Source organism: Streptomyces sp. NPDC016851, from assembly GCF_055562795.1.
In genome coordinates, this window is the sequence record NZ_JBVHEP010000035.1 from 1 (window position 1) to 87,586 (window position 87,586).

The window sequence follows — 87,586 nt, forward strand, 5'->3', positions numbered from 1 at the left end:
CCCGCGGAGCGGGTCCCCTCCGGGCTGCGCCCGGAGAAAGCGAACACCCTTGCTCCGCAAGGGTGTTGCGCTCCCGCTCCGCGGGAGCGGAGCGGGACGCTGCGCGGCCCGCACACCCGGATTGCTGCGCAATCCGGGTGACGCTCCGTCCGCTGCGCTCCCGGAGCTGCGGGACTTCGTCCCGCTACCAGGCCTCCGCTTCGCTCCAGCCTGGCGAGGCGGGTCCGCTGCGCTCCCCCGCCTGACGGTCCTTCCGGCTACGCCTCCAGTCCCTTCGGCCCGCTGCCGCGGGCCGGGCTGGCTGCAAAAGAGCTGAGGCTTGGCTCTGATGGCCGCCTCAGCTTTCGGAGTGACAACACGTCAGGCATGCGCGTGGCCTGGCGCAGTGTTCACGGTCCAGCAGGCTGGGTTCGTCCTGCTGTTTCAATCACCCTTGCTCTTGCTGCTCGGTGCGTCCTTCGAAGTCACGTCGTACCGCTGCACCTTGGTCTTCAATGAGCCCACCCTCATCAGGGAAGTCCAGAACCGTGCCGCAGTGGCTGCACAGCTTCCCGTCTTCGGCCGGCGTGCCACATGCCTTGCAGAACCGGTTGCCCTTCTCGTTTTCAGTCTCCTGCGTCATGACTCTCCGGGGACAGGATGGACGTATTGGTTTTTGGTGCGGAGTACCCAGGGCATCAAAGTTGATTCGCTCATGGCGGCTGCTTCATTTTGGAGCTGCGATAGACTCTGGACACAGATGGCTCCAGCTCTGTGAGGTCTGTGAGGTCTGTGCCGCTGCAGGGTGGCTATGCGTGTCTCGGGTCAAGGGCGTGTATCGCGGTCTCGATGGATCCGGCATCGGGGCCAACGCTTGTCGTCTGCAGGCTGGTTATTCAGGTGGAGCGTCTGAGGACGGTCGTCTGGCTCCGCGGAAGAGAGTAGATCGGAATGACTGTGAAGGAACTCCGTCCTCATCAGCGAGAAGCCGTGGACGCGGTACTCCACGCGCTCGAATTGCCTGCAAGATCTACTGTGCCAGAGCGGGGTCTGCGCACGCAGGTGATCATGGCAACCGGAACCGGCAAGACCCTCGTCGCCACCCGGAGTGCCGAGGAGCTCCGGGCCGGCCGTGTGCTCGTCCTCGTGCCCTCGCTGGACCTGCTCGCCCAGACCGAGACCGCATGGCGCGCCGGCGGTCGCACCGGCCCGATGATCGGGGTCTCGTCCCTGCGCGGCGAGGAGGCGTCCTTCCCCAACACCACGGACGTGGAGGAACTGGTCGACTGGGTGCGCCCGTTCGACAAGATCACGGTGTTCGCCACCTACGCCTCACTCGGGCTCGGCACGCTGGAACGCGCACACCGGGCCGGTCTTCCCGGGTGGGACCTGATCGTGGTCGACGAGGCACACCGGACCTCGGGGCGGCTGGGCAAGCCGTGGGCAGTCGTCCACGACAACACCCGCATCCCCGCCCTGCGCCGCCTCTACATGACCGCCACCCCCCGGCTGTGGCAGCTCGACGAAGACCAGGAGCAGCAGGGCACGCCGGGCGAGCTGGTGGCTTCGATGGAAGACGACCCCAACGGACCGTTCGGTGCCCGCTGCTACACGCTGACGCTCTCGGAGGCGATCGACCGGGGGATCTGTGCGCCGTACCAGGTGGTGTGCGTGGACGTCACCGACACCCAGCTCCAGGCCGCCATGCTGCTCGGTGCCGAGGGACGGTCGGACCAGGTACGCGGGGCCCGGCTCGCCGCCCTGCAGACGGCTCTGGTGAAGGCGGCCTCGGAGGAAGGCTTCCGCCGAACTCTCACCTTCCACCACGTGGTCAAGGAAGCCGAGGCGTTCGCGGTCGGCCTTCCCGACATCGCCGCGCAGCTGCATGACGCGGACCCGGCGCTGTGCCCGCGGGTGGTCTGGGCGGACTGGCTGTGCGGTGACCACAAGCCCAACCACCGGCGGCGCGTGCTGGGCGAGTTCGCCGACGGGATCGCCACGGACGGCACAGTCGTGGAGAAGGGCTTCTTGAGCTCGGTCAAGGTGCTCGGTGAAGGCGTCGATACTCGCAACTGTGATTCCGTGTACTTCGCCGACGTACGCGGCTCCATGCCCGACCTCGTCCAAGCCGTAGGCCGAGCACTGCGGATACAGCCCGGCGAGGGCAAAACGGCGTCGCTGGTCGTGCCAGTCCTGCTCGGACCTGGAGAGACGGTCGACAACATGCTCACGAGCCGGGCGTATGGCGGGTTGGCCAAACTCTTGGAGGCCCTCAGAGCGCACGACGCCCGCATCGTCGAGCAGCTGGCCCAACCGCAGGCCCAAAGCCGCTCCAGGGGCGTCCAGACCCGCGAGGAGGGTAGGGAGCAGGGCGGCGCCGGTGAGGGTGGTACGTCGGCTTCGGCGAAGGCGCTGCTGAAGTTCTCCACGCCGCGTGACCCGGCCGCGCTGGCAGCGTTCATCAACCTGCGGGTCCTCAACCCCGAGCGCGAACACTGGCGGCGCGGCATCGAAGCCGCCGTCATCTACGCCCGTGAGCACGGCAACCTCAAGGTCCCCTTCACGTACCGCGTGCCCGGCCGCGACGACCAGGAGGCGGAAGCCGAGGGGAGGCCGACCGCGCTCGCCGGGTTCCCACTGGGGCAATGGATCGCCGACGCCAGACGCTTCTACGCCCGCAGGGCCCTGGCCGAGGACCGCATCGAGCAGCTGGAGAAGCTCGGCATGGTGTGGTCGCACTACGACGTCGCGTGGGAGGAAGGCCTCGCCGCGGCGCGCGGGTGGGCCGCCGAACACGGGCACCTCCTGGCGCCGCTGGACGCCACCCACCAGGGATACCGAGTAGGGATCTTCCTCAAGAACGCCAGGGCCGCCGCCCGGAAGGCCGCCGACATCGAACAGCGGCGTGCCGAAGGGCTCCCGGTCGGGTCGTCGGCCGGCGCCCTGTCAGAGAACCGGCGTGAGCAGCTGGAGGAAATCGACCCGTCCTGGTGCCCCGTCTGGCCGGTGGAGTGGCAGCGCGCCTTCCACCTCACCCGACAGCACCTCGAAGCCGGCGGCGAACTGCCCACCGAACCTGGCGACGTCGTGCACCAGGGTGAGGACCTCGGACGATGGGTCCGGGCGCAGCGGCTCGGCTTCGACAAGCTCACCGGCGTGCAGCAGTGGATGTGCGAGCAGGTCCTTGGGATCGAGCCCGCGACCGAGCACGAGAAGCCGCCACCGCGCCGTACGCAGGCCGACAAGTGGGCGATGAACTACGAGGCCGCCCGCCAGTTCTACGAGCGCGAGGGGCACCTGCGGGTGCCGAGGAAGCACGTCGAACGGATCGCCGTAGGCGGCGACGGCAGCGGCGAGGACCAGGAGGAGCGAGAGCTCCGCCTCGGGGCGTGGATCAACAACCAACGCTCACGCGCCGCGACACTGTCGGAAGACCGGCGCGAGCAGCTCTCCGCCATCGGCATGCGGTGGGCCTAGAAGACGACAGTTGAGGACGGCAACTTTTGTGGCAGATGCCGCGTTCCGCTGCTATGCAGGTGGCACCATACTAGAGTTCTCGCATGGCAAAGACGCCGCGCATGACGCTCCAGACGCAACTGGTGCTGCGAACCCTGCTGGAGAGCCCTGCCGAGGCCCGTTACGGTCTGGAGCTCTCCCAAGCAGCAGGCCTTCCCACCGGCACCATCCATCCGATCCTCGCCCGCCTCGAGAACACAGGCTGGCTTGAGTCCTTCTGGGAAGAACAGGACGAGATCGAGAAGACCGATCCGCCCCGGCCCCGCCGCCGTTACTATCGCTTCACCCCAAGTGGTGCCGAGTCCGCCCGCGTCGCTCTCGCTGCCGCCTACCAAGGAGGCGCCACCTCCGCACGCCTCCGCCCTGCTGATGGCCTCGGGAGTTGAGGCTGAGATGCCCAGTGCCGACAACGAAGCGAGCGGACGCGTTCTCCCTTGGTTAGTGATCCGCGAGGACGACAAGGGGTACCGGTACCGGGTCGGCAGGTACGCCACCCGGGACGAAGCTCAGAGGGTCTGCGACAGCCTCGCCTCCCGCAGGCATAAGCAGCTCTACTGGGTGGGGGAGTTGTCCGGGCAGGGCCGTCCCCCCAACCCCAGTTTGGCCCACGACTTCAAGCAGGGGGCCAGAAGGGCCCAACTGGAAGCTCTGCAGGAGGAGATACGGCATCCGGCCGAGACGCCTGCTGCCGCTGATGAACCTGCACTTGCCCCGCAGAACGTCGCTGTCCGGCGCCTGCAACGGGGGCGACCTCTGTTTGAAGCGCTCGCCCACATCTTGCCTGCGGAAGCCCGCGAACGCTGGGCCGAAGAATGGACAGCAGAGTGGATCGACCTCGGCGGGCGGCCCTTGCGCACGCGTGTGGCCTTTTTGATGTGGGTCACGCTGCGCAGCCTCCCATCCATCGCCTGGACCCTCCGGCTCGCAGCACGACGGCAGAGCGCCCGATGAGGGCGGTCGGAGCAGTTGAATCCTGCCGCTGTTCCGCCCGCCCGGCTGAGCGCAGGCCGGAGGCAGTACCCATGGCCACTCGCCAGACACCCAGGGCAACACCCGCGCCGATCGCCGCCACGCTGAACACGCCTACCCTGGGCCGGGCCGAGACCCCACAGGGATGCTCTCAGGCAGAGAGCCGCAGCAGGACCGCCGACCGCGCGGCACACACCCTCGCGGACGACACCACGCAGGTGTCCGCCGGTACTGCTCCGCTTCCCGCAAGGAGACTCCCGATGGCTCGGGAACCGCGCTCCCCCGCACCCGCCCACCCCGATCCGCCCAGCCCGCAGGACACGTCCGAGCTGGTTGCGGTGAGGCCAGCGCTCTTGTCGCTGCGAACTGTGGTGATCCTGTTCATGGCCGCCGTGATCGGCGTGGGCGTGGGAGTGATCACCTACTTCGCGAAGAACTCATATCCCGAGGCTGTTCTGGCCGGTCTAGTCGCTGCCGGGGGCTGCACGGTGGGTTTGCACAACTTGGTCGGCTGATGCCGGCAGCGGGGCCGGTGAGGCAGTTCCTCACCGGCCCATGACCGTCGCAGCCCATATGTGTGAGCCGTCTCCGCGCCGTTCTGACCGCCTCAGGTGTGGCCGTCGGACGGACGGTTCAGGAGCTTGCTGAAGAAGTCAGTGACCACCGGGCGTGCCTGTTCGCGGTCGCGCAGTTCGTCGTGGCCAAACCGGAACACTTCATAGCCTCGGAACTTCAAGTCGCGGTCGCCGGCCATGGTCGCGGCGTACTTCGCGCTGTCGGGCTCGATTCCGCCGTCGGGTGTGCTGCGTGTGTGGTGCTGTATGCCGTCGACTTCCAGCACCACGCGCTTACTCCCTGGCAGCAGCATGAGGAAGTCCATGCGCAGGTTCTGCAGGGCTCGCACACCGCGCTGGCGCACGGTCTTGGGGTCCCAGTGCACCCATATCTCCGGCAGGGAGAGCGGGCACATCACTCAAGTAGTCCTTGTAAAGGTTGTGGTACAGCCAGAACAGGTTGATCTGTCCCTTGGATTCTCGAGGCAAGGACGCGCGCATGCGCTCATACAGAGAGCGGGTCGCTTCCGCTGGGTCGGTGATGTTGTGGGTCTCCTGCCACCATGACAGCAGGTCACGCCAGAGCAGCCCGTCCTTTCCCACGGGGCGGTCGTAGACCAGGACCTGCTCGGCCCGTTCAGCGACCTCGATGTCGTTGTCGAGAGCGCTGGTGAAACGGATGTCTGGCTTTCCCAAGGTGGCAAAGATGAGATTGCGCGGCCGGCGGGCGGCACCCCGCCCGAGCCGGACGAGGTGGAACAGGGGATAGCCGTCGGCTTCTTCTTCCTGCCGCAGCTGCGCTCCCACGGGCTGCAGGTGGTAGTTGGCCAGCTCAACGAAGCGACGCTGTGCCTGCTCGTCGGGAAGAACAGCAGGGGAGGCCAGGCCCTCAAGGAAGCGTCCGAAGCGCGGGTGCGGGGCTTCGAAGACTCCGCGCTGCTCGAAGAGGTACTCGGTCGACCAGTCGTCCCGAAACCTGATCACGTGGCGTTGGATGTCGGCGCGCAGGGTGGCGAGGTGAGGGCTCCACACGTTGAACTCGTCCTCGCCCGAGTCCCACAGTCGGCCCAGCAGAGCCAGAAACCGGTCCGGGTACATCAGGTGATCAGAGAGGTCGAACGCTTTTGCCAGCTCGCGCCTCGTGCGGCCGGAGATTTCTACGTGGTCGCGTCCGAGCCACAGGACGTCCTGGAGAGCGTTGCGTTCGGGCGCGGTGAGCGGCTCCTTGTCGAGGATGGCCTCAGCAACCTGTGCCAGGCGGTAGTCCGGCCAGTCCCGCAGGCTGGCCGTCAGACGCTCGTGCTTGGTGAGACCATCGTTGGGAAGAGGCGGCGGGAGACCGAGACGCTCGCATAGCGCTGGCAAATCCTGGTGACGGTAGCGCTGGTACAGGGTGACGAGTACGCCCTCGATCAGGCTCCGCAACCGCGGCAGGTCCATCTGCTCAGCCATCCCACGATGATGAGCCAGGTCAGGACGCGATTCCAGATGCTCCCGTAACGCCTGCTTGCGAGAACAGTTCTGAGCGCAGCGTCCGGCGGTCGACGTGGAAGAGATAGCCGCATGACGTGGTCCTTGCCCGAGCCCATGCTCACCGTGGCCGTGGACAGCCCTGCCCTGCCCACTGGGTGGGCCGCAGAGCCGAAGTGGGACGGCTACCGTGCCCAGCTCGCCGTGTACGCGGGTGGGCGGGTGCTGCTGCGCTCACGACGCGGCACGGACATGACGGCCTCATTCCCCGAGATCTGGGCCGCGGCCCTGGCGGAGATGCCAGAGGGCACCGGGCTCGATGGCGAGCTGGTGGTGTGCGAGCGGGACCGGCTGGCGTTCGAGCGGCTGCAGCAGCGGCTCGCCCGGCACGGGGCAGCTGCCGCTCAGGCAGCGCGGGAGTGGCCGGCGCACTTCGTGGCCTTCGACCTGGTCCACCGAGGCGACGACCTGATGGGCTGGCCGTACGCCCGGCGCCGTGCGGCGTTGGAGGCGCTGTTCGCGGTGCGCGGCCGGGGTGTGCGGTCGTGGCGGAAGTACAAGGTGCGGGTCACCGCGGAGGCCGTGATCGGCGCGGTCACCGGGTCGCTTTCCGCGCCCCGCACGCTGCTGCTGGTCCGCTACGACCCGGCGGGCCGCCTGCAGTACGTCGGCCGCAGCACCACTCTGTCCTGGGCCTCCGGCCGCGCTGTGGCCGACAAGCTGACCCCGCCGCGCGGTGTGCATCCGTGGACGGGCTGGACGTTCTCGGTAGGCTGGGGCACGCAGCGCACCCTCGAGACCGTCTTGGTTCAGCCGGATGTCGTGATAGAAGTCGACGTCGACGTCGCCCGCGACAGTGCCGGACGGTGGCGGCACCCGGCCCGCCCTCACCGCATCCGCGCGGACGTTGACGTGGCGCAGGTACCGCTGTTCGGCGAGTGAACCACGCTTACTGCCCCCACGCCGCAATCGGCACGACACGATCAGGATGCAGACCAGGCGTTCAGTCAGCCTCTTCCTCAATCCAGTCGGCAGGTACGGGTGCTTGATCGGTGTCGTAGCGCCATCGCTCGGTTACGTATGGGCTGAAGTCCGGGTGGTCCAGGTCGGCGTGTTCCATGACGATGACCTGGAACTGGCCTTCCAGCAGGCGCAGCGTCTGATGGATTGTCTGGAAGATGTTCAGCAACTTGTGGCGGTCGTTGGCTCCGAGGATGGCTTCGCCGGTGTGGTCGGGCGGGAAGAAGACCTGCGACGGCTGGTCGAGCACCAGGAGACGCGGCACTGGTGCTCGGTGCTCAGTGCACCACTCGTGAAGGCTGAGCATGGCGGCTACGTGGTAGCCGAGGTGGTTCTCTCCGCTGCCCATCTCCGGGTAGAGGCAGCGGGCCATCGGCCTTGTCGGCGATGACGGTGAGGCGGTTGAAGTCGAGCCGGATGGGGTTCTCCGAGTGCTCGATGCTGAGCCCTGCGGCCTTACTGGTGATCTTCTGGCTGATCAGTGAGAGGTAGCTGGCGAGGCGCTCGCCTTGTGTGTCGTCGCTGAGCAGTTCTTCCAGGTCGGCGATCTGCTGACGGAGTTCTTCTCGCCGGTCTTCCACTTGAGGGGTTACTGCGCGGCGAGCGGCGGTGTCCAGGTAGAGACTGATGCGTCCCTGGACCATGGCGGCGCGGCGAGCGTCGTCGGGTTCCTGTTGTAGGGCCCGCATCCCCGCAGTGACTTCGTTGATCTCTTCTTGATTCCGGGCGAGTGCAGAGCGCAGTTCCTGCAGGCGCTCTTCCTCCTGGCTGATCAGGCGTTGAATCGCTGGGGTGTCGCTACCGATGACCTGGAGATCGCCGTCCAGATGTGCGAGGTCGCGGGTGAGAGCGGTGACCGTGTCGTTGGCGGAAGGAAGGCTGCTATCGCACACGGGGCAATGCGAGGCGTTGGAGGTCTCGGGGTCTCGGCGGAGCAGGCCGAGGGAGACCAAACGGGCACGCTGCTCGGTGGCTTGGGTGGTGAAATCCGTGTTCTCGGCAAGTGCTCGCTTGAGATCGGAGATCTTTACACGGGTCTGCCCGTGGAGGCCGCGTAGCTCGGTGTGTCGCATGGTGAGTGCGCTGAGGGGATCCTCACCGCTGTCCTGCTCAGGCGGGGGCCGGTGTGGTTCATGGCCTGGCGTAGAAGGCTCAGCACTTCGTCGGCTGATGGCTCTGGATTGGCCAGTGGCGGCAGCAGGTGAGCTTCGACAGCCTCGGTGAGCCGAGCGCGGGCCTGGCCGGCGGCAGGGTCGAGATTCCGTGAGGGCGCGAGCGCGGTTTCGAGGTCAGCGAGGTCGCGACGCAGGAGGCGAAGCCGGTTGCGACGCAGTGCCTGCTCCGGATCTACGGCGCCCAAGAAGTACGGGATGACACCACGGATGGTGTTGGGCCGCCATTCCTCGCCTTGGGAATGGAAGAGCAGGTCGGGGTTAGCGACCTCGTTCCGCGCTTGGAGGCAGAAGAACAGAGCGTGGCGGATGGACGGGGCAATGGCCTGGCTCGGCCAACGGCCGGTACACGGACTGTGCGGTCGATGCCGCAGAAGTCGCTGAGCATGTCCTTTGCCGCGTCCAGCGGGGTAGCGAACTTCAGTGCTTGCAGCGGTGGAGGCGGAGTGTTGGGGGCTTACGAGAGGAGGCACAGGACGGTGCTGACAGCGGCTTTGCCTTCGGGAGCGCGGCGGGCGACGAAGAGTTGCTGGCCGGGCTTGACCAGGGTGAGGGCGTAGGCGCTGACGTAGTCGCGGACCTTGCCGGCCTTGACGGGGTAGCCGTTGCTGGCGAGGCAGTAGTCGATGATGGTCAGCAGGGCGCTTTTGCCGCGTCGGGAGTCGCCGGTGACGATGTTGAGGGTGCCGGGATCAAAGGGCACGGTGCGCATCTGGCCGGGCTTCTTGCCGTAGATGGTGACCGCCCGGATCTGAAAGGTCACGGCTTGACTCCAAGGAGGGTCAGGACGGTGCTGAGGCTTCCGGTGCTGAGCAGCCAGCGCCCGAGCTGGACGGCAGCCTTCTGGATGGCGACGCTCTGTTCCGTGCCGCCCTTGATCGTTTTGTTGAGTGCGCGGGGAACGAGCGCCAGGCCGTCGGTGCCCCCGTGCAGAATGTGGCTCTGCAACGCGAACAGCAGGCCGGGGCGCGCGACGGCAGCCAAGGAGGCCGCGTTGCGTGTCATGGCGACTCGCACGGCGTCGTTCTCGTCCAGCCACCCCGTCAGACCGGTTCCCGTGGTGGTCGGCAGGACCGCCCGGATGGATGGTTGTAAGGCCGTAACGGCAGCTGTCACGGCCACCGGCAGCGGGCACGGAGCCGCGTACTCCTTGTGATAGCCCTGGACTGCCCGGGTACACAGCACCGCTGTGAACGCGGGGTTGTACAGGGCCCGCTCCTCGCGGCTCAGTTCGACTGCCGCCATCAGCGTGCTCCGGTCGGCTCAAGGAGGGCCATCAGCCGGGCGGTGAAGTCCGGATGCCAGCCGACCCGTAGTTCGTCGGCGAGCATGTGGTACGAGCCCTTGGGGATGAACACCTCTTCAAGGCCGGTGCGGATCTGGGCGCGGGCCTCCCGGTCAACCCAGCGATAGATCAGTTTGGCCTCACGCTTCATTTCTTCCTCGGTTGCGTCGTCTCCGAGGTCCTCTCGCATGTCCGCGAAGCGCGCCTGCCACTCCTCAACCAGCCTGCGCTCGTATCTGCCGAGCTCTCCTACGCGGAGCAGCTTCTCCTCCGACCAGCGCGATCGTTGGTTGAATGCCCGTACGTAGTCCCGCACGGCGAGACGGATGCGTTCGGATCCGACGCCGATCAGGTCGAGCTGGCGGACGAACATCTTGTCTGCAGACTCGGCAGGCTCAGGGTTCAGGTCGGCGATATCGGGGTCGATAGGCAGATTGTTGGGACCGAACTGGTGGCGTAGATCGCTGAAGATCTGGTCGAACTCCTCGCCGGTGATGGGCGCGCCGCCAGGTGTGCGCATCTGCTCGATCACCCGGTCGTAGAACCATCCTTCGAGGGGGGTGAGGAAGGACTTGGCGAGGTCGTGCCCCACCGCGAGGGCCGCATGGCCGAGCATCGTCTCGCGGACCTCGTCGATCCGCGGAGCGTCACCAATGACGTCGATCCGGGCAAGCAGGGCCCTGTGCCCTACGGGCCCAACGGCTTCCAGCCTGTCGAACGCCGCAAATGCCTTCTGCAGCTTGTCGCTTGAGGATGCTTGACGGGCCGCCCGCAGCAAGGTGAGGGCCTTGTCTTCGTCACGATGTCCGCTGGCTTTGGGCTGCAGGTGATAGCCGGCACTGCCTGGCGGGAGCTCGGCCGTCGTCATCAGGAAGAGGTTCGTTTCGGCGAGGTCGATCCGCCCGGCCGTAGCTGCCTCGCACCAGATCCGAAGCGTCTTCCACAGATCGGGGGCCGAGTCAGTCAGCCGTGTGCCGTCTGCTCGTTGCTTGAGCTGAAGTAACTCTGTCAGCGACCCGGCATGCTTCTCGATGTCGTCGGCGGCCTCCACAGCAACGCTCCACTACAGTCCGCCCACCCACTGCTCGATGCAGAGCTGCAGCGCCTTGGCGGACTGGTAGAGGTAGCCGAGCGCTGAAGCAGATGCTTCGAACTGATCGTCCTTGGCCGCCATAGCCCCCTCCAACCGTCCTGTCGAGCTGCCAGTGATCTTCGCATGCGTGTGACGCTGGGCACATAGGCGGTACCTGAATCGTGACGACTCACTGCGGTCGGCGGGCGAGCAAGTGCTGGAACATGAGCCGGTTGGGTCGTGGCAGCGGGCGGGGCTCAGGCGTCGCCGGCTGCTGTTCCCTTGAGGAACTCTTCGACCTCGTTGGCAACGCTCGGTTTCGCTTTCGAGGCGCGGGCGCTGGACCGGGTTGAGCCTTCATGTACTCCCAGGCCGCCGACCCACAAGTATCCGAACGTGGACTCCTCGTCGATCTCTGGGCTGATCTGGATGTCGATCTGCTTGAGCTTCGCGGCGGGGGCGGCGGCATAGATCACCGCTGTAACGCGACGCTGCGGGTAGAGGTTGTAGTCGCGGATGCGATCGGACCCGTAGATGTCGACGAACGCGGCGTGGCCGTCGCGGCCCACGCGCACGTCGACGTGCTCCGGGTGCTGGCTCAAGTCGATGCCGTAGTGATCGGTTCCTCGGTTCTCGTACGTCACCTGGAAGCTGACGTAGGTCAGGCCTTTGGCGTCATCGTCCCGGCCGCGCGGCGGTACGGCTTTCTGGAGGCTGTGCACGCGGACCCGGAGGCCGGTGAGTTCATCGGACTGGTACTCCTGCCAGTCCCCTATGACGTTTGGTATGTCCATGCCCCCACCCCTTAGTCCTCTGGCTGATCAACGTACAGCGTGATCCGTGACTGCCGCGAGGCGACGGGGCAGGGTGCTGGCCTGCTGGACAGCACACGCTGCAGCTCCGGTGCTACATGATGTACCGGCGCGGTCAGGGACCGCCGCCTGTGAGGGGTGGGGACATGGGAGACGCTTGCTGTTCAGGTTGTGCACACCGCTGTTGGTTCTCGGGGTAGCTGCTTGCGGTGACGGCGAACCCAGTGAGGCCTCAGCAAACCCGAGCCAGACGACCGCACTCATGGGTGGGGCCCCCGCCCATGACTGCACGAAAGGTGTCACCGCTGCGGTAGCGGACAAGCTGTGGATCGACTCGGGGCAGGTTACCGACGATGACGAGTCTCACGAGCGGAACGAACGCAATCGGAAGTTCGCGGCGAACTATCCGGGCGCCCCGGAAATGGACATCTTCATGAGGACGAACAGCGATGCCGTCCACGCGGTGAACGGCGGCGCGCCGGTCACTGATGCGCTCGCCATGAGCACGAGCCGCATCACAGAGGAGTGCGCTACTGCTTACCCGTGACGCAGGACGGAGCTCCTCTAGCGTTGACCCCTCAGGGCCGTCGGAGATCGGCGACGTGCTTGACGTGCTGCCGTCCGTCCCTGATCCACACCGTGTCAGTGACGAATCCCCCACAGACGGGTGACACTGTCCCTGCGGCTGACCGCAGTGCTCGCCTCCATCGTCGGCCCGCGCCTGGCCCCCCGGCCCGGGCGTGCGTTCACAAAGGGCGGCGCCTCCCACACGTCGGCCGACGACGTGATGGTGGAGGTCGTGGCGGGCACGACCCAGCCCGCCGTCGCCACTGTGATGCGGCTGCGCTGACCGGTGTCACGGCTTCGTCCGGCGCGCCCAGGGCGATCGGCTGGCGCAAGTCCAGGTAACAGCGCAGCCGCACGCCAGGCTCCCCCGCATCCCGAGCCGTCCACTCCGCTGTCGCCGTTGCCCACCGGTCGGCGAGCAGCTGCTGGAAGGCGAGCACGGTGTCGTCATCGGCAGCCGCGACGTCGACGACGTCCAAGCCCGGCTCACTCACGTGCGCCTCGTTGACGGGGTCCATGTACGGCACGACGCCTGGCCTGCCGAGCGGGTTCCGCAGCGGCGGTGTCTTCACCCGACCGAGTGCAGGTGTTCAGGGGCTGTCGCCGCCCCAGTCCCAGCGGGCCGGGTCGCCGGGGCGCGGGTCGTACAACACCCGGCCCCCGGACCCGAACTGGCCGAGCTCCGTCAGAAGGGAGACACCGTCGTCGATCTCCTCCGGCCTCCAGCCGGTGATGTCGAGCAGCAATCCGTCCAGCGGCCCGCCCACCAGTTCGGCGTAGCGCCGCCCCGGCTTCGGGCCCGGGTGGTCGTGGTCGGCACCGTAGATCCGGCCACGCAGCAGTCGGCCGGCTCGCGGGTGGGCGCCTCAGACGGAGAACGTGACGTCGGTGAGCTGCTCGGACACGGCCCACAGGCGCTGCTGGACGGCCGTGTCGTGGGACTTCTTGCTGGAGGCGACCACCTTGGGGTATCCGCGGGTTCCGCCCATGCTGGACCATGGCGAAGTAGGCGCCGCCGAGCCCGTTACCGGTGCCGAGACCGCCGTCGGCGGTGGCCGCGACCGTCCCGCCGACGGCCACGGCGACCAGCCCCGCCACGAGAGCCGTGACAGCTCCGCTCCGCCGGGCCCAGGTGCCGATGTGTCCCTGTCTGGTCGTCCGGGCCAGGGCCAGGCCGCCGCCCACCGCGCCGAGGAGGCCGATCAGTGCCGACAGGGAGGCTCCCACACGGCCGACGCTCACGGTGTAGACGCTCGCGGCGAGCGGCTGAACCGAGGGGTCCGCGGTAGCCGGTTCGGCGAACGCGAAACCGCCGATCAGGACGGCAGCGGCAACGGCAACGGCAAGCACGGATCGAACGGACATGAAGTGTCCTGCCCTTCCGATATGGGTCTGAACCGGTCATTCGGGGGACGCGGGCCCACAGGGGTCCTGGCATGGCTGCGAATTGCGACACCATCGCTGCCGCAGGGCGACGCTGGCGATGCCGGTCCGGAGTCACACCGGGCAAGTGGGCCCGGCCAGCTGTTGCCGACAGGGCTCTCGTCACCATTGGGTTCACCGTTGAGATCGCCATCCACAGCGGTTCACCGGACAGCTACGACCCGGCAGCGGCGCGCAGCAGCAAGCGCGGGGACAGTGTCTGGACCAGGGCCAGGGTGCTGAGAGCGAACATCACCACACCCAAGGGGACATGGAACGAGGACACGTGCGCGATGCCCAACGCGACCTGCGCCGAGGCCAGGAGGAGGAAGCCGGTGGCGTACAGGACGGGGCGGGGGGATCCGCCGCCCGGGCGCCAGGCCAGGATCGCGGCGAGCACGTACAGCATGGCGGCTGCGTACATCACCTTTGATCCGATGTCGTGCATCAGATAGCCGTGGGACGAGGTCAGCAGCATGCCCGCGGTGACCGTCTGGAAGAAGAGGGTCAGGGTCTGCAGGGCTGTCGCGGTCCTGAGGAAGGTGAGGCCGCGCGGCGCGGCGTCCGTCGTCTGTCTGGTCATGGTGTGGTCCCCCTCTTGTGGTGTGCGGCAAGGGATCGGTGGTTGCCAGCGGTTGGCGTCAGCGCAGGGTGAGCGGGGTCTGGGAGGTGACGCGGGTCAGCTTCTCGGGGTTGCGGACGAAGTAGAGGCCGGTGATGCGGGCGTCCTCGACACAGACGGCCATGACGCCGTCGAGCTCGCCGTCGCGGTGTACGGCGAGCGCTGGGCTGCCGTTGACCACGGTGGGCTCCCAGGTGATCGTGGCCTCGACCTTGACGGAGCCGCCGAGGATGAAGCGGACGATCTTCTCGGAGCCCATGACGGGCCTGAGCGCGGCGCGCTTGACGCCGCCGCCGTCGCTGAGCAGGACGACGTCGGGGGCGAGCACGTCGAGGAGGTCCTGCGGGTTCCCGGTCCCGAGGGCGCGCTGGAAAGACTCCAGGGCCGCCCGCGTCTCACCTGGAGAGGCGGTCCTGCGGGGCCGGCGAGCGTCGATATGCCCACGGGCGCGGTGCGCGATCTGCCGTACGGCCGCCGGGGTCTTGCCGACAGCCTCGGCGATCTCGTCGTAGTCGACCTCGAAGACCTCGCGCAGCACGAACACCGCCCGCTCGATCGGGGAAAGGCTTTCCAGGACGAGCATCATCGCCATCGACATGCTCTCGGCGAGTTCGATGTCCTCGGCCACGTCCGGCGTGGTGAGCAGCGGCTCGGGCAGCCACTGGCCGACATACGCCTCCCTGCGGCGCTTCATGGTGCGCAGCCGGTTGAGCGCCTGCCGGGTCGTGATCCGCACCAGGTACGCCCGCCGGTCGCTCACCCCTCCCAGGTCGACCTTGACCCAGCGCAGCCAGGTCTCCTGAAGGACGTCTTCGGCGTCCGCCGCCGATCCGAGCATCTCGTAGGCGACGGTGAACAACAGGTTGCGGTGGGCCACGAACGCTTCGGTCGCCAGGTCGGTGGTGTCGTCGTTCATCTCTCGGTCTCTCTCCCCCGCAGGCCTGGTCAGGCTGCCCACCCCGCGATGGGTCATGTCATGCTCCTGTCGATTCGCTTGTTCCCGGTGACGGGAGCGCAACTGCGCCCCGATCCCCACAGGAACTGACACCTGCGTCTGCGCCAGCGATCACGACCGCCACGGTCTGCTCCGTCATGTTGTCTCCTTCGTCTCAAGGGGTTCGGCCTCAAGACACCGCGCGACCGATCGCTGTGACAACCTGTGAGACAGATCACTCCACAGGAGTGGGCTCGGCACGCGACGTCCTCACGCACCTCCACACGGGCCCGCGGCCGGGTCGGCGGGCGCCGGCCGAAGCACACCGCGAACCAGGCCACACTCCCCCAACAGCTCTGCGACGAACGGGCCAAGACCGTCCAGCAGATCGCCGACATGTTCGGCGCGCCGAGGTCGACGGTGTACGGGCACCTCCACAAGACCAAGAGCGTCAGACCGACAGCACAGTTGTGGACGTGCCGGCTGACGCGACCGTGTCGTTGCCGGGGCCGGGTGCGTTGAGCGGGTGGCATAACCGGTGTGGGCGGGTCAACGGTTCGCCTCGTGTCTGCCCGGCAACGTAGCGGGCTGCCCCTCACCTGGTCGAACCGGCCGGTGAGAGCGGCCCCGGGACGGTCATGGCTCCACCAGCCCGGGGCCGCCGACGGAGGTGAGCATGCCCGGTGAGGCGATGTGTCCTGATTCCAGGCGTTCCGGTAAGGCTGGAGGGACGCCTCGGTGAAGCGGTCCAGGTGATTGAGGTCGTCCAAATGGCTCTAGTGCTGTGACCGCGAACCTTCGCCGGGTTGCTGTCCCGGTGATTAACAGGAGGGGCGGCTCCTTCCGGTCGCGGTACGGTCCTGCCATGTCCCGATCAGCCGATGTTGACCTCTCCCGGCCCCCCGTCACCGCGGATGACCTCGACCTTGCCGTGCAGCTTGCTGTGGCAGTCCTTCGCGAAGCGCCCCCGGTTGCTTGGGAAGGCAGGGCCGGTTCGCTGGTCGGCGGCCAGGACGTCGCGGTGGCGAGCGTTGGCGTTGCGCCAGCGCGCGTCAGCCGCAGCGGGTAGGCGTGCAGGGCCTTGGCCTGCACGGTGTGGTTGGGGTGGTTGGAGTTGGTGATGGTGAACTGCCTCAGCGGTCCGAAGTGGGCCTCGATCGGGTTGGCCCACGAGGCGTAGGTCGGGGTGAAGCACAACTCGGCCTCGGTCGGCCACCGCGCCTCCAGCGGTCGGATCGGACGTCACCGCACATCCAGCCGCCACGACCACCAACCCGGCGAGGGTTGCCCGGTACCGGCCGCCCGATGGCGACGATCCGACGGGTGTCAGCGTCGATGACGACCTGGTGATTGGTGGAATACCTGTAGTTCTTCGACTGCTCGGTGATGTTGTGATCGCGGGTAGGGACCAGAGTGCCGTCCACGATGAGCACCGTGTCCTTGCGGAATCGCTGCCGCGGCTTGAGCGCGAGCAGTGGGCTGGTGCGGGTGACGATCCGATCGGCTGCGGACTTCGAAAGGCCGAACAGCGGGGTGAGCTGCCGCAGTGTCAGATTGGTTCGCCAGTAGGCGGGGACGAGCAACACCCGGTCCTCCAACGGCAACGGCCACGGACGCCCTGGCCGCAGCGCCTCGGCTCCTTCGCGGCGCAGCATCGTGATCAGCTTGTAGAAGGCGCGCGGGTTCAGGCCGGTGAACGGGGCTGTCCAGACGGCTCCGACGCCGTGATCACTGCTGTCACATCAAGATCGTCCCACCGCTTCGAAGGCCACACTCGCGTAGATCGTTACCTGCCGAGATTTCGCTGGGCGGTCTCTCCGTCGGCCGGTACCGTGCGATGCGGAACGGGGCGGGGGTGGGCTGGTGCGCCCAGTGCTGTTGGTGGATGTGGACGGGCCGCTGAATCCGTATGCCGCAAAGCCGCATCGACGACCCGAGGGTTATCAGACGCACCGGCTGCTGACGCCCCGCTGGGAGGCCGCCGAACGGCGTCGGCTGACTCAGTGGGGACTGCCGAACAAGCCGGTGAAACCGCTGCGGGTGTGGCTCAACCCGGCACACGGCCAGGCCTTGGACGCGCTCCCCTTCGAGCTGGTGTGGGCGACCACGTGGGAGGAAGAAGCCAACGCTTTCATCGCACCGGTCCTGGGACTGCCCGAGCTGCCCTTCATCGCCTGGCCCTCGCCGCGGGACGAGCCCGGGAACGGTGTGTTCTGGAAGACGCCGGCGATCGTCGCGTGGGCGAGAGGCCGGGCGTTCGCCTGGATCGACGACGAGATCACCGAGGCGGATCGCGCCTGGGTGAACGAGCATCACAGCGGCCCCACTCTACTGCACCGGGTCGATCCCCGCTGCGGTCTTACCAGCAACGACTTCGCCACACTCGCGGCATGGGCGGCCGGTCTGCGCTGACCCACGGCCGGCCGGCAGCCGCCTGCGACGCCGTTCCGCACGATCATTGCGGGACAACTCTCAGGCGAGGACGATCGCAAGTCCCAAGAAGAACACAGCTGCCGCGAGTTGGTAGTTCAGTGCCGCCCTGCCGTTCATCAGCGCAACCCACTTTGGCATCAGGTCTCGGTCCGAATCCCAGAGTCCTCGGCGGGACCAGGTGTTGAGAGCCAATACCAGGTTGCACACCGCGACGAGAACAAGGCCGACGACCGCGTCATCGCTGGACAAGGTCGCTTTCCCCCTTTGGCGAACAGCACGTCGAGCAAGTATGCCCTGCGCAGGACGTACGCTGCGGCGGCCGTCCACTCTCCGCGTCTCGCCCCAGGTCCAGGAACTGTCCGCGGACATGCAGGTCAAGACCCACTGGCCGGCTCACCCCGGCCCCCGGGTCCGCCGGGGGCTCCGGAACCTCCGTCCGCACCTTGCCTGTCCAGCCCGTGCACCCAAACCCTCACGACCAGGCCCCGGGCGGCCTCCTGGCTCGGAGAAAGCCGCCCCTCAGGGCTTGAAGAGCAAGATTCAGCGGTCCGTACGGATGCCCCGGAAGCCCGGACCGAGCCCGCGCCGCCTGGGCGCCCTGCGCTCCGCGCCGCGCGCGGGTCGATGCTGTGGGCCCGGTCGGCAGCCAGACGCCAGCGCTGCCCCAGCAGGTCCGGGGCTTTCACGTCCGCGCCCAGGTCTTTCCCAGAGAACACCGCCATGTTGTCCTGGCAAGTGGTGCCGGGACTTTGCCGACACCTCTCTCGTGGCATCGCTCGGCGACGAGGTCGTCGGTTTCCTGACCGGCTACTTCCGTCCCCAGCAGCCCGACACTTACCTGGTGTGGCAGGAGCCCCAAGCCCCGGCAGGGAGTCCGATGCTCGGAGTGCAGCTCTTCGAGCGGGCGGCCGATCGGGCGGTCAGTCGCGGCGCGCGCTACATCAAGGCGAGCGTGTCGGCCGACAACAAGGCCATCATCATGGTGCTGAAGAAGTGCGCCAAGCGATACCGGGCCCCGTGCACGCCGAAGTGCTCTTCACGGCCTCGCTGTTCCCCGAGGAGCACCACGATGAGGTGCTCTACCGGATCGGACCGTCGAGCCGCCTGCCGACTGACGGACCTGCCGGCCCGGGCCAGTGTCACCGCGCGGGTGCCCTCACTTCCCTCCACGGAAGGTGTTGCGGTACGCGCGCGGTGACACGCCCAGAGCTTCACGGAAGTGCTGGCGCATCGCGGTGCCCGTTCCGAAGCCCGCCTCGGCCGCGATGCGGTCCACGGGCTCGTCCGTGCGTTCCAGCAGCCTACGGGCGTACTGCAGGCGCTGTTGACCGAGCCACTGCATCGGAGGCATCCCGGTCTCCTGACGGAACCTGCGAGTCAACGTGCGTACGCTCGTCGCTGCCCGACACGCCAGATCCTCCAAGGTGAGGGGCTCACCGAGGTGTTGCACAGCCCAGGCACGGGTAGCGGCGATGGCGCTGTCGTCGGATTCCGGTATGGGACGGTCGATGTACTGGGCCTGGCCACCTTCGCGGTGTGGGGGGACCACCGTGCCGCGGGCGACGGTGTTGGCGATGTCGGCGCCGTGGTCGCTGCGGATCATGTGCAGGCACAGATCGATGCCCGCGGCGACGCCTGCGGACGTCAGAACGCGGCGGTCGTCGGTGTACAGCACATCGGGGTCCACATCGATCTCCGGGTACAGGGCTGCAAGTTCCGAGCACGACTTCCAGTGCGTTGTCGCCCGGCGACCCGCGAGCAGACCGGCCGCCGCCAGCACGAACGACCCGGTGCAGATGGAAGCCAGACGCGCTGTTTCCGGCACTTCCTCAAGTGCCGCTCTCAGCAGGGGGCTCAGCTGACCGCGCCGCTGGGGACGGTAATCCTCGACGGCGGCGGGCACGATGACCGTGTCCGCCTGGCGCAGTGCCTGCGGCCCCTGGGGCACGTTGACGGTGAAGTCGGCGTCCGTGGGTATCTCACCAGGTTCAACCGCGCAGGTCACCACCGAATACAACGGTCGGCCGGCGTCATCGGCCGCAGTGCCGAACAGTCGGTGCACGATCCCCAGCTCCATAGGAATCAGCCCAGAACGCACCAGGACAACGACTGTGTGCACCCCTTCATCACTCACCTTCATGGCCAGATTCTTTCACTGCATGTCCAAACGGCCAGTGGTTCCGGGCCCGCGTCTCGCTCAAGGATGAAGACATGCATGACGCAATCGGCCATCACACCAAGGATTCCGGGCTCCGCGCATGGTGGGTAGCCGCCGTCGCCGGAGTAGCGATCATCGTGGCCGGCGCCTTCTCCACCATGCCAGGCATTCTGCAGGATCCCCTGCGCCAGGAGTTCCACTGGTCCCGGGGCTCCATCGGCCTGGCCGCGTCTGTCAACATGATCCTCTACGGACTCACGGCCCCCTACGCCGCCGCCCTGATGGACCGGTTCGGCATCCGCCGAGTCGTCATCGCCGCACTCGGGACCGTAGCCGTCGGAGCAACGCTCACCACGGCGATGAACGCCGCCTGGCAGTTCACTCTGTTCTGGGGCTTCCTCGTCGGCCTGGGCACCGGATCACTGTCGATGACCCTTGGCACCACAGTCACCAACCGCTGGTTCACCACCCACCGCGGCCTGGTGACGGGCATCCTCTCCTCCGGCAGCGTCCTCGGCCAGATGGTTTTCCTGCCCGCCCTGTCATGGACCATCGCCCGATACGACTGGCGACCCGCCCTCGTCAGCCTCGGCCTCGCCGCGCTGGCAACCACCGCACTGGTCTCCCTCGTCCTCCGCGACCACCCCGCCGACCTAGGACAACGCCCCTACGGCAGCGACACCTTCACCTCACGGCCTGAGCCCGTCCCCGGCGCCGCCCGCCGCACCCTGACCGTGCTGCGCCGCGCCGCACGGACCGTCCCTTTCTGGCTGCTCGCCGGCACATTCGCCGTCTGCGGCGCATCCACCAACGGCATCATGTGGACCCACTTCACCCCGGCCGCCCAGGACCACGGCATGCCTGTCACCACAGCCTCAACCCTGCTGGCGTTCATCGGCGTCTCCAACGTGGTGGGCACGATCGCCTCCGGATGGTTCACCGACCGCATGGACGCCCGTCGGCTCCTCGCCATCTACTTCCTCCTACGGGGCCTGCTGATGGTCACCCTGCCGCTGACGATGACCGCCACTGTCAGCGCGCCCATGCTGATCTTCGTAGTCGCCTTCGGCTTGCTTGATCTGGCGACCGTGCCACCGGTCATCGCCCTGTGCCGGACCTTCTACGGAGAAGACAGCGCCATCGTCTTCGGCTGGACCAGCGCAGCACACCAGATCGGCGCCGCGTCGGCATCCTTTCTCGGAGGCGTCGCCCGCGACACTTTCGGCAGCTACAACCCAGTCTGGCTCGCCCTGGGCGCCGCCTGCTCAGCCGCAGCCCTGCTGTCCCTGGTCATCCGTCGCCACCCCGCCGCCTCGACCGAGGCCGACCAGACGGTATATGCCACATCAGCCCCGCGGGAGTGACAGGCATTGTCGTCCGTGGCGCTCATGTCATGGGGTTCATCTGTGATGCCTTCGATGCCGTCATAACTTTCGAAGCCGAACCTCATCGAGCGTGATCTGTTCTCCGATCGCTTCTGCGATCACTGCAACCTGTTCGCGTCTGGTGAGACTGTCCGGTCCAATGATCGTGTCGATCCGTCCGTGGCGGCGTGGGTCAAGCAGGTTTCCCAGGACGACGTCGGCGATGTCGGCCTCATGGACGGGATGCCCGATCTGATCAGAAAAGGGCTCCACAGCTCGGCGATCCGTCTTGATCGCCGGCCCCCATATGAGGAGTGAGTTTGTCGCAAACTCAGCGTCAAGAGGCCGGCCACCGCGTGACACCTGACGCGCGCCGCCGTTGAGCAGCACGCTCCATATGCCGGGGGCGTCATGGCAGACCCCCCGGGGCCTGTGGTGTGCGCACCCGCTGCTGGCACCTCATGATCTGCCCCCGCTTACCGTGGGGGCCGTGACGACGTCTTCCGATGACGCTTCCGGGCCCGAGCTGCTGCCGGTGCCGGTGTGGGGCGTACTTCCCGGCGACCCAGTACTGAGGCAGCCGCAGCAGGAAGTCATTGCGCGGCTGTGAAGGCGGCGGCAGACGGAATCGGGCTGGCTCTATCTCGTGGGACTGCCCTCGTACCGGGACCGCGAGGACAACGGCGTGGAGGAGGCGGAGTACCGGGTGTGGGTACGGGCGCCGGAGCACGTGCCTCCCGTCGACGGCGTCGACTACGACCAGGTCGTCACCGAGCGCCTGGAGCCGCCACAGCAGTCGGTCGTCCACGAGGTTCTTGGAGAGCGCCGGCCTTCGGGACGGGTGCTGCAAAAGCTGGGCGACGGTCGCGGCCCGTCCGGCGGGGTGCTGCACGCGCCGGACTGCGAAGAGGCTCCGCAGGGCGCGCCGCTGCTCGAACTGGAGCACGCCCTGGACGTCGCGGCGAATCCGGCGACGCGCCCGTGCACGCTGTGCGGATGCGCGCAGGAACTCACGTCAGTCCTGCGGGGCTTCGACCACGGCACCGACTCCGACGCCGACGACTCCTGACTTCCCGGCCGCCCTGGCGGCGACTGGCGCGGCGGCCCCGGCCGGCGAGCAACACCGGGCAACGCACCCGAGCCCCGGCGGCGCCGACACTGCCCACCCCGCCCCCTCCCCCTCCCTCAACTCAGGACATGGGCGAAAGCAGCCCCAACGGGGAGGTCAGCACCCCGACCACGCCCACAGGCCGCAGACCCGACCCTCCCTCGCGAAGTCTTTCCTCGGCGCCCTGCCCGCGGGCGCTCGCGTAGGTCCCGGCGAGGCCGCTTGAGCTTGCCCGCGACGTACCGCTCCACGGTGCGCTGGGACGCCCCGAGGGCCTCAGCAGCGGCCTTGGGTTCGTGGCGGCACCGCCCAACCGGTTGGCCAGCAGCAGGGCCGCCCGAGCAGGGAGCCACGCCGGTGATCGACCCGCGGCCCAACCCCTGGATGGAGCAGGCGGCGCACCTTCACACCCAGCATCATGCCCGGTCAACGACACCACACAGGCTCCGTCACAGATCTCCGGCTGTAGTACGTGGGCCTCGGCTGACGTAGGCGGCGGTTCCGGCGACGGTGAGTACCGCTGCGACCACGGCCGCGGGTCGGCTGTCGGAGGCCTGTGTCTGCCAGGTCAGCGCCTCCCCCGCGGTGCCCATGCCCGGGAACGCCGCCGCGCCGAGCGTCCACCCGAGAGGCAGGAACCACGAGCGAGCGGTGCCGACCGTGGCCGTCCCCAGGGCGGTCAGGCCCAGCAGGCCGGCCGCGTCGCGGACGACACATCCGAACGGCCCGAAGCGCGTGCCGGTGAGCAGTGTGGCCAGCAGCAGCATGAGTACGCATCCCAGGGCCGTGGCCAGGTGGGACATGCGCAGCCATCCCCACGGCCTCGCCGCCGTGCGGTCCAGGGTGTCGTCGGGGCCTGAGAGCGTGGTGGTGGCGACCGCTACCAGGAGCAGGACCGTCAGGGCGAGTACGGTGCTGCTCACCTCGCCCGTGACGCTGAAGGCCGTCGCCAGCAGCCACGCGATGGCCGTGCCCGCGCCGGCCGCGCCGAGCGCCGCCGGCACCTGGCGCGAGCGGACGTAGAGCGTCAGTCCTGTCATCGGGCGCCTCCGCTCAGGAGGTCGGTGGTGTCCTGGCACTGCTGGGCGGCCTGATAGACGGCGATGACCCGGGCTTCGGCCTCGGCTCGCGGCAGTGCCTGCAGTCCCTTCCAGAGCTTGACGGCATCCGGGTCATCGAATTCGAGGCCATCGGGACCGGCGGTCGGCTCCCGGTCGAGCAGCCAGTAGGCCGCAGCGGTGGCGACTGTCACGTTCCGGTTGTCTCCGCAGCTGAGAGGGCCGGTGAACACTCCGGTGAGCATCGCCGGTTCGAGCCTTCCCGGGTGGGCGAGGTGACCGTGCTTGTCGACCGTGATACTCATCAGCGCGGTGTCGGCCCGCGACCTCGGTGACGTAGGAGGAGAGAACGTGGAGGTGTCCTCATGTGCCTCGACGATCAATGTTTTCGTCAGGAGTTCCAGTGCGTGCCGGGCCTTGGGGGTTACCTCGGGCAGCAACCCTTCGTGCGCCCGGCTGACGCAGACCCGCGGGGTGTCGTCGGTGCACACCAGTTCCTGGGCGACCGGATCGAGCGTCCCTTGGTCGTAGGCATCGCCGGTCGGCACCACCAGGGCCGTGGCCGTGGCCCCGATGGCCAGCGGCAGCAGCGCGGCGAACGCGAACTTACGGTTGTGGACGACGAAGAGCACGACACCGGCCACCGCAACCGCGGCTGTCCAGAGTGCCTGGGCGGCGCTGACTCCGCCGTCGACGGTGTCGTAGTCGCTGAACATGCTCATCCCCATGGCCGGGGAGAACGCCGCCGTGAATCCGCCGTCCGGAAGGGCGTGGGGCGCGAGGATCAGTAGCGCGAAGCCGATCACGGCCAGCGCGGGCGCGGTGGCGAGCGCCGGCACCAGGCGTCCGACGGCCAACCCGAGCCAGACCGAGGCGATCATCGCGACCAGCCCGACGGCCACGACGACAAGCGCGGCCGACGGCAGGTAGCGCGCCGTGTCGGCGATCCGTGGTGCCGCCGCGAGGAGCGTGACCAGGTAGGCGACGAGCACCGCCAGGGCCGTCGTGGCCAGGATCGGCACCACGCGCTGCGGTCTCGGGCGGGGCACGGCGGCGAGCAGTTCGGCGACGTTCGCCCGGTGCTCGCGATAGGACTGCCAGGCGCCGGCCGCCATCGCAAAGGGCGAGAGAACCGCGAGGTATTCGCGCTGCGTCATGGCCAGCGCCATCCAGCCCGTGGACCATCGCCCCGCGGTGGCGTGGAGGACGATCGTGCCGGCGACGGCGATCAGGAGCGCGGCGCCGAGGGCGGCCGAGCGCCGGAGCTCGATGCCGAGGATGCGGTTCATGCGTTGCTCCGGTGCCGGCGCAGGAGTGCGGAGTAGCCGCGCTCCGCAGGGCTGTCGCCCGGGTCGCCCTGCCCCCCGCGGGCGATCAGGTCGTCGGGGGTGCCCTGGAAGAGGAGTCGGCCTTCGTTCATGAGGATGACGTCGGTGCAGGCAGCGACGACGTCCTCGACGAGGTGGGTGGAGACCAGCACACAGCTGTCGGCGCCGAGGTCACGCAGCAGGTCGCGGAAGTCGAGACGTTGTTCGGGGTCGAGTCCGACGGTGGGCTCGTCGAGCAGGAGCAGTTCGGGGTCGTTCACGATGGCCTGGGCGATGCCGGCCCGGCGCAGCATGCCGCCGGACAGCGTCTTCATCTTGGCGTCGGCCTTGGTGGTGAGACCCACCCGATCGATCGCGCGTTGTACGGCGTCGGGTATCGCGGTTTTGGGCATTTCCTTGAGCCAGGCCATGTACGCGACGAACTCGCGGATGGTGAACCGTGGGTAGAAGCCGAAATGCTGCGGCAGATACCCCAGTTTGCGACGCACCTCGCGCAGGTCGGCACGGCCGTCCACCTGCGCGCCGAGCAGCGTCAATGAGCCGCCGGCGGGCTTGACGACGGTGGACAGCGCGCGCATCAGCGTGGTCTTGCCGGCGCCGTTCGGGCCGAGCACACCGTGCACGCCGGCAGTCAGCGTCAAGTCGAGTCCGTCGACGGCCAGGTGCCGGCCGGCCCGGACACGCAGTTCTTTTGCGTGGACGAGCCAGGGATGAAGGGTGGGAGCCGTTTCGGCAGCACGCACCGCTCGCATGGGTCTCTCCTGTTGATCCGGTTGATCCTGTTGATGGGGGGTCAGTTGCCACTGGTCAGGCGGCGGAAGCGCGTGGCGGCGAGCGGTGTGATCGCGGCAAGGGCCACGGTGGCCACCACCCAGTCGGCGGTGCTGCCCGGCTGAAGTACCGGGGACAGGGACTGGGCCGCCACACTCGGCAGCAGGACTGCCGCGGACCAGACCACCGCGAGTCCGATCGCCGCGCGCCGTACGCCGATGAGGGCGCCGAGCACGAGGGTGGCCCCCGTGAACGCCAGGCACGGCAGCAGGGTGAGGGCCAGCGAGGTTCCTGTGCTCACACCCGCCACCAGCAATGCCGGAAGCACGACGACGAGCACCGCGAGCGTCCGCCGCAGCACCATGGCCAGGCCGGCTGCCGGTGTGGTGGCGATCAGTTCCCAGGCGGGGTCGATCCGCCGGCTCCAGGCCACCGCGACGCCGGGCAGCGGAGCCACCGGGGCCAGCAGCAGCACGAGCGACGGCAGGCTCGGCTCGGCGGATTCCAGGAGTACGCCACAGCCCAGCACCGCGACGGTCACCGCGAGCCAGGGCAGCAGCGTCCACGCGAGCCAGCGTCGGTGCACGGCCGCTGCTGGTGTGCATTGCCGGGTCGGCGACGGGCTCGCTTCGATCGCCTGGCCGAGCGAGACGGCGACACGGTCGAGCAGATCCGTCGTGGCAGGGGTGGCCTTGGCGGCCAGTGACTCACGGCAGTCGGCGCACGCGTCCAGATGGACCTCGATCGACCAGAGCGCGGCGTCGTCGAGTCCGTGTCCGCCGTCCGCGTAGCGGGCCAGGATCGTGGTGGTGGGATGAGTCATGAGAGTGCCTTCCGCAACGCGATCCGAGCCCGCCGCGCGCGGGTTTTCACCGTGCCCTCCGGCATACCGAGCAGCACCGCCGTCTGACGGACCGACAGGTCGTCGAGCACCATCGCCTGCAGCACCTGCCGCAACTCCGGTGGCAGCCGCAGCAGCGCCTGTTCGAAGTTCTGGTCGACGCGGTTCGCCATCACCTCGTCCTCGGCGGCCGGCGCGGTCGTATCGAGCAGGGCAACCGTCGGCACCCGCTCCTGCCGGGCACGTCGACGGAACGCGTCGACGAGACGGTTCGCGGCGATCGTCCAGAGCCAGCCGACCGCACTGCCCTCGGTCACGGAGCCCGCATAGCTGCCGGCCGCACGCCAGACCGCCAGGTAGGTCTCCTGGAGCACGTCGGCGACGACGTCGTCGTCGGCGCAGCGGCGGCGGAGCCGCACCGCCAACCAGGGCGAAGTACGCCGATACAACTCGTCGAACGCCACCCGGTCACCACCGGCGACGCGACGCACGAGTTCTGCCTCGTCGAGGTCTGCCATCCCTTTCACGATCAGGGAGACGAAACGACCGTCCATTCAGGTTCTCGGACGCTTCGGCTACTGAAAGCAACAGCGCTTTACGCCGAGCGCGAGGTCGTCCAATCGCCGACCGGCCCGAATCGCACCATGGGCAGCTGCCCGTGCAGGGGTTCGCCGAATTCACCGGAGTCGTCGGCCTCGACGACAGCGCCCCCGACGCCGACCCGGCCGTGATCACTGGTTACAAGGCCGCCCGGGACCGCCCATTGACCCGCGGTCAGAAACGGTCCAACAAGGCCCTCGCCGCCGTCCGAGCACCGGTCGAGCACAGCTTCGGCCACCTCAAGAACTGGCGGTCCTCGGCAAGATACGAATCGTGACTGACGAACCAGGCGTGGTATCAGGTCGAAACAGCGGAGCCGGACCAGATCAGCTGAGACAACAACCAGCATCCATCCAGACCAGCGACGGCGGGCGAGGACGCTCCCGTAGTCCGACAGGGCGCCGGGGAAAACGTGTCTCGTTGACGGCCCGGGCGTCGGTCACGTGAGGCCGGTCCCAACCGCATCCTGAGCGGTCAACTGCGTTTGCACTTCAACCGGCCTGCGAGACCACGGCATGGGCACGTACGAGAACCTCACCGATCCTCATTCTCACTGGTCAGAGGCACTGGCCGCCAGGCCCGGCCCGGTCACCCGACTTCGCCGACGCGTGCCGGGAACCCCAGCCTCCGTTCGCTCATCTCTCTTTTGAGAGGGGGGTCCCATGACCAAGGATCTGACAATCGGCGAGCAGATCGTACTGCTCGCACTGGACGAAGAGGCCGGCACCCTGTGCGAAGCACCGCTGCGGGTGTCCCTTGCGGTTTCGGCGGCCGCCTTGCTGGAGCTGAGCTTCTCCGGGCGCCTGACGGAGCGTGACGGCGCACTCGTCGTCGCTGGAGCGTCGACGCCGGGGGATCCGGCGGCCACGGCCATGGCCGAGCGCATGCAGAGCCATCCCGAGGAGACGCCCCGCGAGTGGCTTCTGGCCGTACGCGAGAAGGCTCTCGACACGGCGTACCAGGGGCTGCTGGAGAAGGGACTGGTACGGGAGCAGGGACGACGGGTCCTCGGCGCATTCGGATCGGTGAAGCACCCGGTCACGGGACTGTCGGAACTCGCGGCATTGCGAGGACGGCTGGCAGCCGTCCTCGCACAGGGCCAGGAGCCCGATGAACGCACGGCCGCGCTGATCACCGTACTGCACCACGCAAGCCTCCAGACCGTCATGCCGCAGGGCCCCGGGGCGGAGGCACGCGAGTACCGTCTGGCCGCTATCGCCGAGGGGCAAGGTCAGGCCGCGGCACTCGGAGACACGATCCGCACCACGGTCGCCGCTCTCACCGCGGTGATCGCGTCGTCCGCCCTGTAGGTAAGGGGCGGGCGGACCCACTGGCCGGGCCCGCCGCGCCCGTGCCGTCCGCAAGGTCGACACCACTGGCAGGACAGCCCGTCCCCTGTCCGCCTGTCCGCCTGTCCGACGACAACGGTGAGAGGTGGTACCACGGATGCCGGGCCGACCGCGCTGTCCACCCTCATCGCAACGCTGTACGCCGCGGCGACCGCCGCCGAGGAAGCCACAGGCCGACCCGGTCTCCCGGATCCAGATCGGCAGGATTGATCAAGACGTCACACAGGCCCTACGGCGATGAACTCGCGCCGAATGGTTCGGGCCGTCCCATACCCGGACGTCAAAACTCAAACCGAGGGCTGCAAGTGAGCCGAAAGGGCAGAATGGCGGCATGGAACGCGTGACGGGCATCGGCGGCATCTTCTTCCGTGCCAGCGACCCTGAGGCGCTGGCCAGCTGGTATGAGACCCACCTCGGCGTTGGACGCCCACCGGAAACGTACGATGAGCGGTCCTGGGAGACCGAAGCCGGGCCAACTGTCTTCGCGCCGCTCCACAGCGGATCGGAGCACTTCCGCGCGCCCGGACAGCAGTGGGCGATCAATTTCCGGGTTCGCGATCTCGATGCCATGGTGGCCCAGCTGCGGAGCGCGGGCATCCAGGCCGATGTCCATGAGCAGGACTACCCCAATGGCCGGTTCGCCGAGCTCACGGACCCGGAGGGCACCCCGATCCAGCTGTGGGAACCCGCCGGAGCGGACGCCGTATGAGCATCGGGCTCACAAGCCGTCGTCCAGTCGATCACGTCGTCAGTCTTGCTCGAACGACGTCCTCAGGTGTGTCCGCCGCAGCCGCAGCCCGTCATGGTCGCTCCTTCCTGAGGCGGCGGGGTCTGTGCGGCGGCCTCTTCCACCGCCGCGAGCAGCCGGCGGCGTTCCTCCGGCGGGATCCACCTGCCGTCGACGACCACGCCGTGGATGCGGCGGGTGTTGCGGATGTCACGCAGCGGGTCGGCGTCGAGGACGAGCAGATCGGCGGCCTGTCCGCGGGCCACCGTGCCGACGGCGGGCAGGCCGAGGGTGCGGGCCGCGTCCCGCGTGGCCGCTCGCAGGGCCTCAGCCGGGGTGAGGCCGGCCGCCACGAGCAGCGCCAGCTCGTCGTGGAGGGCGAAGCCCGGGACTAGGTATCCCGTGCCGGTGTCGGTGCCCGCCGCCAGCCGCACGCCCGCGCCGTGCAGCTCGCTCACCAGCCGGAGCCGGTGTGCGAAGATCCGGCGGATCTGCCGGTCCTGCTCGGGGGTGCGCCCACCGGTCAGGGCCGCCAGCTGGTCCGGCCAGCTCTCCACCTGCCAGGCGGGCAGGTACTTCCACTCCTCGACCCGGGACGGGACGTCGTCGGGCAGCTCCAGCGTGCGGTGCACGCTGAGCGTGGGGACGACAGCTGTCCCGTCAGTCGCCAGACTCCGGAAGAGGGCGTCCGCCCGGTCCCGGTCGTAGCCCTGCACCGCCCGCCATTCGAGGGGATGCACCTGCTGGAACCAGCTGTGGTAGCGGGACAGGCTGCTGGGGTCGCGCGGGTCGATCCGTACGGCGGCCAGGCGGCGCCGTATCTCTTTCTCGTGCCGTGAGGTGGCCAGGAGCAGCGCGTGCAGGTGCTCGATGGTGCGGTGGCCGGTGGCGCTCGCCTCCGCGATCCGTACGGTGTCGGGGCAGTGCCCGAGGTGGGGGATGCCCTGGCGCCGGGCCTCGTCCGCGATAGCGAAGTAGGCCTCGCGGGACAGGCGGGAGTACACCTTGACGAAGTCCGCGCCCTCGCGCTTGACCCGCCGTACGGCGCGCCGGGCCCCGGCCGCGTCGCGCACCTCGATGGTCGGACCCACGTCGGCCGCCCACAGTGAGGGCGCGCCGTCGACGATGGGGCTGCCGACCACCCAGCGGGGGCCGAGCAGTGCACCGCTGCGGATCTTCTCGCGCCATTCGTGGTGGATCGGCTGGCCCCGCATCTCCCGGACCGTGGTGACGCCGGCGAGGGCGTACAGCGCCGGGATCACTGTCTCCGGGCCGTCGCTGTGGGTGTGCGACTCGATCAGTCCTGGGATCAGGTACTTGCCGGTCAGGTCGACCGTGCGGGTGTCCGGGTGAAGCCGGGTGCGCGCGCTCGGGGCGAGGCCGGTGATGCGGCCGCCCTCGACGACGACCGTCATGCCGGGGGCCGGGGGTGCTCCCGATCCGTCGATCACGGTGACGTGGGTGAACGCCAACGGGCCGGTGCCGGCGCCGTTTCCGGCCCTCCTCCCGGTCGCGCGTGCCGTGCCGGCGGGCGCCGTGCTCGTCAGTGCCGCACCCGTCACGACGGCGGCCCCGGCCAGGAACCCCCGTCGGGCCATGCCGTGATGTGCCCCAACTGTTGCTTCGGACATGCTGTTTCCCCTCCTGCTTGTGACCCCTTCGGCCGTGTCCGCCGACCCCCACGACTCTGGCGGACACAGGGCCGTAGGACAGTGCGGCCAGACGGTGTGTATGAGGGTGTTGCTGGGACCACCGGGGGCCTCCCCGGCAGGGGGCCACCGAGCCCGGCGTCGTGCGGATGCGATACAGCCGTGGCCAGCTTCAGGCGGAGTCGGCGCAGCACCCCGAGTACAACTCCCAGAAGGTCGCACTCTCACTGACGCGAGGCCGGCTCATCGCACCAAGTCACTCAGACGGGTGGATCCGTCCGGGATCGTCCTCGCTCGTGTCGGGCAGGGGAACAGGCTGGCCGCTCCGCAGTGACGCGTAGGCCGCCAGAACGATCCGCAGGCTCCGCAGTCCGGCCTCGCCGTCCGGCCGGGGGCGGCGGCCGGTGCGGGCGGCGTCGAGGAACTCCTCCAGCATGGCCGCGTCGAGGTCGTCACCGCCTGGTTCCCAGCGGGGGCGGGCGGCGGTGGAGTCGAAGCCGCCGAGCAACCGGGGGAAGGCGTCGAACTCGACGATCCCCTTCTCGGCCACGCAGGTCAGGGCCAGGCCGCCCCAGGTCGGGTGGTCCTTCGGCTGGCTCCAGCTGCAGTCGATGGCGGCGACGACGCCGCCCGGGTAGCGGACGGTGACAAGCCCCGCCGTCTCGACGCCGGCACCGACGTCCGGGCCCAGGACGTCGTTGGCCTGGGCGTAGACCTCCACGGCCTGTTCCCCGCCGAGCAGCACGTCCATCAGGTCGGCGATGTGCACGGTGTGGTCCATCACCGCGCCGCCGCCCGCCAGCTCCCGGTCACCGAACCACGGCCGGGACGCGGCGGGGTTCCAGCCGTTGTTGGAGCCGTGGACACCGACGAGTGGGCCGAGCGAGCCGTCCTCCACCGCGCGGTGCAGGGCGGCGAAGGCCGCGCCGAACCGGACCGGGTAGGCGGTCATGAGGCCGACTCCGGCGCGGGCGCACGCGTCGATCATCGCCCGGGCGTCCGTCTCCGTGGTGGCGAGCGGCTTCTCGCACAGCACGTGCGCGCCGACCGCCGCGGACCGCTCGACCAGGTGCCGGTGCCGGGAGTTCTCACTGGTCACGATGACGGCGTCGGGCCGCAGCGCGAACACCTCGTCCCAGCCGGCGAGATACGGCACGCCCAGCCGCTCGGCCAGCGCCGCTCCCCGGTCCGGATCGTCCGGCGGGGCGTCGGGGTCGGCGGTGAGCAGCTCCACGTCGTCGCGGCCGCGCAGCAGCTCGATGTAGGTCGGGGCGTGGACGTGGGCGAAGGACAGTACGGCGATCCTCATGCGGCTGCTCCTTCGGGTGCGAGCGGCGGGAGGAGCTCGACGGCCCGCCCGGTCCTGGCCGAATCGGCGGCGGCCGCGGCGATACGGACGGCCGCGACACCGTCGGCCGCGCCCACCCGTGGCTCGGGCCCGCCGGCGAATGCGTCGGCGAGTTCCCGTATCTGGGTGGTGTACGGCGACTCGCCGAAGTCGCCCGCCGGGATGCCCTCCGCCGCCCCCGTGCCCACCGTGCCGACGATCCTGAGGCCGGGCGAGGCGAGCGAGTCGTGCCGTACCGTTCCGCCGGTGCCGGCGATGTGGAAGGTCGTGCGGAACGGTGTGGCCGGCGGCGCCCACACCCCCACGATCTGGCTGATGACGCCCGTGGCGTGGGTGAGCACCGCGGTCCCGGTGGCGACCGCGCCCTCGGGCGCCGGGGCGGTGAGGTGGCCGCTCTGGTGAGCGTGGACGCGTACGACCTCACCGAACAGCCAGCGGGCGATGTCCATGTCGTGGATCATCTGGTCGACCAGGATCCCCCCGGAGCGCGTGGGGTCGGCGAACCAGCCGCTCCATGCCGGGTAGCGGCCGGTGCGGGTGAACCGGGCCACCGCGACCCGGCCGAGTCCGCCGCCGGTGATCAGGGGGTGCAGCCGGGCGTAGGCGGGGAAGAAGCGCACGACGTGCCCCGGGTAGAGCCGGACCCCGGCGGCTGCTGCCGCGGCGGCCATCTCCTCGGCGTCGGCGGCCCTCAGTGCCAGCGGCTTCTCGCACAGGACGTGTGCCCCGGCGGCCACGGCGGCCAGAGCGATCTCGTGGTGGGTGTCGGTGGGGGTGCAGACGTCGACGACATCCGCTCCCTCCATCGCCTCCTCGCGGGAGGCGACCGCGGCCTGGCCGAACTCACTTGCGAGGGCGGGGGCCTGTCCGTCGGGGGCGTAGACGCGTACGCGGGCGCCGAGCGTGGTCCAGGCCGGCAGGTGGGCCCGTGCTATGCCGCCCGCGCCGATCAGCGCGACGTCGAGTTGTGCCATCGGGGTGGGGTCTCCTAGCCCTTGAGGGCGCCGCTGAGCACGCCGTTGATGAAGTGCCGCTGGAAGAACAGGTAGACGAGGACGACCGGGGCGATCACGATCAGCGTGGCCGCGGCGAGCAGGGGGACGTCGACGTTGTACTGGCCGGTGAAAAAGCCCAGTCCGGCCGGGGCGGTGCGTTTCGCCGGGTCCTGGATCAGGATCAGCGGGAGCAGGAACTGGTTCCAGCTCCACACGAAGTACAGGACGCCGAGGGTGGTCACGGCCGGGCGGGAGCTGGGCATGAGCACGCGCCACAGCGTCGTCCAGGAGGAGGCCCCGTCCAGCCGGGCGGCCTCGATGAGGCTGCGCGGCACGGTGGCGAAGTGGGCCCGCATCCAGAACACGCCGAACGGCATGAAGGCGGCGATCTCGGCGAGGGCCAGCCCCGGCACCGTGTTGGTGAGGCCGAGGGCGCGCAGGTCGTAGTAGAGCGGGATGACGGTGACCTCGGTCGGGATGGACAGCCCCAGCAGGAGGTAGCCGTAGAGCTTCCCGCCGCCGGGGACGTCCATGGTGGCCAGCGCGTACCCGGCCAGGGTGGCGCACACCACGGCCGCGGGGACGACGGCGAGCGCGATCACGGCGCTGGAGCGCAGCAGCGGGCCGAACCCCGCGGCGGACCAGGCGTGGACGAAGTTCTCCAGGTGGATGCCGTCCGGCAGGGCCAGCCCGGTCAGCGGTGTCCCCGCGGGCTGGAGGGATGCCAGGAGCAGGGAGAGGAACGGGACGAGTACGGCGGCCACGAAGACCGTCAGTACGACGGGCGCGGCGAAGTCACGTCGCTGACGTGCTGTCATGGACGCTCCTTGGCCAGTCGGTTGATGACGACGACGGCCACCGAGATGACCAGTGTCAGGACCACCGCCAATGCACTGGCCAGGCCCACGGCACCGCCGCCGAAGGCCAGCCGGTAGATGAGGATGCCGGGCACCACGGTGCTGTTGCCGGGGCCGCCACCGGTGGTGATGTAGATCAGGTCGAAGCTGGACAGGGCGGCGATCACGGTGATCGACAGGGCGACCGCCATCTCCGGCCGCAGCAGGGGGACGGTGATCGACCAGAACTCGCGGACCGGGCCGGCCCCGTCCATGCGTGCGGCCTCGTAGATCTCCTGGTCGATGCGCTGTGTCCCGGACAGGAACAGCACCATGCACAGTCCGGCCACCACCCAGGTTCCGACGAGCCCGACGGCCGGCAGCGCCCAGGTGAAGCTGCCCAGCCACGAGTCGGTCAGCCGGCCGAGGCCGATCGCGCGCAGGGCCTGGTTGAGGGTGCCGTTCTCGGCGTACACCCAGCGCCATATGACGGCGACCGCGACCAGTGGGACGACCTGCGGAAGGAAGAGCAGCGTACGGATCAGGGAGGTGCCGCGGCGGCCCGACCGGCGGGCGACCAGGGCCGCCGACACCAGGCCGAGGGCGATGGGCAGGACGGAGAAGAAGACGATGAGCGCACCGGCGTGCCAGGCCGCCGCCCGCAGTTGTGGATCGGTGGCCACACGGCGGTAGTTGTCGAGGCCGGTGAAAGACGGCAGGGTCACCCCGTCCCAGTCGAACAGCGACAGGTAGGCGGTGTGCAGGGCCGGCAGCACCGCGAACAGGGTGTACGGCAGCAGTGCCGGCAGGACGTACAGCAGCGCCACGGCGCGGCGGCGCCTGCGGGTCGTGCTCGGCGAGCGGGGCGGCGGGCCGGTGTCCTTGCGGACGGGGCGCGCTGCCCGTCGGGGCGTGGTGGTTGTCGTCATGTCGCGGGCCGACCTGGTCAGGAGTGGAACTGGTCGAAGTCGGCCTGGAGGGCGGCGAGGAACTTCTCGACGCCGGCCTTGCCGCCGGCGAGCAACTGGAGCTGTGTGGTGAGGGTGTCGGGCATCGTGGGGGTGGAGGCGTTCTGGATGAACGGCTGGAGCCCGGAGTCCTTCACGATTGCCTGCCAGCCGGTCCGTACGTCCCCGAGGAGGCCGCTCTGCTGCGGCATCGCGCCGGCGTCGGGTGCCATGAAGCCGGCCTTGGCGGTGACGGCGGAGGCCTGTCGGGTGGCGCAGAAGTCGAGGAAGGCTGCTGCGGCGGCCGCGTTCTTCGACTTGCTGGAGACGCAGTAGTAGACACCGGCTCCGGTGGTGCGCAGGGGGCCGCCCTTGGTGATCGGCGGCATGTTGAACAGCCCGGCGTCCTCACCGAGGCCCTTGTCGACCGCGGCGGCGGCCCAGTTGCCGCTGATCCGGAAGACGCCCTCGCCTCTGGCGAACGCGGCGGTGGCGTCGTTGTCGCTGGTGCCGTTGACCTTGGGGGTGACGTAGCCCTGGTCGACCCAGCGTTTGAGGGTCGTCGCGGCCGTCACCGCCTCGGGTCCGGTGATCTTGGCGCCCTTGCGGCCGAACGCCCACGCCTCGCGGTCCTCCGGCTTCAGATGGACCGACAGCAGCACGTTGAACGGGTGGTTGAGGCCGCCGTCGAGGTTGCCCGCGACGAGCGCGGTCTCCCCGGCGGCCTTGGCCTTGGCGAACAGGGCCTCCAACTCGGCCAGCGTGGCAGGCGGCACGGTCATGCCCAGTTTCCGCACCTTGGCCTTGTTGCAGTAGACGCCCTCGAACGACAGCCCGCCGGGCACGCCGTACAGGGCACCGGTGCCGGCCGTCCTGCCGTCGGCGCTGAAGGTGATCTGGTCCAGGCCGGGGAACCTGCGCGACCAGCCGTACGCCTTGCCGTAGCCGCCGACGTCGAGCAGCAGGCGTCCCTTGACCAGGTTGTTCATGCCGGAGACGAACTGGGCTATGTCGGGGGCGGAGTCGGCCGACATCGTGGTGTTGATGCTCTTGAGGTAGTCGTCCCAACCGGTGTACTGGCGCTTGAAGGTGACGTTGGGGTACTTCTCCCGGAACGCCGCGAGCAGGCCGAAGGTCATGGTGGTGTCGTCCGCGTCGGCGACCACCAGAGTGATCTTGCCGGTGGGTACGGCCGTCGAGACGGGAGACGCGCTGGCCGCGTCGGTGGACTTGGCGCCGGGGGTGAGGGAGCTGCCGCACGCGACGAGCAGGGAGGAACCTGCGGCGGCAGCGAGGAACGAGCGTCTGGACGGCGGAGCGGGAACGTGACTCATGGCGGGCTCCTGGAACGGCGGGAGAGGGAGTGCTGCGCGGGCGAGTGCCATGGAGGTGCGGGGCGAGTGCCATGGAGGTGCGGGCGGCGCGGGCAGGTGTGGCCAGGTGCGGGCGCCGAGTGGTTTAATAAAGCAGTTGCGTTTCATAATCGAGTTCAGGCCATGGCGCGTCAAGAGCAGAGTGAAGACTGTTGCCGACAGCAGGAGGTCGACCCTTGACCACATCGGAGCCGGACGCCCTCTGGCCGCTCAGCGGTGCCACGGAGCCGGGCCCGCCGACGGCGGTCCCCTCGGTCGTGGGTGTGGCCGACCTGCGTGCCACGAATGCGGCGGCCGTGCTCGCCGTCGTCCGCTCCGCCGACCCACACCCCCGGCTGTCCGAGCTGGTCGGAGCAACCAGCCTGTCCCGCCCGACCGTTGAGGCGATCGTGGAGGAACTCGTCGCCCGCGGCCTGATCGGTGTCACCTCCGCTCCGTCCGCCCGGGGCCAGCGCTCCCCCGGCCGCCCGGCCCGCCGTTTCCGCTTCCAGCCCCATGCGGGGTTCGTCGTCGGCGTCGACGTGCGGCCGCGGTCCGTCACCGCCTGCCTGGCCGACCTCGACGGCGAACCGGTCGCCGTCGAGCGCCGCGCGGTCCGCGCCGACGTCCCGGGCCCGGCCCGCGCGCGGGTCGTGACCTCGGCGATCCAGGCCGCCCTGGACCGGGCGGACGTGCACGTTTCCCGGGTGTGGGCGGCCACGCTCGGTACCCCCGGTCTGGTCGACCGGAGCAACACCCGCGTCCGCCAGGCGGACAACCTTCACACGTGGACCGAGGTGGACATCGCGGGCGTCCTCCGCGACCTTCTCTGCTGTCCGGTGGCCGTCGAGAACGACGCCAACCTGGCCGCGCTCGGCGAACAGTGGCGCGGGGTCGGGGCGACGGCCGAGGCAGCGGCCGACAGGACGGGGCCCGACCCCGCGACCGGGGAGATGGTCTTCGTCCTGCTCGGCGAACGCCTCGGCTCCGGCGTCATCACCGGTGGCCGCCTGCTGCGCGGCCACCACGGCGCGGCCGGCGAGATCGGCTTCATCCGCTTCTCCGGTGGCGGCCCGGCCGAACGCCCCGGCCTGGATCCGCTGCCCGCCGGCGCGATCCATGACGCGGCCGCGGCCGACCCCGACGCGGTCGCCACCGTCGAGGCGTACGGGCGACGGCTGGCCGAGGGCCTGGCCCCGGTCCTTCTCGCCCTCGACCCGGCCCTGGTCGTCCTCGGCACCGGGCTCTTCCCCGACCCCGCCCTGCTTCCCGCGGCGAAGACCCTGCTGACCGCGGCCCAACACCACGCCGACGGCCTGCTCGTCGACCCGCCGCGCTGGCACCTTTCCGCCCTGGGCGACGACGCCGTCCTCACCGGCGCGGTGCGTTTCGCGCTGTCATCGGTCGAGGTCGTGCTCCGGACCCGTCCGACCAGCCTCAACTCCCCAGGGCTCGCGTCTGGGCGACGGTGAGGACAGGGCCTCCGTACCGGCGCAAGGCCTGCACGGGCCCTTGTCAGTGGTGGCGGGCCACACGGTCTTGCCTGACTTCGGTGGCCGCACATGATTACGGCTGGATACGGTCCCCCCCCCCGTTGTTCCGCCCTGCACTGGAGGCCGGGAGGCCGGGAGGCCGGGTACACCCTGGCCCTCGTGCGGGCCCTGACGCCGTTCGGTGCCGCCGCCCGTGAGGCCCGGCCCGAACTGGTCGGCTGCCTCAAGACCGGCCGCGCGGCCATCGTCGCCGCCCGCGAGTTCGCTGCCGCCCGCGTGACCGCCGCCCAGCTTCGGGACGCGATCCGACAACACCAGACCACGCCGACCCCTCCTCAACCATTGACCCTGTTCTAGCCGCCCAGACAGGCCGGGGGAACGAGCCGACCTCCGTCCGCGGGCAGCTGGTCCTGGAGGTCGAGGCCCTCCCCCGACGACGCAGGGGTGGACCGGTGGGCGGCGCCGCCGACCGCATGGGGAAGACGTCCTCACCTCTGGTCATCGCCGTGCCCAGATGACGATGGCGGCGAGGTGGAGGGCGGCCTGGTAGGCGATCGGGAGCTTGTCGCATCGCGTGGCCAGGCCGCGCCACTGCTTGAGGCGGTTGATGCACCGCTCAACGGCGTTCCGCTGCTTGTAGGTCACCCGGCAGGTCAAGCAGGGTCTGTCCCAGACGCATGCCCTCAGCTGAGCCCCCTGGGCGGCTGGCTCACCCACTCGGCAACGGTGACCGGCCTTGAGCGCCGATTCGATGATTCGGTAGGTGGGAGCGGGCAACGTTTGTCGATGGATTTGGGTTCTGGCTCAGGTTCTGTGGTGCGGCCACGTTGAGTGAGCGGATCCCCTCGAGGTTGACCGATCCCGATGGCGAAAACGAACCCCGGGTCAGTCCCCCGCCTCAGCTGCGGACCTCCTGCTAAGAAACTGCTTCGCTGCCTCAACCGCTTCTCCGTTGAGTTCCTCGACGGAGACTCCCCAACTCTCCTCCCAGCCGTCTAGGTTGTGCGCGCAGTGCACAAGGGGTTCCAGCTCTTCGGGGTAGCCGAGGTCATAGGCGATGTCTGCCCAGATGAGGTGAGTGCCGGCGGCGGGATCCAGGGATCCGTCGGCGATCTGACCGGCGATCCAGTAGGCCATCGCCCACTTTGCGGCCCGGGCGTCTGCGGGCGCGTGGAAGAGCAGTCCCAGCTCCTCCAGTACTTGGTCGAAGAGCTCCGGCGCTTCGGGCTCTTCGCTCCGGAGGAGTCCAGCCAGCATGGCCAGGGACGGGCTCTCGACCCCAGCAATCAGCGCGTCCAGACCTGCCTGTATGAGCCTGTCCGACCCGACATGCCTGCCAAATGCCCTCTCACGCGCGATGTGTCTGAACTGATCGAGGGCGTCGCTGGTCATCAAAGTCTTCCCCGTCGGCATCTGGAAGGGAAAGGCTTGCACATCCGCCGAGCTCCAGGGCAGAGGCAGGTCGGCGATGACCGCGTCGCGGTCGATGCCTGCGGCAAGGGTGTGGAGGCTGGGCAGGTCGTCCCGCCGGACGGCGTCGAACCAGACGGGCAGGCGCTCGCCCTGACGCTCGGTGAGCATGGTCGCGAAGGAGCGGACGGGCCCGGCTGAGCCAGTGGCTGCGCCCACTCGGCGGTTCCGGCAACCCCTCACTGGGGGATGGTGAACCGCAGCTCCGGTCGCTCCCAGGCCACCTTCGGCGGTCGTGGAGCGACCGTGCCCACTCGCTCTGCTCCCAGACGGCGGTAGAACTCCTCGGCCGGGGGATGGGAAACCACACGCACGCCGGTCAGCCCGGCCTCTCCGGCCTGGCCAATCATGTGATTCACCAGGAGACGGCCGATGCCCATCCCCTGAGCGTCGTCCGCCACGAAAGTCAAGTCCAGCTCCGGGGGATTCAGTACCAGAGCGTAGAAGCCCAGCAACCGTCCGGTCACTTCGACGGCCATGAAGACTTGATGCCGAGCGATGTAGTCGGCGGTGACCCGGTGGTCAGAAATGATCGAGGCGTACTGCCCCTGGTATGCGCCGGATCCCTGGACCAGTGCCGTCAGGAGCTCCGCATCCTGCTCAGTGGCACGTCTGATCATCATCGACTGCATCTGTGCAGTGTAGGAGTGAAAACTCTACTCAGGTATTACCGATCCGGCGGCCTTCTCCCTCGTCCGCCGGACCGCGCGGTCGACCAGGTCGACGGCCGCCACCCGCCAGCCGTGCCGAGCCAGGTACACCGCGTTGGTTCCGGTGCCGCAACGGCTCGCTATGTGGCCGCTCTATAGGGTGATCGCGTGATTCGACGGGGGGAGTTCGTGGTGGAGCAGCTGTTGAGCATGGCGGTGGCGCAGCCGAGATGCACGGCTTTCGACGTGACGTCCAACGCGGTGGCCCACGCGGAGGCCGTTCGGGCGGCGGACGCGCGGGTGGTGGTCTTCCCCGAGATGTCGCTGACGGGATACGAGCTGGATGCGGAGCCGGTCGTTCCGGACGATGAACGGTTGGCTCCGATCGTTGCCGCGTGCGCCGAGACAGGGACGCTTGCCCTGGCCGGCGCGCCTGTGCCGGGTCCGCGCATCGGCATCCTGGCTGTGGACGGAGACGGCGCACGGGTGGCTTACGGGAAGGTGTACCTGCACGGCAGCGAGGCCGCCCATTTTGTGCCTGGGGAGCCCGCCGTGATCGAAGTGGACGGGTGGCGGCTGGGACTTGCCGTCTGCCGCGACACGGGTATCCCCGAGCACGCCGCGAGGACCGCAGCGCTGGGCATCGACGGGTATGTTGCTGGGGTTGTCCACGCCGATCACGAGGCTGAGGTCCACGGCGAACGCGCCCGCCGGGTCGCAGCCGACCACGGGGTGTGGGTCGCCACGGCGGCCTTCGCAGGACCGACCGGTGGCGGTTTCGACCGCACGTCCGGCCGCTCGGGCATCTGGTCCGCCGACGGGGAACTGGTCGCGGAGGCGAGCGCCGCCCCCGATGAGATTGCGCGGGCGGTTTTCATCAAGTGAGTCCCGAGTTGGAGCATGGGAGCCGCGGCTGGCAGATGGGCAATCGTGCTCAACTGTCGTGTGCTGCCCCAGTGTTGTTGATCGGGGGCAGTGATTTTCCATGATCTCCGCAGGCGTATCGGTTCCATGTCCCGCCGGTCCCGTTGAGGAGCCGCTGGATGAACCGGCCCCCGTGCGCGTGTATCGCGGCCCACCCCCAACAGAGACCTCCCGTCGGGGAACCCCAGGCCGCGGCCGGCTGTGCGAGTGGCGTATGCCCGCCGCGCGCGAGCGGTGGGGGGCGACGGTACGGTTCCCCCCCCGGCGCTGCAAGGACGGCGTGACGGTGCCCCGACCGTGGATGGCTCCCGGGCACCATCGGCACGCTGCCCCGCTCCTGGGGCAGCAGTCGCTCAGCGGGCGAGCGTCACCTTCACCGGTTCGTTCGGGCAGTTGGCCATGCCGTCGGTGAGCGCCTGGCGCTCGGCGTCGTCGACGCTGAGCTGCCAGCGCATTTTCACCGCCACCCAGTCCGCCAGGTATTCACACCGGTACGCCTTCGCCGGTGGGAGCCACGTCGCCGGGTCCTGGTCGGCCTTGGACGGGTTGGAGCGGGCGGTGACCGCGATCAGGGCGCGGTCGTCACCGAGGTCGTTGGCGTACGCCTCCCGCTCCTTCGCCGACCACTCCCCCGCCCCGAGTCCCAGGCCTCGGCGAGCGGCACCATGTGGTCGACACCCAGGCCGCCGGCAGCCTCGACGTAGACGTCGTCGTACGGGCTGCACCACTCGCCCCGGTCAGTGCGCAGCGCGGGCCCTGCTCCGGGGCGATGAACGCCTCTGCCAGCCGCACCTCCTTGCGGGTGTTGCACTGGCCCTTGTCGGCATCCTTCCAGTGCCGGAACGAGGTGCGCGTGTACCCGGCGCGCGCCTACTCGGCGGCGGGCAGGGCCTTGACCGCGTCCCACAGTGGCAGGGCGAGCGTGCCGCCCGCCTCCCCGAGCGGTCCGGGCGCGGCGTGGGCGGGCAGGGTCAGAGCAGCGAGCGCGGCCGTGGCGGCCGCGAACGTGGCGAGCAGGCGCACGAGCATGGTCCCTTTCGAAGAACCCGACTGGTCAGGATCTTCGTAGCGGGGCCGCTGCCCTGCCGGGGCGGATCGGCGGGCAGTTCACCCGCGTGCGCGGCGGCGGCCGAGGAGAGCCGCCGACGGCGACGAACGGGGTCGGCCTGCAGGTGTTGCAGGGCAGCATCAATCAGACCCGCGCCGGCCCGGCGAGCGGCGGCGGGCCACGGCGCAGAAGAAGTCGGGCCAGGCCCGCAAGACGGCCCGGAAGCCCGCCGCGAAGGGCACTACCAGGTCATCTCAACTGGTGAGTATGCGGGATTAGATCAGGGCGCAAGATCGTACAAGATTGGCGTGCCGGTCTGCGCCAGTCTCTGGGGGACATCGCCCGAGGCGCCCCTCAGCGACTCCCCTTGAGATCTTGAAAGAGGCACCCATGACCGTCCCCACTGCGAGCCCCGCCTGTGTCGACGCGACTGAGGTCGACAGCCGCTATAAGTTCGTCGTCGCCCTCAAGGCGAAGCTTCCGCCCGGGGTGGCGGCGAACGCGGCGTCGCACCTGTGCCTGGGGCTGGCTGCCAAGGCAGCCACCGAGCAGCCGGAGCTGCTGCGCAAGATGTCGTTCCTAGCGTTCTCGGACGCTGATGCCGGCAGCCACGCCCCCATCTCCGGGCTCTCGCTCGTCGTCCTCGAAGGGCGCCCGGCCTGGGTCCGGCGGATGCGCGACCAGGCCGACGCTGCAGGACTGCTGTACACCGACTTCACCGCAGAGATGACCGGGGACACCTACGCAGAACAGCTCGACCGGATGAAGACCACGCCGGAGCAGGCCCTCGACTACTACGGAGTGGCCGTCTTCGGGCAGCGCGATGTGCTGGATCCGCTGACCAAGAAGTTCTCCCTGCTGCGCTGACCTCCGGTCGACCACGAGCACCTCGTCGGTCTTCCCCCCCCCGCCGTCAGGACCGGAGAGACGGCTTGTCCGGTGGAGTCGGTCGTCGCGGACGCCGACTGGCTGCCTCCGGCAAACACCGCGTCGCCTTGTGTCACGCTGAAGGTGACCGACTCGTCAGTGATGAGCGTCTTCCCGTCCGCCGACCACGCCTACGAACGCATCCTTCTCAGCTGTCTTGCCCCGGCCGCGCGTGCGCACCGGTGCGGTGCGGGACATCGTTGGTGCGCACGAAACTGTCAGAGTCGTCACCACAGCCAGGCGTTGGAGAGCCGCGTCCGGGACAGGGCGCGCGCGTCGCGCCGCGCGGCGGCGCTGCCGATCCGATTCTGGTCATCTCGACGAAGGAGCGGCTGATGTCCATGCCGCTCGCGTCGACGTCGCCCGACAGCACAGCACCAGCACTGCCGGGCGACCCTCCTCCTTGGCTCTCGCCTTCGCTTTTGCTCGTCATCAGGCGCCCGCGTGGACGTGTGCGGCCCACACCGACGGCAGGTTCGGATACTTCGCCCTGAGCTGCCTGACCGTGCGATGGACCGCCGCCGACGCGCACAACGCACCGGATCGGTCCGCGATCAACTCGCCGTAGAGCTGCTGGCTTAAGGCTGGTGCCACCACGTCGTCGACGCGCCAGAGCGTGCCGACCACCTGGGAGAAACCGGCTATCTGAAAAGCCGCCAACGGGTGGATCGCCTCGTCGGACAGGCGCGCAGTGGTGCGGGCCGTGTCGCAGGCCGACAGGAACGCGAACTCCGCGTTCCGCAGACGCAGCCGGGAAAGGTCCAGCACCCGAAGCGGCGCGCGGTCGTGGTCGTGCAGCGCGAGGTGGCTGTCCGAAGGGTTGTCCGGGTCGCTGTACCCGTGGCAGGCGAAGTGCGCCCAGCCACTGGCCGGCAAGGCGTCGAGAACGGCGTCACGAGTCGCGTCCGGGCCGACCAGGACCGTGGCGCCGGGTATGAGAGCGGCCAGGTGGTCGGCTTCGGCCTGTGCGCCGGGCAGGTCCGGGGCATCCGGAGTGTGCGGCATCGCGACCACCAGCAGCCGCGGCTCGTTCCGGTCGTCGCGGCGGCCCGCGCGGGCGTGACCCAGGGCGCGGATCGTCGGCGTCGTCGAGGAGACGACGCGGTCGAGGAGCACAGGTCCGCCGTCGCGGTGGTGGCCCGCCGCGTGCAGGGGGAGCAGGCTGAGCGGCCCGACCGGGGCCCACCAGATCCTTGGCCACGGACCATCCGCCGCCGGTTCCGCCGTCAGCCCCAGTTCGCCGAGCACAGGGCCCACGATGGTGTCCCACAGCCACTCGAGCGTGTCATGGATCGCCTGCTCGGCGGCCAGCCGCCCCTTCGTGAACGCGGTGTGCAGAGCGCGTACGCGGTGGCTCACGGTCTCTTCGCTCAGCCGGTCCAGCGCGCGTGACCGGACCCCGTCCGGAGTGATGATCAGCGCGTCACACCGGTGCCGGCTGACGTTGACGTACACGATCGGGCCCTCGTGTGCCTGCGCGGTGAGGTCGGTGAGCAGCGGGGGCCGTAGGAACCGCTCCATCCCGGGCAGCGCGCGGATTCGGTCGGTCACCGCGTCGAGCTCGTCGGCGAGGGCCACGCGGTCGCTTGTGGTGTCGGTTTCGAACTCCGCGGTGAGCGTCTGGAAGCGTTCGGCCAGCTCGGGTGCCCGCTCGTGCAGGTCGGAAAGATCGCCGCGGCTGTCGAGTGCCTGGGCGGCGAGTACGCAGCGCCCTGATTCGAGCAGGGTCACCGCGCTCACCTCGTCGCCGGCGGCCAGCGCGCACGCGGCCGCGTCGGCGGCGACCCCGGCGAACCGGCCGAGCCAGTACTGGGCGTCCTCGCGGCCCAGGCGGCGCCCGGCGAGCCGGGGCAGCAGCCGGACCGCTGCGGCGTACCCCTCGGCGGCCACGTCGAACTGCCCGGCCTCGGCGGCCAGATCGCCCCACCGGTCCGCCGCTTCCGCCCGGCTCTCCGTCGGCGATCCGGCAGACGCCGCGGCCTCCCGGTAGCAGCCGAGTGCCTCGGTCAGCGCGTCGCCGTCGCCGAGGTGCCGGAAGCCGAGCGCCAGGACGTTGGCGACGAGGGTCAGTAAGCCCGCCCGGGAATAGGCGTCCTGCTCGGGCCTTTGCACCGCACTCCGGGCCAGGCCGACCGCCTCGGCGAGGAGTTGCGGATCCGGCGGCTCCTCTCGCGCGGCGGCGGGTGCGACGGGGTTCGTGCACCAGTCGCCGAGCGCGGCGGCCAGACTCGCGGTGTACCCGGGCCAGTGCGGGCTGTCCTGCGGAGTCGCGGCCACGGACGCGCGACGCGCGGCGATCGCGTCCCGCAACGCGTTCCGGTCGCCGAACTTCTCGTAGGCCATCCCCAGGACACCGCCGAGATTGGCCAGTCGCACTGCCCGGCCCGGGTCGTCGTCCGCCGTCACATCCGCGGCCGCGCGGTGCGCGTCGATCGCCTCGTCGAGCACGCTCGCCTCGCCCGTCCTGGTGAACAAGTCGGACAGCATGGTGCCAAGGTTGGAGAGCCGCTGGGCCTGCCCGGCGACCAGGCCCGCGCCGAGGCGGACGGACTCCCTCGCGTGGTCGACCGCCTCCGACAGCACCTGCAGTTCGCCGGTCACCCTGAACCGTTTGTGCAGCACGACGGCGAGGATCCCGAGCGAGCGCGGGTGGTCACCCTGCCCGGCGGTGGCCTCGGCGGCACGGCGAGCGACGTCGATCGCGTCCATGACGTGGGTCAGGTCTCCGGTCGCGTGGAACAACGCGTTCAGGTTGACGGCGAGGTTGCCCATGAACTGGACGCGCAGCGGATGGCCTGCCGACGTGCACTCGACCGCCTCCCGCTCGATGATGACGGCCTCCGCGAGCGCGGCGCGGTCCCCGAACGCTTCACCCCGGGTGGCCAGCGCCGTGGCGAAGTGGTCCAGCCGCACGCCGCGGCGGGGGTGCCCGGCGGGGGTGGCGGCCGCCACCGAACGTCCGAGCTCGAGCGCCCGCTCGAGCAAGGTCGAGTCCCGGGTCTGCTCGAACTCGGCGGCGTACCGGCCGCACATTTCGGCTTCGGTGTCGGCGCGTTCCCAGCCACGGTCCCATTGCGGGCCCTCGCCGGTGAGCGCGGCCCAGTCGCGTTCCGTGGTCGTCAGCTCGACGAGGTTCTGCGAGTGCCGCAGATCGGTGACCGGGGTGTGGGCCACCAACGTCTGCCGGACCCGGAGCAGTTCGGCCAGATCATCCCGCGCTCCGCGAGCCCGGAAGCGGTCGTCGAGAAGGTACGCGAGGATCTTCAACCGGTCGAGCACGTCGGACGACCCGGCCGGTGTGAGCTCCACCGCTCGCCGCGCGGCGTCGACGGCTTCCTCCACGACACCGGTCTCCCCGGTCTCATGGGACCAGTCGCGCAGGACGACGGCGAGGAAGTGCAGGCTCCTGGCGGTGGACTCGTCATCGGGGGAGCATGCGACGGCGGCCCGGGCGTGCTCGGCGGCTTCCGCCAGGGGGGCGAGGTCCTTCGTCACGGTGAACGCCGTCCGCAGCGCGACAACGAGGTTGTCCAGGTAGAACGCCTTCTCCGTGGATGGTTCCTCGTCGACGGCCGTCCTGCTCCAGTCCAGCGCGTCGGCCAGGGTTCCGCGGTCCTGGTTCCGCTGGAAGGCGGTGTGCAGCAGCATGCCGATGTTGTTGGCGTAGCTGGCCGAGTCCTCCGGGCTTTCGTACGCCAGGAGGTAAGCCTCCGTGACTGCCCGGACGGCTTCCTGCAGGAACTCGAAGTCTCCGGTCTGGTGGTAGCGGGTCTGCAGCAGGCCCCCGAGATCGGACAGGACCGAGTGGCGCTCGGCCACGTCCTCGGTGGCCAGCAGGGCATGGCCGAGGTCGATCGCCTTCTCGACCGACGCGGGGTCCGCGCTGTGCCGGGCCACCTGGAACGCCTCCCAGAACCGCTCGGCCAGACCGTTGGCGGGCCCGCCGCCCACGCGTCAGTCCTCGTTGCCGTTCGAGGTGCCGGCCGGGCCGCCGGGCGCCTCGTCCGGCTCGGCGACCGTGCGTTTCGGGGTGTAGCCGCGTTCCGCGGCCTCCTGCAGCAGCGCCGCCTCTTCGAGCGTGAGCTCGGGTTCGTGCGAGAGCTCGGGTTCGTGCGCCATTATCGCTCCTCCCCCGGCACGGCCGCCGGTTCTCCGGCTTCGACGAACTCCAGCACATCGAAGTCTTCCGCCCGCAGCCGCAGGCCCGCCGTCCCGTGCACGCGCGCGCCGAACGCCCCGTCGGCACCCATCACGCGCGCCGATTCGAGGTACAGCTCGGCCGGGTGGGGGTACGAGGAGGCGTACGACCGGTTGCCGTACCAGCCGCCCGCCCAGTTGCCGTCCTTGAGCCGCACGCGCACGAAGCACGGTTCGCGGTCGCGGAACGCGTGGTCCCAGGCGCTGGGCGTGCGCAGGAACCGAGCTTTGCGCCGCTGCCGATCCACCAGGGAAACGGTGACCGCCGCCACGGCCGGCACGACGAGGAACAGCACCACGGCGACGAAGCCGACCACTCGCGGCCGTTCCACGAAGCCGTCCCAGCCGCCGCCGGCGCCTCGAGCCAGGCGAACCAGCGCCGGCCCCGCCACCACCGCGTACAGGGCGTCCAGCGCGATCGACGCGACGATCGCCCGCAGCACCCGCTCACCCAGATCACGCTCACCGGGCACCGGCCCACGGCGGCGTTCCCGGACGAACTGATAGGTGACCCCGGGCAGCACCAGAAGGACGAGCAGAGCGAGCTGCACGACGGTCGCAGGCGCCTGCACTCACCACCCCCATGTCTCACGGACTCCGCTCGATCAGGCTACTGCGGGACACGCGACATGCGAACCTACAGGTGCGGGCGTGGTGGTCATGGTCGTAGCGCAGGTGGCGGCCCTGGCACACGGCGCAGAGGTTGGGCCGGGTCGCAGCTCCCCGGCGTGTGGCACCTGCTGAGCGACATTTCGTCGGTGCACCGCCGTATGGGAGGCCCCATCAGGGTCCGTGCCGGTCACACAGTCGGCACGGACCCCTCGGTGCGGTGCGCGGCCACCTGACCGGAACGGGCCGCGGCGCCTTTGTCAGGACCTCTGACACGGTCTGCGGCCGGCGCTTCAGCGCTGGAAGACCGCCGTCGCCACCGGCAGTGCCAGCAGCAGGCTGAGGCCGACCAGGGGGAGGCGGTCCAGCCACAGGATGGCGGCGAATTCGCGCAGCGTCGCGGCCAGCCAGTAGGCGGGGGAGGTCGGCGCGCCCACGACGTGCACGGACACGCCGACGCGGCGGGCCAGCAGAGTCGTGCGGTAGACGTGGAAGCCGCTGGTGACCACCGTGGCACGGTGGCCGGGAGTGGTGCCGTCCACGAGGGCCGCGCTGAAGCGGAGGTTCTGCCCGGTGTTGACGGAGCGGTCTTCCCGCACGATCCGGTCGGCGGGCACTCCGCGTCCGTGCAGATAGTCGGCCATCGCGTCCGCCTCGGAGCGGACCTCGTCGTCGCCCTGGCCGCCCGAGACGACGAACACCACACGAGGCGTGTCCGGTGCGCGGGCGGCGTCGATCGCAAGGGCGCGCTCCAGCCTGCGGGTCAGCAGCGGGCCGGGCCGGTCGCCGTCGAGCCCGGCGCCCAGGACGACGACATGGGTGGTTTCCGGCAGGGGGGTGCTGCGGCCCCAGACGAACGCGTAGCCGGCGAAGACGAGGAAGAGCAGAGTGAGGTATCCCGCGGCCGCGTTCACCGCGATCAGGAGGGCACCGAACACCTCGCCGCCGACCACATGGAAGACCGCGTCGAGGCCGAGCACCGTCAGCACCGCGCAGCCGGCGGCCCCGGTCGCCAGCAGGGCTGCCTGCGGTCCGTAGCGCCGGACCAGGAGGACACCGTCGGCCAGCAGCAGCAGGCCCAGCGCGAGCGCCAGGAGCAGGGCGGCGACGGCGACCACGGTGGCGATGGTCGGGTGGGCTGCCGCACTGCGACCGGCCACGCCGAGTCCGGCAGAGGTCACCGCGAGGCAGAGCAGGACGGCGGTGGAGAACCGGTGCGGTGCCAGCAAGGCGTTGACGACACCGCCCGCGGCGAACACGACCGCGGCGAGGTACTCCGGGTACTCCGGCATGTGCCGCACCGCTCCGCTCTCCCGCCCGCCGGGCCTCTGCCCGTACCCGACCGCCTCTCGCCGCCCGCGGGTGCCCGGGCCCGGTACGGACGGCTGCCGGCCATCCTCCCAGACCTGCTGTGGTGCGCCGAACGCGGGCGGGCGGTGGTGCACATTCCGCGGGACCGGCATGTCTGCCGGTGGTGCTGCCCGCCGTCCGCGCAAGGACACACAGTTGGGCGGTGTGCCCTATAGACCGGTACGGCCGCCGTCGCCGGCGCGTGCGCGGCTGAGGGGGCGACCGCGCTCCGTGATCCGAAGAGGTGATGCCGCTGTTGGCGCCGCGGCACCGCAGTGCGGCCGCTCTGGTCGGGATGTGGCTCTCGTTCCAGCCCGTTGTGCGGGGTTCCTTCCTGGGAAGGGTGCCGCTGAAGCTACGAACCGTCAGGCCGAGGATCCGCTGTCGATGACCAGGTCGGCGCCGACCACCGCGCCAGCCGTGGGCGAGGCGAGGTAGAGCACCGCGGCTGCCACTTCTTCTGCCTCCGCGACCCGGCCGAGCGGGTTTTCTGTCTTCACTCGCTCGGCACGGTCGGCCTCGGTCTCGCCGGGCCGCAGCGACATGGGAGCAGCGGAGGCGCCGGGGCTGACCGCGTTGATGCGGATGCCCTGGTGGATGTGGTCGAGAGCGGCGGCGCGGGTCAGCGCGGAGACCGCTGCCTTTGAGGTGATGTACGCGGCAACGTTCGGGATCCGCAGGTGTGCGCCCAGGTTGGAGGAGATGTTGACGATGGCGCCGCCGCCGTTGTCCTTCATGTGTGCGATCTGGTGCTTCATGGCCAGCCAGACGCCCGTGACGTTCGTCCGCAGCACCGCATCCCAGTCCTCCTCGCTCACTTCCCCGACGGGCCCGGTGCCGCGGAGTATCCCGGCGTTGTTGACCGCGATGTCCAGTCCGCCGAAGCGGGTAACGCTCTCGCGTACCAGGTTCTGGAGCTGGCCGGAGTCGGTGACATCGGCGGTGACGGCGGCGGCCGTGCCGCCTGCGGAATCGATGAGGCCGACCGTCTCGTTCAGAGTGGCCGCGGTGCGCCCGGCGGCGACCACGGATGCGCCCTCGGCTGCGAATGCGAGCGCGATTGCGCGGCCGAGACCGGAGCCTGCGCCGGTGACGAGGACGGTCTTGCCGGTGAAGCGGTTCATTTCGGTGGCTCCCTTGAGTGGTGGATTACCTGGTGCGGTGGTTCAGGTGGGCGACGGCGGCGAGAGCGGCCGCTGTTGCGGCCAGGGACGAGGCATCGCTGCCGAGCGTGAGCAGGATCGCGAACAGGACGGTCGGGCCGAGTTCCATCGCGGTGTTCAGCACGCCGCCCGCGAGCCCGGTCTGTTGCTGCGGCACGCCTTGGGTGGCGAGCACGGCGGCTCCTGCGAAGGAGGCCGCCGTGCCGGCCGGCAGCAGCACGAGGCCCGGCAGCAGTCCGTACCCGTAGGAGATGTGTGCGTCGATCCCGGTGAGCGCGAGGAGGGCGAGCCCGGCCGCGCCGGTTCCCAGCCCGGCGGCTGTGACGGTTCGGGCCCCGTACCGGCGGATGAGCGGTCCTGCCGCCCGGCCCGAGGCGATCAGCGCAACAGCGAACGGTACGAACGCCGCCGAGGTCTGCAGCTGTGACCAGTCGAGCGCCTGCTGGAGGTGGAGTGAGAGGACCACGAAGGTCATCGCGGTGCCGCAAGCACTCAGTGCGATGGCCGCGAGGGCGAGGACCCGCCGCCGGTCGAGCAGGAAGCGGGGCGGCAGCAGCGGGTCGCGGGCGCGGCGCTCGGCGTACCAGAACGTGGCCAGCAGCGCGGCCCCGCAGAGCAGTGGCATGAGCACGATGGCCGACGACCAGGGGCGGGTATCGGTGACGACGAGCCCGTAACTGGCCAGGGTGATCCCGGCGGTGGCGAGGAGAGCACCCGGCAGGTCGAGGGTCCTGCCCCGGCTCGGCGTGGTGTCCGGCAGGAGCCGGGGCGTGAGGGCGAGGGCTGCGAGGGCCACCACGAGCGGTACGGCGAAGGTCCAACGCCACGACAGCAGCGCTGAGATGACGCCGGAGAGCAGATTGCCCGCGGTCGCGCCGAGTATCGACAGCCCGCCCCAGGTGGCCATCGCTCTGCCGTACGCGGGTGGAGAGGGGAAGACGGCGCGCAGCACGGCCATGGCGGCGGGCGCGATCAGAGCCGCCGCCGCGCCCTGCGCGAAGCGCGCTGCGAGCAGCGTCCCCATGCCGGGGGCGAGCGGGGCTGCGGCCGAGGCGGCGGCGAAGAGGACCAGGCCTGCGGTGAGGGCACGCCGCCCGCCGTAGCGGTCCGCGAGGCGTCCGCCGAAAAGCAGCAGCCCGGTGAAGGTCAATCCGTAGGCAGCGCTGAGCAGGATCAAGTCGGCGCGCTGCAGGCCGAATTCGCGCCCGATGGCGGGCAGCGGTACGGCGATCGCGGCGAGCGTGAAGATCAGTGTGGCCTGGACGCTACCGAGGAGGGCGAAGGCGCATCGCTGCTGCGTAGTGGCGACGCGGGCAGCGCCCGTGGCGGTCATGCCTTCCCCCTGATATTTGACCGATCGGTTCATTATTTGGGCGTGCGAAGGAAGCCTGGCGGTTCCGGTGGGTGGGAGTCAGGCCAGCAGGGCCAGGGCCTGTTCAGCCGCGTCCCGCACCCGGGCGGGATCGTCCGATGCCTTGCCGACGATCCGTAGGCCCTGCAGCAGGACGAGCAGCATGTGGGCCAGTGCGCGTGGATCGCGGCCCTCGGGCAGCTCGCCCTGAGCCTGGGCCCGTACGAGCGCGGAGTGCAGCAGGGTCTCGATGTGCTCCCAACTGAGCTCGACTCGGCGGGCCGCCGCAGGGTCGTGGGGGGCCAGCTCCGCCGCGGTGTTGGTGACGAAGCAGCCGTTCAGCCGGCCTTCCGGGGATGCGGCTTCGACGGCGAAGCGGCGCACCACCGCCCGCACCGCAGGCAGTGCGGGGCCCGGCTGGGACAACTCGGCGAGGAGAGCCGGATCGCGCGTCTCGGCGTAGCGGTCCAGGGCCTTCAGATACAGCTCGTGCTTGCTGCCGAAGGTCGCGTAGATGCTGGCGCGGCCGATGCCGAGGTGCTCGACGAGGTCCGACATCGACGTCGCTTCGTAGCCGCGCCGCCAGAACAGCTCAAGGGCCGACTGCAGCGCGGCGTCAGGATCGAATTCCTTGGTCCTGGCCACATCGAAGACCATAGGCGTATGTAGAACGGTCGGTCAAATAACCGTGCATGGCAGCAGCGCCGGACACCTGCCACCGGCCGTCCTGCGACCAGACGGCAGCATCGAGGTCTTGTGGCCCCCGGCCGGTCCGCCCATCGGCACCGGCCTCGGCGGCTACGAATCGTTCACCGTACAAATGGACCCCGGCACCACGCTGCTGCTCCACACCGACGGAGTGGTGGGACGCCGCGCGGCACCGACATCGACGTCTCAGTGCAAGCGTTCCAGGCGCTGAGCCTGTCAGCGGACGGCCCTCTGGACGACATGCTCGACACACTCCTGACCCACCTCGCGAACGGCGCTTACGAAGACGACGTCGCGATCCTCGCCGCCCGCCAGCGCGCCGAAGAATGAGCAGTCAAGGGCCGGCGCGCTGATCCGGCTCGTCGGCTCATCGACCGTCCAGGTGAGTAAGGCTCCGGCTCGGCTGTCCGGAGGCGTGGGAGACCTTTGACAGCAAGAGCAGGCGCGGGAAGTTGAGTGCCGACAGGCCTCCGGGCGCTGGCTACGGGCGTACTCGTCCACGGAGACGCCGGACTTCGGGAGAGGACGTCTCAGACACGGCCGTCACCGCGCAGTGCCTCCCAGGCCGCTTCGGGGTGAGGGTGACGCTGGGCCCCGGCAGGCAACCGTCCCAGTGCGTCACGGCCTGCCATTCCTGCGCCTGGATGTCGATGACGCCGTCCGGCAGGAGCTGCTCGCCCTTCCGGTACAGCGGGCCAGGCCATTCGCGGGCCGGGCAAAGCCCACGATGGGCGCGTGCGCGGGAACCCGGTGGCCGCGGGGTGCTCAGGCCGGTGCCGGCGATCCGGGCGCGGCGCTCAGTCGGCCACATGACAGTGCGAGGAGCGGGTCGACGACGAAGCGCTGGATGTGCTCAGTAAAGGAGCACCCCCGATGCCGCCTGGCCAGTCGAAGGTCGAGTTGTACGCCGCGCTGCGGCGCGACTCCCGCGATGGCATGTCGAACCGGGCGTTGCAGTGCAAGTACGGCGTCACCTGGAGCACGGTCAACAAGGCCCTGACCTCGGCTTGGCCGCAGCCACGCACGACAACCGCTTCGTCGCGGCCGTCGAAGCTGGATCCGTTCACGCTGCTGATCGACGAGATCCTGCTCATTGATCCGGACGCGACCAGGAAACAGCGCCACACCGTCACCCCGGATCTACCGCCGTCTGATCGACGAGCACTCCTCGTCCGAGGCGTTGCGTCGACCACTTGAATCCGCACCGATGAGAGGGCGCAAGCGTCCTGCGAGCAACCGCGCGGTCCGGCCAGGGACTGAGAGTCCGGTGTTTATACCTTGCTCGCGACCACCATGTAGTTCTCGGCCTCAAGATCGAACGTGCTCAATTCCGTTTGGAGTCCGACCCGGTGCAGCTCGACTTCGAGTTCCTCGTACCGGTAGGGCCAGCAGGACAGCAGTTCCGAGCGGACAAGAACCAACCCGGTCGCTTCAACTTGCGCGATCGCAATCTCGATGTGGTGCTCCTCCTCCCAATGCGGCGCAATCTCCCAGCGGTAGACCACGACGGCATCGCGACCGTTCCGGCGGACGAGTCGGTCACTGATCTCCAGCCGGGAACCTCTGGCCCTCACGAGTTCCCAAGTGCGGGATGTGAGTACCAAGCGTCCGCCGGGGCGCAGAAGCCGTGACATCGACTCCAGAGCAGCACCCCTGCCTGTCGCGCCCGCGGCATGGTGAAGCGAGTTGCCAACGCAGAACACCATGTCGAACGTGTTGTCCTGGAAATGGTCGGGCAACTCTTCCCAGTTCGCCCGTACGGCCCGGACGGATGCACCGAACTCCTCAGACAACTCTACAGTCCGACGAACCATCGCCTCGCTGGCGTCAGTTGCGACAACCTGCATGCCACGACCGGCAAGGCCAACCGCCAACTGTCCGGTTCCGCACGAACAGTCGAGGACGTGAGCGTTCGACGGCAGGAGATTGAGGGCGTCGTCGAACGACGCAGCGAACTCGGCTGGAGGTAACTTTGCATCCGAGATGAGCCATTCGTACACCTCGGCAAGCACGTCATAGCCTGTCACAACCACTACCTCCGTCACGCGGCAGACTCACGGTAGGACGGTCAGTCCATCAGCGGAGCAAGCCGGGCACCAATGGTTTTCGCAAGGATGGCTCTGACGGTGTTTGTGGGTTGTCAGTTGTCCGTCTGAGTGGATGTCACCGGCTGGTTAGCTGGGAAGTTGTTCGTAGAAGTAGTGTCACTCGCGGGGTTGCGGTGGCAAGGTGAATGTGCTCAGTGAAGGAGCACCGCCGATGCCGCCTGGTCAGTCGAAGGTCGAGTTGTATGCCGCGCTGCGGCGTGACGCTCGCGAGGGCATGTCGAACCGGGCGCTGGAGCGCAAGTACCGGGTGGGCTGGCGGACTGTTCAGAAGGCGCTGAGTTCGGCGTGGCCGCAACCTCGGGAGCCGTACGCGTCTCGCCGTTCCAAGCTGGATCCGTTCAAGCCGGTGATCGACCAGATGCTGCTGGCTGATCTGGATGCGCCGAGGAAGCAGCGTCACACGGTGGTCCGGATCTATCGCCGGTTGATCAACGAGCACGCGACGGACGACGTGTCCTACCAGGTCGTGCGCGCCTACGTCGCCAAGCGGAAGCCGGAGATTCGGGTCGAGGCCGGCCGTGGCCCGGCGCAGGTGGTCATCGAGCAGTCGCACCTGGCCGGCGCCGAAGCCGAGGTCGGCTTCGGCGAGGTCGCGGTCCGTTTGCGGGGCGAGCTGGTGAAGTGCCATTTGTTCTGCCTGCGGTTGTCGTTCTCCGGGAAGGCGGTGCACCAGGTGTTCGCCTCCGGCGGTCAGGAGGCGTTCTTCGAGGGCCACGAGCACGCCTTCAGAGTGCTGGGCGGCGTGCCGTTCGGCAAAGATCCAATATGCCAACCTGAAGGCCGCGGTCGCGTCGGTGCTCGGCTTCACGCGGCGCCGGGTCGAGACCGACCGGTGGACCGCATTTCGGTCCCACTACGGCATCGAGCCGTTCTACTGCACGCCGGGAATGGAGGGCGCCCACGAGAAAGGCGTCGAGGGCCAGATCGGCTGGTTTCGCCGCAACCACTTCGTTCCCGTCCCCGAGATCGACTCGCTGGCGCACTTGAACATGCTGATCGACGAGTGGGATCTGGCCGACGAGGTCCGGCGGATCGGGACCCGTCCCCGCACGATCGGCGAGCTGTTCGCCGTCGAACGGCCGTCGTTGAAGCCGTTGCCCGTCGAGACGTTCGAGACCGGCCGCTGGTTCACCCACGGGTCGACCGGTTCTCCCAGATCACCGTCCGCACCAACCGTTACTCGGTCCCGACCCGGTTCATCGGCCGCCAGGTCCGGGTCTTGCTGCACGCCTCCGAGCTCGTGTCGAGTACGTCCTGCCGCAGATCTACGGCTACAACTGGAGCGGCACTGCACAGGACCTCACCTTCTCCCAGGTGTCCGTCAACCGGACGGCCAGTGGTCCCGGTCTGCTCGTCAGCGAGTACGCCACGCGCGGCCGCCCCCGGCTCGTCTGCTGGCCCTTGCGGACGGCGGGCGGTCTGCGGCCGCAGGCGGAGTGGGCCGCCGCGGTGCCGCAGGGCGTGCGCACACAGGGCGCGGTCAAGGTGGGCTCCAGGTATTACCTGACGACCAGCAACGGCTCTCACACGCCCGGCGCACTGCGCACCTGGAGAGACGCCGCAGGCGCGGTTCCCCTGCACAGGTCCCGGCTGAACATCGGCTGTGAGGACCTGAGTTACGACGACAGCGGTTCCGGGGCGTTATGGACACTCGGGGAGTACGCGAACGACGTGGGTGCGGACGACCCCAGGGCGCCCTTCAGCCGGTACGTGTACGCCGTGCGGCCATAGGCGGGGGCGCTGCCCTGGGGTCGGGGTTGCGGGCCGCGCCGGGCTCACGTGCCTCCGAACCGGGCTGATCTGAGCCGGATCCGGTGGTAACTCCGCTCGCGGCTGCGACCGTCGGAGAGCGTGATCTGGTGACAGGGAGTCTCTGGTGACAGTCAGTCTCAGTCGCGCCGCGACGCATGCGTCACGCCTCCGCATGCCAGGGGAAGCCATCCGGGTCCTCGGCGGCACGGGTCCAGACCCGCTCATCGTCATGGCCGCGGATCTGGTTCAGGAACGGGAAGTCCTCCGGCTGCACGGCCAGTTTGGCGACAGGGGTCACTGGTACGGGACTTGCCCATTGGGCCGGCTGCACCCAGACATCGCCGACCCGCATCCGCGACTGCAGCTCGAAGGTGCCGGCGGGCAGCAGGTACACCGTGCCGGGACGCCAGGGGTGCTGTTTCAGCGCCTGCGCGCTGATGGACAAGTAGTAGTGCGGCTCGCCGAGCCGCTCGCTGCCGTTGGCGAGGCGGACGCAGCCATTGATCAACGACATCGGGTGGCGGTCCCGGTCCAGGATCGCGTAGTACATCGGCCAGAGCCCGTCGCCGGCGGCGAAGACCGCGCGCCGGTTGCCGAACTCGCTGCTGTCGTCCGGCTGCCGGGGTTCGAAGCGGCTGATCGCCGGGTCGCCCGAGCCGTGCAACAGCAGTCTTCCGCGGTCTGCGGCATGGCAGAGGAACTGCCATTTCGGCGCCTCGAGCCGGTAGTCGATGGGCTCATCGGGACCGTTCGCGAGCGCTTGCTCCAGCAGTCGGTCGAAGGATGCCGACGTTCTGCGGTCCGGGGGTGGAGCGGGACGCGTCATCCAGTACGCAGGCAGCTTCATCGAAGCAACCTATCCAGCGCACCGCTCGGGACACCACCGATCCGGCTGGATGCGCTCCCCGGGTCAGCAGCGCGGCAGGCCGACGTTGGCCCGCCGACCTTGCCCCAATCATTGAGGCGTCCACCAGCCGGGCCATCGCCGCCAGGGAACGCGCAGCCTGCGCCGTCTACATCCGCGACGGCGTCGGATGGAGTCCGCGGCGGTACGCGGCCGTCGAAGCTGACCTGCTGGCCGCCCTCGCCATCCGCGCGCGAAGCGAGAGCAGCACAGCTCGCGGAAGATGTGCCGGCCCTGCGCGGACAGGTCACTCCTCGAAACCACCCGTCACTGCATGGCCGACTGCGCGGCTCCTCAGTCCTCGTGCCGTCTGCCGGGACCGAGCAAGCGTGCGGACCGCTGATCTCGCCGCCTGGTTGTACCGCATTCATCGGATTGTCCAGGGGCGGCAGTTGGAGTTTTATCAAAGGCGCGCCGCCTGGCGCCGCGACGTCCGGTGACCGCCCGGTCGACGCTGACGGCCGCCGCCGACGCCTGGCACGCGGGGCATGCCGAGCCCGGGCGGCGTCCACGTCCGCATGAGTCAAGGGGGAACACATCCATGCGAAGCAGACTCGGAGCCACAGCCGTGGCCGTCACCGCCTGCGTGTGCGCGGTGGCGCTGCTGGCGCCAACGGGGGCACAGGCGGCACCACACGACCCGCACCGCGAGCACCACGGGAAGAAGCCGGACGCCCAGCACACCGTCCGCCTCAGCCAGGGCGCCGACGGTGCGTCGGACGCCCCGTCGCTCAGCGCCGACGGCCGCTACGCGGTCTTCACGTCGTCGGCCTCCAACCTGGTCCCCGATGACACGAACGGCGCCCCGGACGTCTTCCTGCGGGACCTGCGGACCGGCCGCACCCAGCGTGTCAGCACCGACGCCGCCGGAGGCCAGTCCGGGCTCGGCGGCACCGAGGGAGCCATCAGCGCGAACGGACGGTACGTGGTCTTCGTGTCGGCCTCGACCGACCTGATTCCGGGCGAAGTGCACGACAAGCAGTCGGTCTACTGGCGCGACCTGCGGACCGGGGAAGTGCGGTACGTCGGCAACGACCTCGGCAATTACCTGACGTGGGCGCTGCACGCGTCCGTCAGCGCCGACGGTCGGTATGTCGCGTTCGCCGTGAGCGAGACGGTCCCCCGACCGGGCGCGTCGGTCGCCGTACGCGACATGCGCACCGGGGAGCTGACGAAACACCCGTCCGCACTGCACCGGGCCACCAGTCCGCTGCTCAGCGACGACGGCAGCGTCATGGTGTACACGAACAGCAGCTACTGGCCGTACGACAATCCGGCCTCCGACGTCAAGGTGGCCGACCCGCTCACCGGGACCCATCGGTCGCTGCACACCACGCCCGACGGCGCCCGTGGCAACGGCAGGGCGTCCCAGGCCGGCATCAGCGGCAACGGCCGCTACGCCTCCTTCACCTCGACGTCCACCGACCTCGGCCCCGAGGACACCAACGGCGACGGTTCCAACGTCTTCGTCCGCGACCTGCGCACCGACGCCCTGCGCATCGTCGAGGCGCCCGACCCCGCCCTGTCGACCGCCGACGGGGCACTGAGCCGCGACGGCCGGCACCTGCTCTTCCGGGCGTTCGCGGGCACGTCGGACCCGGGCACCTGGTACCTGCGCGACCTGCGCAACGGCCGCACCAGGGTGGCGATCACCGACGCGGCCAGCACCCCGGTCCAGGCCGGCACCGGGGACCGGCCGCTCGACGCCCGGGCCCGGACGGTGGCCTTCTCCTCCACGGCAGAGAACCTGGCACCGGGCCCGCGCAGCCCGAAAGCGGACGCCTATGTGCGACGGCTGCGCTGAGTGCCTGTTTCTGATCTCGTGTGTGCCCGACGGGGCACTTCGTCCACCCGTTCGACGGTCGTGATGCAGGTGGCCGGGGCGTCGGGCTGCCCCGGAACGGTGCGCACCCAGTGAGCATTCGCGGATCCGCCCGGCGCGGTCAGTGCGCGCTGACCACGCCGGAGCGCATCATCCGGGCGCGCCGGGGCCCTGGCCGGTGCGGGGCGATGCGGGCGGTGCGTCCTCTGGTCGTCTGGTTGGTGTGCGTGCGGCGCGCCGCCCGGGTCCTGGTGTGCGGGCTCCGGGTTCGGGTGCGCAGGCGTGCGCACTCGTCGGCGCGCTTCGTCTCCGACGGTGGCGAACGCCGTGCCTGTCCGACGGATCTGGTCGGTGGTCAGCTCCAGGGCCTCCAGGTCGGTGCGCAGGGCCGTGAGGTCGATCGCCGGGCGGGCCAACGTGGGCGGCTGCTCCTGGGCGAAGAGGAGCAGCTGCTTGTGCTGCGCGGTCGTCTGGTGCGCGGCCGGGCCGTACATGGCGCGGCCGTGCGGCGTGCGGTGCGCAGCCGGGCGGTGAGGACGCGTGCGGCGATGAGGGCGGGGTCGTGGCGCAGCGGTGAGCGCGGGATGTCCCACTCCCCCGGCTGAAGCGGCAGGAAGGGCGCGGCCGGGTCGGCGGCCGGCTTCCGGTCCCAGCGTGGCGCGGCGGTTGGTGTCCTGGAGGACTGCGGGTCGGCGGGTGCCCAGAGGGCGGTCTAGAGGCGGTGTCCGGGTTCCTCGCCGCGCTCGGTGCGGGCCTCGGTGATGTCGGTGCAGTGCTCGGCGATCGCTTCGTTCACGATCGTCTCGTCCAGGTCGGGTTGGCGGCGGTGGTCGCGCTGGACGAGGGCGAGGTATCGGCGGGTTTCGGCGAGCAGGTGACGGCGGTGGAAGCAGCCGTCCTTGTTCATGACGAACACCTTGGCGGTGACGGCGACGGCTGCCAGCCTGACGTCGACCAGAGGCAAACGGCGCCGTGCCGCCGCCGGGCGGCGAACTGAAGCCAGACAGAGAGTCGAACGGGTATTCACCGTATTATCGGGGAAGGCTGCCAGCGCACATCCTGTCGGGGCCCGAGCCCCGATCAGCGAGCGCAGTCGAGGAAACGGTGACAGACACCCACGGAGCAGCCCGGCCCGGCCTGTCGATCGACCACATGACCGTCGATGGCATCCGGGTTCTCACCCTGCGCGGCGAAATCGATCACACGGTCAAGAACGAGTTCGCGGAGGCCCTGCTGGCCTCTGACGACGCGACGTGGCCGCGGACCGTGGTCGATCTCGGCGGCGTGACCTTCATGGACTCCAGCGGCATCAACGTCCTCATCGCCGCCCACCAGTCCATGAGTGACGCCCAAGGATGGCTACGGATCGCTGGCGCCCACGCATCGGTGCTGCGGGTTCTGGAGCTCGTCGGGCTGGATCAGGTCATCGGGTGCCATTCCACCGTCGAACAGGCCCTGGCCCCCTGACACCCCTGCCCGGCCACGGCGCTCTACCCTGCCTCCGCGTCCCGGGCATCCTGCTGGTGTGAGCGCCGCGGCATGGCCGCGTCCAGTTGCCGCCCCGCCCGCTCCGGCAACGGCTGCCCCAGGGCCCAGGCGATCACCGACTCAGCCACCGTGTGCAGCTTGGTGTCGGTGTGCTGGGACACCTCACGCAGCACCTCGAACCCGGCCGCCGGCCTCAGCCGGTCGATCGCGATGAGGACACCGCTGGCCTGGTCCACCCTCGCGTGGGAGTCGACGGCGTTCCGCAGCTGCGCGTTCTCCTGCTCCAGGCGGGCGATCGTCTGCTCCAGGCGGGCGGTCGTGGCGTCATCGCGTGTGCCGTCGGGCGCGGGCCGCGGCACGCGGGTGGTCGTCATGCTGGTCTCCGTAGAGGGGCAAGGCTTCCCTGTACGCCTGCCCCCCTACCGCAACAGCAAGACACTCTCACTGCGGCTTGATCACACAGGAGGACTGCTCTTCGCCGTCCCAAGAACGGCGAAGAGCCCCCAAGGGCTGTAGACCCAACCCTTGTCCTGCGAGTGGCCACCGCGTCCGCGCTCACACTTCACGGGCCGGACGGGTGAGAACGGGCAGCCAGCCCTCGCAGGCCGACCCCCAGGCTCGATACCAACCGCAACCGCGCTGGGTGCGTAGGAGCTGGCCGCGTAACACCACGCAGCGAGCTCAGCTGAAGCCGGGGCTTCCCTAGTGCCGTGGCGAGGTCCACAGTGAAACCAGCACTACTGCGGAAACGGAGGCGGTCATGCTCCTGCTCGGCATCATTCTGCTGGTTGTCGGCTTCGTTACCGGCACATCGATCCTGTGGACGATCGGGATCATCCTCGCGGTCATCGGCGCCATCCTGTGGATCATGGGATCCATGGGACGCGCAGTCGCCGGCCGCCGACACTACTGGTGACCTGCCTCCATACCCGGCACGGAACCGGCGCCCCCGCGTGGCTAGGCCGGCGGCGCCGGATCAGGTGCGGGACGTGCCGGGTAAGCCAGGCACTGGCCAGGCCGATCGCCGCGCCTGTGGCGACATCGCTGGGACAGCGGGCGCCGGATTGCACGCGTTCGATGGCCACGATGACTGCGGGCACCGCGCAGGCCGCGGCGGTCGGGAAACGAGGAGGAGTCGGCGGCACCGGAGGGACCTCGAGTGTGCAGCACCAGCATCGCACCGGTGACTAGGAGTGTGTCACCTGCCAGGGCCGATCCGTCCTTGCGGGGCGCTGTGGTCACGCCGGTCGGATGCCTCCAGTCGGCGTCACCCGCTCCGCATGCCCTCAAGGGCGCAATGCCGGACACTCCTGTATAGGGCCGGCGTATTCGCGCGGGCCATAGTGAGGGTGTTTCGGCGTGCTTGAGGTCCCGCTCTGGCTGTGGGGGGCGTTCGCCGCGACGGTGGTCGTGTCGCTGGCGGTGGACCTGCTGTCCCACCGCACCGCGCACGTCATCGGCTTCAAAGAGGCCGCCGGCTGGAGCGGCCTGTGGGTGAGCCTCGCCCTGATCTTCGGCGCGGTCGTCTTCCTCGTCCTCGGCACCACTGCAGGCACCGAGTACACGACGGCGTGGCTGCTGGAGAAGAGCCTGTCGGTCGACAACCTGTTCGTCTTCGCCGTGATCTTCGCGTACTTCAAGGTGCCCCGCGCCTACCAGCACCGCGTGCTGTTCTTCGGCGTCATCGGCGCGCTCGTCTTCCGCGGGATCTTCCTCTCCCTCGGCGTGGCCGTGGTCAGCCGCTTCACCGCGGTGCTCTTCGCCTTCGCCGCGGTTCTCTTCTACAGCACCTACAAGCTCCTCAAGGACGAGCAGGAAAGCTTCGATCCGGGTAAGAGCTTCGCCGTGCGGATGCTCCGCAAGCTCATCCCGGTGCGCGACGAGTACGCCGGGGCGAAGTTCTTCGTCAAGGAAGCCGGCATACGGATGGCGACCCCGCTGCTCGCGGTGGTCGCCGCGATCGAGGCCGCCGACCTGATCTTCGCCGTCGACAGCGTGCCCGCCGTCCTCGCGGTCAGCGACGACGCCTTCATCGTCTACACCAGCAACGCCTTCGCCATCCTCGGCCTGCGGGCCCTCTACTTCATGCTCGCCGGACTGCTGGACCGCTTCCACTACCTGAACAAGGGACTGGCGATCATCCTCGCCTTCATCGGGGTCAAGCTCATCCTCCAGGCATCCCACAAGCTGATCAGCCCCAGCATCCCGGAAATCCCCTCACCGATCAGCCTCGCGGTCATCGTTGTCGTCCTGACCGGTTCCGTGGTCCTCAGCCTCAAAAGGCCTGCCCCGGTAGGCGTCCTGGAACAGACCGACGAACAGGACACCTCCGCTGCCACAGAGCAGCCCGAGACCCCCAGCGCACTACCCATGACGGATGCCCCCGAGCCTCCAGCCGGTTCACCGGGCGAGGAGGGTGGAGCCCGCCCACGCTCGGGCCAGCGCAGCAGCAGGGCACTTCCCGACACTCCAGAACCGGCATATCGTAAAAAGATGGTCAAAACAAAGCGCAAGCCCGAAGCGTACGTATGCCCGACGTGCAAGAAATCCGTGCCAGCCACAGTCCACCGCCACAAGAGCCTCGGCGTGTTCGTTCCCGTGTGGGGACCGGGCCCATGCCAGAACCGCGAATGTCCCGACTACCGGCTGGACCCCCACCACAAGCATTCTTCGCCCCGGTAACGAAACCGGCAGCGAAGCGATGGACTGCCGGCCTGGACCGGCGGGGGTCGTCCCTGCCCGTCACAACAGGCGGCCCGCCGGATCCCCGCCGGGATCGTCGGCCGGCACAACGACCCGACTGCCCCTCCCCCGCCGACGCCCCGCTTCTCTGGTCGTCGCCGCACTGACGATGGCGCGGGCTCGGCGGCCCCGCCGACACGCCCGCACCGGGAGATCGGCTTCAGGCCCGGGGAAGCGGCCGGCCTGGTGGCACTGGCCTACCTCGCGGCCGAAACCGGCGACCCATTGGCGGCGTTCCACCACTTCAACCAAGCGCAGTCGGTCGCCGAGAGCTGTGGTGCAAGGCCGTCTCGGGGTGGATCGAGCAAGCCCACACGCTCATGGGCTGCTAGGACCGGGAGGGGAAAGTGCTCGTCACAGCCACTCGTTGAGGACTGCGACCAGCACGGTCGCCTCGGGCCGCGATCGTTTCCGTGCGACTACGGGCTGTAGCTGGCGGCAGCTGCCGGTCTTCAGCGCCTCCTGGCAGACGGTGCACCGGCGTTTCAGTGACTGGTCCGCGGCTGGGGTGTGGGCCAAGCCGTGCATTGCGTGGTTGAGTCGTATCCGAAAGTAGGCGTGGTAGTCGTTGACGGTGAGTCGAGTCCGCCACCGGACTGGTGCCGCTGTTCGCGGAGATGGCACGGGCGCGCCGCGCCCCTGCCGGCGTCGACGAGGTCCTCGCCCCTCAGCGCGATCCCGACCAGCCGGCCGCGCTGGAGACCGGCAGCATCCATCAACTGGCAGACGGCGCGCAGATCCTCGTCATGTGCGGAGGGCCCGCCCAGGCGGCGGGCCGTCTCGGTACCCCCAGCGTTGCTGCACCACTCCAACGGCGGCACAGGACCACGAACACTGCACAGCCGAGCACCCGTCGCGGCCACCGACCCGCAGGTCGGACGGGTCGGCGGGTTCGATGCGGCACCGCGGCTCGCCCGAGCTCCACGACGTTGATCGTGGGCTGGAGCACCTGCCACACGAAGGCACCTGCGGCATAGGGGAGACTGAAGCGTCCCTCGGCGGCGTGACCGTGTCCGGCCGATGCTGCCCGCACCGGGGGGCGCGGGTGCGCTCGGGAGGCGGGCGTGCGCATCGTCGACCGGATCCAGTCGAGCCGTATCCGCCACTGCGCTTCTCAGAGACAGCGCCCCCGACGGGCTTCCCGAGGCCTTGTTTGGGGCTTCACGTCAACCCCCGGTCTCAGCTGGCTCATACCGCTCTTCCCCGGGCCGCATGAGCCAGCTGATGGCACCGAGAACGAGGCAGTACTCGTCAGCTGACCCGAAGACCGACCGCCAGCGTCAGTTCAAGGACCCGCTGTGGCGATGCGAGATCCGGAAACAGCTCCCGCAGCTGCGACATCCGGTACCGGACTGTCTGGGGATGGACGAACAACGCCGCCGCCACCTCGTCCCGCCTGCCCTGGTGCAGCAGCCACGCCCGCAACGTCTCCTCCAGCCGCCGCGCGGTCGCGACAGGCAAGGTCTGCAACGGTGCGAGGGCTCGGGCACGCAGGTCCGCGAACGCGTCCACGTCGGCGCTCAGCACCAGCTCGGGCAGGTGGTCCTCGGTGTCGCGAATATCAGAGGAGAGGGAGCGCGCGCGTACGGCTCGTGCGTACGAGGCGGACGCGCGAGTCCATGGCCGGGCCGGGCCGACCACGGCGGTGCGGTCGGTCAGCTGCCGCAGGAGATGTGATCGGTCGGCATCGGGGACGAGCAGGACACCGGTGGCATCCGGCAGATCGTCGAGGACGAGCGTGCTCGGGTCGAGCGCGCGGTAGGCGGGCCGGGCCTGGGCGGCGGGCAGCAGGACCGCGGTCAGCGAAACCGGAGGCTGCCACCCGGCCCGTTGAGCAGAGGCCAGCAGCACGTCCGGGCTCGCGCCGGCGAGGAGATCGCGGGCCAGGTGTTCCAGGTGAAGCTCGTGGGCCCTGCCCCGGGCGGCCAGTTCGTCGGCGTGGCCCGCGGCGCTCGCGGCGGAGAGCTCGTCGATGTAGGCGAAGGTCAGCTCGGCGAACTTGGCGACCTCGGCGGCGGGCAGACCTGCGGATACGGCACCCGCTGCCAGACATCGCCAGGCCACGCGGGCGCCGACGCGGTAGGCGCTGAGCAGGGCGTCCATCGACCGGCCGTCGCGCACCTCGCCGCGGCCCAGCTCGTAGGCTGCGTCACCGCCGTCGCCGCCTGTGGCGTTCCCGCTCGCGAGGTCCAGATAGTGCCCCAGGGCGGTGCGGACGGCTCGGCGGATGGTGCCGCCCATGCTGCCCGAAAGGGCGTTGGCGTACGAAGGGACCTCGTCGATGATCGCCTGGACGACCTCGTCGGCGGTGGTCTTCAGTGCGCCCCGCAGTGCGGTGACCGTCGTCTCATCAAGGGCCAGTTCGCTGGCCCTCCGGATTGCATGGCTCACGTTTTGTTCCCTGCGAACAATTCAGCCGATCAGATTCACGTCCTACGGTCAGGACTTTACGCCTTGAGGCACAGCAAGCTGGACTCATGACGAGTGCAGCCCTCCGCAGCAGGGCGTGGAAACTGCTGGAGATGGTCACGACGCCGCTGCTGCCGTCGGACTACCTCGACCTGGTCAGCCCGCTGCGTGCGGGCGCTGACCTACGTGGGCGCATCGAGGCCGTGCACCCCGAGACGCGTGACGCCGCGACTGTCGTGATCAGGCCGGGACGGGGCTGGCGCGGCCACACAGCCGGTCAGTACGTACGGATCGGGGTCGACGTCGACGGGGTGCGCCTGTGGCGTGCCTACTCCCTCACCTCGCCGACGAACCGCCAGGACGGCCGCGTCACGATCACCGTGAAGGCGATCCCGGACGGCAAGGTCAGCAACCACCTGGTCCGCCGGGCGAAACCGGGCACGCTGATCCAGCTCGACCAGCCGACCGGTGACTTCGTGCTGCCGCAGGCCAAGCCCGCCAAGGTGCTCTACCTGACGGCCGGCAGCGGCATCACGCCCGTAATGGGCATGCTGCGCGACACCGAGTTCGACGACGTCGTCATGGTCCACTGCGCGCCGCGGCCGCAAGACGTGATCTTCCGCAACGAACTGCACGACCTGGTCGCGGACAGCAAGCTGCGGCTCACCGAGGTGCACACCGACACAGACGGCATCCTCGACATCGCCCGTCTCGACGAACTCGTGCCCGACTGGGCCGAGCGCGAGACCTGGGCCTGCGGGCCCGCGGGCCTGCTCGACGCCGCCGAAAAGCACTGGAGCGAGCACGGCGTGCAGGAGCGCCTGCACACCGAACGCTTCCGCCCCAGCATCGTCGTCGCCGGCGACGGCGGCGAGGTCACGTTCAGCGCCACCGGCAAGACCGTCGACGCGGACGGCGCCACGCCGTTGCTGGACGTCGGCGAGGAGGCCGGCGTGCTCATGCCCTCCGGGTGCCGCATGGGCATCTGCTTCGGCTGCGTCTCGCCGCTCAAGGCGGGCGCCGTCCGCGACCTGCGCACCGGCGAGATCACCGAGGCCGAGCCGGGCGTCCTCATCCAGACCTGCGTGTCCGCCGCCGCGGGCCCCTGCGACATCGAACGGTAGGAACACCTTGACCGCAATCGACCCGACCGCCCACCTGACCGCCGAGCAGATCGAAGAGCTGGGCCGCGAGCTGGACGCGATCCGCGACGAGGTGATCGCCGACCGCGGCGAGAAGGACGCCGCCTACATCCGCAAGGTCATCGCGGCGCAGCGCAAGCTCGAGCTGGCCAGCAGGGGCGTGCTGCTGTTCTCGTTCTTCCCGCCCGCGTGGCTGATCGGCACCGCCGGGCTGTCCGTGGCGAAGATCATGGACAACATGGAGATCGGTCACAACGTCCTGCACGGCCAGTGGGACTGGATGCGGGACCCGAAGATCCACTCCACCACCTGGGATTGGGATCACGTCTCGCCGGCCGACCAGTGGAAGCACTCTCACAACGAGCTGCACCACACATACACCAACGTGATCGGCAAGGACAACGACCTCGGCTACGGCATCATGCGCGTCGACGAGGACCAGAAGTGGCACCCCTTCCACCTCGGCCAGCCGCTGTGGAACTTCCTCAACGCCTGCTTCTTCGAGTACGGCATCGCCGCCTACGACCTGGAGCTCGGCAAGAACCTGAGCAAGCGCCGCCGCAAGAACCCGGAGTTCCGCGCGCGGGCCAAGGCCGTGGGCCGCAAGATCCGCAAGCAGGTGCTCAAGGACTACGTGATCCACCCGCTGCTTTCGGGCCCGTCGTTCCTCACCACGCTCGCCGCCACGTTCACCGCGAACCTGGTCCGCAACATCTGGACCCACTCGGTGATCATGTGCGGGCACTTCCCCGAGGGCGTACAGGTCTTCGAGCGCCGGTCGATCAAGGGCGAGACGCGCGGCCAGTGGTACCTGCGCCAGATGATGGGCTCTGCGAACATCAGCGGCAGCAAGGCCATGCACTTCATGACCGGCAACCTGTCGCACCAGATCGAGCACCACCTGTTCCCGGACCTGCCGAGCAACCGGTACGCCGAGGTCGCGGTGAAGGTGCGCGCGCTGTTCGAGAAGTACGAGCTGGAGTACGTCACCGGGCCACTGCCCAAGCAGGTGTTCTCCGCGTGGCACAAGGTCTTCCGGCTCTCGCTGCCGAACAAGAAGCCCAAGGTCAAAACGCCGGACCGCGAGCAGGAGCTCGTCGCCGCCTGATTCCCGGTAATGATTCAGGTCTCTCGGCCGTACCGGCGGCACCGCCGGTTCGGTGAGATCCGTTGCGGACGGTGGGCGACCGCGACGTCAGACCGTACGACGCGGGATCCGGGGCAGCCAGTGTCCGGCTGCGCTGCTACCTGGACGTGCGCCAGGAGCTCTGCACACAGCCCCCGGCGAGGTGTTGTAGTGCGCTGACCTGCCATGGTCGGGCCGGTAGTCGGGTGCGTAGGCGCACTCGGTTTGCCGACGGGCGGGCTGGGTGGAAGACATGGGCTGTGACGCGGAAACTGTTGGAACCGATGCTCCTGCGCTGCTGCCGGGTGGGCGGGCGAGCCGAAGTTATGGACAGGGTTTGGCGCTGTCCGTTGTCCATGTCTGAACGTACGTTGGGGCCCACCGTCGCGGTGGGCCCCAAATTGTGCGTCGTCAGCTTCTGCTGGCCTCGTCGTCGGCGTCATCGATGGCTCATCGCGCGGTGTCGGCCGGTCAGCCGCGTTGTGCGCGAGCACGCAGGGCAGCCCAGTGGCGCAGGCGCTCGGTGATCTGGGCCTCGTAGCCGTTGCGGGTGGGTTGGTAGTACGTCTCGCGGTCCATGCCGTCGGGGAAGTAGTCGGCGCCGGAGAAGCCGTCGGCAGTGTCCGGGTCGTACTGGTAGTCCTGGCCGTAGCCGAGGTCCTTCATCAGCCGGGTCGGGGCGTTGAGGATATGGGCGGGCGGCATGAGCGAGCCGGTCTGCCGGGCTGATTGGTGTGCGGCGTTGAAGCCGCGGTAGACGGCGATGGACTTGGGGGCGGTGGCGAGGTAGACGACGGCCTGGGCGATCGCCAACTCGCCCTCGGGGGAGCCGAGTCGCTCGTACACGTCCCAGGCGGCAAGCGCCTGCTGGATGGCGTGTGGGTCGGCCATGCCGATGTCCTCGTTCGCGAAGCGGACCAGACGGCGGGCCACGAACAGCGGGTCCTCGCCGCCGTCGAGCATGCGGGCGAGCCAGTACAGGGCCGCGTCCGGGTCGGAGCCGCGCATCGACTTGTGCAGCGCGGAGATCAGGTTGTAGTGGCCCTCCTGCGCCTTGTCGTACAGCGAGGCCCGCTGCTGGATGTGATGGGCGAGCCCGGCGGTGTCCAGGGTGGCTTCGGTGTCCGGGAGGGCCTGGAGCTGTTCGGCCATGTTGAGGAGGTAGCGGCCGTCGCCGTCGGCCATGGCGATCAGTGCGCGGCGGGCGTCGTCGTCCAGGGGCAGCCGGTGGCCGGTGAGCTGCTCGGCGCGGCCGAGAAGCGTGGACAGGGCGGCTTCGTCGAAGCGTTTGAGGACGAGGACCTGGGTGCGGGAGAGGAGGGCGCCGTTGAGTTCGAAGCTCGGGTTCTCCGTGGTGGCGCCGATCAGGGTGACGGTGCCGTCCTCGACGTAGGGCAGGAAGCTGTCCTGCTGGGCGCGGTTGAAGCGATGGATCTCGTCGACGAACAGCAGGGTGCCCTGCCCGATGCCGCGTCGGCTGCGTGCGGCGGCGAAGACCTTGCGCAGGTCGGCCACGCCGGAGAAGGTGGCCGACACCGGCTCGAAGGCCAGGCCGCCGGCGTCCGCGAGGAGCCGGGCGATGGTCGTCTTCCCGACGCCGGGCGGGCCCCACAGGACGGCGGAGCTGAGGCGCTGCTGGGCGACCATGCGGCCCAGTGGGGCGTCCGGGGCCAGGAGGTGGTCCTGCCCGACGACATCGTCCAGCCGGGTGGGGCGCAGGCGGTCGGCGAGGGGCCGGGCGGGCTCCTCGCCGAAGAGCGGCAGGGTCGCTTCGGTCGCTTCCATCGGTCTCTCGGCTCGCTGGCGGACGTGTGCGGACATGACGAGCCTTGCACGAGGGCGCTGACACGCGTCGGCTCAGCCGCGCGTGGGGAAGCTCGCGGAACTCATCGAGCCCGGGGGCGGTCGCGTCGCGGCAGTCGCTCGACGGCCAGGTGGTAGGAGTCCTCGACCGCGTCGGTGACCAGTTGCTCGGTGATGCCGGGGCCTGCCCCGAGGGAGATCCAGTGGCGTTTGTCGAGGTAGCGGCCCGGTGTGATCGAGGCGTAGCGGCGTACTTGGGCGCGGGCGTGTTCGGGTTCGCACTTGACCGTGATGATCTGCTCGTCCGGGTCGTCGGTGACGATCAGGAACACCTTTCCCGCGACCTTGTACACGTCGAGTCCGGGGGTGAAGGGGTATCCGTGGCTGACGTCGGGGAGGGCGAGGGCCGCCTGGCGGGCGGTGTCCTGGAGCCGGTCGCCGGCCGCGCTCACCGGGCCGCCCGTGTGCCGGTGCCGTGGGTGTGCGGGTCGACGGGCTGCTCCGCCTTGGGCAGGTGGGCGACGACGAGCCGGTAGGAGTCGGTGACGAGTTCCTCGACCAGCCTCTTGTCGACGCTTTCCCCGCCCTCCAGGGTGATCCAGTGCCTTTTGTTCATGTGGTAGCCGGGGGTGATGTGGCTGTACTGCTCCCGCAGGGCGTGGGCCTCGGCGGGGTCCGCCTTGAGGATCACGACGGGACGCCCGGGGACTTCGGTCATCAGCATGAACACCTTGCCGCGTACCTTGTAGACCTCCCAGTCGGGGCCGAAGGGGTGCTCCAGCTGGGCTCCGGGGAGTTCCTCCGCGCAGTCGGCGGCGGTCTGGTGCAGGGTCGGTCCGTTCATGGGTGGTGAACCTTCTCGTGAGGTGACGGACTGTGGCATTGAAGGAGACGGAGGGCGCGCCGATCGGGCGCGGTGGCAGGCCCCATCCTTCCGTCGAAGCCGACTGCGAAGGGGGTAGGCTGCGGACACGTGATGGTCGATAAGCGACACTCCGGGCCTCGCAGGCAGGCCGGGTCGGCTGCGGTTCCGCTGTACGGTTTCGAGCCCCCGGTCGGTACTCCCTATGGCCTGGAGGTGAGTACCGTCGAGGACTTCTTCGCCCAGCACGACGACTGGCCGTGGAATCCGCCCCGTCCGGGCCGTGCCACCTTCCACTACCTCATCGCGGTCACCGAGGGCGAGCTGCTGCACGACGTCGACCACGTCACGCGGACCGTCGCCCCCGGCCAGTGGCTGTGGGTGCGCCCCGGGCACGCGCAGTGCTGGCATCCGCCCGGCGCGGCCCGAGGACCGTTCATCCTGTTCGAACCGGACGTGTTGCGACCCGAGATCGCCCGTCTCCTGGCCCCGGTCACCGCGCACGAGGCCCCGGCGGTGCTCAGCCCACAACCCGACGACATCGCCTGGCTCCAGCAGACGGCACTCCAGCTCCTGGACGAACACCGCGCACTGGGGCGCCGCCCCCTCGACGTCCACCACGCTCTGCGCCGCAGCCTGCTGGAATCGCTGCTGCTGCGCCTGGCCAACTCCCCGGGCATCGCCCCCATCGCCACGGCCACGGCCGGCACGGGCCGAGCCGACAGATACGGACGCTTCCTGGACGCCCTGGAGCTGCACTTCCGCGAGCTGCACCAGGCCGCGGACTATGCCGAGCTGCTCGACTGCTCGGTCCGCACCCTCAGCCGTACCGCCCGGCAGGCCACGGGCAAGGGGGTACGTGAACTCATCGACGAGCGGCGCCTCTTGGAAGCCCGGCGCCTGCTGGGAGGTGCGCGGTGGGATGCCCGGACCGTGGCGGTCCACCTTGGTTTCACCGATCCCGCGAACTTCGGTCGCTTCTTCCGCGACCGCACCGGTCTCACTCCGGCCGCCTTCGCGGCCGGCGAGGCCCCGACCCACCCGTGATTGGAGCGCGTCGGCTGACCCACCTCTGACCCCCCGCGGGCCGACTACTTTGCCGGGGCCCGGCTTGCGGTGGGTGGTGAACACCGGGTCGCGCACCGCCTTCTGGCTTTCAGCCCGGCTGGCAGAGCCCGGCCCTTCAGCCGTTTGCCGTATCGCTGCGGCCCCGACCTCGACGGCGGCTCACCAGTGCCGCCGCCCCATGCCGTGCCTGCTCGGCTGACTTCCCGAGCTCCTCCGGGCTCGCCGATGGCAGATCCCAGTCCCCTCGACCTCCCCTCGGCTGCCTGGGCACCGAGGAAAGACAAGTACGGAAGTGTCATTTGCTGACCATCAGGTGACCGCTGCACACCAGGCGTTTTGTCGTATCCCGGGAAACGATGGGAGAGGTCACCGCGAGCGACCAGCCGCCGACTCACCGCGCGAAGCATCCGAACCGCGCTGGAAGGACATGTCATGACCGCCTCCGCTCCCAAGGCTCCGACTGCACCAGGGGTGCGGTCCTGGTGGGGGATCCCGTACGCCACCGCCGAGCGGTACCGCCGTCCCGTGGTCGCGGCCTTCGACCCGAGCCTCCCCTACGACCGCAAGGGTGTCGTCTCTGTCCAGCCCGACGGCGGCGACTGGCTCGAGGCGGACAGCGGGATGGGTGAGGACTGCCTGAACCTGAACGTGTGGGCCCCCGAGCAGCCAGCCGGCAAGGCGCTCCCGGTGACTGTGTACATCCACGGCGGCGGATTTGAGTACGGCGCGAACACCCAGATCACCTCGAACGCCGCCGGTCTCGCCGCGACGGGGCGCGTGGTGGGCGTGTCCATCAACTACCGGCTCGGCGCCCTGGGCTCGCTCTCGCTCTCGCAGTACGGCGGGAAGCTGGCCGAGGCCAGCAACCTCTTCCTCCAGGACATCGTCGCCGCGCTCACCTGGATCCAGCGGAACATCGCCCACTTTGGCGGCGACCCCGACAACGTCACCGTCTACGGCCACAGCGGCGGCGCCTACTCCACGTTCGGGCTGCTCGGCGCCTCCTCCGCCGACGGCCTGTACCGGCGCTTGGCCGGGTTCTCCGGCGGGCCCGCGCGCTCCGTCCCGGCGTGGTGGGCCGAGGAGCTCGCGCACCTGTTCGTCACCGAACTCGGTGTCGCGGACAACCCGGAGAAGGTGCTCGACCTCGACCCGCTCTCCCTGCGGGACGCCCTGCGCAAGGTCCTCCCGACGGACCTCGGAGTGCGCGGCGGGGTGGACAACAAGGCCACCGGCGTCGTCCTGGACATCGGGCAGCCCGGCGCGGTGGTGCACGCCCACCCCATGGACGTCCTCGCCTCGGGCGCGCACCGCGATGTCGACGTGCTGCTGAGCATGGCCAGCGACGACATGGGCTGGTGGGTGGCGAACGACCTCGACCGCTTCGACCCGGGCACCGTCGACCGCATTGTCGACGAGGTCGCGGGGTGGCGCATTTCCCGCTCCCGCGCGCAGAAGATCGTCGACGCTTACGACCAGGGCGGCCGTACCCCGGCCGAGGTCCGCGCCGCGGTCATGGCGGACTACCTCTTCGCGATCCCCGCGGCCCGCGGCGCTCTGGCGCACGCCGCCGCGGGCGGCAACGCCCACCTCCTTGTGATCGGCCCCGCCGAGGGCGCGCCCGCCGTGCACGGCACCGAGATGTACGCCCTGGTCGGCCAGGAAAAGCCGGGCCGCAGCGCCGAGCAGGCCGAGCGTGACACCCGTATCCGCGACATCGTGCTCGATTTCGCCACCGGCGAGCACTCCCGCCTGTGGCCCGCCGTCACGGACCGGCCCACCTCGGAAACCGTCGGCAACTCGCCCTTCGAGGGCACCGCCCACTACCAGCAGGTCCTCGACCTGTGGGAAGGCATCGACCGCCCCTGAGGGACAGCGGGCGATACGGAACAGCGCAGGGGACGACGACACGGAGTGAGGTACTCGGTATGAGCCAACCGACAGCAGCCGCCGATGCCGCACCGGCGACGATGCGGGCCGTCGTCGTCACCCGGCCCGGCGGTCTGGACGCACTGGAGATCAAGGACGTCCCGGTGCCCGTACGCAAGCCCGGCTGGGTGCGGATCAGGGTGAAGGCGTTCGGCGTCAACGAATCCGAAGTCACCACCCGCAAGGGCGAGTCGGACGCGGAGGTCAGCTACCCGCGCATCCCCGGCATCGAGGGCGTCGGCGTGGTCGATGCGGCCGGCGAGGGCAGCGGGCTGCGGCCGGGACAGCAGGTGGCCACAATGATGGGCGGTATGGGCCGCTCGTACGACGGCGCGTACGCCCAGTACGTGACCGTGCCCGCGGCGCAGGTCATCCCGTTCGAGACCGGCCTGCCGTGGGAGGTTGTCGGTGCGTTGCCGGAGATGTTCCAGACCGCCTACGGATCGCTGACCACCGGGCTGGACCTCAAGCCCGGGCAGACGTTGCTGATCCGCGGCGGCACGTCCACGGTCGGGCTGAGCGCGGCCACGATCGCGAAGGACCTCGGAGCCACCGTGCTGTCCACCACCCGCACCCCGGAAAGGGCAGGGGAACTGCGGGCCGCCGGCGTCGACCATCCCCTCGTCGACAACGGAACCCTCGCCGACCAGGTGCGCGAACTGATGCCGGACGGCGTCGACGCCGCACTGGAACTGGTGGGCTGCTCGGTCCTCGCCGACACCCTGTGCACCGTCCGCCGGCACGGCACGGTCTGCTTCACCGGAGCCCTGGCGGGTCAGTGGACGATCCCCGACTTCAGCCCGTTCATGATCCCGGGCGGGGTGCGGCTGACCAGCTACGCGGGCGAGGCCGCCGACCTCCCGGCCGACGTCCTCGCCCACCAGCTCCAGGCCATCGCCGAAGGACGCCTCAACGTCCCCGTCGCGAAGGTCTACCACGGCCTGGAACAGGTCCGTGACGCCCAGGCCGACGTCGAGTCCGGCACCACGCTGGGCAAGCACGTCGTCGTCCTGGACGACTGAGAACGGATCGCTGGACACGACAAGGTCATCGCACACCTCGAGTCGATCGGCTCGAACCCGCACATCGTGCGCCGTGAGACCTCAACCCGGCGGTGAGCGCCGCCGCTCCCCGCGCGACGACACGGCGGCCGTGCGATGCGCGTCATTGACCCCTTCGACCGCCTGATCGCGAAACGGCCCTCGGTCGCGGCCATGGTCAGGGCGAGTGGCTGCCCTGACCCGCTGCCCCACCGGTCTGTACGACGCCAGCCGGGGCATCGGCCCTCGGTACGGCCCCAGGGCACTCTTTCACCACACGCAAGGGCGAGTCGGAGCTCACCGAGCGGCCGGTCACCGGTGCGGTCGAGGATCCCTACGACCTGGTCGTCGAACGGCTGTCGCGACCAGATCCGCGCCCTCGGCGCAGCTGTTGAGCCAGGTGATGTCACCGTCCGGGCGGGCGGTGAACCCGTCCAGGCTGGTACCGATGAAGAAGGAGACGGCGAAGGGGTGCGAGCCGGGCATGCTGGGTGTCCTCCTGGGTCGGTGATGCTGTCGGTCGTCAGGCGCGGTGCGGGCGCAGCAGGCGGTCGAGTTCGGACCGGAGCAGCTCCGCCGTCGAGCCGCCGCCTTCCACGGCCCACAGCAGCAGGGCGCCGTTGTAGGTGACCTGGACGGCGCGGGCGAGGCCCTCGATGTCGGTGCCGGCGGCGAGCTCGCGGTCGGCGACTGCGTCCGCGAGCAGCGCGGCGACCTCCGCGCGCATCCGGCCCGCCTGCGCGGCCGCGCGCGCACGGAACTCCGGGTCGGTCAGGTCCAGCTGGAGAAAACCGAGGTTGCCGGCCATCTCCTCCGGGGGCTGCACTCCGGCGGCCAGGGCGGCCGCCGCGGCGTGCAGCGCGGCCAGCGGCGAGTCGTGCTCTCGGCGGGCGCGGTCGAACACCGCGCCGGTGTGCGCCTCGCCCTGCCGGGCCAGGGGCGAGCAGCAGCTTGCGCTTGGACCCGAAGCGCTGCACGAGGGCGGCCGGGGCCAGCCCGGCCTCTTCGGCCACCGCCGCGAGCGTCAGCGCTGCGGGGGGGGCGGGCCACGCCGCGCTCCCTCCGTTTATGAATGACTCTTCATAAACGGAGGCCATCGATGGAGGGTTCGTAAATGGCTGTTCGTTAATAAGGATCGACCGAGTACCTGCCCGAGGGCAACGTGCGGGGCTCGGCTATGGACTGGAATCAGAATGAGGTGTCTGTGGCTCGGGAATGACGGCGTGTGAGTTCGCGTTGGCGCGGCCCAAAGGCCCGCGGAAGCTGGACTCCGGACCAGGCATTGACTTCGCACTGTCTGTCGGCATTGTTCCCTGTGGTCACGACTGTGCCGTTGGCACGCAGGCCAAGGGTGTGCGTTGAACCGGCCGCCACGGCGACTATGTCGCGCCAATCGCCGACTTCGCACTGTCCGTAGCTGTTGTCTCCTGCTGCGAGGACCCGTCCGGACGCAGTGACCCCGACGGTGTGGTAGCTGCCCGCGTCGAGCGCCACCACGTTTTCCCACTCATCGACCTCGCACGCCCCGGTTGCCCGGTCTCCGGTCGCTACTGCCCGCCCGTCGGCTCTGAGGCCGACGGTATGGAGATACCCGGCCGAAATGGCGGCTAGGTCACGCCACTCTTCAACGGCGCACTGCCGTCGTCGGTTGTTCCCCGTGGCCAGTGCAGAACCGTCCGACCGGACGCCGACCGAGTGCCAGTCACCACACGAGAGGACGACCATCTCGCGCCAGGACTGCACGTCGCACTGTCCTTCTGAACTCCGGCCAACTGCTAGCACGCGGCCATTGGCGAGTAGCCCGAGCGTGCGGCGCCAGCCTGCGGCCACGGCCGTGATGCCTCGCCATCCGGCGACATCACATTGCCCATCGCCATTCCACCCCGTTGCCAGCACCGTACCGTCCGACCGGAGTCCCACCGTATGAGACCTGCCCGTGTTCGTCGCGGTATGGACGTTGCCGGCTGCCACCGCGACGACGTCTTCCCATCGCTCGACACGACATTCAGCGGCTGCGGTATTGCCCACGGCGAGAACAGTTCCATCCCAGCGCCGTCCGACCGAATGACGTCTTCCGGCCGCCAGCGCCGATGGGTGAGCGAGCATTCCGCCTCCTCGTGCTGGCGCGAGTTCGCGACATGGGATTCCACCTTACGTTGACTGGAATCAGAGCTGCGTCCTCAGTCGTCGCCAGCACATGACGGAACAACCCAGATGAAGGCCTGGTGGATGTCGTCGCGGATCTCCCAGCGGATGCGTAGGCGGCGGAACCAGTGCAGTAGTGCGATGACGCCTTCCACGACCCAGCGGTGTACGCCGAGTCCGGAGCCGTGTTCGGTGCCGCGCCGGGCGAGGTGCGGGGTGATTCCGAACCGTCGGACCTGGTCGCGGTAGCTCTCGTGGTCGTAGCCGCGTCGGCGTAGAGGTGCTTCGGGCGGCGCAGCGGTTGGCCGCGTTTGCCTCGGATCGGCGGGACGGCTCGGATCAGTGGGATCAGTTGGGTCACGTCGTTGCGGTTGCCGCCGGTCATGTGGCGGCCAGCGGGATGCCGTGGGCCTCGACGATCACGTGGTGCTTGCTGCCGGTCTTGCCCCGGTCCACCGGGGACGGGCCGGTGGCCGTGGCCTTACCACCTTTCATCGCCCGCAGGTGGCTCGAGTCGACCGACGCCCGGAACAGGTCCATCTCCTCCACGAACGCGTTCTGCTCGCGTGAAAGGCCGGGACCCGGTGGGGTGGCCTGCCGCGCAGTCGCTGACGCGCCCCCAGGGCGCGCTCCGCCGATCGGAGGAGCGGCGCCCACCCGATCAGTCACCGTCCGTGCGCCCCGCCGTCCCGGCTCCCCGTACTCCCCGAGCGCGGCGGAGATGCTGACCGCCCTCGGGAACAACCGTTCCTCAGGGCGAACAGTCATCGGAGGCGACCATGCCGGACATCAAGCCCGTCAACCATTGGGTCGACCACACATCGACCATCCCGGCGAACGTCGATGAGGAGGTCAAGCTCTTCGTACGGGAATACAACGGCACCGCATCCGGCGCCACTCCCAAGCCGGTCCTGATGCTCCACGGCAGGAGCGTTCCGGCCCTCCCCGGTTTCGACCTCGTACTCCCTCCGCACGGCAGTTCCTCGGACCCGGACACCAGCTACAGCTGGGCACAGGACCTGGCGGGCAAGGGCTACGACGTGTTCATCATGGACCTCCAGGGATCCGGGCTCTCCCCCCGCCCGAAGATGGAGGACCCGTGCAACGCCAACCCGGCCCAGCGGGGCCTGTTGAAGACCAATCCCGGCACGGGGCAATGCCTCCCGACAGCAGCGTCCTACCCCTTCCAACTGGGCAACTCCAAGAGCGAATGGGACGAGCTGAGCACCGTCGTCACGTACATCATGGATCGGTGCGGCGGCGAGAAGGTCGCGTTCATCGGCTGGTCCGCGGCCGCGTTCGTCATGGGTCCGTACGCCCTGCAGAATCCCGGGAACGTGGCGAGCATGTTCCTTCTCGCGCCGATGTTCCCTCCGAACGGCCGGTGGTCGACGAACCCCTCCGACCCCTTCGCTCCGCCTCCCGGGACAGGCCTGCCCACGCAGCCTGAGTCCAAGCCGGCCGCGGTCTTCGGTTTCCCGATGAACCTGACCAGCAAGGCGGCGTTCAAAGCCGTCATCAGTGACGAGGACCTGGCTGGCCACGTGTGGCAGGCCATCATGGACAGTGACGCCGAGGGCAGGAAGTGGGGCGGCTCGACGTCTGGGGCACCCGAAGGCGTCGCGCGGTGGCGCAACTCCTACTGGTGGGGCTGGAACGAGAGCACCGTGCCGCACGCCTCCACGCTCGGCAAGGCCGTGCCGGTGTGCATCGTCTACGGAGACCAGGACAGAACGGCCAACACCTCGGAGGAGCTGGGGCCGGTGCTGCACTTCTCCGTTCCGAAGCTCTACAAGAAGATCCCGGGCACCCGCAAGCTGATGTTCCGTGTCGAGGGCTGGGACCACAATCCGGTCTGGGAACGTAAGCCCGCCAAGGTCCTGCAGCACATGTCCTGGAAGTGGCTCGAGGAGAAGAAGGTGTACGGCGTCGAGAGCGGGAGCTGGGTCATGGACGCGGACGGTGTGCTGGAGGAAGTGGATCCAGGCGCGAGCACGGCCGTCTCCGCGTAAGGCGCGATCATGCCCGACACCCGCTTCTCGGTCGGCCGCGACCCACGGGAGGCGGGTTGGCTCCTCGGTGTCAGCAGGAACACGATCGACCAGTACGCACCGAATTGAGGGGCGGCCGACTTGCGCTCGTCGACGCATCCGCCGCAGAACTCCCCTGGCCCACCGACCCCACTGCGGGTCCTTGAGAATGGTGGTGATCTCGTCTAGGGAGAATCCGAGTTCGCGGTAGAAAAGGATCTGCTGGAGGCGTGCCAGGTCTGCGTCGCTGTAGAGCCGGTAGCCGGCGTGACTACGGCCGCTGGGCGACAGCAGGCCCACCCTGTCGTAGTGGTGCAGCATCCGCACTGTCACCGGGCAAAAGCCGAGACCTGCCCTACGGAGTAACTCATACGCCCCTCTCCTCAGTCGGCCTGTACGTGCTGTGGATGGCTGGCGTCCAAGCCGTTGGCGTCAGCGCAGGGTGAGGGGGGTTGCGGAGGTGACGTGGGTCAGCTTCTCGGGGTTGCGGACGAAGTAGAGGCCGGTGATGCGGGCGTCCTCGACACGGACGGCCATGACGCCGTCGAGCTCGCCGCCTACGTGTACGGCGAGTGCGGGGCTGCCGTTGACCACGGTGGGCTCCCAGGTGATGGTGGCCTCGACCTTGGCGGAGCCGCCGAGGTAGAAGCGGACGATCTTCTCGGCGCCGATGACCGGATGCAGCGCGGCCCTCTTGAGGCCGCCGCCGTCGCTGAGCAGAACGACGTCGGGGGCGAGTACGTCGAGGAGGTCCTGGGGGTTCCCGGTCTCGATCGCGCGCTGGAACGACTCCAGGGCCGCCCGGGTCTCCCGCACGGAGGCCGTTCTGCGGGGGCGGCGAGCGCCGACGTGCCGACGGGCGCGGTGCGCGATCTGCCGTACGGCCGCCGGGGTCTTGCCGACGGCCTCGGCGATCTCGTCGTAGTCGACCTCGAAGACCTCGCGCAGTACGAACACCGCCCGCTCGATCGGGGAAAGGCTTTCGAGGACGAGCATCATCGCCATCGACATGCTCTCGGCGAGTTCGATGTCCTCGGCCACGTCCGGCGTGGTGATCAGCGGTTCGGGCAGCCACTGGCCGACGTACGCCTCCCTGCGGCGCTTCATGGTGCGCAGCCGGTTGAGCGCCTGCCGGGTCGTGATCCGCACGAGGTACGCCCGCTGGTCACTCACCTGTCCCAGGTCGACCTTGACCCACCGCAGCCAGGTCTCCTGAAGGACGTCTTCGGCGTCCGCCGCCGATCCGAGCATCTCGTAGGCGACCGTGAACAGCAGGTTGCGGTGGGCCACGAACGCTTCGGTCGCCAGGTCGGTGCTGTGGTCGGTCATATCTCGGTCTCTCTCGCTCGAATGCCGGGTCGGGCTGCCCGCCCCGTGGTGGCCGGACGCCCCGCCGTGCTTGGCCCACGGGCAGTTACCGGCGGTGGCCGCCCTCGGGCCGGGTGCGCACGATGACGTCGGTGTTCTCAGCCATGGACGGATCCGGCGCGGCGGCCAGGCGGCGCTTGCGCTTGGGCAGGCCGAAGGTCGGGTGCGAGGTGCCCCACAGCGCCCCCTTTTCGATGGCCGCCTTGATCCGCGCGGCCTTCCGCCCGCCCATGTACTTCGGCTTTGCCTGCCCTTCGTCGTCGACCGACTGCCAGAGCCCGTCCCGCCGCCCGAGGCTGATGGCGTTGTACAGGTAGATCAGCTTGACGTTCGAGATCTTGCGGCCGGTCAGACGTCCCACGATCGCCTCGATGGCCTGTCGGCCGGTGTAGCCGGCCGAGCCGCAGGACATCGGCAACGGACGGCCGTTGTCGCCGACGGCATGGACACTGTCGCCGACGGCGTAGACGTTCGGGTGCGAGACCGACCGCATGGTGCGGTCGACGACGATCCGACCGTCCTCGGTGACTTCAAGGCCGCCTGCGGCGGCGATGGGGTCGACCGCGAATCCGGCCGTCCACACGGTTGCGTCGGAGGCCAAGGCGGTGCCGTCGGCGCACAGCACCCGCGTCGCTTCGACGGCTTCGACGCTGGTGTGCTCCAGGACGGTGATGCCCAGCCGGTCGCACGCCTGGCGCAGGTGGCCGCGGGCTCCGGCGGAGAGCCGGGCGCCCAGCTCACCGCGGGCGATCAGCGCCACCGACAGGCCGGGCCGCGCTTCGGCGATCTCGGTGGCGGTCTCGATGCCGGTCAACCCGTCGCCGACGACCACCACACTCCCGCCTCCGCCCCGCCCGCCCAGGCCGTCCAAGCGCTCGCGCAGACGCAGCGCCGAGGGCCTGGCGGCGACGTCGAAGGCGTGCTCGGCCACGCCCGGGACACCGTGGTCGTCGCCGTGGCTGCCGAGCGCGTACACAAGCGTGTCGTAGCCGAGGTCGCCGTCGGCATCGGCCACGGCGACGACCCGGCGCTCGGGGTCGACGGCGGTGACACGGGCCACGCGCAGCCGGATCCCCGTGCCCGCGAAGACATCGGCGAGCTGCGGAGCCTCGATGTCCCGGCCGGCCGCCAGCTGGTTCAGCCGCAGCCGCTGGACGAAGTCCGGCACGGCGTTGACCACGGTGATCTCGGTGTCCGCCGGGGACAGCCGGCGGACCAGGTTCCCGGCCACGTAGGCCCCGGCATAGCCGGCGCCGAGGACGACGATGCGGTGCTTCATGAGTTGCTCCTGGCGGCTCGCTTGCTCCCGGTGAGTTGGGTGGAACGGCGCCCCGATTGCTGACGGGCACTGACACCTGCGTATCCGCTGCCGATCACGGCCGCCTCGATCCTCTCGGTCATGCTGTCTCCTCTGTCTCAAGGGGTTCGGCCTCAAGACACCGCGCGACTGATCGCCGTGACAGCCTGTGATGCAGATCACTCCACTGGCGCGGGCTCGGCACGGGGCGTCGAAGGCGAGAGGCACCGTCGGCGAGTACTTCGCCATCGAGAAACCCCTGCTGCAGCCACTGCCCGAGGACCACTTCGAGACCGGCAGGCTCTTGACCCCGCGAGTGGACCGCTACGCGCAGATCACCGTGCGCATGAACCACCACTCGGTACCGGTACGGCTGATCGGCCGCCAGGTCCGCGTCCTGCTGCACGCTTCCGAACTGGTGGTCTACGACGGCCGCACCGAAGTCGCCCGGCACGAGCGGCTGGTCACCCGCGGCGGGAGCCGCCTGGACCTGGACCACTACCTGGAAGGACTGCTGCGCAAGCCCGGTGCACTGCCGGGGGCCACTGCGCTGGACCAGGCCCGGGCGGCGGGGAAGTTCACCCCGGTGCACGACGCCTGGTGGGAGGCCACGAGCCTCGCGCACGGTGACGCGGTCGGCACCCGCGCGTTGATCGAGGTTCTGTTGCGGCACCGGCACATGAGCCACGACCATGTCGTCGCCGGGATCGCCGCCGCCCTGCAAGCCGGTGCCCTGAGCTCGGACGCAGTGGCCCTGGAAGCACGCAGGGCCGCCGAACGGGAGGGCTCCGGCGAGGTCGGCCCGGACACGGCACTCGGGCGGATCGGTTCCCCGGTGATCTCGCTGACCGAACGCCGCCTGGCCGCACTGCCGCCCGACTCGCGTCCGCTGCCGTCGGTGGCCGCCTACGACCAGCTCCTGCGTCACGCCCGGCCACCGGCCGGGCGTCCCACCAGTTGAGGAGTCCCGCCATGAGCGTCACCCGTCACCGCGGCCTGACCGAACCGGCTACCGACGCGGCCATCGAGGCGGCCTGCCGCAACCTGCGGCTGCTCACGATGCGCGGCCAGTTCTCCGAGCTCGCCGACGCCGTCGTGCGCGACCAGATGACCGCGTAAGGCGATCCACGGTGCCTGCGGAGCTGTCAGCCTGCCAGCCGAGCTTTCCAGATCTCCTCACTGGGCCATTGCTGGGCCCAGTCGGCGGAAACTTCTTCGTAATCCCCCGCAGACTGGGGTGCCTGAATCTCAATCAGATCTTCAACGACGAAGCCGCAGGCCCGCAGCAGACGGAGCATCTCACCGTGCGGCAGGATGAACTCCACGTGATTCCCCCAGTCCAGCCGCGTCAGGCCGAATTGGCCGCGGGACAGAGTGGTGGATGCCGGTCCCTCGGGCGGTACACACAGCGCGAACAGCGGTGAGTAGCGCGAGAACACCAGCCGGCCTCCAGGAACGAGAAGCCGGGCTGCCTCCGGGATCCACTGGTAGGGGTCGCACCACAGCGAGGCACCGAACTCGCTGATCGCCAGGTCGAACGTGTTGTCCTCGTAGGGCACCTTCTCGGCATTGCCCAGGACAAGGGGGAAGTCGATGCCGAACTCCGCCTGCATCGCGCGAGCAGTGGCGAGCTGCTTCTCCGAGAGGTCGATCCCGACCGGGTGGGCTCCTGCTCTGGCCAGCCAAGCGGAAACGTAGGCAGTACCGCAGCCCAACTCAATGGCGCGCATCCCGTCGATGCCGTCGGGAAGCACGGAAACCTGCGACTCAGGGGTGGCCCACAATCCCCAGGACGGTTCCACCTGCGCCCAGTGATCACGGGCGAGCGGCCCGTGCCACGCAGCCGCCTCGTCATCCCAAAAGCGACGATTCTGCTCCACATGGTCCGCCGGGCCGTCATGAGTCATGGAGGCATTCGATCGAAGATGCTGCCGTTCCGGCAACGGAATTTCCACGGCGCCAGACTCCCTCGAGACGCGTCGCATGGCACGACGGCCAGGTAAGCACCACCACCTGCGGCGCGCATCGCTCACAGGTCGGCGAGCAACTCCACCACCGGACCCCCGTCGGCACGATCCACCTTGCAGCAGGCATTGCTGCTTCTCATCGACATTTTCGGGCTCCTTGATCGCGGAGTGATGCCCAAACCCATCGACAAACGTTGCTCACTCCCACCTACGAAACCACGGCCGTCCGCCCCTCGGCACATTGACAGGCATCTGTCGACATGTTGCTATGAGGCGCTGATCAGCCGGACCTGCGTCGCGGCGCATGCCGCTCGGGCACCGCATGACGACCACTTGACCGGGGGCGGTTTCCCCGAACCCGAAGCGAGGACCCATGCCGCAGCGCGCCGCGACCATCGTCGGCGGCGGGATCGGCGGGCTCGCGGCAGCCATCGCCCTGCATCGCAGGGGCTGGCGCGTCGAGGTGCTGGAACGGGCCCCGGAGTTCACCGAGATCGGAGCCGGCATCTCCCTGTGGCCGAACGCGCTGCGCGCGCTTGAGGTGCTCGGCCTGGCCGACGCCGTCCGGGCACTCGGCACCGTCGAGGCCACAGGCGGCGTACGCGACCGCCAGGGCCGCTGGCTGTCCCGTACGGACAACGCGGAACTGGCGCGCCGCTTCGGCCATCCCCTGGTGGTCCTGCACCGCGCGGACCTGTTGCGGGTGCTCACCGAGGCGCTTCCCGGTGACAGCCTGCGGCCGGACAGTGAGGTGTCCGCGGTCCGCGACGGCGGCCGCTGCCCGGTCGTCGATCACCGCGGGGGCGAGTCCCGGCCCGATCTCGTGGTCGGCGCCGACGGGCTGCGCAGTGCGGTCCGCCGCACCCTGTGGCCCGACGCGGCCGGCCCCCGGTACGCCGGCTACACCGCCTGGCGCATGGTCACCGAGCCCCTCGCCGAGCCGCCCGCCGAGGGCGCGGCGATCTGGGGCCGCGGGGCGAGGTTCGGTTACACGGCGCTACCGGGCGGGCGGATGTACTGCTTCGCGACCGCGTCGCTGCCGACGAGAGCGGCCTCCGGCTCGTCCGAGTACGCCGAACTGCTGCGCCGGTTCGAGTCCTGGCCGGATCCCGTCCCCGCCCTGCTGGCCGCTGTCCCCGCGGACACGGTGCTCCGACACGACCTGTACGACCTGCCACCGTTGCCCTCCTTCGTCCGCGGTCGGGTCGCGCTGCTGGGCGACGCGGCCCATGCCATGACCCCCAACCTGGGCCAGGGCGCATGCCAGGCGCTGGAGGACGCGGTCACCCTCGCCCACTGCCTCGACGGCGCCCCGGACGTGGCCGCCGCGCTGCGCTCGTACGACCTGCTGCGCCGCCCGCGGACCCAGTCCATCGCGCGCCGCTCCGCCCGGCTGGGCGCAGTCGGCCAGTTGTCGTGGCCGCCTGCGGTGCTGCTGCGCGACACGGCCGCCCGGCTGATGCCGATGCGGGCGACGCTGCGTTCCATGACGCCGGTGCTCGGCTGGACCGCGCCCGGTGACCGCTGACCGCGACGGAGAGTGAAAGCGACCAATGCCGGACTGGACGTATCACCCGCTGCGCGGCCTGGCCGCTGCCGTGCTCGGTCGGCGCCGTTCGCAGCGAACCGCACTGCGGCTGCTGGCCTCGATCGGCTCCCGTCCCGCCGGCGCGCGGCTGATCGCCCGGGGGTTCGGCCACCGCCATCCGCCCAAGGGGCTCGCCGGCGAGATCGCCGGGGTGCCCGTGACCGTCCGTCTCGGCATATCCGTCCCGCCCTCGCTCGCCCGCGAAGTGGTATGCGCCATGCCCCCGCTCGGGGCTGGTGTCGTCGAGGTGGCGCCCGTCTCGGCGGCCGACGCGGAGACCGTACGTGAGGCCGCTGCCGGCCGCTCGATCCCGCTGGTTGTCCGCGCCTGCGACCCGGAGGCCGAGGCCGCCCTCAAACCCTATGTCGACGGGTTCACGAGCAGCGACGACCCGCACGTGGTCCATGTGTCCGACCCATCGGTCACCGCCGCGGCCGCCGCGCTCGAGGAGCCGGGCGCCGTCGTACTCGCCCGGCCCGGGGTGCTCGTCGCGGCCGGACCCGGTTGGTTCCAGCGGGTCACCGAGGCAGCCACGCCCACCGCGCCCGCTCCGGTGCTGCGGGACGTCGGCCGCGATCCACGCCGCTGGCCCGCATGGTGGTGGGCGCTACTGGTCGGGCTCGGTATGACGGGCGCCGGACTCGGCGCCGCGGCGATCACGCTCGGGCCGGTGCTGCTCTGGTACGACCGCGACTACCTCGGCATGACGCTGCACGAACTGCATGCCGCCAACCACCACCTCGTGCACTTCCTCCAGCACGACCGGATCACCATGGCCGGCACGATGGTAGCGATCGGTGCCCTCTACACCGGCCTCGCCTTGGGCGGGATCAGACGCGGCTGGCCCTGGGCCCGCGAGGTGTATCTGCTCTCGGGGGCGATCGGCTTTCCCACCTTGTTCTACTTTCTGGCCACCGGCTTCGTGGAACCCCTGCACACGGCCACCGCCATCGTGCTGTTCCCGATGTTCGTGGCCGCGGTCCGCCGGACCCCGCATGCGCCGCGGTGGCGCCTGGCGCACGAGGGGCCGGAGCGGGAGCGCCGGCGGTCGCTGGTCGGCCAGCTGCTGCTGATCGTCACAGGAGCGGGGCTGTTCGTCGGCGGAGCGGTGATCTCGGTGGTCGGTCTGACCGGTGTCTTCGTGCCGACCGACCTGGCCTTCCTGGGCGCCAGCAAGCAGACTCTGGAATCCGTGAATCCCCGGCTTGTGCCGTTCGTCGCCCACGACCGGGCGGGGTTCGGCGGCGCCCTGATGGCCGCCGCGGTGGCCATCATGCTGCTCAGCGCGTGGGGCTGGCGGCGGGGTGAGGCCTGGGTGTTCTGGACCCTGGCCGCGGCGGCGGTCGCCGGCTTCCTGCCGGCTGTCGTGGTGCACGGCGCGATCCACTACACCGACTTCATCCACCTCGCGCCGGTCTACTTCGGCATCGCCATGACCGGCATCGGCCTGCTGCTGGCGCGTCCGTACCTCTGTGCCAAGGCATCAACGAGGCCGAAGGACTGACGGCCCGCCCGGGCGAGCGCTCCACCACTGAGTGCATGGACGACTCGACGCCCCGATCCACCGGACTGGCAGTTGTACGCGGTTGGCCTGCTAGGGCGCGTATCGAAAGTGGATCTTGGTGATGCGTTTGCCTTACTTCAGAGGTAATCGTCTCGGCGTGGCCGCGCTGGCAGGATTGGTGATCTCTCCGCGTCGGAGGACGTGGACCAAGACGGAGAGGTCAGCGATGTCCATAGCCGCACCTACGAACACGCGCACTGTGGTTGAGGAGTTACTGCGCAGAATCGGCGAGGGCGACCCCGAGCGCATCGCCGAGCTGTATGCCGAGCAGGGCGATTGGAAGCTCGACTGGCCGGAGGCCGAGCACGGCCGTAGTGCCACGCCGTGGATCCGTCACCGGTCCACCCGGGCCGACGCGGCCGCCCACTATCGCGAGCTTGCCGAGTACCACGTGCCGGAATTGGTGGCGACTGAGGTCGAGCGCATCCTTATCGACGGAAGCGACGCAGTCGTGCTCGGCGAAATCCGTCAGACCGCCCGGCCCACCGGACGTGCGTATCAGGCGCGGTTCGCTCTGCATCTCACCGTCGAAGACGGCCTTGTCACCCGGCACCATGTCTACGAGGACAGCCTGGCCGTCGCCCAGGCATTCGAGGCGGAGAAGTGAAGGGCCACCGGGCCGATCGCGAAGATGCTGCTCACAGCCACTCGCTGATGGCCGCGATGAGGACGGTCGCCTCGTAGCCGACCGCGAGCTTGTCGTACCTCGTGGCCACGGCTCGGTGCCTTTGAGGCGGTTGATGCCGCACTCGACCGCGTGCCGAGCCTTGTAGTCCTGCGGGTCGAACTTCGGCGGCCGGCCGCCGCGCGAGCCGCGGCTCTTGCGGTTGCGGGCCTGGTCGGCCTTGTCCGGGATGGTGCAGCGGATCCCCCGCCCCGCAGGTAAGCACGGTCTATCTGTGAGGCGTACGCCTTGTCGGCACGCACGCGATCTGGCCGGGTGCGCGGCCTGCCCGGCCCAAGACGCGGCACACGGACCTACCCGGCCCCACGGCCCGTATTCGGCGGGCAGGTCCCGCCACGGGATACCGGTGCGGACCCGGAACCGTATGCCGTCGATCAGCTGCCGCCTGGCCCACGTCGGCGGCCGGCCAGGCTTCCTGCCCTTCGGCAATGAAGCAGAAGCACGCAGTGAAGCTGGGCGTGTTCCTGAGCGTCGGGGGGGGGGGGGGGGCGGGGGGGGCCCCCCCCCCCCCCCCCCCCCCCCCCCGGGCGCGGGGGGGGGGGGGGCGGGGGGGGAGACGCGACACACAAGAAGAAAAAAAAACCCCCCCCCCCCCCCCC

Annotated in this window: 90 protein-coding genes and 13 pseudogenes; 38 read left to right on the top strand and 65 right to left on the bottom strand. The window is 69.5% G+C overall.

Going from position 1 to position 87,586, the window contains the following annotated elements; genetic code table 11:
• Positions 1 to 427: 427 nt before the first annotated feature.
• Positions 428 to 622, bottom strand: coding sequence for a double zinc ribbon domain-containing protein (locus ACZ3I3_RS37580; RefSeq protein ID WP_467372270.1), 195 nt, complete (start codon positions 620 to 622; stop codon positions 428 to 430).
• Between the two features lie 308 nt (positions 623 to 930).
• Between ACZ3I3_RS37580 and ACZ3I3_RS37585 the strand changes: the two genes are divergently transcribed.
• The 4 genes and pseudogenes from ACZ3I3_RS37585 to ACZ3I3_RS37600 all read left to right on the top strand — a co-directional run bounded on the left by ACZ3I3_RS37585 (position 931) and on the right by ACZ3I3_RS37600 (position 4,979).
• Positions 931 to 3,456, top strand: coding sequence for a helicase associated domain-containing protein (locus ACZ3I3_RS37585; RefSeq protein ID WP_467372271.1), 2,526 nt, complete (start codon positions 931 to 933; stop codon positions 3,454 to 3,456).
• Positions 3,457 to 3,539: 83 nt separating this feature from the next.
• Positions 3,540 to 3,881, top strand: a complete 342-nt coding sequence (locus tag ACZ3I3_RS37590) for a PadR family transcriptional regulator (protein ID WP_467372272.1) — start codon at positions 3,540 to 3,542, stop codon at positions 3,879 to 3,881.
• Between the two features lie 7 nt (positions 3,882 to 3,888).
• Positions 3,889 to 4,083: pseudogene (locus ACZ3I3_RS37595) on the top strand (SPOR domain-containing protein); the annotation flags it as partial.
• Between the two features lie 641 nt (positions 4,084 to 4,724).
• The gene (locus ACZ3I3_RS37600) at positions 4,725 to 4,979 is read left to right on the top strand and encodes a hypothetical protein (protein WP_467372273.1); all 255 of its coding nucleotides are present in this window, start codon (positions 4,725 to 4,727) and stop codon (positions 4,977 to 4,979) included.
• Between the two features lie 92 nt (positions 4,980 to 5,071).
• Here ACZ3I3_RS37600 and ACZ3I3_RS37605 read toward each other — a convergent pair whose 3' ends face one another.
• Positions 5,072 to 5,308, bottom strand: coding sequence for a hypothetical protein (locus ACZ3I3_RS37605; RefSeq protein WP_467372274.1), 237 nt, complete (start codon positions 5,306 to 5,308; stop codon positions 5,072 to 5,074).
• A 4-nt stretch (positions 5,309 to 5,312) separates the two neighbouring features.
• A complete protein-coding gene (locus tag ACZ3I3_RS37610; protein WP_467372275.1) occupies positions 5,313 to 6,470 on the bottom strand; it encodes an AbiJ-related protein in 1,158 nt (385 codons plus the stop codon).
• A gap of 111 nt (positions 6,471 to 6,581) precedes the next feature.
• On the opposite strand from ACZ3I3_RS37610, the gene ACZ3I3_RS37615 reads away from it, so the two are divergent.
• Complete coding sequence (locus ACZ3I3_RS37615) at positions 6,582 to 7,430, top strand: ATP-dependent DNA ligase (RefSeq protein WP_467372276.1); 849 nt, start codon at positions 6,582 to 6,584, stop codon at positions 7,428 to 7,430.
• 61 nt (positions 7,431 to 7,491) lie between these two features.
• On the opposite strand, the gene ACZ3I3_RS37620 is transcribed toward ACZ3I3_RS37615, so the two are convergent.
• The 6 genes from ACZ3I3_RS37620 to ACZ3I3_RS37645 all read right to left on the bottom strand — a co-directional run bounded on the left by ACZ3I3_RS37620 (position 7,492) and on the right by ACZ3I3_RS37645 (position 11,831).
• Positions 7,492 to 7,881, bottom strand: coding sequence for a DUF3732 domain-containing protein (locus ACZ3I3_RS37620; protein ID WP_467372277.1), 390 nt, complete (start codon positions 7,879 to 7,881; stop codon positions 7,492 to 7,494).
• On the bottom strand, positions 7,787 to 8,581 hold the full coding sequence (locus ACZ3I3_RS37625; protein WP_467372278.1) for a hypothetical protein: 795 nt from the start codon (positions 8,579 to 8,581) through the stop codon (positions 7,787 to 7,789). Before ACZ3I3_RS37625 ends, ACZ3I3_RS37620 begins: the two co-directional genes overlap by 95 nt.
• A 556-nt stretch (positions 8,582 to 9,137) precedes the next feature.
• Positions 9,138 to 9,443 carry a hypothetical protein gene (locus ACZ3I3_RS37630; protein ID WP_467372279.1) on the bottom strand — a complete coding sequence of 102 codons (306 nt, stop codon included), beginning with the start codon at positions 9,441 to 9,443 and terminating at the stop codon, positions 9,138 to 9,140.
• Positions 9,440 to 9,925, bottom strand: coding sequence for a three component ABC system middle component (locus ACZ3I3_RS37635; RefSeq protein ID WP_467372280.1), 486 nt, complete (start codon positions 9,923 to 9,925; stop codon positions 9,440 to 9,442). The genes ACZ3I3_RS37630 and ACZ3I3_RS37635 overlap by 4 nt, the downstream gene beginning before the upstream one ends.
• Positions 9,925 to 11,016 (bottom strand): ABC-three component system protein, encoded by a 1,092-nt coding sequence (locus tag ACZ3I3_RS37640; protein ID WP_467372281.1) that lies wholly within the window; start codon positions 11,014 to 11,016, stop codon positions 9,925 to 9,927. Before ACZ3I3_RS37640 ends, ACZ3I3_RS37635 begins: the two co-directional genes overlap by 1 nt.
• A 278-nt stretch (positions 11,017 to 11,294) precedes the next feature.
• Positions 11,295 to 11,831 (bottom strand): hypothetical protein, encoded by a 537-nt coding sequence (locus ACZ3I3_RS37645; protein WP_467372282.1) that lies wholly within the window; start codon positions 11,829 to 11,831, stop codon positions 11,295 to 11,297.
• A 280-nt stretch (positions 11,832 to 12,111) separates the two neighbouring features.
• On the opposite strand from ACZ3I3_RS37645, the gene ACZ3I3_RS37650 reads away from it, so the two are divergent.
• Positions 12,112 to 12,396, top strand: coding sequence for a hypothetical protein (locus ACZ3I3_RS37650; RefSeq protein WP_467372283.1), 285 nt, complete (start codon positions 12,112 to 12,114; stop codon positions 12,394 to 12,396).
• Between the two features lie 120 nt (positions 12,397 to 12,516).
• Positions 12,517 to 12,699, top strand: coding sequence for a hypothetical protein (locus ACZ3I3_RS37655; protein WP_467372354.1), 183 nt, complete (start codon positions 12,517 to 12,519; stop codon positions 12,697 to 12,699).
• Positions 12,700 to 12,796: 97 nt separating this feature from the next.
• Here the strand turns inward: ACZ3I3_RS37655 and ACZ3I3_RS37660 are convergent.
• The 8 genes and pseudogenes from ACZ3I3_RS37660 to ACZ3I3_RS37695 all read right to left on the bottom strand — a co-directional run.
• Positions 12,797 to 12,934, bottom strand: a pseudogene (locus ACZ3I3_RS37660) (DUF6207 family protein); the annotation flags it as partial.
• A 72-nt stretch (positions 12,935 to 13,006) separates the two neighbouring features.
• Positions 13,007 to 13,258 (bottom strand): hypothetical protein, encoded by a 252-nt coding sequence (locus ACZ3I3_RS37665; protein WP_467372350.1) that lies wholly within the window; start codon positions 13,256 to 13,258, stop codon positions 13,007 to 13,009.
• A gap of 24 nt (positions 13,259 to 13,282) precedes the next feature.
• Positions 13,283 to 13,405, bottom strand: coding sequence for a hypothetical protein (locus tag ACZ3I3_RS37670; RefSeq protein ID WP_467372355.1), 123 nt, complete (start codon positions 13,403 to 13,405; stop codon positions 13,283 to 13,285).
• Positions 13,406 to 13,421: 16 nt separating this feature from the next.
• A pseudogene (locus tag ACZ3I3_RS37675) lies at positions 13,422 to 13,781 on the bottom strand (DUF6223 family protein); the annotation flags it as partial.
• Positions 13,782 to 14,013: 232 nt separating this feature from the next.
• The gene (locus tag ACZ3I3_RS37680) at positions 14,014 to 14,421 is read right to left on the bottom strand and encodes a hypothetical protein (RefSeq protein WP_467372284.1); all 408 of its coding nucleotides are present in this window, start codon (positions 14,419 to 14,421) and stop codon (positions 14,014 to 14,016) included.
• A 58-nt stretch (positions 14,422 to 14,479) separates the two neighbouring features.
• Positions 14,480 to 15,376 (bottom strand): RNA polymerase sigma-70 factor, encoded by an 897-nt coding sequence (locus ACZ3I3_RS37685; RefSeq protein ID WP_467372285.1) that lies wholly within the window; start codon positions 15,374 to 15,376, stop codon positions 14,480 to 14,482.
• Positions 15,377 to 16,268: 892 nt separating this feature from the next.
• Positions 16,269 to 16,612, bottom strand: a pseudogene (locus ACZ3I3_RS37690) (hypothetical protein); the annotation flags it as partial.
• Positions 16,613 to 16,677: 65 nt separating this feature from the next.
• Positions 16,678 to 17,135, bottom strand: a pseudogene (locus ACZ3I3_RS37695) (transposase family protein); the annotation flags it as partial.
• Positions 17,136 to 17,254: 119 nt separating this feature from the next.
• Here ACZ3I3_RS37695 and ACZ3I3_RS37700 point away from each other — a divergent pair.
• Positions 17,255 to 17,806, top strand: coding sequence for an HAD domain-containing protein (locus ACZ3I3_RS37700; RefSeq protein ID WP_467372351.1), 552 nt, complete (start codon positions 17,255 to 17,257; stop codon positions 17,804 to 17,806).
• Between the two features lie 60 nt (positions 17,807 to 17,866).
• On the opposite strand, the gene ACZ3I3_RS37705 is transcribed toward ACZ3I3_RS37700, so the two are convergent.
• On the bottom strand, positions 17,867 to 18,076 hold the full coding sequence (locus tag ACZ3I3_RS37705; RefSeq protein WP_467372286.1) for a hypothetical protein: 210 nt from the start codon (positions 18,074 to 18,076) through the stop codon (positions 17,867 to 17,869).
• 907 nt (positions 18,077 to 18,983) lie between these two features.
• A complete protein-coding gene (locus ACZ3I3_RS37710) occupies positions 18,984 to 19,967 on the bottom strand; it encodes a GlxA family transcriptional regulator (RefSeq protein WP_467372287.1) in 984 nt (327 codons plus the stop codon).
• A 71-nt stretch (positions 19,968 to 20,038) separates the two neighbouring features.
• Here ACZ3I3_RS37710 and ACZ3I3_RS37715 point away from each other — a divergent pair, with 71 nt between their 5' ends.
• The gene (locus ACZ3I3_RS37715; RefSeq protein ID WP_467372288.1) at positions 20,039 to 21,349 is read left to right on the top strand and encodes an MFS transporter; all 1,311 of its coding nucleotides are present in this window, start codon (positions 20,039 to 20,041) and stop codon (positions 21,347 to 21,349) included.
• A 60-nt stretch (positions 21,350 to 21,409) separates the two neighbouring features.
• Here the strand turns inward: ACZ3I3_RS37715 and ACZ3I3_RS37720 are convergent, their stop codons facing one another.
• Positions 21,410 to 21,739: a hypothetical protein gene (locus tag ACZ3I3_RS37720; RefSeq protein WP_467372289.1), complete on the bottom strand. Its 330-nt coding sequence runs from the start codon at positions 21,737 to 21,739 to the stop codon at positions 21,410 to 21,412.
• Positions 21,740 to 21,884: 145 nt separating this feature from the next.
• Between ACZ3I3_RS37720 and ACZ3I3_RS37725 the strand changes: the two are divergent.
• Positions 21,885 to 22,418, top strand: a pseudogene (locus ACZ3I3_RS37725) (DUF6233 domain-containing protein).
• Between the two features lie 488 nt (positions 22,419 to 22,906).
• On the opposite strand, the gene ACZ3I3_RS37730 reads toward ACZ3I3_RS37725, so the two are convergent.
• Genes ACZ3I3_RS37730 through ACZ3I3_RS37750 form a run of 5 tightly spaced genes read right to left on the bottom strand, consistent with a single transcriptional unit; the run spans position 22,907 to position 26,973 of the window.
• Positions 22,907 to 23,497, bottom strand: coding sequence for a hypothetical protein (locus tag ACZ3I3_RS37730; protein ID WP_467372290.1), 591 nt, complete (start codon positions 23,495 to 23,497; stop codon positions 22,907 to 22,909).
• On the bottom strand, positions 23,494 to 24,804 hold the full coding sequence (locus tag ACZ3I3_RS37735) for a hypothetical protein (RefSeq protein WP_467372291.1): 1,311 nt from the start codon (positions 24,802 to 24,804) through the stop codon (positions 23,494 to 23,496). Before ACZ3I3_RS37735 ends, ACZ3I3_RS37730 begins: the two co-directional genes overlap by 4 nt.
• On the bottom strand, positions 24,801 to 25,595 hold the full coding sequence (locus tag ACZ3I3_RS37740) for an ABC transporter ATP-binding protein (RefSeq protein WP_467372292.1): 795 nt from the start codon (positions 25,593 to 25,595) through the stop codon (positions 24,801 to 24,803). The genes ACZ3I3_RS37735 and ACZ3I3_RS37740 overlap by 4 nt, the downstream gene beginning before the upstream one ends.
• 41 nt (positions 25,596 to 25,636) lie before the next feature.
• The gene (locus ACZ3I3_RS37745; protein ID WP_467372293.1) at positions 25,637 to 26,437 is read right to left on the bottom strand and encodes a zf-HC2 domain-containing protein; all 801 of its coding nucleotides are present in this window, start codon (positions 26,435 to 26,437) and stop codon (positions 25,637 to 25,639) included.
• The gene (locus ACZ3I3_RS37750) at positions 26,434 to 26,973 is read right to left on the bottom strand and encodes an RNA polymerase sigma factor (RefSeq protein ID WP_467372294.1); all 540 of its coding nucleotides are present in this window, start codon (positions 26,971 to 26,973) and stop codon (positions 26,434 to 26,436) included. The genes ACZ3I3_RS37745 and ACZ3I3_RS37750 overlap by 4 nt, the downstream gene beginning before the upstream one ends.
• A gap of 140 nt (positions 26,974 to 27,113) precedes the next feature.
• Here ACZ3I3_RS37750 and ACZ3I3_RS37755 point away from each other — a divergent pair, with 140 nt between their 5' ends.
• From ACZ3I3_RS37755 to ACZ3I3_RS37765, 3 genes are all read left to right on the top strand, one after another.
• On the top strand, positions 27,114 to 27,332 hold the full coding sequence (locus tag ACZ3I3_RS37755) for a hypothetical protein (protein WP_467372295.1): 219 nt from the start codon (positions 27,114 to 27,116) through the stop codon (positions 27,330 to 27,332).
• A 385-nt stretch (positions 27,333 to 27,717) separates the two neighbouring features.
• A complete protein-coding gene (locus ACZ3I3_RS37760; RefSeq protein WP_467372296.1) occupies positions 27,718 to 28,365 on the top strand; it encodes a GOLPH3/VPS74 family protein in 648 nt (215 codons plus the stop codon).
• 370 nt (positions 28,366 to 28,735) lie between these two features.
• Positions 28,736 to 29,113 (top strand): VOC family protein, encoded by a 378-nt coding sequence (locus ACZ3I3_RS37765; protein ID WP_467372297.1) that lies wholly within the window; start codon positions 28,736 to 28,738, stop codon positions 29,111 to 29,113.
• 62 nt (positions 29,114 to 29,175) lie between these two features.
• Here ACZ3I3_RS37765 and ACZ3I3_RS37770 read toward each other — a convergent pair whose 3' ends face one another.
• The 6 genes from ACZ3I3_RS37770 to ACZ3I3_RS37795 all read right to left on the bottom strand — a co-directional run bounded on the left by ACZ3I3_RS37770 (position 29,176) and on the right by ACZ3I3_RS37795 (position 36,240).
• On the bottom strand, positions 29,176 to 30,729 hold the full coding sequence (locus tag ACZ3I3_RS37770; protein ID WP_467372298.1) for an amidohydrolase family protein: 1,554 nt from the start codon (positions 30,727 to 30,729) through the stop codon (positions 29,176 to 29,178).
• 307 nt (positions 30,730 to 31,036) lie between these two features.
• Complete coding sequence (locus ACZ3I3_RS37775) at positions 31,037 to 32,089, bottom strand: Gfo/Idh/MocA family protein (RefSeq protein WP_467372299.1); 1,053 nt, start codon at positions 32,087 to 32,089, stop codon at positions 31,037 to 31,039.
• On the bottom strand, positions 32,086 to 33,102 hold the full coding sequence (locus tag ACZ3I3_RS37780) for a Gfo/Idh/MocA family protein (protein ID WP_467372300.1): 1,017 nt from the start codon (positions 33,100 to 33,102) through the stop codon (positions 32,086 to 32,088). Before ACZ3I3_RS37780 ends, ACZ3I3_RS37775 begins: the two co-directional genes overlap by 4 nt.
• A 14-nt stretch (positions 33,103 to 33,116) precedes the next feature.
• A complete protein-coding gene (locus ACZ3I3_RS37785; RefSeq protein ID WP_467372301.1) occupies positions 33,117 to 33,941 on the bottom strand; it encodes a carbohydrate ABC transporter permease in 825 nt (274 codons plus the stop codon).
• Positions 33,938 to 34,888 (bottom strand): carbohydrate ABC transporter permease, encoded by a 951-nt coding sequence (locus ACZ3I3_RS37790; RefSeq protein ID WP_467372302.1) that lies wholly within the window; start codon positions 34,886 to 34,888, stop codon positions 33,938 to 33,940. The genes ACZ3I3_RS37785 and ACZ3I3_RS37790 overlap by 4 nt, the downstream gene beginning before the upstream one ends.
• A 17-nt stretch (positions 34,889 to 34,905) precedes the next feature.
• The gene (locus tag ACZ3I3_RS37795) at positions 34,906 to 36,240 is read right to left on the bottom strand and encodes an ABC transporter substrate-binding protein (protein ID WP_467372303.1); all 1,335 of its coding nucleotides are present in this window, start codon (positions 36,238 to 36,240) and stop codon (positions 34,906 to 34,908) included.
• 215 nt (positions 36,241 to 36,455) lie between these two features.
• Between ACZ3I3_RS37795 and ACZ3I3_RS37800 the strand changes: the two genes are divergently transcribed.
• Positions 36,456 to 37,730: an ROK family transcriptional regulator gene (locus tag ACZ3I3_RS37800; protein WP_467372304.1), complete on the top strand. Its 1,275-nt coding sequence runs from the start codon at positions 36,456 to 36,458 to the stop codon at positions 37,728 to 37,730.
• A gap of 180 nt (positions 37,731 to 37,910) precedes the next feature.
• Positions 37,911 to 38,108: a hypothetical protein gene (locus tag ACZ3I3_RS37805; protein WP_467372305.1), complete on the top strand. Its 198-nt coding sequence runs from the start codon at positions 37,911 to 37,913 to the stop codon at positions 38,106 to 38,108.
• A 141-nt stretch (positions 38,109 to 38,249) separates the two neighbouring features.
• On the opposite strand, the pseudogene ACZ3I3_RS37810 reads toward ACZ3I3_RS37805, so the two are convergent.
• The 4 genes and pseudogenes from ACZ3I3_RS37810 to ACZ3I3_RS37825 all read right to left on the bottom strand — a co-directional run.
• Positions 38,250 to 38,393, bottom strand: a pseudogene (locus tag ACZ3I3_RS37810) (IS5/IS1182 family transposase); the annotation flags it as partial.
• 243 nt (positions 38,394 to 38,636) lie between these two features.
• Positions 38,637 to 39,332 (bottom strand): hypothetical protein, encoded by a 696-nt coding sequence (locus tag ACZ3I3_RS37815; RefSeq protein ID WP_467372306.1) that lies wholly within the window; start codon positions 39,330 to 39,332, stop codon positions 38,637 to 38,639.
• Between the two features lie 68 nt (positions 39,333 to 39,400).
• Entirely contained in the window at positions 39,401 to 39,853 is a 453-nt protein-coding gene (locus ACZ3I3_RS37820; RefSeq protein ID WP_467372307.1) for a GNAT family N-acetyltransferase, read from the bottom strand.
• Positions 39,854 to 39,877: 24 nt separating this feature from the next.
• A complete protein-coding gene (locus ACZ3I3_RS37825) occupies positions 39,878 to 40,015 on the bottom strand; it encodes a methyltransferase domain-containing protein (RefSeq protein ID WP_467372352.1) in 138 nt (45 codons plus the stop codon).
• Positions 40,016 to 40,063: 48 nt separating this feature from the next.
• Between ACZ3I3_RS37825 and ACZ3I3_RS37830 the strand changes: the two genes are divergently transcribed.
• Positions 40,064 to 40,756 (top strand): carbon-nitrogen hydrolase family protein, encoded by a 693-nt coding sequence (locus ACZ3I3_RS37830; protein WP_467372308.1) that lies wholly within the window; start codon positions 40,064 to 40,066, stop codon positions 40,754 to 40,756.
• Positions 40,757 to 41,148: 392 nt separating this feature from the next.
• Here the strand turns inward: ACZ3I3_RS37830 and ACZ3I3_RS37835 are convergent, their stop codons facing one another.
• Positions 41,149 to 41,520: an HNH endonuclease family protein gene (locus tag ACZ3I3_RS37835; protein WP_467372309.1), complete on the bottom strand. Its 372-nt coding sequence runs from the start codon at positions 41,518 to 41,520 to the stop codon at positions 41,149 to 41,151.
• Positions 41,521 to 41,665: 145 nt separating this feature from the next.
• Positions 41,666 to 41,824: a hypothetical protein gene (locus tag ACZ3I3_RS37840; protein WP_467372310.1), complete on the bottom strand. Its 159-nt coding sequence runs from the start codon at positions 41,822 to 41,824 to the stop codon at positions 41,666 to 41,668.
• A 409-nt stretch (positions 41,825 to 42,233) separates the two neighbouring features.
• On the opposite strand from ACZ3I3_RS37840, the gene ACZ3I3_RS37845 reads away from it, so the two are divergent.
• The gene (locus ACZ3I3_RS37845; RefSeq protein ID WP_467372311.1) at positions 42,234 to 42,710 is read left to right on the top strand and encodes a DUF2000 domain-containing protein; all 477 of its coding nucleotides are present in this window, start codon (positions 42,234 to 42,236) and stop codon (positions 42,708 to 42,710) included.
• Positions 42,711 to 43,202: 492 nt separating this feature from the next.
• On the opposite strand, the gene ACZ3I3_RS37850 is transcribed toward ACZ3I3_RS37845, so the two are convergent.
• From ACZ3I3_RS37850 to ACZ3I3_RS37880, 7 genes are all read right to left on the bottom strand, one after another.
• The gene (locus ACZ3I3_RS37850; protein WP_467372312.1) at positions 43,203 to 46,721 is read right to left on the bottom strand and encodes a CHAT domain-containing protein; all 3,519 of its coding nucleotides are present in this window, start codon (positions 46,719 to 46,721) and stop codon (positions 43,203 to 43,205) included.
• Between the two features lie 3 nt (positions 46,722 to 46,724).
• Positions 46,725 to 46,889, bottom strand: a complete 165-nt coding sequence (locus ACZ3I3_RS37855; RefSeq protein WP_467372313.1) for a hypothetical protein — start codon at positions 46,887 to 46,889, stop codon at positions 46,725 to 46,727.
• The gene (locus tag ACZ3I3_RS37860; protein ID WP_150485054.1) at positions 46,889 to 47,539 is read right to left on the bottom strand and encodes a DUF6338 family protein; all 651 of its coding nucleotides are present in this window, start codon (positions 47,537 to 47,539) and stop codon (positions 46,889 to 46,891) included. Before ACZ3I3_RS37860 ends, ACZ3I3_RS37855 begins: the two co-directional genes overlap by 1 nt.
• Positions 47,540 to 47,869: 330 nt before the next feature.
• Positions 47,870 to 48,868, bottom strand: a complete 999-nt coding sequence (locus tag ACZ3I3_RS37865) for a YdcF family protein (protein ID WP_467372314.1) — start codon at positions 48,866 to 48,868, stop codon at positions 47,870 to 47,872.
• A gap of 423 nt (positions 48,869 to 49,291) precedes the next feature.
• The gene (locus tag ACZ3I3_RS37870; RefSeq protein ID WP_467372315.1) at positions 49,292 to 50,050 is read right to left on the bottom strand and encodes an SDR family NAD(P)-dependent oxidoreductase; all 759 of its coding nucleotides are present in this window, start codon (positions 50,048 to 50,050) and stop codon (positions 49,292 to 49,294) included.
• Positions 50,051 to 50,075: 25 nt separating this feature from the next.
• On the bottom strand, positions 50,076 to 51,422 hold the full coding sequence (locus tag ACZ3I3_RS37875) for an MFS transporter (RefSeq protein WP_467372316.1): 1,347 nt from the start codon (positions 51,420 to 51,422) through the stop codon (positions 50,076 to 50,078).
• A gap of 78 nt (positions 51,423 to 51,500) precedes the next feature.
• Positions 51,501 to 52,085, bottom strand: coding sequence for a TetR/AcrR family transcriptional regulator (locus tag ACZ3I3_RS37880; RefSeq protein ID WP_467372317.1), 585 nt, complete (start codon positions 52,083 to 52,085; stop codon positions 51,501 to 51,503).
• Between the two features lie 43 nt (positions 52,086 to 52,128).
• On the opposite strand from ACZ3I3_RS37880, the gene ACZ3I3_RS37885 reads away from it, so the two are divergent.
• The 3 genes from ACZ3I3_RS37885 to ACZ3I3_RS37895 all read left to right on the top strand — a co-directional run bounded on the left by ACZ3I3_RS37885 (position 52,129) and on the right by ACZ3I3_RS37895 (position 53,345).
• Positions 52,129 to 52,359 carry a SpoIIE family protein phosphatase gene (locus ACZ3I3_RS37885; protein WP_467372318.1) on the top strand — a complete coding sequence of 77 codons (231 nt, stop codon included), beginning with the start codon at positions 52,129 to 52,131 and terminating at the stop codon, positions 52,357 to 52,359.
• Positions 52,338 to 52,478: a hypothetical protein gene (locus tag ACZ3I3_RS37890; protein WP_467372356.1), complete on the top strand. Its 141-nt coding sequence runs from the start codon at positions 52,338 to 52,340 to the stop codon at positions 52,476 to 52,478. Before ACZ3I3_RS37885 ends, ACZ3I3_RS37890 begins: the two co-directional genes overlap by 22 nt.
• A gap of 543 nt (positions 52,479 to 53,021) precedes the next feature.
• Positions 53,022 to 53,345, top strand: a complete 324-nt coding sequence (locus tag ACZ3I3_RS37895) for a hypothetical protein (RefSeq protein ID WP_467372319.1) — start codon at positions 53,022 to 53,024, stop codon at positions 53,343 to 53,345.
• Between the two features lie 74 nt (positions 53,346 to 53,419).
• Here the strand turns inward: ACZ3I3_RS37895 and ACZ3I3_RS37900 are convergent, their stop codons facing one another.
• The 3 genes from ACZ3I3_RS37900 to ACZ3I3_RS37910 form a co-directional block, all read right to left on the bottom strand.
• Positions 53,420 to 54,175, bottom strand: a complete 756-nt coding sequence (locus ACZ3I3_RS37900) for a class I SAM-dependent methyltransferase (RefSeq protein WP_467372320.1) — start codon at positions 54,173 to 54,175, stop codon at positions 53,420 to 53,422.
• Between the two features lie 136 nt (positions 54,176 to 54,311).
• Entirely contained in the window at positions 54,312 to 55,064 is a 753-nt protein-coding gene (locus tag ACZ3I3_RS37905; RefSeq protein ID WP_467372357.1) for a hypothetical protein, read from the bottom strand.
• A gap of 63 nt (positions 55,065 to 55,127) precedes the next feature.
• Positions 55,128 to 55,484: a hypothetical protein gene (locus tag ACZ3I3_RS37910; RefSeq protein ID WP_467372358.1), complete on the bottom strand. Its 357-nt coding sequence runs from the start codon at positions 55,482 to 55,484 to the stop codon at positions 55,128 to 55,130.
• Here ACZ3I3_RS37910 and ACZ3I3_RS37915 point away from each other — a divergent pair.
• The gene (locus ACZ3I3_RS37915; protein ID WP_467372353.1) at positions 55,413 to 55,763 is read left to right on the top strand and encodes a Mu transposase domain-containing protein; all 351 of its coding nucleotides are present in this window, start codon (positions 55,413 to 55,415) and stop codon (positions 55,761 to 55,763) included. The genes ACZ3I3_RS37910 and ACZ3I3_RS37915 overlap by 72 nt on opposite strands.
• A 405-nt stretch (positions 55,764 to 56,168) precedes the next feature.
• Here the strand turns inward: ACZ3I3_RS37915 and ACZ3I3_RS37920 are convergent, their stop codons facing one another.
• On the bottom strand, positions 56,169 to 56,855 hold the full coding sequence (locus ACZ3I3_RS37920) for a hypothetical protein (protein WP_467372321.1): 687 nt from the start codon (positions 56,853 to 56,855) through the stop codon (positions 56,169 to 56,171).
• A gap of 598 nt (positions 56,856 to 57,453) precedes the next feature.
• On the opposite strand from ACZ3I3_RS37920, the gene ACZ3I3_RS37925 reads away from it, so the two are divergent.
• Together ACZ3I3_RS37925 and ACZ3I3_RS37930 are read left to right on the top strand one after the other, a co-directional pair.
• Positions 57,454 to 58,716, top strand: coding sequence for a TolB family protein (locus ACZ3I3_RS37925; protein ID WP_467372322.1), 1,263 nt, complete (start codon positions 57,454 to 57,456; stop codon positions 58,714 to 58,716).
• A gap of 110 nt (positions 58,717 to 58,826) precedes the next feature.
• The gene (locus ACZ3I3_RS37930; protein WP_467372323.1) at positions 58,827 to 59,339 is read left to right on the top strand and encodes a hypothetical protein; all 513 of its coding nucleotides are present in this window, start codon (positions 58,827 to 58,829) and stop codon (positions 59,337 to 59,339) included.
• A 107-nt stretch (positions 59,340 to 59,446) separates the two neighbouring features.
• Here the strand turns inward: ACZ3I3_RS37930 and ACZ3I3_RS37935 are convergent, their stop codons facing one another.
• A complete protein-coding gene (locus ACZ3I3_RS37935) occupies positions 59,447 to 59,698 on the bottom strand; it encodes a hypothetical protein (protein WP_467372324.1) in 252 nt (83 codons plus the stop codon).
• A gap of 140 nt (positions 59,699 to 59,838) precedes the next feature.
• Between ACZ3I3_RS37935 and ACZ3I3_RS37940 the strand changes: the two genes are divergently transcribed.
• A complete protein-coding gene (locus ACZ3I3_RS37940) occupies positions 59,839 to 60,201 on the top strand; it encodes an STAS domain-containing protein (RefSeq protein ID WP_467372325.1) in 363 nt (120 codons plus the stop codon).
• 23 nt (positions 60,202 to 60,224) lie between these two features.
• Here the strand turns inward: ACZ3I3_RS37940 and ACZ3I3_RS37945 are convergent, their stop codons facing one another.
• Positions 60,225 to 60,596 carry an ANTAR domain-containing protein gene (locus ACZ3I3_RS37945; RefSeq protein WP_467372326.1) on the bottom strand — a complete coding sequence of 124 codons (372 nt, stop codon included), beginning with the start codon at positions 60,594 to 60,596 and terminating at the stop codon, positions 60,225 to 60,227.
• 386 nt (positions 60,597 to 60,982) lie between these two features.
• Here ACZ3I3_RS37945 and ACZ3I3_RS37950 point away from each other — a divergent pair, with 386 nt between their 5' ends.
• The 3 genes and pseudogenes from ACZ3I3_RS37950 (at position 60,983) to ACZ3I3_RS37960 (ending at position 63,520) form a co-directional block, all read left to right on the top strand.
• The gene (locus ACZ3I3_RS37950; protein ID WP_467372327.1) at positions 60,983 to 61,138 is read left to right on the top strand and encodes a DUF6131 family protein; all 156 of its coding nucleotides are present in this window, start codon (positions 60,983 to 60,985) and stop codon (positions 61,136 to 61,138) included.
• Between the two features lie 443 nt (positions 61,139 to 61,581).
• Positions 61,582 to 62,652 (top strand): annotated as a pseudogene (locus ACZ3I3_RS37955) (TerC family protein); the annotation flags it as partial.
• Positions 62,653 to 63,073: 421 nt separating this feature from the next.
• Positions 63,074 to 63,520 (top strand): transposase, encoded by a 447-nt coding sequence (locus ACZ3I3_RS37960; RefSeq protein WP_467372328.1) that lies wholly within the window; start codon positions 63,074 to 63,076, stop codon positions 63,518 to 63,520.
• Positions 63,521 to 64,215: 695 nt separating this feature from the next.
• On the opposite strand, the gene ACZ3I3_RS37965 is transcribed toward ACZ3I3_RS37960, so the two are convergent.
• Positions 64,216 to 65,355, bottom strand: a complete 1,140-nt coding sequence (locus ACZ3I3_RS37965; RefSeq protein WP_467372329.1) for a PucR family transcriptional regulator — start codon at positions 65,353 to 65,355, stop codon at positions 64,216 to 64,218.
• 86 nt (positions 65,356 to 65,441) lie between these two features.
• Between ACZ3I3_RS37965 and ACZ3I3_RS37970 the strand changes: the two genes are divergently transcribed.
• Together ACZ3I3_RS37970 and ACZ3I3_RS37975 are read left to right on the top strand one after the other, a co-directional pair.
• A complete protein-coding gene (locus tag ACZ3I3_RS37970; protein ID WP_467372330.1) occupies positions 65,442 to 66,497 on the top strand; it encodes a ferredoxin reductase in 1,056 nt (351 codons plus the stop codon).
• Between the two features lie 7 nt (positions 66,498 to 66,504).
• The gene (locus tag ACZ3I3_RS37975; protein WP_467372331.1) at positions 66,505 to 67,623 is read left to right on the top strand and encodes a fatty acid desaturase family protein; all 1,119 of its coding nucleotides are present in this window, start codon (positions 66,505 to 66,507) and stop codon (positions 67,621 to 67,623) included.
• A gap of 489 nt (positions 67,624 to 68,112) precedes the next feature.
• Here ACZ3I3_RS37975 and ACZ3I3_RS37980 read toward each other — a convergent pair whose 3' ends face one another.
• The 3 genes from ACZ3I3_RS37980 to ACZ3I3_RS37990 form a co-directional block, all read right to left on the bottom strand.
• The gene (locus ACZ3I3_RS37980) at positions 68,113 to 69,426 is read right to left on the bottom strand and encodes a replication-associated recombination protein A (RefSeq protein WP_467372332.1); all 1,314 of its coding nucleotides are present in this window, start codon (positions 69,424 to 69,426) and stop codon (positions 68,113 to 68,115) included.
• Between the two features lie 101 nt (positions 69,427 to 69,527).
• Positions 69,528 to 69,896 carry an MmcQ/YjbR family DNA-binding protein gene (locus ACZ3I3_RS37985; protein ID WP_467372333.1) on the bottom strand — a complete coding sequence of 123 codons (369 nt, stop codon included), beginning with the start codon at positions 69,894 to 69,896 and terminating at the stop codon, positions 69,528 to 69,530.
• On the bottom strand, positions 69,893 to 70,288 hold the full coding sequence (locus tag ACZ3I3_RS37990) for an MmcQ/YjbR family DNA-binding protein (RefSeq protein WP_467372334.1): 396 nt from the start codon (positions 70,286 to 70,288) through the stop codon (positions 69,893 to 69,895). Before ACZ3I3_RS37990 ends, ACZ3I3_RS37985 begins: the two co-directional genes overlap by 4 nt.
• Before the next feature lie 234 nt (positions 70,289 to 70,522).
• Between ACZ3I3_RS37990 and ACZ3I3_RS37995 the strand changes: the two genes are divergently transcribed.
• The 3 genes from ACZ3I3_RS37995 (at position 70,523) to ACZ3I3_RS38005 (ending at position 74,325) form a co-directional block, all read left to right on the top strand.
• Positions 70,523 to 71,353: a helix-turn-helix domain-containing protein gene (locus tag ACZ3I3_RS37995; protein WP_467372335.1), complete on the top strand. Its 831-nt coding sequence runs from the start codon at positions 70,523 to 70,525 to the stop codon at positions 71,351 to 71,353.
• Between the two features lie 453 nt (positions 71,354 to 71,806).
• Positions 71,807 to 73,243, top strand: a complete 1,437-nt coding sequence (locus ACZ3I3_RS38000; protein ID WP_467372336.1) for a carboxylesterase family protein — start codon at positions 71,807 to 71,809, stop codon at positions 73,241 to 73,243.
• Between the two features lie 59 nt (positions 73,244 to 73,302).
• Positions 73,303 to 74,325: an alcohol dehydrogenase catalytic domain-containing protein gene (locus ACZ3I3_RS38005; RefSeq protein ID WP_467372337.1), complete on the top strand. Its 1,023-nt coding sequence runs from the start codon at positions 73,303 to 73,305 to the stop codon at positions 74,323 to 74,325.
• Positions 74,326 to 74,655: 330 nt separating this feature from the next.
• Here ACZ3I3_RS38005 and ACZ3I3_RS38010 read toward each other — a convergent pair whose 3' ends face one another.
• The 5 genes and pseudogenes from ACZ3I3_RS38010 to ACZ3I3_RS38030 form a co-directional block, all read right to left on the bottom strand.
• Positions 74,656 to 74,829, bottom strand: coding sequence for a hypothetical protein (locus tag ACZ3I3_RS38010; protein WP_467372338.1), 174 nt, complete (start codon positions 74,827 to 74,829; stop codon positions 74,656 to 74,658).
• A 37-nt stretch (positions 74,830 to 74,866) separates the two neighbouring features.
• On the bottom strand, positions 74,867 to 75,247 hold the full coding sequence (locus tag ACZ3I3_RS38015) for a TetR family transcriptional regulator C-terminal domain-containing protein (protein ID WP_467372339.1): 381 nt from the start codon (positions 75,245 to 75,247) through the stop codon (positions 74,867 to 74,869).
• 46 nt (positions 75,248 to 75,293) lie between these two features.
• Positions 75,294 to 75,440 (bottom strand): annotated as a pseudogene (locus tag ACZ3I3_RS38020) (TetR family transcriptional regulator); the annotation flags it as partial.
• Between the two features lie 91 nt (positions 75,441 to 75,531).
• Positions 75,532 to 76,449: an RCC1 domain-containing protein gene (locus ACZ3I3_RS38025; RefSeq protein ID WP_467372340.1), complete on the bottom strand. Its 918-nt coding sequence runs from the start codon at positions 76,447 to 76,449 to the stop codon at positions 75,532 to 75,534.
• A gap of 60 nt (positions 76,450 to 76,509) precedes the next feature.
• Positions 76,510 to 77,031 (bottom strand): annotated as a pseudogene (locus tag ACZ3I3_RS38030) (IS5 family transposase); the annotation flags it as partial.
• Positions 77,032 to 77,267: 236 nt separating this feature from the next.
• On the opposite strand from ACZ3I3_RS38030, the gene ACZ3I3_RS38035 reads away from it, so the two are divergent.
• Entirely contained in the window at positions 77,268 to 78,500 is a 1,233-nt protein-coding gene (locus ACZ3I3_RS38035) for an alpha/beta fold hydrolase (protein ID WP_467372341.1), read from the top strand.
• Between the two features lie 171 nt (positions 78,501 to 78,671).
• On the opposite strand, the pseudogene ACZ3I3_RS38040 reads toward ACZ3I3_RS38035, so the two are convergent.
• From ACZ3I3_RS38040 to ACZ3I3_RS38050, 3 genes and pseudogenes are all read right to left on the bottom strand, one after another.
• Positions 78,672 to 78,889, bottom strand: a pseudogene (locus tag ACZ3I3_RS38040) (MerR family transcriptional regulator); the annotation flags it as partial.
• Between the two features lie 61 nt (positions 78,890 to 78,950).
• Positions 78,951 to 79,847 (bottom strand): RNA polymerase sigma-70 factor, encoded by an 897-nt coding sequence (locus ACZ3I3_RS38045; RefSeq protein WP_467372342.1) that lies wholly within the window; start codon positions 79,845 to 79,847, stop codon positions 78,951 to 78,953.
• 85 nt (positions 79,848 to 79,932) lie between these two features.
• Positions 79,933 to 81,165 (bottom strand): NAD(P)/FAD-dependent oxidoreductase, encoded by a 1,233-nt coding sequence (locus ACZ3I3_RS38050; RefSeq protein ID WP_467372343.1) that lies wholly within the window; start codon positions 81,163 to 81,165, stop codon positions 79,933 to 79,935.
• Positions 81,166 to 81,355: 190 nt separating this feature from the next.
• On the opposite strand from ACZ3I3_RS38050, the gene ACZ3I3_RS38055 reads away from it, so the two are divergent.
• Positions 81,356 to 82,144: a Mu transposase domain-containing protein gene (locus ACZ3I3_RS38055; protein ID WP_467372344.1), complete on the top strand. Its 789-nt coding sequence runs from the start codon at positions 81,356 to 81,358 to the stop codon at positions 82,142 to 82,144.
• An 11-nt stretch (positions 82,145 to 82,155) separates the two neighbouring features.
• Positions 82,156 to 82,302 (top strand): hypothetical protein, encoded by a 147-nt coding sequence (locus ACZ3I3_RS38060; protein WP_467372345.1) that lies wholly within the window; start codon positions 82,156 to 82,158, stop codon positions 82,300 to 82,302.
• 26 nt (positions 82,303 to 82,328) lie between these two features.
• Here ACZ3I3_RS38060 and ACZ3I3_RS38065 read toward each other — a convergent pair whose 3' ends face one another.
• Complete coding sequence (locus ACZ3I3_RS38065) at positions 82,329 to 83,138, bottom strand: class I SAM-dependent methyltransferase (RefSeq protein WP_467372346.1); 810 nt, start codon at positions 83,136 to 83,138, stop codon at positions 82,329 to 82,331.
• Positions 83,139 to 83,523: 385 nt separating this feature from the next.
• Between ACZ3I3_RS38065 and ACZ3I3_RS38070 the strand changes: the two genes are divergently transcribed.
• The 3 genes from ACZ3I3_RS38070 (at position 83,524) to ACZ3I3_RS38080 (ending at position 86,909) form a co-directional block, all read left to right on the top strand.
• Positions 83,524 to 84,678, top strand: coding sequence for an FAD-dependent monooxygenase (locus tag ACZ3I3_RS38070; protein WP_467372347.1), 1,155 nt, complete (start codon positions 83,524 to 83,526; stop codon positions 84,676 to 84,678).
• A gap of 25 nt (positions 84,679 to 84,703) precedes the next feature.
• The gene (locus tag ACZ3I3_RS38075) at positions 84,704 to 86,242 is read left to right on the top strand and encodes a hypothetical protein (protein ID WP_467372348.1); all 1,539 of its coding nucleotides are present in this window, start codon (positions 84,704 to 84,706) and stop codon (positions 86,240 to 86,242) included.
• A 226-nt stretch (positions 86,243 to 86,468) separates the two neighbouring features.
• On the top strand, positions 86,469 to 86,909 hold the full coding sequence (locus ACZ3I3_RS38080) for a nuclear transport factor 2 family protein (protein WP_467372349.1): 441 nt from the start codon (positions 86,469 to 86,471) through the stop codon (positions 86,907 to 86,909).
• A 31-nt stretch (positions 86,910 to 86,940) separates the two neighbouring features.
• Here the strand turns inward: ACZ3I3_RS38080 and ACZ3I3_RS38085 are convergent.
• Both ACZ3I3_RS38085 and ACZ3I3_RS38090 read right to left on the bottom strand, forming a co-directional pair.
• Positions 86,941 to 87,280: pseudogene (locus tag ACZ3I3_RS38085) on the bottom strand (transposase); the annotation flags it as partial.
• 37 nt (positions 87,281 to 87,317) lie between these two features.
• Positions 87,318 to 87,554, bottom strand: a pseudogene (locus tag ACZ3I3_RS38090) (hypothetical protein); the annotation flags it as partial.
• Positions 87,555 to 87,586 lie beyond the last annotated feature (32 nt).

Coding starts and splice junctions, on each gene's coding strand:
- ACZ3I3_RS37580 (WP_467372270.1), bottom strand. CDS start 622: ATGACGCAGGAGACTGAAAACGAGAAGGGCAACCGGTTCTGCAAGGCA.
- ACZ3I3_RS37585 (WP_467372271.1), top strand. CDS start 931: ATGACTGTGAAGGAACTCCGTCCTCATCAGCGAGAAGCCGTGGACGCG.
- ACZ3I3_RS37590 (WP_467372272.1), top strand. CDS start 3,540: ATGGCAAAGACGCCGCGCATGACGCTCCAGACGCAACTGGTGCTGCGA.
- ACZ3I3_RS37600 (WP_467372273.1), top strand. CDS start 4,725: ATGGCTCGGGAACCGCGCTCCCCCGCACCCGCCCACCCCGATCCGCCC.
- ACZ3I3_RS37610 (WP_467372275.1), bottom strand. CDS start 6,470: ATGGCTGAGCAGATGGACCTGCCGCGGTTGCGGAGCCTGATCGAGGGC.
- ACZ3I3_RS37615 (WP_467372276.1), top strand. CDS start 6,582: ATGACGTGGTCCTTGCCCGAGCCCATGCTCACCGTGGCCGTGGACAGC.
- ACZ3I3_RS37620 (WP_467372277.1), bottom strand. CDS start 7,881: ATGGCCCGCTGCCTCTACCCGGAGATGGGCAGCGGAGAGAACCACCTC.
- ACZ3I3_RS37625 (WP_467372278.1), bottom strand. CDS start 8,581: ATGCGACACACCGAGCTACGCGGCCTCCACGGGCAGACCCGTGTAAAG.
- ACZ3I3_RS37635 (WP_467372280.1), bottom strand. CDS start 9,925: ATGGCGGCAGTCGAACTGAGCCGCGAGGAGCGGGCCCTGTACAACCCC.
- ACZ3I3_RS37645 (WP_467372282.1), bottom strand. CDS start 11,831: ATGGACATACCAAACGTCATAGGGGACTGGCAGGAGTACCAGTCCGAT.
- ACZ3I3_RS37650 (WP_467372283.1), top strand. CDS start 12,112: ATGGGTGGGGCCCCCGCCCATGACTGCACGAAAGGTGTCACCGCTGCG.
- ACZ3I3_RS37670 (WP_467372355.1), bottom strand. CDS start 13,405: ATGGGCGGAACCCGCGGATACCCCAAGGTGGTCGCCTCCAGCAAGAAG.
- ACZ3I3_RS37680 (WP_467372284.1), bottom strand. CDS start 14,421: ATGACCAGACAGACGACGGACGCCGCGCCGCGCGGCCTCACCTTCCTC.
- ACZ3I3_RS37685 (WP_467372285.1), bottom strand. CDS start 15,376: ATGAACGACGACACCACCGACCTGGCGACCGAAGCGTTCGTGGCCCAC.
- ACZ3I3_RS37710 (WP_467372287.1), bottom strand. CDS start 19,967: ATGAAGGTGAGTGATGAAGGGGTGCACACAGTCGTTGTCCTGGTGCGT.
- ACZ3I3_RS37715 (WP_467372288.1), top strand. CDS start 20,039: ATGCATGACGCAATCGGCCATCACACCAAGGATTCCGGGCTCCGCGCA.
- ACZ3I3_RS37730 (WP_467372290.1), bottom strand. CDS start 23,497: ATGACAGGACTGACGCTCTACGTCCGCTCGCGCCAGGTGCCGGCGGCG.
- ACZ3I3_RS37735 (WP_467372291.1), bottom strand. CDS start 24,804: ATGAACCGCATCCTCGGCATCGAGCTCCGGCGCTCGGCCGCCCTCGGC.
- ACZ3I3_RS37740 (WP_467372292.1), bottom strand. CDS start 25,595: ATGCGAGCGGTGCGTGCTGCCGAAACGGCTCCCACCCTTCATCCCTGG.
- ACZ3I3_RS37745 (WP_467372293.1), bottom strand. CDS start 26,437: ATGACTCATCCCACCACCACGATCCTGGCCCGCTACGCGGACGGCGGA.
- ACZ3I3_RS37750 (WP_467372294.1), bottom strand. CDS start 26,973: ATGGCAGACCTCGACGAGGCAGAACTCGTGCGTCGCGTCGCCGGTGGT.
- ACZ3I3_RS37760 (WP_467372296.1), top strand. CDS start 27,718: ATGACCAAGGATCTGACAATCGGCGAGCAGATCGTACTGCTCGCACTG.
- ACZ3I3_RS37765 (WP_467372297.1), top strand. CDS start 28,736: ATGGAACGCGTGACGGGCATCGGCGGCATCTTCTTCCGTGCCAGCGAC.
- ACZ3I3_RS37770 (WP_467372298.1), bottom strand. CDS start 30,729: ATGGCCCGACGGGGGTTCCTGGCCGGGGCCGCCGTCGTGACGGGTGCG.
- ACZ3I3_RS37775 (WP_467372299.1), bottom strand. CDS start 32,089: ATGAGGATCGCCGTACTGTCCTTCGCCCACGTCCACGCCCCGACCTAC.
- ACZ3I3_RS37780 (WP_467372300.1), bottom strand. CDS start 33,102: ATGGCACAACTCGACGTCGCGCTGATCGGCGCGGGCGGCATAGCACGG.
- ACZ3I3_RS37785 (WP_467372301.1), bottom strand. CDS start 33,941: ATGACAGCACGTCAGCGACGTGACTTCGCCGCGCCCGTCGTACTGACG.
- ACZ3I3_RS37790 (WP_467372302.1), bottom strand. CDS start 34,888: ATGACGACAACCACCACGCCCCGACGGGCAGCGCGCCCCGTCCGCAAG.
- ACZ3I3_RS37795 (WP_467372303.1), bottom strand. CDS start 36,240: ATGAGTCACGTTCCCGCTCCGCCGTCCAGACGCTCGTTCCTCGCTGCC.
- ACZ3I3_RS37815 (WP_467372306.1), bottom strand. CDS start 39,332: ATGCTCACCGAGCGTCAGGGCGAGCGCCTGCCCGTCTGGTTCGACGCC.
- ACZ3I3_RS37820 (WP_467372307.1), bottom strand. CDS start 39,853: ATGCAGTCGATGATGATCAGACGTGCCACTGAGCAGGATGCGGAGCTC.
- ACZ3I3_RS37840 (WP_467372310.1), bottom strand. CDS start 41,824: ATGCTCGTGCGCCTGCTCGCCACGTTCGCGGCCGCCACGGCCGCGCTC.
- ACZ3I3_RS37845 (WP_467372311.1), top strand. CDS start 42,234: ATGACCGTCCCCACTGCGAGCCCCGCCTGTGTCGACGCGACTGAGGTC.
- ACZ3I3_RS37855 (WP_467372313.1), bottom strand. CDS start 46,889: ATGGCGCACGAACCCGAGCTCTCGCACGAACCCGAGCTCACGCTCGAA.
- ACZ3I3_RS37865 (WP_467372314.1), bottom strand. CDS start 48,868: ATGCCGGAGTACCCGGAGTACCTCGCCGCGGTCGTGTTCGCCGCGGGC.
- ACZ3I3_RS37870 (WP_467372315.1), bottom strand. CDS start 50,050: ATGAACCGCTTCACCGGCAAGACCGTCCTCGTCACCGGCGCAGGCTCC.
- ACZ3I3_RS37875 (WP_467372316.1), bottom strand. CDS start 51,422: ATGACCGCCACGGGCGCTGCCCGCGTCGCCACTACGCAGCAGCGATGC.
- ACZ3I3_RS37895 (WP_467372319.1), top strand. CDS start 53,022: ATGCCGCCTGGCCAGTCGAAGGTCGAGTTGTACGCCGCGCTGCGGCGC.
- ACZ3I3_RS37920 (WP_467372321.1), bottom strand. CDS start 56,855: ATGAAGCTGCCTGCGTACTGGATGACGCGTCCCGCTCCACCCCCGGAC.
- ACZ3I3_RS37925 (WP_467372322.1), top strand. CDS start 57,454: ATGCGAAGCAGACTCGGAGCCACAGCCGTGGCCGTCACCGCCTGCGTG.
- ACZ3I3_RS37945 (WP_467372326.1), bottom strand. CDS start 60,596: ATGACGACCACCCGCGTGCCGCGGCCCGCGCCCGACGGCACACGCGAT.
- ACZ3I3_RS37950 (WP_467372327.1), top strand. CDS start 60,983: ATGCTCCTGCTCGGCATCATTCTGCTGGTTGTCGGCTTCGTTACCGGC.
- ACZ3I3_RS37960 (WP_467372328.1), top strand. CDS start 63,074: ATGGCGCGGGCTCGGCGGCCCCGCCGACACGCCCGCACCGGGAGATCG.
- ACZ3I3_RS37970 (WP_467372330.1), top strand. CDS start 65,442: ATGACGAGTGCAGCCCTCCGCAGCAGGGCGTGGAAACTGCTGGAGATG.
- ACZ3I3_RS37980 (WP_467372332.1), bottom strand. CDS start 69,426: ATGGAAGCGACCGAAGCGACCCTGCCGCTCTTCGGCGAGGAGCCCGCC.
- ACZ3I3_RS37990 (WP_467372334.1), bottom strand. CDS start 70,288: ATGAACGGACCGACCCTGCACCAGACCGCCGCCGACTGCGCGGAGGAA.
- ACZ3I3_RS38000 (WP_467372336.1), top strand. CDS start 71,807: ATGACCGCCTCCGCTCCCAAGGCTCCGACTGCACCAGGGGTGCGGTCC.
- ACZ3I3_RS38005 (WP_467372337.1), top strand. CDS start 73,303: ATGAGCCAACCGACAGCAGCCGCCGATGCCGCACCGGCGACGATGCGG.
- ACZ3I3_RS38010 (WP_467372338.1), bottom strand. CDS start 74,829: ATGCCCGGCTCGCACCCCTTCGCCGTCTCCTTCTTCATCGGTACCAGC.
- ACZ3I3_RS38025 (WP_467372340.1), bottom strand. CDS start 76,449: ATGCTCGCTCACCCATCGGCGCTGGCGGCCGGAAGACGTCATTCGGTC.
- ACZ3I3_RS38035 (WP_467372341.1), top strand. CDS start 77,268: ATGCCGGACATCAAGCCCGTCAACCATTGGGTCGACCACACATCGACC.
- ACZ3I3_RS38045 (WP_467372342.1), bottom strand. CDS start 79,847: ATGACCGACCACAGCACCGACCTGGCGACCGAAGCGTTCGTGGCCCAC.
- ACZ3I3_RS38050 (WP_467372343.1), bottom strand. CDS start 81,165: ATGAAGCACCGCATCGTCGTCCTCGGCGCCGGCTATGCCGGGGCCTAC.
- ACZ3I3_RS38055 (WP_467372344.1), top strand. CDS start 81,356: ATGCAGATCACTCCACTGGCGCGGGCTCGGCACGGGGCGTCGAAGGCG.
- ACZ3I3_RS38060 (WP_467372345.1), top strand. CDS start 82,156: ATGAGCGTCACCCGTCACCGCGGCCTGACCGAACCGGCTACCGACGCG.
- ACZ3I3_RS38070 (WP_467372347.1), top strand. CDS start 83,524: ATGCCGCAGCGCGCCGCGACCATCGTCGGCGGCGGGATCGGCGGGCTC.
- ACZ3I3_RS38075 (WP_467372348.1), top strand. CDS start 84,704: ATGCCGGACTGGACGTATCACCCGCTGCGCGGCCTGGCCGCTGCCGTG.
- ACZ3I3_RS38080 (WP_467372349.1), top strand. CDS start 86,469: ATGTCCATAGCCGCACCTACGAACACGCGCACTGTGGTTGAGGAGTTA.